The 110,853-nt window shown below is 69.1% G+C and carries 109 protein-coding genes and 1 riboswitch (2 of these 110 running past the window's edge); of the genes, 48 read left to right on the plus strand and 61 right to left on the minus strand.

Features of this window, described 5'->3' with window-relative positions:
- From smc to AVMA1855_RS10085, 3 genes are all read right to left on the minus strand, one after another.
- A protein-coding gene (gene smc / locus AVMA1855_RS10075) for a chromosome segregation protein SMC (RefSeq protein ID WP_272569535.1) crosses the window boundary here: on the minus strand, positions 1–1,932 show its 5' portion. 1,593 nt of this gene lie to the left of the window's left edge; the window shows 1,932 of its 3,525 coding nt (coding positions 1–1,932); the start codon lies at positions 1,930–1,932; its stop codon lies off the left edge, out of view.
- Positions 1,933–2,142: 210 nt separating this feature from the next.
- Entirely contained in the window at positions 2,143–2,475 is a 333-nt protein-coding gene (locus tag AVMA1855_RS10080; RefSeq protein ID WP_272569537.1) for a YnfA family protein, read from the minus strand.
- Positions 2,476–2,551: 76 nt separating this feature from the next.
- Entirely contained in the window at positions 2,552–5,704 is a 3,153-nt protein-coding gene (locus AVMA1855_RS10085; protein WP_284425602.1) for a bifunctional diguanylate cyclase/phosphodiesterase, read from the minus strand.
- A gap of 240 nt (positions 5,705–5,944) precedes the next feature.
- Here AVMA1855_RS10085 and AVMA1855_RS10090 point away from each other — a divergent pair, with 240 nt between their 5' ends.
- Both AVMA1855_RS10090 and AVMA1855_RS10095 read left to right on the plus strand, forming a co-directional pair.
- Positions 5,945–6,415 (plus strand): CopD family protein, encoded by a 471-nt coding sequence (locus AVMA1855_RS10090; protein ID WP_284425603.1) that lies wholly within the window; start codon positions 5,945–5,947, stop codon positions 6,413–6,415.
- Between the two features lie 60 nt (positions 6,416–6,475).
- Positions 6,476–6,874 (plus strand): VOC family protein, encoded by a 399-nt coding sequence (locus AVMA1855_RS10095; protein WP_284425604.1) that lies wholly within the window; start codon positions 6,476–6,478, stop codon positions 6,872–6,874.
- Between the two features lie 219 nt (positions 6,875–7,093).
- Here AVMA1855_RS10095 and AVMA1855_RS10100 read toward each other — a convergent pair whose 3' ends face one another.
- The 3 genes from AVMA1855_RS10100 to AVMA1855_RS10110 form a co-directional block, all read right to left on the minus strand.
- Complete coding sequence (locus AVMA1855_RS10100) at positions 7,094–7,438, minus strand: DUF3325 domain-containing protein (RefSeq protein ID WP_284425605.1); 345 nt, start codon at positions 7,436–7,438, stop codon at positions 7,094–7,096.
- On the minus strand, positions 7,431–9,113 hold the full coding sequence (locus tag AVMA1855_RS10105) for a PepSY-associated TM helix domain-containing protein (RefSeq protein WP_284425606.1): 1,683 nt from the start codon (positions 9,111–9,113) through the stop codon (positions 7,431–7,433). The genes AVMA1855_RS10100 and AVMA1855_RS10105 overlap by 8 nt, the downstream gene beginning before the upstream one ends.
- 86 nt (positions 9,114–9,199) lie before the next feature.
- Positions 9,200–9,499 carry an iron uptake protein gene (locus AVMA1855_RS10110; protein ID WP_272569545.1) on the minus strand — a complete coding sequence of 100 codons (300 nt, stop codon included), beginning with the start codon at positions 9,497–9,499 and terminating at the stop codon, positions 9,200–9,202.
- Positions 9,500–9,676: 177 nt separating this feature from the next.
- Here AVMA1855_RS10110 and AVMA1855_RS10115 point away from each other — a divergent pair, with 177 nt between their 5' ends.
- Complete coding sequence (locus AVMA1855_RS10115) at positions 9,677–10,348, plus strand: hypothetical protein (protein WP_284404359.1); 672 nt, start codon at positions 9,677–9,679, stop codon at positions 10,346–10,348.
- 41 nt (positions 10,349–10,389) lie between these two features.
- Here the strand turns inward: AVMA1855_RS10115 and AVMA1855_RS10120 are convergent, their stop codons facing one another.
- Positions 10,390–11,655 carry an SLC13 family permease gene (locus AVMA1855_RS10120; RefSeq protein ID WP_284425607.1) on the minus strand — a complete coding sequence of 422 codons (1,266 nt, stop codon included), beginning with the start codon at positions 11,653–11,655 and terminating at the stop codon, positions 10,390–10,392.
- A gap of 244 nt (positions 11,656–11,899) precedes the next feature.
- On the opposite strand from AVMA1855_RS10120, the gene AVMA1855_RS10125 reads away from it, so the two are divergent.
- Positions 11,900–13,735, plus strand: a complete 1,836-nt coding sequence (locus tag AVMA1855_RS10125; protein WP_284425608.1) for an ABC transporter ATP-binding protein — start codon at positions 11,900–11,902, stop codon at positions 13,733–13,735.
- Between the two features lie 254 nt (positions 13,736–13,989).
- On the plus strand, positions 13,990–14,142 hold the full coding sequence (locus tag AVMA1855_RS10130; protein ID WP_272569550.1) for a hypothetical protein: 153 nt from the start codon (positions 13,990–13,992) through the stop codon (positions 14,140–14,142).
- Between the two features lie 132 nt (positions 14,143–14,274).
- On the opposite strand, the gene AVMA1855_RS10135 is transcribed toward AVMA1855_RS10130, so the two are convergent.
- From AVMA1855_RS10135 to AVMA1855_RS10165, 7 genes are all read right to left on the minus strand, one after another.
- Positions 14,275–15,195 carry an NAD(P)/FAD-dependent oxidoreductase gene (locus AVMA1855_RS10135; RefSeq protein ID WP_284425609.1) on the minus strand — a complete coding sequence of 307 codons (921 nt, stop codon included), beginning with the start codon at positions 15,193–15,195 and terminating at the stop codon, positions 14,275–14,277.
- The gene (locus AVMA1855_RS10140; RefSeq protein ID WP_284425610.1) at positions 15,185–15,646 is read right to left on the minus strand and encodes an Rrf2 family transcriptional regulator; all 462 of its coding nucleotides are present in this window, start codon (positions 15,644–15,646) and stop codon (positions 15,185–15,187) included. The genes AVMA1855_RS10135 and AVMA1855_RS10140 overlap by 11 nt, the downstream gene beginning before the upstream one ends.
- 77 nt (positions 15,647–15,723) lie before the next feature.
- A complete protein-coding gene (locus tag AVMA1855_RS10145) occupies positions 15,724–16,284 on the minus strand; it encodes a sugar O-acetyltransferase (protein ID WP_284425611.1) in 561 nt (186 codons plus the stop codon).
- 162 nt (positions 16,285–16,446) lie between these two features.
- Positions 16,447–16,770 carry a helix-turn-helix domain-containing protein gene (locus tag AVMA1855_RS10150; RefSeq protein ID WP_284425612.1) on the minus strand — a complete coding sequence of 108 codons (324 nt, stop codon included), beginning with the start codon at positions 16,768–16,770 and terminating at the stop codon, positions 16,447–16,449.
- 31 nt (positions 16,771–16,801) lie between these two features.
- The gene (locus tag AVMA1855_RS10155; RefSeq protein ID WP_284425613.1) at positions 16,802–18,115 is read right to left on the minus strand and encodes a type II toxin-antitoxin system HipA family toxin; all 1,314 of its coding nucleotides are present in this window, start codon (positions 18,113–18,115) and stop codon (positions 16,802–16,804) included.
- A 114-nt stretch (positions 18,116–18,229) separates the two neighbouring features.
- A complete protein-coding gene (locus AVMA1855_RS10160; protein WP_284425614.1) occupies positions 18,230–19,519 on the minus strand; it encodes a M20/M25/M40 family metallo-hydrolase in 1,290 nt (429 codons plus the stop codon).
- A gap of 90 nt (positions 19,520–19,609) precedes the next feature.
- Positions 19,610–20,488, minus strand: a complete 879-nt coding sequence (locus AVMA1855_RS10165) for a LysR family transcriptional regulator (protein WP_284425615.1) — start codon at positions 20,486–20,488, stop codon at positions 19,610–19,612.
- Between the two features lie 98 nt (positions 20,489–20,586).
- On the opposite strand from AVMA1855_RS10165, the gene AVMA1855_RS10170 reads away from it, so the two are divergent.
- A complete protein-coding gene (locus tag AVMA1855_RS10170; RefSeq protein WP_284425616.1) occupies positions 20,587–21,015 on the plus strand; it encodes a nuclear transport factor 2 family protein in 429 nt (142 codons plus the stop codon).
- Here AVMA1855_RS10170 and AVMA1855_RS10175 read toward each other — a convergent pair.
- Positions 21,002–21,928, minus strand: coding sequence for a LysR family transcriptional regulator (locus tag AVMA1855_RS10175; protein WP_272563647.1), 927 nt, complete (start codon positions 21,926–21,928; stop codon positions 21,002–21,004). The two genes, AVMA1855_RS10170 and AVMA1855_RS10175, sit on opposite strands and share 14 nt — an antisense overlap.
- 108 nt (positions 21,929–22,036) lie before the next feature.
- Here AVMA1855_RS10175 and metE point away from each other — a divergent pair, with 108 nt between their 5' ends.
- The gene (gene metE, locus AVMA1855_RS10180; RefSeq protein WP_284425617.1) at positions 22,037–24,439 is read left to right on the plus strand and encodes a 5-methyltetrahydropteroyltriglutamate--homocysteine S-methyltransferase; all 2,403 of its coding nucleotides are present in this window, start codon (positions 22,037–22,039) and stop codon (positions 24,437–24,439) included.
- Positions 24,440–24,569: 130 nt separating this feature from the next.
- Here the strand turns inward: metE and AVMA1855_RS10185 are convergent, their stop codons facing one another.
- On the minus strand, positions 24,570–25,679 hold the full coding sequence (locus AVMA1855_RS10185) for a hypothetical protein (RefSeq protein ID WP_284425618.1): 1,110 nt from the start codon (positions 25,677–25,679) through the stop codon (positions 24,570–24,572).
- A 609-nt stretch (positions 25,680–26,288) separates the two neighbouring features.
- Between AVMA1855_RS10185 and AVMA1855_RS10190 the strand changes: the two genes are divergently transcribed.
- Positions 26,289–26,447, plus strand: coding sequence for a DUF3309 family protein (locus tag AVMA1855_RS10190; RefSeq protein ID WP_284399845.1), 159 nt, complete (start codon positions 26,289–26,291; stop codon positions 26,445–26,447).
- Between the two features lie 81 nt (positions 26,448–26,528).
- On the opposite strand, the gene AVMA1855_RS10195 is transcribed toward AVMA1855_RS10190, so the two are convergent.
- The 5 genes from AVMA1855_RS10195 to AVMA1855_RS10215 form a co-directional block, all read right to left on the minus strand.
- Positions 26,529–26,792, minus strand: coding sequence for a hypothetical protein (locus AVMA1855_RS10195; protein WP_284425619.1), 264 nt, complete (start codon positions 26,790–26,792; stop codon positions 26,529–26,531).
- A gap of 126 nt (positions 26,793–26,918) precedes the next feature.
- The gene (locus tag AVMA1855_RS10200; RefSeq protein ID WP_284425620.1) at positions 26,919–27,314 is read right to left on the minus strand and encodes an EF-hand domain-containing protein; all 396 of its coding nucleotides are present in this window, start codon (positions 27,312–27,314) and stop codon (positions 26,919–26,921) included.
- Positions 27,315–27,668: 354 nt separating this feature from the next.
- Positions 27,669–29,135 (minus strand): D-serine/D-alanine/glycine transporter, encoded by a 1,467-nt coding sequence (gene cycA, locus AVMA1855_RS10205; RefSeq protein ID WP_284425621.1) that lies wholly within the window; start codon positions 29,133–29,135, stop codon positions 27,669–27,671.
- Between the two features lie 622 nt (positions 29,136–29,757).
- Positions 29,758–30,213: a DUF2846 domain-containing protein gene (locus AVMA1855_RS10210; protein WP_284425622.1), complete on the minus strand. Its 456-nt coding sequence runs from the start codon at positions 30,211–30,213 to the stop codon at positions 29,758–29,760.
- Between the two features lie 108 nt (positions 30,214–30,321).
- Entirely contained in the window at positions 30,322–31,230 is a 909-nt protein-coding gene (locus AVMA1855_RS10215; protein ID WP_284425623.1) for a LysR family transcriptional regulator, read from the minus strand.
- 253 nt (positions 31,231–31,483) lie between these two features.
- Between AVMA1855_RS10215 and AVMA1855_RS10220 the strand changes: the two genes are divergently transcribed.
- The 4 genes from AVMA1855_RS10220 (at position 31,484) to mmsB (ending at position 35,738) form a co-directional block, all read left to right on the plus strand.
- A complete protein-coding gene (locus AVMA1855_RS10220) occupies positions 31,484–33,022 on the plus strand; it encodes a CoA-acylating methylmalonate-semialdehyde dehydrogenase (RefSeq protein ID WP_284414378.1) in 1,539 nt (512 codons plus the stop codon).
- Between the two features lie 53 nt (positions 33,023–33,075).
- The gene (locus AVMA1855_RS10225; protein WP_284425624.1) at positions 33,076–33,501 is read left to right on the plus strand and encodes a lysozyme inhibitor LprI family protein; all 426 of its coding nucleotides are present in this window, start codon (positions 33,076–33,078) and stop codon (positions 33,499–33,501) included.
- A gap of 85 nt (positions 33,502–33,586) precedes the next feature.
- A complete protein-coding gene (locus tag AVMA1855_RS10230) occupies positions 33,587–34,753 on the plus strand; it encodes an acyl-CoA dehydrogenase family protein (RefSeq protein ID WP_284425625.1) in 1,167 nt (388 codons plus the stop codon).
- A gap of 88 nt (positions 34,754–34,841) precedes the next feature.
- Positions 34,842–35,738 (plus strand): 3-hydroxyisobutyrate dehydrogenase, encoded by an 897-nt coding sequence (mmsB, locus tag AVMA1855_RS10235; protein WP_284414385.1) that lies wholly within the window; start codon positions 34,842–34,844, stop codon positions 35,736–35,738.
- Between the two features lie 38 nt (positions 35,739–35,776).
- On the opposite strand, the gene AVMA1855_RS10240 is transcribed toward mmsB, so the two are convergent.
- A complete protein-coding gene (locus AVMA1855_RS10240; RefSeq protein ID WP_284414388.1) occupies positions 35,777–36,352 on the minus strand; it encodes a retropepsin-like aspartic protease family protein in 576 nt (191 codons plus the stop codon).
- A gap of 285 nt (positions 36,353–36,637) precedes the next feature.
- On the opposite strand from AVMA1855_RS10240, the gene AVMA1855_RS10245 reads away from it, so the two are divergent.
- Both AVMA1855_RS10245 and AVMA1855_RS10250 read left to right on the plus strand, forming a co-directional pair.
- On the plus strand, positions 36,638–37,339 hold the full coding sequence (locus tag AVMA1855_RS10245) for a superoxide dismutase family protein (protein WP_284414390.1): 702 nt from the start codon (positions 36,638–36,640) through the stop codon (positions 37,337–37,339).
- Positions 37,339–39,438: a TonB-dependent receptor family protein gene (locus tag AVMA1855_RS10250; RefSeq protein WP_502870307.1), complete on the plus strand. Its 2,100-nt coding sequence runs from the start codon at positions 37,339–37,341 to the stop codon at positions 39,436–39,438. Before AVMA1855_RS10245 ends, AVMA1855_RS10250 begins: the two co-directional genes overlap by 1 nt.
- 33 nt (positions 39,439–39,471) lie before the next feature.
- Here AVMA1855_RS10250 and AVMA1855_RS10255 read toward each other — a convergent pair whose 3' ends face one another.
- The 3 genes from AVMA1855_RS10255 to xopAJ form a co-directional block, all read right to left on the minus strand.
- Positions 39,472–40,317: a fumarylacetoacetate hydrolase family protein gene (locus AVMA1855_RS10255; RefSeq protein WP_284425627.1), complete on the minus strand. Its 846-nt coding sequence runs from the start codon at positions 40,315–40,317 to the stop codon at positions 39,472–39,474.
- Between the two features lie 63 nt (positions 40,318–40,380).
- Positions 40,381–40,677: a hypothetical protein gene (locus tag AVMA1855_RS10260; RefSeq protein ID WP_284425628.1), complete on the minus strand. Its 297-nt coding sequence runs from the start codon at positions 40,675–40,677 to the stop codon at positions 40,381–40,383.
- 2 nt (positions 40,678–40,679) lie between these two features.
- On the minus strand, positions 40,680–41,657 hold the full coding sequence (gene xopAJ, locus AVMA1855_RS10265) for a XopAJ/AvrRxo1 family type III secretion system effector zeta toxin (RefSeq protein WP_284425688.1): 978 nt from the start codon (positions 41,655–41,657) through the stop codon (positions 40,680–40,682).
- A gap of 466 nt (positions 41,658–42,123) precedes the next feature.
- On the opposite strand from xopAJ, the gene AVMA1855_RS10270 reads away from it, so the two are divergent.
- The 3 genes from AVMA1855_RS10270 (at position 42,124) to AVMA1855_RS10280 (ending at position 44,506) form a co-directional block, all read left to right on the plus strand.
- Positions 42,124–42,732 (plus strand): chromate transporter, encoded by a 609-nt coding sequence (locus tag AVMA1855_RS10270; RefSeq protein ID WP_284425629.1) that lies wholly within the window; start codon positions 42,124–42,126, stop codon positions 42,730–42,732.
- Positions 42,729–43,328, plus strand: coding sequence for a chromate transporter (locus AVMA1855_RS10275; RefSeq protein ID WP_284414398.1), 600 nt, complete (start codon positions 42,729–42,731; stop codon positions 43,326–43,328). The genes AVMA1855_RS10270 and AVMA1855_RS10275 overlap by 4 nt, the downstream gene beginning before the upstream one ends.
- Before the next feature lie 218 nt (positions 43,329–43,546).
- On the plus strand, positions 43,547–44,506 hold the full coding sequence (locus AVMA1855_RS10280) for an aldo/keto reductase (protein WP_284425630.1): 960 nt from the start codon (positions 43,547–43,549) through the stop codon (positions 44,504–44,506).
- Between the two features lie 16 nt (positions 44,507–44,522).
- Here the strand turns inward: AVMA1855_RS10280 and ribB are convergent, their stop codons facing one another.
- From ribB to AVMA1855_RS10300, 4 genes are all read right to left on the minus strand, one after another.
- On the minus strand, positions 44,523–45,197 hold the full coding sequence (gene ribB, locus AVMA1855_RS10285; RefSeq protein ID WP_284425689.1) for a 3,4-dihydroxy-2-butanone-4-phosphate synthase: 675 nt from the start codon (positions 45,195–45,197) through the stop codon (positions 44,523–44,525).
- A gap of 198 nt (positions 45,198–45,395) precedes the next feature.
- A riboswitch (FMN riboswitch) is annotated at positions 45,396–45,602 on the minus strand.
- A gap of 3 nt (positions 45,603–45,605) precedes the next feature.
- Positions 45,606–46,418 (minus strand): SIR2 family NAD-dependent protein deacylase, encoded by an 813-nt coding sequence (locus AVMA1855_RS10290; protein ID WP_284425631.1) that lies wholly within the window; start codon positions 46,416–46,418, stop codon positions 45,606–45,608.
- Positions 46,419–46,434: 16 nt separating this feature from the next.
- Entirely contained in the window at positions 46,435–47,184 is a 750-nt protein-coding gene (rlmB, locus tag AVMA1855_RS10295) for a 23S rRNA (guanosine(2251)-2'-O)-methyltransferase RlmB (protein WP_272552603.1), read from the minus strand.
- Positions 47,185–47,297: 113 nt separating this feature from the next.
- Positions 47,298–47,993 carry an ABC transporter ATP-binding protein gene (locus AVMA1855_RS10300; RefSeq protein WP_284425632.1) on the minus strand — a complete coding sequence of 232 codons (696 nt, stop codon included), beginning with the start codon at positions 47,991–47,993 and terminating at the stop codon, positions 47,298–47,300.
- A 15-nt stretch (positions 47,994–48,008) separates the two neighbouring features.
- Here AVMA1855_RS10300 and AVMA1855_RS10305 point away from each other — a divergent pair, with 15 nt between their 5' ends.
- On the plus strand, positions 48,009–48,668 hold the full coding sequence (locus AVMA1855_RS10305) for an arylesterase (protein WP_502870308.1): 660 nt from the start codon (positions 48,009–48,011) through the stop codon (positions 48,666–48,668).
- 84 nt (positions 48,669–48,752) lie between these two features.
- On the opposite strand, the gene AVMA1855_RS10310 is transcribed toward AVMA1855_RS10305, so the two are convergent.
- The 3 genes from AVMA1855_RS10310 to AVMA1855_RS10320 all read right to left on the minus strand — a co-directional run bounded on the left by AVMA1855_RS10310 (position 48,753) and on the right by AVMA1855_RS10320 (position 50,827).
- Complete coding sequence (locus tag AVMA1855_RS10310; RefSeq protein WP_284399897.1) at positions 48,753–48,929, minus strand: hypothetical protein; 177 nt, start codon at positions 48,927–48,929, stop codon at positions 48,753–48,755.
- A gap of 109 nt (positions 48,930–49,038) precedes the next feature.
- Positions 49,039–50,262: a PLP-dependent transferase gene (locus tag AVMA1855_RS10315; RefSeq protein ID WP_284425633.1), complete on the minus strand. Its 1,224-nt coding sequence runs from the start codon at positions 50,260–50,262 to the stop codon at positions 49,039–49,041.
- 103 nt (positions 50,263–50,365) lie between these two features.
- Entirely contained in the window at positions 50,366–50,827 is a 462-nt protein-coding gene (locus tag AVMA1855_RS10320; protein ID WP_284425634.1) for a BON domain-containing protein, read from the minus strand.
- A 149-nt stretch (positions 50,828–50,976) separates the two neighbouring features.
- Between AVMA1855_RS10320 and AVMA1855_RS10325 the strand changes: the two genes are divergently transcribed.
- From AVMA1855_RS10325 to AVMA1855_RS10340, 4 genes are read left to right on the plus strand one after another with little or no spacing between them, the layout of a single operon-like run.
- On the plus strand, positions 50,977–52,647 hold the full coding sequence (locus AVMA1855_RS10325) for a SulP family inorganic anion transporter (RefSeq protein ID WP_284399906.1): 1,671 nt from the start codon (positions 50,977–50,979) through the stop codon (positions 52,645–52,647).
- 55 nt (positions 52,648–52,702) lie between these two features.
- Positions 52,703–53,485: a GGDEF domain-containing protein gene (locus AVMA1855_RS10330; protein WP_502870309.1), complete on the plus strand. Its 783-nt coding sequence runs from the start codon at positions 52,703–52,705 to the stop codon at positions 53,483–53,485.
- A 10-nt stretch (positions 53,486–53,495) separates the two neighbouring features.
- Positions 53,496–54,347, plus strand: coding sequence for a MinD/ParA family protein (locus AVMA1855_RS10335; protein WP_272569360.1), 852 nt, complete (start codon positions 53,496–53,498; stop codon positions 54,345–54,347).
- A gap of 43 nt (positions 54,348–54,390) precedes the next feature.
- Positions 54,391–55,173 carry a sulfurtransferase gene (locus AVMA1855_RS10340; RefSeq protein WP_284425636.1) on the plus strand — a complete coding sequence of 261 codons (783 nt, stop codon included), beginning with the start codon at positions 54,391–54,393 and terminating at the stop codon, positions 55,171–55,173.
- Between the two features lie 55 nt (positions 55,174–55,228).
- On the opposite strand, the gene AVMA1855_RS10345 is transcribed toward AVMA1855_RS10340, so the two are convergent.
- Genes AVMA1855_RS10345 through AVMA1855_RS10360 form a run of 4 tightly spaced genes read right to left on the minus strand, consistent with a single transcriptional unit; the run spans position 55,229 to position 57,883 of the window.
- A complete protein-coding gene (locus tag AVMA1855_RS10345) occupies positions 55,229–56,113 on the minus strand; it encodes a pirin family protein (protein WP_284414411.1) in 885 nt (294 codons plus the stop codon).
- Positions 56,110–56,517: an OsmC family protein gene (locus tag AVMA1855_RS10350; protein ID WP_284425637.1), complete on the minus strand. Its 408-nt coding sequence runs from the start codon at positions 56,515–56,517 to the stop codon at positions 56,110–56,112. Before AVMA1855_RS10350 ends, AVMA1855_RS10345 begins: the two co-directional genes overlap by 4 nt.
- Positions 56,518–56,568: 51 nt before the next feature.
- Positions 56,569–57,123 carry a flavodoxin family protein gene (locus AVMA1855_RS10355; RefSeq protein ID WP_284425638.1) on the minus strand — a complete coding sequence of 185 codons (555 nt, stop codon included), beginning with the start codon at positions 57,121–57,123 and terminating at the stop codon, positions 56,569–56,571.
- 58 nt (positions 57,124–57,181) lie between these two features.
- Positions 57,182–57,883, minus strand: coding sequence for a pirin family protein (locus AVMA1855_RS10360; RefSeq protein ID WP_284425639.1), 702 nt, complete (start codon positions 57,881–57,883; stop codon positions 57,182–57,184).
- A gap of 110 nt (positions 57,884–57,993) precedes the next feature.
- Between AVMA1855_RS10360 and AVMA1855_RS10365 the strand changes: the two genes are divergently transcribed.
- The 5 genes from AVMA1855_RS10365 to AVMA1855_RS10385 all read left to right on the plus strand — a co-directional run bounded on the left by AVMA1855_RS10365 (position 57,994) and on the right by AVMA1855_RS10385 (position 62,984).
- Positions 57,994–58,932 (plus strand): LysR family transcriptional regulator, encoded by a 939-nt coding sequence (locus AVMA1855_RS10365; RefSeq protein WP_284404435.1) that lies wholly within the window; start codon positions 57,994–57,996, stop codon positions 58,930–58,932.
- Positions 58,933–59,020: 88 nt separating this feature from the next.
- Positions 59,021–60,166 (plus strand): NAD(P)/FAD-dependent oxidoreductase, encoded by a 1,146-nt coding sequence (locus tag AVMA1855_RS10370; protein WP_284425640.1) that lies wholly within the window; start codon positions 59,021–59,023, stop codon positions 60,164–60,166.
- Positions 60,163–61,146, plus strand: a complete 984-nt coding sequence (gene gluQRS, locus AVMA1855_RS10375) for a tRNA glutamyl-Q(34) synthetase GluQRS (RefSeq protein ID WP_284425641.1) — start codon at positions 60,163–60,165, stop codon at positions 61,144–61,146. The genes AVMA1855_RS10370 and gluQRS overlap by 4 nt, the downstream gene beginning before the upstream one ends.
- Complete coding sequence (trmB, locus tag AVMA1855_RS10380; RefSeq protein ID WP_284425642.1) at positions 61,116–61,910, plus strand: tRNA (guanosine(46)-N7)-methyltransferase TrmB; 795 nt, start codon at positions 61,116–61,118, stop codon at positions 61,908–61,910. Before gluQRS ends, trmB begins: the two co-directional genes overlap by 31 nt.
- 27 nt (positions 61,911–61,937) lie before the next feature.
- Positions 61,938–62,984: a GGDEF domain-containing protein gene (locus tag AVMA1855_RS10385; RefSeq protein ID WP_284399944.1), complete on the plus strand. Its 1,047-nt coding sequence runs from the start codon at positions 61,938–61,940 to the stop codon at positions 62,982–62,984.
- A gap of 73 nt (positions 62,985–63,057) precedes the next feature.
- On the opposite strand, the gene alaS is transcribed toward AVMA1855_RS10385, so the two are convergent.
- The 4 genes from alaS to AVMA1855_RS10405 form a co-directional block, all read right to left on the minus strand.
- Complete coding sequence (gene alaS, locus AVMA1855_RS10390; RefSeq protein ID WP_284425643.1) at positions 63,058–65,901, minus strand: alanine--tRNA ligase; 2,844 nt, start codon at positions 65,899–65,901, stop codon at positions 63,058–63,060.
- A 213-nt stretch (positions 65,902–66,114) separates the two neighbouring features.
- Complete coding sequence (locus tag AVMA1855_RS10395; protein WP_284425644.1) at positions 66,115–67,239, minus strand: ROK family protein; 1,125 nt, start codon at positions 67,237–67,239, stop codon at positions 66,115–66,117.
- Positions 67,240–67,456: 217 nt separating this feature from the next.
- Positions 67,457–68,647, minus strand: a complete 1,191-nt coding sequence (locus AVMA1855_RS10400; protein ID WP_284425645.1) for a YeeE/YedE family protein — start codon at positions 68,645–68,647, stop codon at positions 67,457–67,459.
- Positions 68,648–68,731: 84 nt separating this feature from the next.
- Positions 68,732–69,703 carry a sulfurtransferase gene (locus tag AVMA1855_RS10405; protein ID WP_284425646.1) on the minus strand — a complete coding sequence of 324 codons (972 nt, stop codon included), beginning with the start codon at positions 69,701–69,703 and terminating at the stop codon, positions 68,732–68,734.
- Positions 69,704–69,890: 187 nt separating this feature from the next.
- On the opposite strand from AVMA1855_RS10405, the gene AVMA1855_RS10410 reads away from it, so the two are divergent.
- Positions 69,891–70,304 (plus strand): c-type cytochrome, encoded by a 414-nt coding sequence (locus AVMA1855_RS10410; protein WP_349817100.1) that lies wholly within the window; start codon positions 69,891–69,893, stop codon positions 70,302–70,304.
- A 27-nt stretch (positions 70,305–70,331) separates the two neighbouring features.
- Here AVMA1855_RS10410 and AVMA1855_RS10415 read toward each other — a convergent pair whose 3' ends face one another.
- The 6 genes from AVMA1855_RS10415 to AVMA1855_RS10440 all read right to left on the minus strand — a co-directional run bounded on the left by AVMA1855_RS10415 (position 70,332) and on the right by AVMA1855_RS10440 (position 77,584).
- Positions 70,332–71,264: a CysB family HTH-type transcriptional regulator gene (locus AVMA1855_RS10415; RefSeq protein WP_284414432.1), complete on the minus strand. Its 933-nt coding sequence runs from the start codon at positions 71,262–71,264 to the stop codon at positions 70,332–70,334.
- 188 nt (positions 71,265–71,452) lie between these two features.
- Positions 71,453–72,523 (minus strand): FecCD family ABC transporter permease, encoded by a 1,071-nt coding sequence (locus AVMA1855_RS10420; RefSeq protein ID WP_284425647.1) that lies wholly within the window; start codon positions 72,521–72,523, stop codon positions 71,453–71,455.
- On the minus strand, positions 72,520–73,518 hold the full coding sequence (locus tag AVMA1855_RS10425) for an ABC transporter substrate-binding protein (protein WP_284425648.1): 999 nt from the start codon (positions 73,516–73,518) through the stop codon (positions 72,520–72,522). The genes AVMA1855_RS10420 and AVMA1855_RS10425 overlap by 4 nt, the downstream gene beginning before the upstream one ends.
- Positions 73,515–74,291, minus strand: coding sequence for an ABC transporter ATP-binding protein (locus AVMA1855_RS10430; RefSeq protein ID WP_284425649.1), 777 nt, complete (start codon positions 74,289–74,291; stop codon positions 73,515–73,517). The genes AVMA1855_RS10425 and AVMA1855_RS10430 overlap by 4 nt, the downstream gene beginning before the upstream one ends.
- 1 nt (position 74,292) lies before the next feature.
- Complete coding sequence (locus AVMA1855_RS10435) at positions 74,293–76,464, minus strand: TonB-dependent receptor (RefSeq protein WP_284425650.1); 2,172 nt, start codon at positions 76,462–76,464, stop codon at positions 74,293–74,295.
- Positions 76,465–76,855: 391 nt separating this feature from the next.
- Positions 76,856–77,584, minus strand: a complete 729-nt coding sequence (locus tag AVMA1855_RS10440; RefSeq protein WP_284425651.1) for a nitroreductase family protein — start codon at positions 77,582–77,584, stop codon at positions 76,856–76,858.
- 134 nt (positions 77,585–77,718) lie between these two features.
- Between AVMA1855_RS10440 and AVMA1855_RS10445 the strand changes: the two genes are divergently transcribed.
- Positions 77,719–78,282, plus strand: coding sequence for a TetR/AcrR family transcriptional regulator (locus AVMA1855_RS10445; RefSeq protein ID WP_284425652.1), 564 nt, complete (start codon positions 77,719–77,721; stop codon positions 78,280–78,282).
- 36 nt (positions 78,283–78,318) lie between these two features.
- Here AVMA1855_RS10445 and AVMA1855_RS10450 read toward each other — a convergent pair whose 3' ends face one another.
- The 11 genes from AVMA1855_RS10450 to AVMA1855_RS10500 form a co-directional block, all read right to left on the minus strand.
- Positions 78,319–78,570 carry a hypothetical protein gene (locus tag AVMA1855_RS10450; RefSeq protein ID WP_284404467.1) on the minus strand — a complete coding sequence of 84 codons (252 nt, stop codon included), beginning with the start codon at positions 78,568–78,570 and terminating at the stop codon, positions 78,319–78,321.
- Between the two features lie 242 nt (positions 78,571–78,812).
- The gene (locus tag AVMA1855_RS10455; protein ID WP_092743710.1) at positions 78,813–79,028 is read right to left on the minus strand and encodes a TOBE domain-containing protein; all 216 of its coding nucleotides are present in this window, start codon (positions 79,026–79,028) and stop codon (positions 78,813–78,815) included.
- Between the two features lie 79 nt (positions 79,029–79,107).
- Positions 79,108–79,929, minus strand: a complete 822-nt coding sequence (locus AVMA1855_RS10460; RefSeq protein WP_284425653.1) for an ATP-binding cassette domain-containing protein — start codon at positions 79,927–79,929, stop codon at positions 79,108–79,110.
- Positions 79,930–79,933: 4 nt separating this feature from the next.
- On the minus strand, positions 79,934–80,890 hold the full coding sequence (locus AVMA1855_RS10465) for an aliphatic sulfonate ABC transporter substrate-binding protein (protein WP_284425654.1): 957 nt from the start codon (positions 80,888–80,890) through the stop codon (positions 79,934–79,936).
- Between the two features lie 159 nt (positions 80,891–81,049).
- Positions 81,050–81,904: an aliphatic sulfonate ABC transporter permease SsuC gene (gene ssuC, locus AVMA1855_RS10470; protein ID WP_284425655.1), complete on the minus strand. Its 855-nt coding sequence runs from the start codon at positions 81,902–81,904 to the stop codon at positions 81,050–81,052.
- The gene (locus AVMA1855_RS10475) at positions 81,901–82,275 is read right to left on the minus strand and encodes a VOC family protein (RefSeq protein ID WP_284399990.1); all 375 of its coding nucleotides are present in this window, start codon (positions 82,273–82,275) and stop codon (positions 81,901–81,903) included. The genes ssuC and AVMA1855_RS10475 overlap by 4 nt, the downstream gene beginning before the upstream one ends.
- A 15-nt stretch (positions 82,276–82,290) precedes the next feature.
- Positions 82,291–83,454, minus strand: coding sequence for an FMNH2-dependent alkanesulfonate monooxygenase (ssuD, locus tag AVMA1855_RS10480; RefSeq protein WP_284425656.1), 1,164 nt, complete (start codon positions 83,452–83,454; stop codon positions 82,291–82,293).
- A gap of 19 nt (positions 83,455–83,473) precedes the next feature.
- Complete coding sequence (locus AVMA1855_RS10485; protein ID WP_284425657.1) at positions 83,474–83,659, minus strand: hypothetical protein; 186 nt, start codon at positions 83,657–83,659, stop codon at positions 83,474–83,476.
- A gap of 12 nt (positions 83,660–83,671) precedes the next feature.
- A complete protein-coding gene (locus AVMA1855_RS10490) occupies positions 83,672–84,634 on the minus strand; it encodes a sulfonate ABC transporter substrate-binding protein (RefSeq protein WP_284425658.1) in 963 nt (320 codons plus the stop codon).
- A gap of 147 nt (positions 84,635–84,781) precedes the next feature.
- On the minus strand, positions 84,782–85,372 hold the full coding sequence (ssuE, locus tag AVMA1855_RS10495; RefSeq protein ID WP_272569325.1) for an NADPH-dependent FMN reductase: 591 nt from the start codon (positions 85,370–85,372) through the stop codon (positions 84,782–84,784).
- 48 nt (positions 85,373–85,420) lie between these two features.
- Positions 85,421–86,443 carry a sulfate ABC transporter substrate-binding protein gene (locus tag AVMA1855_RS10500; protein ID WP_272569324.1) on the minus strand — a complete coding sequence of 341 codons (1,023 nt, stop codon included), beginning with the start codon at positions 86,441–86,443 and terminating at the stop codon, positions 85,421–85,423.
- Between the two features lie 143 nt (positions 86,444–86,586).
- Between AVMA1855_RS10500 and AVMA1855_RS10505 the strand changes: the two genes are divergently transcribed.
- From AVMA1855_RS10505 to AVMA1855_RS10550, 10 genes are all read left to right on the plus strand, one after another.
- Positions 86,587–86,859, plus strand: coding sequence for an oxidative damage protection protein (locus AVMA1855_RS10505; protein WP_284414462.1), 273 nt, complete (start codon positions 86,587–86,589; stop codon positions 86,857–86,859).
- 28 nt (positions 86,860–86,887) lie between these two features.
- Positions 86,888–88,840, plus strand: a complete 1,953-nt coding sequence (gene mnmC / locus AVMA1855_RS10510; protein ID WP_284425692.1) for a bifunctional tRNA (5-methylaminomethyl-2-thiouridine)(34)-methyltransferase MnmC2/FAD-dependent 5-carboxymethylaminomethyl-2-thiouridine(34) oxidoreductase MnmC1 — start codon at positions 86,888–86,890, stop codon at positions 88,838–88,840.
- A gap of 170 nt (positions 88,841–89,010) precedes the next feature.
- Complete coding sequence (locus tag AVMA1855_RS10515; protein WP_284425659.1) at positions 89,011–89,814, plus strand: sulfite exporter TauE/SafE family protein; 804 nt, start codon at positions 89,011–89,013, stop codon at positions 89,812–89,814.
- Between the two features lie 10 nt (positions 89,815–89,824).
- Entirely contained in the window at positions 89,825–91,663 is a 1,839-nt protein-coding gene (locus tag AVMA1855_RS10520; protein WP_284425660.1) for a nitrite/sulfite reductase, read from the plus strand.
- 35 nt (positions 91,664–91,698) lie between these two features.
- On the plus strand, positions 91,699–92,079 hold the full coding sequence (locus tag AVMA1855_RS10525) for a DUF934 domain-containing protein (RefSeq protein ID WP_284425661.1): 381 nt from the start codon (positions 91,699–91,701) through the stop codon (positions 92,077–92,079).
- A 49-nt stretch (positions 92,080–92,128) separates the two neighbouring features.
- Positions 92,129–93,061, plus strand: a complete 933-nt coding sequence (cysD, locus tag AVMA1855_RS10530; protein ID WP_272569318.1) for a sulfate adenylyltransferase subunit CysD — start codon at positions 92,129–92,131, stop codon at positions 93,059–93,061.
- Positions 93,061–94,440 (plus strand): sulfate adenylyltransferase subunit 1, encoded by a 1,380-nt coding sequence (locus tag AVMA1855_RS10535; protein WP_284425662.1) that lies wholly within the window; start codon positions 93,061–93,063, stop codon positions 94,438–94,440. The genes cysD and AVMA1855_RS10535 overlap by 1 nt, the downstream gene beginning before the upstream one ends.
- 102 nt (positions 94,441–94,542) lie before the next feature.
- The gene (gene fdxA, locus AVMA1855_RS10540) at positions 94,543–94,866 is read left to right on the plus strand and encodes a ferredoxin FdxA (protein WP_092743740.1); all 324 of its coding nucleotides are present in this window, start codon (positions 94,543–94,545) and stop codon (positions 94,864–94,866) included.
- 29 nt (positions 94,867–94,895) lie between these two features.
- Positions 94,896–95,972 (plus strand): NAD(P)/FAD-dependent oxidoreductase, encoded by a 1,077-nt coding sequence (locus tag AVMA1855_RS10545; RefSeq protein WP_284425693.1) that lies wholly within the window; start codon positions 94,896–94,898, stop codon positions 95,970–95,972.
- 185 nt (positions 95,973–96,157) lie between these two features.
- Complete coding sequence (locus AVMA1855_RS10550) at positions 96,158–97,438, plus strand: purine-cytosine permease family protein (RefSeq protein WP_284425663.1); 1,281 nt, start codon at positions 96,158–96,160, stop codon at positions 97,436–97,438.
- Between the two features lie 162 nt (positions 97,439–97,600).
- On the opposite strand, the gene thiD is transcribed toward AVMA1855_RS10550, so the two are convergent.
- Positions 97,601–98,455 (minus strand): bifunctional hydroxymethylpyrimidine kinase/phosphomethylpyrimidine kinase, encoded by an 855-nt coding sequence (gene thiD, locus AVMA1855_RS10555; protein WP_284425664.1) that lies wholly within the window; start codon positions 98,453–98,455, stop codon positions 97,601–97,603.
- Between the two features lie 295 nt (positions 98,456–98,750).
- Between thiD and AVMA1855_RS10560 the strand changes: the two genes are divergently transcribed.
- Genes AVMA1855_RS10560 through AVMA1855_RS10575 form a run of 4 tightly spaced genes read left to right on the plus strand, consistent with a single transcriptional unit; the run spans position 98,751 to position 101,776 of the window.
- Positions 98,751–99,830 (plus strand): FAD-dependent oxidoreductase, encoded by a 1,080-nt coding sequence (locus AVMA1855_RS10560; RefSeq protein WP_284425665.1) that lies wholly within the window; start codon positions 98,751–98,753, stop codon positions 99,828–99,830.
- Positions 99,827–100,024: a sulfur carrier protein ThiS gene (gene thiS, locus AVMA1855_RS10565; protein ID WP_272569312.1), complete on the plus strand. Its 198-nt coding sequence runs from the start codon at positions 99,827–99,829 to the stop codon at positions 100,022–100,024. The genes AVMA1855_RS10560 and thiS overlap by 4 nt, the downstream gene beginning before the upstream one ends.
- Positions 100,025–100,029: 5 nt before the next feature.
- Positions 100,030–100,860 carry a thiazole synthase gene (locus AVMA1855_RS10570; protein WP_284425666.1) on the plus strand — a complete coding sequence of 277 codons (831 nt, stop codon included), beginning with the start codon at positions 100,030–100,032 and terminating at the stop codon, positions 100,858–100,860.
- A gap of 1 nt (position 100,861) precedes the next feature.
- Entirely contained in the window at positions 100,862–101,776 is a 915-nt protein-coding gene (locus AVMA1855_RS10575; RefSeq protein WP_284425667.1) for a thiamine phosphate synthase, read from the plus strand.
- Between the two features lie 94 nt (positions 101,777–101,870).
- Here AVMA1855_RS10575 and AVMA1855_RS10580 read toward each other — a convergent pair whose 3' ends face one another.
- Entirely contained in the window at positions 101,871–104,084 is a 2,214-nt protein-coding gene (locus AVMA1855_RS10580; protein WP_284425668.1) for a hypothetical protein, read from the minus strand.
- Between the two features lie 112 nt (positions 104,085–104,196).
- Here AVMA1855_RS10580 and AVMA1855_RS10585 point away from each other — a divergent pair, with 112 nt between their 5' ends.
- The 5 genes from AVMA1855_RS10585 (at position 104,197) to AVMA1855_RS10605 (ending at position 109,971) form a co-directional block, all read left to right on the plus strand.
- Complete coding sequence (locus AVMA1855_RS10585) at positions 104,197–105,720, plus strand: 3-hydroxyacyl-CoA dehydrogenase (protein ID WP_284425669.1); 1,524 nt, start codon at positions 104,197–104,199, stop codon at positions 105,718–105,720.
- A gap of 69 nt (positions 105,721–105,789) precedes the next feature.
- The gene (locus tag AVMA1855_RS10590; RefSeq protein WP_284425670.1) at positions 105,790–106,566 is read left to right on the plus strand and encodes an oxepin-CoA hydrolase, alternative type; all 777 of its coding nucleotides are present in this window, start codon (positions 105,790–105,792) and stop codon (positions 106,564–106,566) included.
- Between the two features lie 228 nt (positions 106,567–106,794).
- On the plus strand, positions 106,795–107,514 hold the full coding sequence (locus tag AVMA1855_RS10595; RefSeq protein WP_092743762.1) for a Crp/Fnr family transcriptional regulator: 720 nt from the start codon (positions 106,795–106,797) through the stop codon (positions 107,512–107,514).
- A gap of 34 nt (positions 107,515–107,548) precedes the next feature.
- Positions 107,549–108,634, plus strand: a complete 1,086-nt coding sequence (locus AVMA1855_RS10600; protein ID WP_284414487.1) for a phosphotransferase — start codon at positions 107,549–107,551, stop codon at positions 108,632–108,634.
- Between the two features lie 62 nt (positions 108,635–108,696).
- Complete coding sequence (locus tag AVMA1855_RS10605; RefSeq protein WP_284425671.1) at positions 108,697–109,971, plus strand: acyl-CoA dehydrogenase family protein; 1,275 nt, start codon at positions 108,697–108,699, stop codon at positions 109,969–109,971.
- Between the two features lie 150 nt (positions 109,972–110,121).
- Here AVMA1855_RS10605 and AVMA1855_RS10610 read toward each other — a convergent pair whose 3' ends face one another.
- Both AVMA1855_RS10610 and AVMA1855_RS10615 read right to left on the minus strand, forming a co-directional pair.
- Positions 110,122–110,622, minus strand: a complete 501-nt coding sequence (locus AVMA1855_RS10610; RefSeq protein WP_284400048.1) for an Lrp/AsnC family transcriptional regulator — start codon at positions 110,620–110,622, stop codon at positions 110,122–110,124.
- Between the two features lie 4 nt (positions 110,623–110,626).
- Positions 110,627–110,853: the final stretch of an aspartate aminotransferase family protein gene (locus AVMA1855_RS10615; protein ID WP_284425672.1), read on the minus strand. The gene runs 1,141 nt beyond the window's last position; 227 of the gene's 1,368 nt are visible here — the last part of the coding sequence; its start codon lies beyond the right edge, outside the window; the stop codon is at positions 110,627–110,629.

Here is a 110,853-nt window from a genome sequence, read left to right on the forward strand (position 1 = left end):
CGCATGGCCCGTGGGCACGTAGACCACCTCGCCGGGCTGCAGCGTGGGGCGGCGGTTCAGGGCCTCGTCGAGCGTCTGCGCGGTGTAGCAGCCCTGCAGCCAGTCGGTGAGCACGGCGCGCAGGCCGGCATCGCCCAGGCGCAGCAGGTCGGACAGGCGGGTGGCGGCGCCGGTGGGCTCGGGGATGCCGGCGGGCGGCGCGGTGTAGAAGGCCAGGCGGGCCGGGGGCGCATCGTTGCCGCCCGCGCCGAGAAAGCCGCGCACGCTGTCCAGCCGGCTGACTTCGAGGGCGCCCAGGCGCTCGCGCAGCGCGGCCTCCAGCGCGTTCTCCCAGCCGGGCTCGATGTGAATGCGGCTCCACAGGCCCTGCAGGCCGTCGAGGCCGTGGCGCGCCAGCCAGGGCTGCAGCTTGCCATCGGTCTTGACCTTTTCCTGCAGCGCCTTCAGCGCCTCCATGCGCGCCGACAGGTCAGCCTGGCGGGCGCTTTCCACGTTCACAGCCTGCTGGCGGGTGCGGCGGTCTTCGTCCAGCTGCGGCACGGACTCCTGCAGTTCGGCCAGCCTGGCCTCGGCCATTTCGGCGCCCTCCTGGGCGGCATCGAGCTGGCCGCGCAGGTTGACCAGCCGGGCCTCGTCGGGCGCGGCCAGCGCGTTGCGATCGGTGCGCAGGCGTTCGTGGCGGGCATCGAGCTGGCGGCTTTGCTCGTCGATGCTGCGCTGCTCGGCGGCCAGCACGCCGATCTGCTGCTGCACCTGCACCACGGCGCCGCGCTGCTCGTTGGCGCGCTGCTGCCCCTGGCGCAGCGCCTCTTCGAGGTCGGGCAGCTGCAGGGCCTGTTCCTCGACCTGGGCAGCCAGCAGTTCGGCACGCTCGTCGGCGTCCACGCCGGCACCGGCGAGGTTCTCCATCTCGTGTTCGGCCTCTTCCTTGCGGGCCGACCACTGCGCGATCTGCTCGGCAAGCTGGGCGAGGCGCAATTCCACGCGCTGGCGGCCTTCGACCACGTACCGGATTTCGGCCTCCAGGCGGCCCACTTCGGCCGTGGCCTCGTAGAGCTTGCCCTGGGCCTGGTTGACGTGGTCGCCCGCGGCGTAGTGCGCCTGGCGGATGGTTTCGAGGTCAGATTCGACCGAGCGCAGGTCGGCCATGCGCGATTCGAGGTCGTTCACGGCCTGCAGGCCGTCGGCGCGCACCTTGGCCTGCTCGGCCTCGGCATCGGCGCGCTTCAAGAACCACAACTGGTGCTGCTTGAGGGTGACGTCGGCCTGCAACGCGTTGTAGCGGGCGGCCACCTCGGCCTGCTTTTCCAGGCGCTCCAGGTTGGCGTTCAGCTCGCGCAAAATGTCTTCGACCCGCGTGAGGTTCTCGCGCGTGTCCGACAGCCGGTTCTCGGTCTCGCGGCGGCGCTCCTTGTACTTGGAGACGCCTGCGGCCTCTTCCAGGAACAGGCGCAGTTCTTCGGGGCGCGACTCGATGATGCGGCTGATGGTGCCCTGGCCGATGATGGCGTAGGCCCGCGGCCCCAGGCCCGTGCCCAGGAACACATCCTGCACGTCGCGCCGGCGCACGGGCTGGTTGTTGATGAAGTAGCTGCTGTTGCCGTCGCGGGTGAGCACGCGCTTGACGGCGATCTCGCCGTACTGGTTCCACTGCCCGCCGGCGCGGTGGTCGGCGTTGTCGAAGACCAGCTCCACGCTGGCGCGGCTGGCCTGCTTGCGGCTGGTGGTGCCGCTGAAGATCACGTCCTGCATGGACTCGCCGCGCAACTCGCTGGCCTTGGACTCCCCCAGCACCCAGCGCACCGCATCCATGATGTTGGACTTGCCGCAGCCGTTCGGGCCCACCACGCCCACCAGTTGGCCCGGCAGCATGAAGTTGGTGGGTTCTGCGAACGACTTGAAGCCGGCGAGTTTGATGGAGTTGAGACGCACGGGTCTGTGGGCGGGCTGGGGGCGTTGAAGCGCTCAAAACGGCGCGGCCGCGCCGCCGGGCGGGCCAGCGTGGCCAAGCCCCGGATGATACCGTGCCGGGGTGGCGCGGCTGCCAGGGAAACGGCCCGCTCCTACAGCCGCCGCCGCTTAGAGCCAAAAAGGCCTCCAGCACAATCAGTACTAGGGCATATAGCTATCAAAAAAGTAGCATCAGCCAGCGCGGGGCGCGAAGGCGATGATCGCCATGCCGGCCAGGGTGACGGCCACGCCCGCCAGGTCCCACGCGGTGGGGCGCACGCCGTCCACCGCCCAGAGCCAGCCGATGGCCACCGCCACGTAGACGCCGCCATAGGCCGCATACACCCGCCCGGCCGCGGCCGGATGCAGGGTGAGCAGCCAGGCGAACAGCGCCAGGCAGGCGGCGGCCGGCACCAGCAGCCAGGGGCTCGCGCCCTGGCGCAGCCACAGCCACGGCAGGTAGCAGCCCACGATCTCCGCCAGCGCGGTGACGGCGTACAGCGCCAGGGTTTTCAGCTCGAACATGGGAGGGCTCGGAACGATCGGCAGGGGCCGGCGCGCCCGCAGAAGTTGCCGCGCGGCGGGCGCCGGCCGGTGCCCATCACACGATCAGCGGGCTCTGGCCCGCGGCGTGGTCGATCACCAGGAGTTCGAAGCCGTCCACCGGCAGCGGCGGGCTGAGCAGGTAGCCCTGCCACACGTAGCACTGGTTGCGCGCCAGGAAGGCGCGCTGCGCCTCGGTCTCCACGCCCTCGGCGATCACGCGCAGGCCCAGGCTGGTGCCCAGGGCGACGATGGTGCGCGCGATGGCGGCGTCGTTGGGGTCGGTGAGCACGTCGCGCACGAAGCTCTGGTCGATCTTCAACTCGTCCAGCGGCAGGCGCTTGAGGTAGGCGAGCGAGGAGTAGCCCGTGCCGAAATCGTCGAGCGAAAAACCCACGCCATAGGCGCGCAGCTGGGCCATCTTGTCGATGGTGTCCTCCACGTCCTGCAGCAGCAGGCTTTCGGTCATCTCCAGCTTGAGACGGCGGCCATCGGCGCCGGTGCTCGCCAGCGCCGCCAGCACCTGGCCCACGAAGCCGCTCTGGTGGAACTGGCGCGCGCTCACGTTGACCGACAGGTCCAGGTGCGAAAGCGCCGGCCGCTGCGCCCACCGCGCCAGCTGCGCGCACGCCGCCTGCAGCACCCATTCGCCCAGCGGCAGGATGAGTCCGGTCTCTTCGGTCAGGGGAATGAAATCGGCCGGCGAGACGAAGCCGCGCACCGGGTGGCGCCAGCGCAGCAGCGCCTCGGCGCCGGTGATGCGGCCGTTGTCCATCTGCGGCTGGTAGAACAGCTCGAACTGCTGGAGCGCGATGCCCTCGCGCAGGTCCGATTCGAGGGCCGCGCGGGCCGCCACCGACGCCTGCATCTGCGGATCGTAGAACTGCAGGCTGTTGCGCCCGCCGGCCTTGGCCTGGTACATGGCCAGATCGGCGCGCTGCAGCAGTTCGTCCACCGTCTCGCGCACGCCCTGGAAGATGGTCACGCCCATGCTGAGCGTGCTGTGGTGGGCCTCGCCCTCCAGCACGAACGGGCGGCGCAGGGCCGCCAGGATCTTCTGGCCCATCTCTTCCGCCCGCGCGGCGGCGTCTTCGGGGCTGTCGCCCAGGTCTTCCAGCACCACGACGAACTCGTCGCCGCCATGGCGCGCCACGGTGTCTTCGGTCCGCACGCAGTCGCGCAGCCGCAGCGCCACCTGGCGCAGCAGCATGTCGCCGCGCTCGTGGCCCTGGGTTTCGTTCAGGGTCTTGAAGTTGTCCAGGTCGAGCATCAGCACCGCGCCGCAGCGCTGGCTGCGCGTGCTGGCGGCCAGGGCCTGCTGCAGCCGGTCGAGCAGCAGCCGGCGATTGGGCAGCTGGGTGAGCGGGTCGTAGTAGGCGAGGTAGCGGATCTCTTCCTCGGCCGCCTTGTGCTGGCTCATGTCCACCACGGTGATGAGTCGGTCGTCGCCCAGCGCCACGCCGGCCAGGTCCACCGTGCGCAGTTGCCCGCCCTTGCAGGTGATGGCGTGCTCGCGCGGCGCGACGGCCTCCCTGCCGGGCGGCTCGGCGCACACGGCCAGCCAGTCGGCGATGGCCTGCTCGCGCTGCGCCGCATCGGGAAACGCCAGGCGCCACCAGTCGTCCACCGTGGGGGCGTCCTCGGCGGTGTAGCCGCAGATCTGCACGAAGCGCTCGTTGCGAAAGCTCACCCCGCCGTCCTTGCGCACCAGGCACACACCCACGGGCAGGCGGTACAGGATGCCGCGCAGGCGCAGTTCGCTGTCGCGCTGGCTCTCTTCCATCTGCTTTCGCTCGGTGATGTCCTGCACCACGGCGATGGAATGGTTGGCGAAGTTGCCAGGCATGCGCATGGGCGACACCGTGAGGTCGGCCCAGATGACGCGCCCGTCCTTGTGGAAGTAGCGCTTTTCGTAGCGGAACTCCTCGATCAGCCCCGCGGCGATCTGCTGCATCAGCGACTCGCTGGCGACCAGATCGTCGGGGTGCGTGATGTCGCCCACCGTCTTGGCCGACAGCTCGGCTTCGGTGTAGCCCAGGATGTCGCAGAACTTGCTGTTGGCCCGCACGAAGCGGCGGCTGGCGGCCTCGACCTGCGCCACGCCCACGGCGGCCTGGTTGAACAGCGCGCGAAAGCGCTCTTCGCTCTCGCGCAGGGCCGAGCCGGCGGCGGTGGCAAAACTCACGGCCTGGGTGCGACGGCGCACCAGCAGCGTGATGAGCGCGGACAGCAGGGCCGTCACCAGCAGGCCGCCACCGCCCATGATCGCCGGCAACTGCGCCTCCGAGCGCGACAGGAAGGGCTGCAGGGGCTGGAAGGTGAGCCGCCAGCGCCGGTCGTGCACGCGCAGCTCGCGTTCGTAGCGCTCCACGGCGGGCCGCACGCCGCTCTCCAGCGCCAGCAGCGGCCGCTCGGAGGACGCAGAGGCATCGCGCACCGAGCCGATGTCCCGCACCGACATGCCCACGCCCCGCAACTGGCCCTCGGACTGCAGGGCCTTCACTATGTCGTAGAACCGTATCGTGGCGGCCACCGAGCCGACGTAGCGGCGCACGCCGCCCGCGCCGTCGTCGAACACGGGCAGCCGGATCACGAAGCCGGCGCGGTTGTCGCGCTCCTGCAGCAGATCGAACGGCTCCGAGGCCACGATTTGCCCGGTGTCGCGGCTGTAGCGGATGGACGCCATGGTGGCCGGCAGCGAGCCGACGTCCAGGCCCACGACATACTCGTTGCCCGCGATGGGCCAGATGTAGTCGGCCACGTGGTATTCCGGCCGGTCGCCGGGCGGGCGGATGGCGAACGTGGACTGGGCGCCCGTTCGCGCGAGGTCATCGGCCCGCACCCGGGCCTCGTAGGCCTCCTTGTCGGCATGCGGCACAAAGCGGGTGAAGGCCACGTTCTTCACGCCGGGATAGTGCTGGGCAAGGCGCAGCTCGCGCGCCGCGTGCTCGAAATCGGCGCGCCCCAGGCGCGGGTTGACCAGGAACAGGCTGCGCAGGCCGACCACCAGTTCGGTGTGCGAGGCGATGCGGCTCTCCAGCGCCGTGGTGAACGAACGCGCCTCCTGGGTGAACCGCTCGCGTGCGATGCGCGCCACCGAGTCGCTCTGCTGCTGCCATAGCGCCCAGCTGGCGGCGGTGCCGACCAGCGCGCAGAGCAGCCCTGGCAGCCAGGGCCAGCGTTGCAATCGCAGTGCTTTCGGAAGCGTCATGGGCAGATGGAGGAAATCCCGGGCGCGGCGCGGGGAATCCGTCCACGATAACCCACGAGGATAGCCACAATCGACGTCGGTTTTGGCGTCAATAGCCTTGATGTTCTTTTTTGTAACAATGGCTTGGCCGTTTTCCATAGCCATTGCCGTGCGCGCGCCGGTGTTGGCGCCCTATCCTCTCGCCCTGGTGCCCTGCCTGGGCGCCCGTCCCGGCTCCCGAACCCCTCAGAAAGTTGCCCCATGCTGTACAACGCACTCCAATTAATCCATGTCCTGGCGATCATCGTTTGGCTGGGGGGCATGGCCTTCGCCCATTTCTTCCTGCGCCCGGCGGCCCAGGCGCTGGAGCCTGCCCACCGCGTGGCGCTGATGCACGGCGTGCTGCAGCGTTTTCTGGGGGCGGTGCTGGTGGCGGTCGTGCTGGTGCTGTCCAGCGGGCTGTGGATGATCGGCAACGTCGCCCGTGCAGCGGCGCAGTCGGGCGGCCAGTTTTCCATGCCGCTGTCGTGGACGATCATGGCCACGCTGGGCATCGTGATGATGGCCCTGTTCGGCCACGTGCGGTTCGCGCTGTTCAAGCGCCTGCAGCGCGCGGTGGCGGCGAACGACTGGGCCGCCGGCGGCAAGGCCCTGGCATCCATCCGCACCTGGGTGGGGGTCAACCTGGCGCTGGGGGTGATCGTGGTGGCGGTGGTGTTCCTGGTGCGGTGACAGCCGCCCCTCTGCCCGGCACAATCGCCGCTGCCCATAACCACACAGAGGGAGCCCGAGATGAGCCGACCGAAATCCGGCGCCGTGATTTTCGCCAGGGACTTGCCCAAGGTCGCCCGTTTCTACGAGGTGCTGCTGTCCATGCGGCTGGTCGAGCGACAGCCCGGCCACATCGTGCTGGAGTCGGACGATGTCCAGCTGGTGGTGCACAGCATGCCTGCAGCGGCACGGTCCGCTGCGGGGGCAGCCTCGGCGTCCACGCCCCCGGCCCGCAGAACCGAAGTGCCCGTCAAGCTGTTCTTTGCCGTTGACAGCCTGGCCGCCACCCGCGACGCCGCAGTGGCACTGGGTGGAGGGCTGAGCCCCGCGCAGCGCGAGTGGGAAGCCCGCGGCTTCCGGGCCTGCGACGGGCACGATCCGGAAGGGAACGTGGTGCAGTTCAGGGAAAGCGCCGGATAGCGCGGCGTGCCGGTAGGCAAAAGAAAGAAAGAAAGAAAAGCACCGGAGGATTTAAGCCACGCCTAAGTTGGCGCCGCAATCATGGCACCCAGGCAGCCCGCTTTGATTGATCTCCTCCTCCCTCCTGGGCTGTCTTTTCCAACCCGCTTCGGCGGGTTTTCTTTTTTGCACGGCGCTCGCGCGCGAGCGTGAAACAGGCAGGAAGCCTGCGGCCCCTGGTCAGCCTCTGACGGCGTCTGCCCCGCGGACTCGTACCCACGGAACCAGAAGACCCAGCACGCGCGGGCGCCACGCCAGCGTGAAGGCGATGCACAGCGCCGCGCCCGCCAGCGCCATCACCCAGACCAGCGAGGCCATCGAGCCGTGGTCCACGCTCAGGCACAAGGCCAGCGATCCCGCCAGCGCGGCCACGCCGGCCCAGCGCAGCCACGCCACGGTGCGCCGGGGCTGCAGCACGCCATCGCCCAGTGCCTGTGCCCAGTGCACCTCCATGGCCAGGGCCAGCCAGCCCAGACCGGCCCCATTGGCGGCCAGCGCAGCCAGCAACAGCAGCGCGTCAAGCACGGGTGGCCTCCGGCACGCCCTGCGCGGCGCGGGCCTGTGGCGCGGCGGCGCCCAGCGCGCGGCGGCGAAGCCTGCGCGCGGCCACCACGGCGAGGGCCGCGCTGGCGAGCAGCGCCAGGTCCATGCCGGCCACGGGCCAGTAGCCGTTGGCGATGGTGCGCAGCAGGTGGTCCCCGGTCGTCGCCCAGTTCAGCAGCACCGCCGCCACCGCCAGCGCAGCAGCGGCCCAGCACTGCTCGCTCCAGGCCGGCGCCATGCGGGCCTGCGCCACCGGTGCCGTGCGCCACACGCCATGCAGGAAGGCCAGCACCCAGGCGCCCCAGAACACGGATTGCTCCCAGGTGCCCCGGCCCGGCAGATCGGTCGGCAGCACCCGGTTGCCGATCAGCATGGCGAAGGTGGCGATGAGCATGCCGGTCACGGTGGTCACCGCGAAGGCGTCCACCCAGCGCGCGCCGGAGAGGCCTTGCCTGGCGTGCTGGCGCTTGCGCTTTTCCACGAAGAAGATGAAGCCGGTGGCGATGCACACGCAGCCCGACAGGCCACCCAGCACGTACAGCCAGCGCAGCAGCCAGTGCCGGAAATGCTGCAGGTGCAGGCCGGTGAGGAAGTTGTTGATGCCCGCGACCGCCGTGGGCGGCGGGTCTTCGCGCAGCACCTCGCCGGTGGCGCCCTTGAAGTGGATGCCCTCGCCCGTGAGCGTGACGCGGTCGGTGCCGGCGCGGAACACGCTCACGTAGGCATTGGCATCGCCCACGTGCTGCACGTTCAGGTAGCCGACCTCGCCCGCCATGCCCTTGGCGGCCCAGCGGCGCTGGGCCTCGGCCACCATGGCGTCCACCGAGGCGAGCGTGCCGGGCGTGCCCGCGCGCTTGGCCGGCAGGCCGGTCTCCAGCGCTTCGTGCTGCTCATGCAGTTCGTGCAGCGGATGCAGCTGGGTTTCGGTAACGGGAAAGTAGATGCCGCCGAAGATCACCAGACCCGAAAGCGCGAAGATGAAATGGAACGGCAGCGCCACCACGCCGGTCAGGTTGTGCAGATCGAGGGCGCTGCGCTGGGTGTGCTTGCGCGGCCGGAAGGTGAACATCTCGCGGAAGATCTTGCGGTGCATGACCACGCCGCTGACCAGCGCCACCAGCATCATCAGCGCGGCTAAGCCCACGATCCAGTAGCCCAGGCTCTTCCATTCCAGGTGCAGGCTGTAGTGCAGCGGGTAGAGGAACCGGCTGCCGATCTTGAGGTGGTCGTCCGGCAGCGGCTGGCCGTTGCGCGGGTCGATGGTGCGCGTGCCCCAGACCTGGTCGTCCGCGTCCTTGGCGTTGGGCAGGGCGAAGCTGGCGAACATGCCGAGCACCGGATCGCGGTGGGTGGTGTAGGCGCCCCAGCTGTTCACCACGGGAAAGGTGTCTGCCAGCGGGCCGTTCACCCGGCTGCGCGCCGCCTCGAGGTTGGCGGCATCGGGCCGCGTCATGGTTCGGAAGGCCGGCTGCAGCACGCGGTCGAACGACGGCATGGGCTGCGGGGCGAACCGGGTTTCGGGAATGGCCCAGCGGTCGATCTCGCGGTCGAACACCGACAGCGAGCCGAAGAAGAAAACGACCATGAGCACGAAGCCCAGCACCAGGCCGAACCAGGTGTGCAGCCAGGCCATGGTGAGCCGAAAGTTCTGGAACACGGGACAAATGCCTTTCCGCTAAAGACAGCACAGACAGGACCGACACGGCAACGGGACGGACACGAAAACCGCCGGCACAGGGCCGGTCAGATCAGGGCCATCTGCACCAGCGACGCGGTGCCGGCCATCAGGGCGCCGCCCCCCGCCAGCACCAGCCAGACGCGGCCGAGCCGGGAATCCGAAAAGGCCCACAGGAAGGCCACCAGAAACACGATGAAGCCCACGATGTAACCCATGGCTTCGGCATCGTGGAACGGCATGCCTGCCGCGAATGCCAGGCCCACGCACAGCGCGATGAACCCCCAGGTGAACGCGTAGCCGCCCAGCATGCCGGCCGCGATGCGCGAGACCACATGCAGGCGGGACGCTGCAGTGCTGCCAGCCATCGTTTGCCTTGATTTCAAAATGCGATTAGTTCTCAATTATGCCTGCGGATGTTTTCCCCGAAAATCCATGCGCGGCATGGGCCCACCCTGCCGGACCGGACTGTCGCGCCAGCCGGCTATGCTCTGCGCCTTGCCCTGCCCGGCCTTCTTCGCACCTTCTTCGCCTCTTCCTTGCTTATGTCACGTGCCCGCCTCACCCTCCTGACCCTGCTGCTGGCCATGCTGGCCGCCATCGCCGCCACGGCCTGGTGGGTGGCGCAGGGCCGCATGCGCGCCGCACGCGCCCAGGTCGCGCAGTTGCAGCAGGAGGTGAGCCAGAAGACCGAGCAGTTGCTGGGCTACACGCGCTACACCGACTACCTCACAGTGGGCAAGCAATCGCTGTCGGAGCAGATGAAGCTCATGGCGGCCACCGTGGTGCGCGAGGAAGGCACCACCCAGATCGTCGAAAAATCCGTGCTGGGCCTGGCCTCCACGGGCGTGGTGGCGATCTGGTACTCGGCCGAATATTCGTTCGGCTACGACCTGCGGCCCCAGAGCTACGAGCTGCGCAGCACCCCGGCCGGCATCGAGATCCACCTGGCCAAGCCGACGCTGGTGGCGACCCCGGCCATCAGCCAGCTGCGCCACCGCGTGCTGTCGGGCGGCCTGCTGACCGACAACAAGGGCGCGGTCATCCGCCTCACGCAGGAGGCGTCGCAGCGCGCGGCCAAGCAAGGCGCGGCCATGGCATCGGACCCGGCCGTGATGGCGCTGTGCGAAAAGAGCCTGATCGCGTTCCTGTCGGATTTCCTCTCGCGCCAGCCCGGGGTCAAGGCCGTGCCGCGCATCACGGTGGTGTACCGATAGGCCTTCGGGCAACGGCCGGAGGGCCGCTTTGGCACAGCCGGTCAGCGCAGCGCGACGTGCGTGATCCACAGGGTGAGCAGCGCCGCGCCCAGCCCCAGGGGCATCACCCAGGCGCCCAGCCGCAGGAACTGCCAGCCACTGACCGATTGGCCCTCACGCCGCAATGCGGCCAGCCACAGCAGTGTGGCCAGCGAACCGGTGATCGACAGGTTGGGCCCGATGTCGATGCCCATCAGGGCCGCGGCCCGCATCGACGGCGAGGCGTTCGCGGCATCCAGCGCCGCCCCGGCCAGCAGGCCGGCGGGCAGGTTGTTGACCAGATTGGCGGCGATGCCCAGCAAGGCGCCCACCCCCACGTCCGCGCCGCCCGGCCAGGCCGTGGCCGCCTTGCGCAAGGCATCGGCCAGCAGCCCCACCACGCCGGTGTACTCCAGGGCCTGCACGAACACGAACAGCCCCGCCACCAGCGGCAGAACGCTCCAGGACACCGAGCGCACCGTGGGCCAGACAGCGCTGCCGCACCCGATGCGCAGCAGCGCCAAGGTCACCAGGGCCGCTCCCAGCGTGGGCCAGCCCAGCGGCACCCGCAGCCACGCGCAGGCCACCAGCACCACCACCGACACGGCCAGACCGGCGGCCGCCAGGGCGCCGCCCCGGCTCAAGGGACTGGGAGGCACTTCGGTGCGGATCGTGGCGTCTATGCGGTGGCGCAGCGCGAACCGCAGCGCCAGGAAGGTCGCGGCGATGGACGCCAGCGAAGGCAGCGCGAACAGCGCCAGCCACTGCGGCAGCGGCGGCATGTGCCCGCCCCAAAGCACCAGATTGGCCGGGTTGGAGATGGGCAGCACGAAGCTCGCCGCATTGGCGACGAAGGCGCAGATGAACAGGTAGGGCAGCGGCGAGGCGCCCACCGCGCGGGCCACGGCGAACACCGCAGGGGTCAGCACCACCGCGGTCGCATCGTTGGACAGGAACACCGTGACCAGCGTACCCACCAGATAGACCCAGGTGAAAAGCCGGCTGCCCGAACCGCCGGCACGGCGGGCCGCCAGCGCCGCCAGCCAGTCGAACACGCCTTCGCGGCGCGCCATCTCGGACAGCAGCATCATCCCGGCCAGGAACAGGTACACGTCTTCGCCGCGCAGCACGCCCTTCCAGGCCTGGCTGGCCGGCAGCAGCCCGAAACCCACCAGCGCCAGGGCACCCGCCACGGCCCAAACCGCTTCGGGCAGGCGCCAGGGGCGAAGGATGACCGCACTGGTCGCCACGGCGACCACGCCCCAAATCCACTGCTGCGGTGCAAGCATGAAAGCCTTTTTTCCAAAGATTGATCGACGGCAGGAAAGAGGGCAAAAGAAAGAGCGCCCAGGACACGGGCGGCGCGCCTGCCGTTCGCCCCGGCCGCCCTGCGGGGGGATTCTATGCAGCGGCCCGAGGCGCAACACGTCGGACACGATCGAAGGATCGGGATGGCGAAACGGCCGCACCAAGACCCCGCGGGCACACGGCGGGCCGCCGCCCCTTACGATGGCGGCCCAAGGAGTTGAGCCTGTGTTTGAGTTTTTCGAAAAGCGACTGCCCCCCTACCCCGGCAACGAACCCACCCTGCCCCCCAAGGATTTCATGGCCTTCGTGTGGTCCGGCACACGCGGGCTGCGCCGCTACGTGGTGATGATGGCGGGCCTGTCGGCCGCCATCGCGGTGTACGAGGCCCTGCTGTTCGCCGTGCTGGGCCATGTGGTGGACTGGCTTATCCAGGTCAGCCCCGCGGCGCTGTGGGCCGAGCGCCGGGGCACGCTGGCGCTGGTGATCGGCATGCTGCTGGGCAGCATCGTGCTGGTGGCGGTGCAGACCAGCGTCAAGCACCAGACACTGGCCATCAATTTCCCGCTGCGCCTGCGCTGGAACTTCCACCGGCTGATGCTGGGCCAGAGCATGGCCTTCTATGCCGACGAGTTCGCGGGCCGCATCACCACCAAGATCATGCAGACGGCCCTGGCCGTGCGCGACATGATCTTCACCACGACCGACGTGGTGATCGGCATGGGGGTGTACCTGTTCACCATCCTGCTGCTGGCCGCCGGCTTCGACCTGCGGCTGCTGGTGCCCTTTCTGCTGTGGATCGTCTGCTACGGCCTGGCCTGCTGGTACTTCGTGCCGCGCCTGGGCCAGGTGGGCAAGGCGCAGGCCGACGCACGGTCGGTGATGACCGGGCGCATCACCGACGCCTACACCAACATCGCCACCGTCAAGCTGTTCTCGCACACCCGGCGCGAGGCCGAGTTCGCCCGCGCGGCCATGGATGCGTTCAAGCACACGGGCTACGCGCAGATGCGCCTGGTGAGCCGGTTCGAGATCGTGAACCACATTCTGGTGGTGGCCATGATGATGGGCGCCTGCGGCACGGCCCTGTGGCTGTGGTCGCTGGGCCAGGTGGGCGCGGGCGCAGTGGCGGCCGTCACCGCGATGGCGCTGCGCGTGTCGGGCCACGCCCACTGGGTGATGTGGGAGATGACCACGCTGTTCGAGAGCGTGGGCACCATCCAGGACGGCATCAACACCCTCACCCGGCCACGCACGGTGGTGGACGCGCCCGATGCGCGCCCCCTGGCCGTGCCGCGCGGCGAGGTGCGGTTCGACAACGTGACCTTCGCCTACCAGGGCGGCAAGCCGGTCATCGACCGCTTGAACCTCACCATCCGGCCGGGCGAGAAGATCGGCCTGATCGGCCGTTCGGGCGCCGGCAAATCGACGCTGGTGAACCTGCTGCTGCGCTTTCACGACGTGCAGACCGGCCGTGTGCTGATCGACGGCCAGGACATCGCCCACGTGACACAGGACAGCCTGCGCCAGGCGATCGGCATGGTCACGCAGGACACCTCCCTGCTGCACCGCTCGATGCGCGACAACATCCTCTACGGCCGGCCCGACGCGAGCGAGCAGGACCTGCACGCGGCGGCCCTGCGGGCTCAGGCCGCGGACTTCATCGACACGCTGACCGACCTGCAGGGCCGTCGCGGCTACGACGCCCACGTGGGCGAGCGCGGCGTGAAGCTCTCGGGCGGCCAGCGCCAGCGCGTGGCCCTCGCGCGGGTGATGCTCAAGGATGCGCCCATCCTGCTGCTGGACGAGGCCACCAGCGCGCTGGACTCCGAGGTCGAGGCCGCCATCCAGCAGAGCCTGGACGGGCTGATGCAGGGCAAGACGGTGATCGCCATCGCCCACCGCCTGTCCACCATCGCCGCGATGGACCGCCTCATCGTGCTGGATGCCGGGCAGGTCATCGAAGAAGGCACGCACGCGCAGCTGCTGGCACAGGGCGGTGTGTATGCCCGACTCTGGGGCCACCAGAGCGGCGGATTCCTGGGCGAGTCGGAAGAGGACTGAACGCGGCGCGCCGGGGCCTTGCCTCGGCAGGGCCCCGGCGCAGATTCCACGCCGGCAGATAGCTATCATTCATATAGCAATCTGGCAACCATGTCCGAGCGCATTACCGGAGGTTACAGGTCGGCGGCGCCGTGCTCTTTAGACTCGCGCCTTTCCCAGCGCAATGCGGTTGACCCCGCAGGCCGCACCTTCCCTCCCCTTCCCTCCCCTTCCCTCCCCTTCCTACCCATTCATCACTCTTCAGAGGGAATCCCATGTCCGTTGCATCCATTCTCGGCATCTCGATCGGCGCAGGCGTCGGCACCTATTTTTCGCTCAAGAAAAACCCCATGCCGCAGGGCAAGCGCGTGCTCATGTGCGTGGGCGCCGGCGTCGTCGTTTTCGTGCTGCTCAAGATCATTCTCTGAGCGGCGCGGCGGCCCCGCGCTGCGGCAGCGGGGCCTTGCAGCCATGGCGAGACGGCCGCCACAGCGCCGCCGCACTCCCCTTCCTCCCTTCTAACTTCCCACGCTTTCAGGCCGTCCTCCGGCGCCCGGGCATCACGTCCCGAACACCAGCGCCTTGTGCAGCCACACGCCCGCCATCAGCCCGTTGGCGGATGCCAGCGTCGCGTTGTGGCCCGGCATGGCCGCGTCTCCCGCGGCGAACACACCGGGCACCGTGGTCTGCTGCGTGGCATCGGTGCGGATCACCAGGCCGGCCGGCCCCTCATCGAAGGCGCAGCCCAGTTGCTCGGCCAGCGGGCTGGCCATGTGCGTGCGCGGCGGTACGAACAGGGCCTCGATCGGCACCCGGCGGCCATCTTCCAGGCGCACGCCCGACAAGGCGGGCGCACCCCCTTCCACGCCCGCAATGCGCGCCGGCTCGAGGGCAATGCCGCGGGCAGCCAGTTGCGCCAGCGATTCGGCATCGGGCGCATCATGGCCATTCAGGAACAGCGTCATCGGGCCCCAGTCGGCCACGAGCAGCGCGTGGTGCACCGAAGCGGGCGCGGCGTACAGCGTGCCCAGCGGTCGGCCACCGACCTCGTAGCCGTGGCAGTACGGGCAATGCAGCACGGTGGCACCCCAGCGCTCGCGCAGGCCGTCGACGGCGGGCAGTTCGTCCCGCACGCCGGTGGCCAGCAGCAGCTTGCGGGCGGCCAGCGACTCGCCCGAATCCAGCGTCACGGCGAATTCACCATCATCGCCTTCGGCCACCGGGCCCGTGGCGCGCGCCTGCGTCGCCGTTCCCGCCTTGAACGTGACGGACGGATAGGCCAGGAGCTGGCGGCGCGCCAGCGCGATCATGTCCTGCGACCGCTCGCCGTCCTGGCCGAAGAACCCGTGTGATGCCGCCGCGAAGCGGTTGCGCGGAGCGCCTGCATCCACCACGCACACGCTGCGCCGGGCGCGGGCGATCTGCATGGCGGCGGACAGCCCGGCAAAGCTGCCGCCGATGACCAAGGCATCAAACCGCATGGGACACCTCCTTCATCGACAGGCCACTCTGGGCAAAGCGGCGGTGGAAGTCGCGCGACAGATCGGCCAGGGTGATCTGCTCCAGGCGCGCCAGCATCAGCGCCTCGGCCTCGCGGTAGGTGCCGTCGAGCGCGGCGTTCACCGCCTGCTCCACCAGGCATTCCGGGCGCTCGGTGCGGTGGCCGACTGCCAAGAACGGCGGCTCGCCCACGGCGCGGTGGATGTCGGCCAGGCTCACCTCCTCCAGCGGGCACGACAGCACCCACCCGCCGCCATGGCCCTTGGCCGAGGCGACGAAGCCCGCCTCGCGCAGGCCCGCCATCACCCGCCGCACGACGACGGGATGCGTGTGCATGGCCTGCGCCAGCGATTCGGAGGTGGACGGGGTGTCGTTCTCGGCCATGTGCAGCAGCACGTGGAGAACGCCGGATAGCTTGCTGTCTTGTTTCATGCAACATTATTAGTTGCATGAAAAAGATCTGGCAAGCGAAGGGGCATGCGAGGCGGGCGTCTCCCCGCGCCGGTGTTTCAGCCCTGGCGCGGCGGCAGCACCCTGGCCGGGTTGCCCACTACGGTGGCGCCGGCAGGCACATCGCGCGTGACGACGCTGCCCGCGCCGATGATCGCGTCGTCGCCCACCGTCACGCCGGGCATCACCAGGGCGCCGGCACCGACCCACACGTTGCGGCCGATGCTCACCGGGCGGCCGAACTCCAGGCCCTGGGCCCGCTCCTGCGGCGACCGCGGGTGGTCCGCCGCGAGCAGTTGCACGCCCGGCCCGATCTGCGTGCCGTCACCGATGCGCACCTCGACCACATCCAGGATCACGCAGTTGAAGTTGAGGAACACCCCCGTGCCCAGGTGGATGTTGAAGCCGTAGTCGCAGTGGAACGGCGGACGCACCACGGCCCCCTCGCCCACCGAGCCCAGGTGCTCGGCCAGCAGCGCGCGCCGCTCGGCGGGGTCTGCGGCCAGCGCCGCGTTGTAGCGCACGAGCCAGCGTTTGTTGGCCGCTATGTCGGCCTGGAGTTCGGGATCGCCGGCGTGGTAGAGCCGGCCGGCCAGCATGTGTTCTTTCTGTGAGGTCATCTGGCCATTGTGAAGGCGCCGCGGGCGCAGGCGGTCGCCCGGGCGACCCCGTGAAGGGGTTCAAGCCAAAATGGCCTCCAGCAAAATCAACACTAGGGCATATAGCTATTAAATTAATAGCAAACAGAATACCGCGCGTTGTGTGCCGCGCATTGTGGCCCGTCAAGCAACGGGGCCACCGCCCTCGTCCGGCGCCACGGACTCCGCCGGTGCCCGCACCACCCCCAGCCGCAGGCCGAGCACGCCCAGGATGCGGTTCATGGTCTGCACCGTGCCCGGGCTGCGGCCCTGCTCGATGTCCTGCAGCGCGCGGTGCGAGATGCCCGCCAGTCGCGCCAGCTCGGCCGAGGTCAGCCGCAAGGTGCTGCGCAGGTGGCGGATGGACTCGCGCAAGGTCCATTGCGGGTGGTCCAGCAGGTCCTGCACGGCTTGGCGGCGCAGCAGCAGTTGCTGTGCCAGTGGAAGGGGGGTGTAGCGTTTGTCCATGCGAAAGAGGCCCGCTTTTTAAGTGTTCAGATCACAGGGCTTGCAGCGCCTGCACCTGGGCCGCGATGGTGGGCTGCAGAAAACGGTGCACCTCCGGCTCCAGGCCGAAGCCGCCGCCGTCGCGCGCCACTGCTTCCAGGGGGCTGGCCAGGTCCTGCAAGGCCTGGGCCAGCGGGGCGCGCGGCAGTGCGCATTCGGCGGCGACGGTGTCCAGCACCTGGCGCCAGTCCGGTGCGCCGTCGTCACCCACCGCCCAGCGGATGCGCCGCGCGATGCCATCGGGGTGCAGGTACATGGGCGCGAAGTCGAACACCGGCGTGAGGGCGATGCGCCCGTCAAAACCGCGCTGCACGGCCGTGTTGCGCGCGTGGTTGTCCTTGTTGCCCAGCGCCAGGTTGGCCACATCGCGGCGCAGGTACTCCGCCACTTCGGCAGCGGGATCGGTGCACACGCGGGCCAGCTGGCGGCACACTTCCTCGTGCGAGGGCACGGCGCCGAAGCCCGCCCGGCCGGTGAGCGTGGCGATGCTTTCCTGCGCCAGCCGCACCACGCCGCAGCCCTGCCCCGAGCCCTGCGCCGCGTCGCCGGCGATGCGGTCGAAGCGCGGAATGAAAAGCGCCCGGTCGCGCAGCACCAGCGGCGCATGGACGCGCAGTCCCAGGTGCCGGGCGATGTCCATGTAGGGCGCCTCGTGCCGCAGGATGGCCGCGAGCCGCTCGTTCGTGCCGCGGCCGAACTTGACGATGAAATGCGCCGCCGCCTCGCCATCGGGCAGCGAATGGTCCAGGTGCAGCAGGCCATCGCTGGCCGAGCGCGTGAGCAGCACCTTGGGCCATTCACCCTGCACGCCCGACGATCCGGCCACGAAAAGCCCGTGGCGGCCCAGGTAGTCCATGAAGTCGGACGACCGCTCGGCCACCTCGGCATCGGTGAAGCCGCGGCGCGGTCCGGTGCGCGCCTGCAGCCAGTCGGCCGCCTCTTTCACCCGCAGGTGGCCGATGGGGTTGCCGGCCCCGGCCAGCAGCAGCGGCCAGTCGGCCACGGCTTCCGACGCCTCGGGCAGACCCAGCTGGCGCAGCAGCTCTTCGCGGCCATGGCCCTGGGGCAGCAGGTCCGCGAGAAAGCCGGGCCACTGGCGCAGCTCCAGCGGCTCCAGCCCGGTGGCAAAGCCGCTGGCCAGCGCCCAGGCATCGCGCCGGCCCGCGTGCTCGACAGCCCATTCCACTGCATACCCGGTGTAGCTGGGCGTGCGCCAGCCCTGGGCGGAATCACCCAGCAGAAGGACGCTGGCGGCGTCGTGCCACCGGCCCTGGGCGTGGATCTGGAGCGTGCATTGCGGCTGCATATGCACAGAAATATATCAATATTGCTGCTGTTTAGCCATGCAATATGGATAGTTTTCCACCAAAAAACAATGAATTGCGGAGTGGAACTTTCCTTGCCCCGCGACGCCATCGGCTTACTTGAGCACGCCGCGCGAAATGTCCATGACCATGCGCGTGGCCAAGTACAGCCGGGGCACGATGGTGTCGATCTGCACGTATTCGGCGTTGTTGGAATGCGCCCCATAGCCCGACAGGCCCATGCCCTCCACCACGGCACCGCGGGTCTTCAGCGCGGCGAACGCCGCGTCGGTGCCGCCGCCGGTGGCCTTGTCCAGCACGTTCAGGGGCAGGCCCAGTTCCTGGTAGATGGCCTTGCCGTGGCCGGCCACGCGGCGCGAATCGTCGGAGGCCTCCAGCGGCGGGCGGCGAACCTCGAACTTCACCGACACCTTGGATTCGGGCTGCAACTTGGTCTGCACCTTGGCCTGCAGTTCTTTTTCCAGCCCGTCGAAATCCGACACGCGCAGGGCGCGGGCATCGGCCTGGGCCGTGGCCTCGGCAGGAATCACGTTGCGGTTGGTACCAGCCTGGGCCACCGTCCAGTTCAGTTTGAGGCCCTGCTCGGGCCTGGACAGGTCCTTGAGCTGCAGCAGCTGGTGCGACAGCTCGTAGAGCGCATTCACGCCCTTTTCGGGCGAGGCACCGGCGTGCGAGGCCCGGCCCTGCACCGTCAGGTAGGCCGCGCCGATACCGCTGGTGGCCAGGCGCAGGCTGCCGTCCGTGCCGCCGCCCTCGAAGGAAAACACCGCATCCTGGTCGGCCGCAACGCGGGTGATGGTGCTGCGCGCGCCGGGCGAGCTGATTTCTTCGTCGCCGTTGATCAGCACGGTGAGCGTGCCGTACTCCTTGAAGCCGAGCTTTTGCAGCAGGCCCACGGTGTGCAGGATGGTGGCCACGCCCTGCTTGTCGTCCGCGATGCCCAGGCCGTAGGCCTTGCCGCCATCGATGCGAAAGGGCTGGTCCTTCAGCATGCCCTTGAGATACACCGTGTCCATGTGCGCGATGAAGAGGATCTTCTTCGTGCCGGTGCCCTTGAACTCGGCGTGCACCGCCGGGCCCACCTTCTCGGGCGTGTCGTCCAGACGATAGATGTCGGTGGGCTGCAGGATCTCGACGGTGCCGCCCTGTGCCTTGAGTTGCCCGGCGATCAACGCGGCGATCTGGTTCAGGCCCTCGATGTCCTTGCTGCCCGATTCGATGTGCACCAGGTCGCGCAGCGTGTCGAGCAGCGGCTGCTGCTCTTTCTGCGCCAGGGCGTGCACATCGGCCACTGGTGCGGCCTGCGCCAGGGTGCCGGCGAAAGCCAGGGACAGGAGTGCGATCAATGGGCGCACGAACAATGGAGGGGTCTGCGAGGAATGCATGGTGGCACCAGTGGGCATGAATGGGAGAAAAGCCATTATGGGCTGCTGCAACAAAAGCTTCACACCCTCTGATTTCTTGCAATATCCCATTCAAGTCCGAGACGAGGGATCGGGTAACGCCCACTTCGGATCGATGCGGGACTGCCGACTGCGCAGTTCGAACAGCCACATGCCATACAGCGGCAAGGCCTCGGTGAGTTGAAGCGCCTTGACCACCGGCGTTGCGGCGCCGAGCAGTGCCGGATGGGGCACGACGGCCAACAGATCGGATTGCCCCACCAGATGGAGCATGCTGGCGAAATCAGGACAGCGCACCGCGATCTTGGGCACGGGCATGCGGCGCACGCGGTGCGCCTCGGTGAGCACATCGACGGGACCTTTGACGCTGGGCCCGACGCAGGCCCACGCGGCGCCCTGCAGCTGTGCCAACGTTCGGGCCCGTGCCAGGGGATGGCCGCGGCGGGCATAGACCTGCGGCTGCAGCTCGTAAAGCAAGCGCTCGGCCAGGTCCGGGTGCGCAAATTGGCGCGGCTTGGGCGCGATGACCGCATCGAACCGCCCCTGCAGCAGCCCGGCGAGCAGCGCGCCCTCGTCCGCCGTCGCCATGTCGAGGCAGCGCCGGGGATGGGGAAGGCACCAGCGCGCATACAGCAAGGGGCCCCAGACCAGGGCAGCGGATGGCGTCAGCCCGACGCGCAGCACATTCCGGTCGGGCGCAGGCAGCGGCTCCAACCCCAGCGCCCCCATGCACTGCCCCAGCGACGACGATTGCGCCGCCACCGATCGCGCCAGCTCGGTCGGCACATAGCGGCGCCCCTCACGGACCAGCAAAGGGGCGGGAAAGTGCGCCTGCAACGCCTTCATTCCCTGGCTGATGGCAGGCTGGGAGACGCCACAGGCCTGTGCGGCTCGGGCAAAAGAGCCGTGCTCGACGACCGACCGAAGGTATTGCAGATGGCGCAGATACATAAGCACCCTTTATGTATTGGCACCGATTGTGGCTTGCCGGGCAGCGCCCGCGCCGCCAAGCTACGGCGATCTCCCCAGCGACCCAACAAGGACACCGCATGACAACGCACCCGCTCGACACCGTCAAGGCCTACCTGGGCCACCTCCACGCCAGCGATACCGACGGCCTGATCGCCTGCTTCGAAGACGACGGGCTCGTGCACTCGCCTTTTCTCGGCACCCTGGGCGCCCGCGAATTTTTCCACCGGCTCGCGCAGGCCTCGAATGGCAGCGTGATCACCGTGCTGGACCTCTTCGCCTCGGTGGCACCGCAGGACGGCGGCGCCGTGCGCATCGCGGCCTACTTCCGCTACGACTGGACTTTGAGCGACGGCCGCGAGGTGACCTTCACCTGCGTCGATGTCTTCACCTTTGACCCAGGCAGCCCACGCATCCGGGCCATGCAGATCGTCTACGACACGCATCCCCTGCGCGAACAGGTCGGCGACAAATACGCACCGGCACCGCCGCCGACTAAAGCAGCGTGACGGCCTTGAGCGCGACGAAGCTCGTCTCGCGGATCACACCCACGAAGTCCTGCAGGTAGTGCCGGCCCGACAACTGCGGCAAGCAGGCCGCGTGCAGCTCGCCCATCAGGCCCTGCTCGCCCACGGGCCGGGCGGTGACGTAGCCCCGGTCCAGATAGCTTTGCACCGCCCAGAGCGGCAAGGCCGCCACGCCGCGGCCGCTGGCCACGAGCTGCAGCATGGCGACGGTGAGTTCCGTGGTGCGCCGGGGCGGGCGGATGCCGGCGGGCTCCAGCACCTGGCGCACGATGTCCAGCATCTCGTCGGGCACCGGGTAGGTGATGAGGGTCTGGTCGGCGAAGTCCTGCGCGGCCAGCCACGGCTTGTCGGCCAACGGGTGCCCGTTGGCCAGCAGCGCGCGGATCTCGAATCCGAACAGCGGGTGGTGGTCGACTCCCGCCTCGTCGCCGTCCACCTCCGACACGATGGCCAGGTCGGCCCGGTCCTGGTGCAGCAAGCCCACCGGATCGGCGTGAAAGCCGCTCACGATGTCCATCTCCACCTCGGGCCAGCGGCTGCGGAAAGCGTCCATCGCGGGCATCAGCCAGTCGAAGCAGGTGTGGCATTCCACGGCGATGCGCAGTTGCCCGGCGGACGCCATGGACAGCCGCGCCACGTCGCGCTCGGCCGCCTCCACCTGGGGCAGCAAGGCGTCGGCCAGCGCCAGCAGCCGCGTGCCGGTGGCGCTGAACTGGGGCGGCACGGACTTGCGCTCGAACAGGGGCGCGTTGTAGCGGTCTTCCAGCAGCTTGATCTGGTGCGACAGGGCCGACTGGGTGAGATTGAGCAGTTGCGCTGCGCGCACCAGGCTGCCGCTGTCGCGCAGGGCGGCCAGGGTGCGCAGGTGGCGGATTTCGAGAATCGACTGGTTCATTAGATATTCTCAAGATGAAGACACAAAACTTTCGTTTGAATAATAAATGCAATCACCGGACCATGGCGGCCTGCCTCAGCGCACCACCCATTCAAAGGAATTTCGACCATGGCCCAATCACCCATCTCCACCCACACCCTCGGCTTTCCGCGCATGGGCGCGCACCGGGAACTCAAGGTCGCCCTCGAAAAGCACTGGCGCGGCGACCTGACGTCCGAGGCGCTGGAGGCCGTGGGCGCCGATCTGCGCGCCCGCCACTGGCAGGCCCAGCGCGACGCGGGCCTGGCCTTCGTCACCGTGGGCGACTTCGCTTACTACGACCATGTGGCCAACCACATCCAGCTGCTGGGCGCCGAGCCCGCGCGCTACGGCTTCCTGCCCAGCCAGCCCGAGCTGGCCCGCTACTTCAAGATGGCCCGCGGCGAATCCACCGCCACCGCGGCCCCCTGCCAGGGCGAGTCGGGCCAGGGCGCCTGCGGCCACGCGCCCGCCACGCCGCACGCCAGCCAATTCGCGCTGGAGATGACGAAATGGTTCGACACCAACTATCACTACCTCGTACCGGAATTCACGCCAGCCACCACCTTCCGATTGGCCAGCGAGCGCCTGTTCGACGAGGTGGCCGAGGCACAAGCCCTGGGACACCCCGTCAAGGCAGTGCTGATCGGGCCCCTGAGCTTTCTGTACCTGGGCAAGGAAAAGGCCGAGGGCTTCGACCGCTTCTCGCTGCTGCAGCCGCTGCTGGACGTGTACGAACAGATCCTCGCGCGGCTCAAGCGCCAGGGCGTGGCCTGGGTGCAGATCGACGAGCCCATCCTGGGCCTGGACCTGCCCGATGCCTGGCGCCACGCATTCGAGCCGGCGTACTGGCAGCTCAACCGCGCCGGCGCCCAGGTGCTGCTGGCCACCTACTTCTCGCCCCTGCAGGAAAACACCCGGCTCGCGTGCCAGCTGCCCGTGGCCGGCCTGCACGTGGACGCCGTGCGGGCGCCGGAGGACCTGGTGGCCGTGACCGACTGGCTGCCCAGCCACAAGCTGCTGTCGGTCGGCATCGTGGACGGCCGCAACATCTGGCGGGCCGACCTGGACGCCGCGCTGGAGCGCCTGGCCGCCATCGCCGCCAAGCACCAGGGGCCGCTGTGGATCGCGCCTTCGTGCTCCCTGCTGCACGTGCCTTTCGGTCTGGCGTCGGAAGACCGGCTCGATGCCGAGGTGAAATCCTGGCTGGCCTTCGCCCTGGAAAAGCTCGGCGAGCTGCAGACCCTGCAGAGCGCCCTCAACGGACAGCCCGATGCGGCGGCACTGGCCACCGCGCGCGCCGCCATCGACAGCCGCCGCGCCAGCCAGCGCGTGCACCGCCCCGATGTGGCCCGGCGCCTGGACGGCGCCCCGGCCGGTGCCGACCAGCGCACCGCGCCCTTCCCTGTCCGGCAGGCCGCGCAGCGCCAGCGGCTGCAACTGCCGCTGCTGCCCACCACGACCATCGGCTCGTTCCCGCAGACCGCCGAGATCCGCGCCGCCCGCGCCGCCTTCAAGCGCGGCCAGCAAGCCCCGGACACCTACCGCGCCGCCATGCAGGCCGAGATCGAACGGGCCGTGCGCACGCAGGAGGCCCTGGGCCTGGACGTGCTGGTGCATGGCGAGGCCGAGCGCAACGACATGGTCGAATACTTCGGCGAACAGCTCGATGGATTCGCCTTCACCGCCAACGGCTGGGTGCAAAGCTACGGATCGCGCTGCGTGAAGCCGCCCATCCTCTTCGGCGACGTCGCCCGCCCCCGGCCGATGACGGTGGACTGGACCGCCTTCGCGCAAAGCCTCACCCCGCGCCCCATGAAGGGCATGCTGACCGGGCCCATCACCATCCTGCAGTGGTCCTTCGTGCGCGACGACCAGCCGCGCAGCCGCACGGCCGAGCAGATCGCCTGGGCGATCCGCGACGAGGTGACCGACCTGGAAGGCGCCGGCATCGGCATCATCCAGATCGACGAGCCCGCCATCCGCGAAGGCCTGCCGCTGCGCCGCGCGGACTGGAAGACCTACCTGCAATGGGCGACCCGGGCGTTTCGCATCAGCGCCTCGGGCGTGCGTTCGACCACGCAGATCCACACCCACATGTGCTACAGCGAGTTCAACGACATCCTGCCCGAGATCGCGGCCATGGATGCCGACGTGATCACCATCGAGACCAGCCGCTCCGACATGGAGCTGCTGCGGGGGTTCGGGGAGTTTCAGTACCCCAACGAGATCGGTCCTGGCGTGTACGACATCCACTCGCCCCGCGTGCCCGGCGTGCAGGAAATGCGGCGGCTTTTGGAGAAGGCCGCGCAGGTCGTTCCGGTGGAAAACCTATGGGTCAACCCCGACTGCGGCCTGAAAACCCGCGGCTGGCCCGAAACCGAAGCCGCACTGCGCAACATGGTGCTGGCCACGCAGGCCCTTCGGGCCGAGTGGAAGGCGCCGGCATCCGCCTCGGTGCAGCCTGCCGAGGGTGCCACGGTCGCGGCCTGAAAGGGCCAGGGGCTCCATCCGGCCATGGCGTGCTGGGTGGAGCCGCAATCCCCGAGGTGGGCAGATCGTCCGGAACGGGGCGATGGTCCGCTGACCGATTCAGGCGCCGGGCCAGCGCGCGCCCGGTGCTTCAGCCCGCGCCGTCCTTGAACGCCTTGGCCGCCTTCTTCCACATCTCCACCTTCGCCTCCGCCAAGGCATTGGCCACTTCGTTGCGCGCGCGGTTCTCGGCGATCCTTTCCCGCACTTCGGTCAGCGCGTTCTCGTTGGCCTGCTGCTGCAACTGCTTGTCGATGAGCGCCTGGGTGGCGGCATCGGGGCCGGAAATCGGCTCAGGCGTCTGCACTTCGACATCGATGGTTTCGGTGATGTCGATGGCTTCGGGAAGGTCTTCTTCGGGCAGCGCGGGTTCAGCCGTGTCTGCCGCACCGGGGGCCGCCGAGCCGGGATGCGCGTGCGCCTCAGGCACGGCGGGCTGATGGACCAAGGGCGCGCCCGGGTCGGCCGACGCTTTGACCGGAGGGTCTTCTGGCGGAGTCGGATCGCCGGGCACGGAATCGTGCTGCGCGCCTGCAGTCTTTGGCGGCGTCGGCGTGGGTGGGGTCGATGGCGCTTCGTTGGAGGCCGCGGCCGGTTCAGAATGCGGTGGGTTCGGAACGGCGGGCGGGTGCGCATCGGCCTTGGCCCTCGCAGGCAATTCGTCTTGCGCGGCGGATGGTTTTTGCTGCGCCACCGATTCCTGGCCGGGTGCGTCGGTCAGTGCCAGCGGTGGATCGAAGGTGGCGCTTTGCGCTGGCACCTCGGCTTTCGCCTCGGACGGTACGGCGGGCCTTTGCTGGTGCGAAACATGCACCTGCGGCGGCGTTTCGCCAGAAGACGCCTTCTTTTCGGGTACGTCGGTCTTGGCTTTCGCGGGCTCGGCCGGCCCCTCCTCGTGCGGGGCCTGGGTCAGCGCCAATTCGTGCCCCTGCGGTGTGTCCGGCGGGGCCGCCGCCGCGTCCTCTCCCGAAGTCGCTGCGGCCTGTGCAGGCTCCTCCTGGTGCGGAACGTCGGCCAGCGCCAGGGGCTCGCCAGCAAGCGGCTTCGGCGGGGGCGCGTCGGCCTGGGATGCGGGCGGCTCAGCCGGGCTCTCCCAATGCGAGAAATTCGTCAGGGCCAGTTGCTGGCCGTAAGGCAGATCCGACGAAGCATCCGCTGCCGAGGGCAACTCGTCCCTGTCCGCCCGGTCAGGCACATCCATCAATGCCAGGGGCTCTGCCGATGACGGGTGCGCAGACGCCTGCGATGCGCCATGCGAATGCCCTGCGGGCCCGGGCAGTGCGCCGGAGGAAAGCAGGCCCGACCCGCCGCGATGGGAGAACATGCCCGACGGATGCGGCAGCCCCGAAGCCTTCGAGGCAGGGCCATGGTGGCGCGCCGCGGGCGCTGGCAAGGCCTTGCGCGGTGCCATGCCGACCGGGCCGCTGTCCCCACCCCGCGCTTTCAAACCCGCGGGGCTATTGAAGGTCTCGGAGCGGGACCGCTTGGCAGCGGGCGCCTGCGCTGGGGTCGAATCCACCGATTCACGACTGCGCTTCAGTGAAATGCTGGGAGTGGAAATGCCGGTCGGGGGGCTTTGCAAGCTCATGGAGGACCTTGGGGAATTGCGGTGTTCGTGACAGTGTGACGACCCGCCCCCTTTCAACCGGGCCCTGGCGCGAAGCCGGTCCCTGTCCATGCGAAGCAAAAACCGCCTCCCACGCAGTGCGTCGGAATTCCCTGACGCCGCCGCAGGCCCGCCGCCTGCGAACCAGAACAGGTCTGACTTCAACAATGCACCCATTGCATCCACCACACAGAAGGAAACAACATGTCGCTCTCGCTGATTCTGCTTATCGTGCTGATCTTGATCCTGGTCGGCGCCCTGCCTACCTGGGGCCACAGCCGCTCGTGGGGATACGGTCCCAGCGGCGGTATCGGATTGGTGGTGGTGATCCTGCTGGTCCTGCTGCTGATGGGCCGGATATAAGCCCCATCGACGCCGTGCTACCGCGGTGTCGATTTTTCAAAAAGGCGGCCTACCAGGGCCGCTTTTTTTCGTCTGGTCGGCCTACGAGACACCCCAGAAAAATGCCAAAGCCAACAACCCATAAAACGAGAGACCGACGATTCCCAATCCGGCAATCGTAAAGACGCGTTGCCCGTCTCGTTTGAACGACAGGGCGCCCGAAGGGCCATGAATGCGGCTTTCTTTGGCTTGCATTCGCTCTCCGCGCCAACGGCCTCCACTGGCGAAGCCGATCACCAGCCGGCCTGTGAACACGAAGAGGAGTTCGAAGACCGACCAAAGCAAAAAACCAATCAGATCACCCAAGAGCGAAGTCCTAACGCGGAAGCCAGCAAGGATGCTGAGTATGCAGGCGCCTCGATTCGGGCCTGAGCCAGCAAATGTTCGCCAGTGTGGCCCTTTGCCGATGGCCCCCGTGGCTCTCAACACCGATCACGCAGGCCGCTTCTCTGCCGCGATGAACGCCATCGAGAATTGGGCGAACTCCTTGCCGTCCACCACCCCGTTGGCATTGCCACCCTGATCCATCAACTGCAGGATGGCCTGCGACAGTTCGCTGTTGGCGGTCTTGGCGCCGGAGGTGTCTCCCAGGCCCTTCATGAATTCTTCCTGGGAGATCTTGCCGTCGTGGTTGGCATCGAACCCCGCCGTCAGCTGCTCTTTCTGCGCCTGGGTCGCGCCGAACTGGGTGAGCAGCTCTCCAAAACTCTCCGCGGAGACCGAACCGCCCTGCGACGACGCGAGGGAGGACCGCGCCGCGACGCCCCGGGCGGATGCGGCCGCGCTCTGGCCCGCGACACCGGACAGCGCCTCGGCTTCTTTGCTCAAGGTGATCTGCGTAGAGGGCTCGGCGCGCGAAGCGCCGCTGCCTCGCTCGGAAGCCGAGGGTTTCGCCGCCCCGGAGGACGACGCGTTGAACAGCAGGGATGCGACCGATGCAAGGCCGGAAATAAGGGGTGTCATCGCCAAAGTACTCCTGTCGGTGGCGAAGCAGTCCACACAAGAAAACGCCCTTCGCCCGGCCCATGCAGGGTAGGCCCTGGCGAAAATTCCAATGCGGCGAAAAAGCCCCGATCTCCAGGCCATTAACTTCCCATGGACTGTTCAGGACCGGGCCCCGCCTGGACCCCTCGGGGGCCCAGCCCAGAAGCGGGGCATGACGGAGCCTGAACGATCCGAAAATCACACCCGCTCAGGCGACACGCGGGCTCCCAGTGCTCCGGTCGGAGCATTGCCCGGCAGCGAAGCGCGCGCGCCCAGCGGCCGGCGCCGCACGAACTGATACGCCAGCGCCAGCAGCACGAACCAGGCGGGCGTGGCCAGCAGGGCCTGGCGCGTATCAGCCTCGAACGACAACAGCACCACGATGCCGGCGAAGAACGCCAGGCACACGCCGCACATCCAGGCGCCGCCCGGCATCTTGTACAGCGAGGCCGCATGCAGCTTCGGCCGCTGGCGGCGGTAGGCGATATAGGACAGCAGGATCATCGACCAGACGAACATGTAGAGGATGGCCGAGACGGTGGTCACCAGCGTGAAGGCCTCCACCAGGTCCGGAATCACCCACATGAGAAAAGCGCCGGCCAGCAGGCAGGTGCACGAAAACAGCAGTCCGCTCGAAGGCACGCCGCGGCGCGACAGCTTCGCGAAGCGCCCTGGCGCCACGCCTTTCTCGGCCAGGCCGAACAGCATGCGACTGGTGGAAAACACCCCGCTGTTGGCCGACGAGGCCGCCGAGGTCAGCACCACGAAATTGATCACGCTGGCCGCCGCGGGGAGCCCGGCCAGCACGAACAGCTCGACGAACGGGCTCTTGCCGGGCACCACCTCGCGCCACGGGGTGACGGCCATGATGGCCACCAGCGAGAACACATAGAACACGATGATGCGCAGCGGGATGGAGTTGATCGCGCGCGGCAGCGTGCGCTCCGGGTCCTTGGCCTCTGCGGCGGTCGTACCGACCAGCTCGATGCCCGCGAAGGCGAACACCGCGATCTGGAAGCCCGCAAAGAACCCCATCCAACCGTGCGGGAACATGCCGCCGTCGTTCCACAGGTTGGCCACGCTCGCCGTGCGGCCCGAGGGCGAGACGAAATGGGCGTAGACCATATAGAACCCCGTCGCCACCAGCGCCATGATGGCCACGATCTTGATCATGGCGAACCAGAATTCGATCTCGCCGAAGAGCTTCACCGTGAGCAGATTGAGCGACAGCAGCAGCCCCACGCAGGCCAGCGCCGGCGCCCACTGCGGCAGGTGGGGGAACCAGAACTGCGAGTAGGCCGAGATGGCGATCACGTCGGCGATGCCCGTGATGATCCAGCAGAACCAGTAAGACCAGCCGGTGAAGAACCCGGCCCAGGGGCCGAGCAGATCGGCCGCGAAATCGATGAAGGATTTGTACTGCAGGTTGGACAGCAGCAGCTCGCCCATGGCCCGCATCACGAAAAACAGAATGCAGCCGATCATCATGTAGACGAACACGATCGACGGCCCCGCCAAGCTGATCGTCTTGCCAGAGCCCATGAAGAGGCCGGTGCCGATGGCCCCGCCGATGGCAATGAGCTGGATGTGCCGGTTGGACAGGCTGCGCTGCAGATGGCCGCTGTCGTGCCGGCCCGGAATGTCGGGCGAAACCTGGGTTGCCATGGAAAAACCTCCTGATTGATGTTGTTTCCTCGGCGCGAAGGGCATTCGGGGCGGTCACTGCCGTGCCTGGATGGGCCGCGATCCGGGCTTTTCTCCCAAGACGCAAGGCGCAGTGCGCCTGACTGGCCCGGCCCAGGGTATTCCCTCCCTGACCGATGGAAGGGCGGGAGGATAAATCAGTCACGCCCCAAATGGGTGCAGCGCTGCATCCAAAGGTTGGCGGGTCGGGTCGGCCACCCACCTGTTCGGCCACACGATGAGCCGGGCAGCGGCTCCGCAACGGGGACCCGCCATGTCGTGGTGTATCAAGAGCGCGGATCGTTCGACAGCTCGGAATGATTATTCCGATTCAAATCCGGATTTTTTTGAAAAATCGATTATCGAAACAGGCTAGATCGATTATTGGGAGGGCCGACTTTTTCCAAGGCGAATGCGGTTGAATCGTCGCGCCGTCAACATCCACGATAGACGCGACGGAATCTGCTCAGACATCCCGATGGATAAAAACGGCTGCGCCAATCGCGAGCTTGCCGTTGGGCACAACAGCACGCGCTGAAAGTCGAAATCGGCGCGGCCATGGAAGACCGGACCGACCGCCACCGAGGCGGTCGATCCGCTGGCGTTATCTGCTGCAGGTGCCTGCCGTCGCCATTTCGAGCTTCGCCACGGCGGCCTTGCCTTCTGCCTCAGGGATCAGCTCAACGTCGGAGCCGCCGATGAACGCGCCGATCTTCATGTACTGCCGGACGAAGTAGTTTTTGCCTTTCTCGAACATCACCTTCAGTTCGTTGGGCGAGAACTCGGAATCGGTGGCAATCACGTGCTCCTGCCCACCGGTGACTTCTGTGTGAAAGAACACATCAGGGCCCGATTCCCCCAGGCATTTTCCGTCCACCCAGATATTTCTCTTGATCGCCTTGCCCACGAAACTGTCGCGATAGACATAAAGCCCCGAATGGCCTTCGCTGGGTTGCGCAAATTCCTTGGCCTTCGCCGAAGCCTCCTTGCTTTCCATCTTCACGGAAGCGCATCCGGTGAACAGCGCGGACATCAAAACAATCAAAGCAATCTTCTTCATGGGTCTCTCATCAGGAATATTCGCATGGCATGTCCTCGGGCATGCAAAAAAATCAAACCACTCCCGTGGCTCCGAGGCGGCGAGATCATACATTCAGTTACGTTCGTATTATTCCGACGCATCCGGCGCGTGAATGATTTTTAGCGTCTTGTCGGAAGACACCTCCTTCAGCCAGGTCCAGACCGCCTGGATGCGCGCCTGGTGCTTGGCCTCGGCGGGCATGCTCATCCAGAAGGTCCGCGTGAACCGGGCTTCTTCGGGCAGCACCCGGGCCAGCACCGGATCGCGGTCGGCCAGAAAGGCCGGGAGCACGGCCAGCCCCGCGCCGGCGCGCACCGCTTCGTACTGCGCCGTGATGCTGGTGCTTCGAAACGCGAAACGCGCTGGCCGGTGCAATGCGTCCAGAAACTGCAGTTCCTTGGTGAAGAGCAAATCGTCCACATAGCTCACGAAGGCATGGTGGCGCAGATCGTCCCGGGTCGAGACCAGCGGGCGACGGGCCAGGTACTCGCGCTGGCCGTACAGGTGCAACGTGTAGTCCGCCAGCTTGGCGACGATGACCGATCCCCGCGCGGGGCGCTCCAGCGAGATGACGATGTCCGCCTCGCGCCGGGACAGGTGCAGCATGCGCGGCAAAGCCAGCAGGTCAATGGTGAGGCCGGGGTTCTTCTGCGTGAGCCGTGACAGGTGCGGCGCGAGGATGAGCGTGCCGAAGCCTTCCGTCGCGCCCACGCGCACCACCCCGGACAGGCCCGCCGCCGCATTCGCCGGGGCCGCGCGCTCCAGGCCGAGCACCGCGGTTTCCATGGCCTCGACGGCGGGCAGCAGTTGCCGGCCCGCCTCCGTCAGGCGGTGCCCGCCGGCCTCGCGTGCGAACAGCGGTGCGCCCATCTGCTTTTCCAGCGACTGGATGCGGCGGGCCACCGTGGTGTGCTCCACACCCGTGCGGCGTGCCGCGCCAGCCAGGGTGCCGGAGCGCGCCAGCTCCAGAAAGTAGCGCAGGTTGTCCCATTCCATTCGTGTGAGGCCCTCTCATCCATGTGTTCTTCGTGGTACGCGTGCTGGCCGGCCAGCCGCAGCCTGTGCAAATTTGCAAACCTAAGGTGCATGCATGCGCCTTGTGCTGGCAATTTCGCACAGCTAGGATGCGCAGGCCACCGGGATTTGCCCGCGGTTGCGGCCCGGGCGGCCTGCCCGGCCGCCAGCCCCGGCATGGCAAATGCCATTGTCCCGGCCCCGCATGACAGACACACACAGGAGACAAGACACCATGGACGCATCCATCACCGCTCAAAAGGCCCCACAGGCCGCCCTGGCCCCCACCGTCAAGCTGCTGATCGGCGGCCAGTTCGTCGAGTCCCAAACCACCCAGTGGCGCAACGTAGTGAACCCCGCCACGCAGGAAGTGCTGGCGCGCGTGCCCTTCGCCACGCCAGAGGAGATCAACGCCGCCGTCGCCTCGGGCAAGGAAGCCTTCAAGACCTGGAAGAAAACGGCCATCGGCGCCCGGGCGCGCATCTTCCTCAAATACCAGCAGCTGATCCGCGAGAACATGGCCGAACTGGCCGCGATCCTGACGGCCGAGCAAGGCAAGACGCTGCCCGATGCCGAGGGCGACGTGTTCCGCGGCCTGGAGGTGGTGGAACACGCCAGCGCCATCGGCAACCTGCAGCTGGGCGAGTTGGCCAACAACGTGGCCGGCGGCGTGGATACCTATACGCTGATGCAGCCGCTGGGCGTGTGCGCGGGCATCACGCCGTTCAACTTCCCGGCCATGATCCCCCTGTGGATGTTCCCCATGGCCATCGCCACGGGCAACACCTTCGTGCTCAAGCCCTCCGAGCAGGACCCCATGGTGACCATGCGCCTGTGCGAGCTGGCGCTGGAGGCCGGCGTGCCCCCGGGCGTGCTGAACGTGGTGCACGGCGGCGAGGACGCGGTGAACGCCATCTGCGACCACCCGGACATCAAGGCGATCAGCTTCGTGGGCAGCACCAAGGTGGGCACCCACGTGTACAACCGCGCCAGCCTGAACGGCAAGCGCGTGCAATGCATGATGGGCGCGAAGAACCACGCCATCGTCATGCCAGACGCCAACAAGGAGCAGACGCTCAACGCCCTGGCGGGCGCCGCCTTCGGCGCCGCGGGCCAGCGCTGCATGGCGCTGTCGGTGGTGGTGCTGGTGGGCGAGGCCCAGCAGTGGATTCCCGACCTCGTCGCCAAGGCCAAGACGCTCAAGGTGAGCGGCGGCACCGACAAGGGCACCGACGTCGGCCCGTTGGTCTCGTGCGCAGCGAAGGACCGGGTGGAAAGCCTGATCGAGCGCGGCATCGCCGATGGCGCCACGCTGGAACTGGACGGCCGCAAGCCGCAGGTGGCGGGCTACGAAAAGGGCAACTTCGTCGGCCCCACGGTGTTCAGCGGCGTGAAGCCCGGCATGTCCATCTACGACCAGGAAGTCTTCGGCCCGGTGCTGTGCCTGGGCGCGGCGGCCGACATCGACGAAGCGATCGCCTTCATCAACGACAACCCGAACGGCAACGGCACGGCCATCTTCACGCAGTCGGGCGCGGCAGCCCGCAAGTTCCAGGAAGAGATCGACGTGGGCCAGGTGGGCATCAACGTGCCGATTCCCGTGCCCGTGCCGCTGTTCTCGTTCTCGGGCTCGCGCGCCTCCAAACTGGGCGACCTGGGGCCGTATGGCAAGCAGGTCGTGCTGTTCTACACGCAGACCAAGACGGTCACGGCGCGCTGGTTCGACGACAGCACCATCTCGCACGGCGTGAACACCACCATCAGCCTGAAGTAGCCCGCTGGCGCGGGAGCGGCCGGCCGGGGCCGCGCGGTGCTACAACGCCAAGGATGCACATTCTCAAGATCACGACGAAACGGTGGGCGGCGCTTGCCTGGGGTGGCGGCGCGGCCTGCGCCCTGCTGTTCAGCGCGGGGGCCCACGCTCAGGCGGGCGCACCCTGCCGGCCGGAGGGCACGGTGGCCGAGACCAATGCCTGCGCGGTGCAAACCTACCAGCAGGCGGACACGGCCATTGCCATTCTCTACAGCGACGTGATGCGCGCGCTGTCGGCCCACGAGCGGCCGCAGCTGCGGCAGGAGCAGACCGCCTGGCAGCGCCAGCGCACCATGCTGTGCAAGCAGGGCACCCAGTCCACCGAGGGCCTGCCGGAGTGGCCGCGCCTGTACCACGCCTGCCTGACCGCCGAGACCGAGGCGCGCCGCCAGGGATTGATGCGCTGGCTGACGCTGGACCATCCCTCCGCCAAGCCGTGACGCATCCGCCACCGTCCACACCGCCCCGCCCCGCCCGCAACGAGACAAAGCAGAACAACGAACGACCGCCAGCGAGACCCGACCCATGGACTTTGAACTGACCGAAGAACAGCGCGCCTTCGCCGAGACGGCGCGCGACTTCGCGCGCGCCGAACTGGCGCCGCACGCGGCCCGCTGGGACGCCGAGGGCACCTTCCCGCGCGAGGCGATCGCCGCGGCCGGCGCCCTGGGCTTTTGCGGCCTGTACGCCCCCGAGAACGCGGGCGGCCTGGCCCTGCCGCGGCTCGACGCCACCCTGGTGTTCGAGGAAATGGCGGCGGTGGACCCCTCCACCACCGCTTTCATCACCATCCACAACATGGCCACCTGGATGCTCGGCACCTGGGCGACCGACGCCGTTCGCGACCGCTGGGGCCCCCTGCTGGCCAGCGGCGAGAAGCTCGCCTCGTACTGCCTGACCGAGCCCGGCGCGGGTTCGGACGCGGCCTCGCTCAAGACCCGGGCGGAGTTGGCAGGCGCCGAATACGTCATCAACGGCGCCAAGGCGTTCATCAGCGGCGCGGGCAGCACCGACGTGCTGGTGCTGATGGCCCGCACCGGCGACGCCGCATCGGGCGCGGCGGGCATCAGCGCCTTCGCGGTGCCGGCCGATGCGCCGGGCATCCAGTACGGCAAGAAGGAAGAAAAGATGGGCTGGAACAGCCAGCCCACCCGCACCATCAGCTTCGACAACGTGCGCATTCCGGCCGACCACCTGCTGGGGCGCGAGGGCGAGGGCTTCAAGATCGCCATGAAGGGCCTGGACGGCGGGCGCATCAACATCGCCACCTGCTCGGTGGGCGCGGCGCAGGGCGCGCTGGCCCAGGCGCAGCAGTACATGCACGACCGCAAGCAGTTCGGCAAGCCCATCGCGAGCTTCCAGGCGCTGCAGTTCAAGCTGGCCGACATGGCGACCGAACTGGTGGCCGCGCGCCAGATGGTGCGGCTGGCGGCCTCCAAGCTGGATGCGGGCGCACGCGATGCCAGCACCTATTGCGCCATGGCCAAGCGCTTTGCGACCGATGCGGGCTTCAACGTGTGCAACGAGGCGCTGCAGCTGCACGGCGGCTACGGCTACATCCGCGAGTACCCGCTGGAGCGCCTGATGCGCGACGCGCGCGTGCACCAGATCCTGGAGGGCACGAACGAGATCATGCGGGTCATCATCGCCCGCCGCATGCTGGAGGGCGACGCGCCCGACGCCATCCGCTGACCGCATTCACTACCAATTTCATAGCAGCATGCCCTATTACTTATAGTGCCAGAGGCCTGTTTCATTCAAAACCAAAGGAGACACTTCCATGAAGATCGCATTCATCGGCCTGGGCAACATGGGCGGCCCCATGGCGCTGAACCTGCACAAGGCGGGGCATGAGGTCCGCGCCTTCGACCTGTCCCAGCCCGCGCGCGACAAGCTGGCCGAAGGCGGCGTGGCCATTGCGGCCGATGCGGCGGCCGCCGTGCAGGGCGCCGAGGTGCTCATCAGCATGCTGCCCGCCAGCCAGCACGTGGAATCGCTGTACCTGGGCAACGGGCAGCAGCCCGGCCTGCTGCCGCTGCTGGCCGCCGGCACGCTGGTGATCGACTGCTCCACCATCGCCGCCGCCACCTCGCGCAAGGTGGCCGAAGCCGCGCAGGCGCGCGGCCTGGCGTTCATCGACGCGCCCGTCTCGGGCGGCACCGGCGGCGCCGTGGCCGGCACGCTGACCTTCATGGTGGGGGGCGATGCCGCCGACCTGGAGCGCGCCCGCCCCATCCTGGAAAAGATGGGCGCCAACCTGTTCCATGCCGGCGCCGTGGGCGCGGGTCAGACGGCCAAGATCTGCAACAACATGCTGCTGGGCATCCTGATGGCGGGTACCAGCGAGGCCATCGCCCTGGGCGTGGCCAACGGGCTGGACCCGAAGGTGCTGTCCGAGATCATGCGCCGCAGCTCGGGGGGCAACTGGGCCCTGGAAAAGTACAACCCCTACCCCGGCGTGATGGAAGCGGCCCCCGCCAGCAAGGGCTACGCGGGCGGCTTCGGCACCGACCTGATGCTCAAGGACCTGGGCCTGGCGCAGGAGAACGCCATGGCCGTGAAGGCCGCCACGCCGCTGGGCGGGCTGGCGCGCAGCCTGTATGCGGCGCACAGCCTGGCCGGCCAGGGGGCGCTGGATTTCTCCAGCATCATCCAGGCGGTGCAAAAGAAGGGCTGACCCGCGGCGGGGCAGCGCCCAGCCCCCCGGGCCTACCCTCAGTTGCGTGGCCGCAGCACCATGCGGTCGCGCCCGATCTCCACGTCGAAGTGCTGCAGGAAGTTCTGGCCCAGCAGCGCGTCCTCGTCGTCGTCGCCCGTGTACCCCGTGCCCACGCGCAGGCCGGAAACCGCCAGCGAGCGCACGGTGACCGAATCGGCCACCACCACGCGGCCCTGGCGCGTGCCGTTGGCGGTGCGGAACTGCGTCACTTCCCCGCCCGTGAGGCTGGCCTTGCGCGCGAGCGCATCGGTCACGCCCACCAGGCTGGCACCGGTGTCCACCATGAACATCACGGGCTGGCCGTTCACCGTGCCGGCCACGCGAAAGTGCCCGTCGCGGTGCCGGGGGATCACCAGGGCGCCCTCCGCCGTCACGCTGGCGCCGCGCGGCTTGAGGTAGTGGTCCATGGCCACGTAAAGCACGCCCATCAATGCGAGCCAAAAGGCCAGGATGCCCCACATGCCCCTGCGGGCGAGCGCGCGCGTGCGGCGCTCGCCGGGCACGTGTGCGTCTTCCACGTCGCCACCGCCCCGCGAGCCCAAGCGCTGGCGGTCTTCGCCATCCGATGCCATTCGCTGCCCTCCGGTAATGTGCTTGGGGCGAGTATGGCCCAGGCACCGCATGCTGCCGCGCCGCGCCAGGCGCATCGCCGCCGTTGTCCTACGCCTTGCGGGCCCGCATGCGGTCATCCTCGGGCCTTCGCCCGCGGCGCCGCCAGGGCACCGCGCGACCACGGTTGCAGCCACTGATCCACCCTTGGCGCCAGGGCCGCGCAACGCATCACACGACACCCGTCCCTGCCGCCTCCTTCACCATTCTTTTCGTCGATCCCGACGCACCCTTCCCAGGAGAATTCCATGGCCCCTCTTCCTTCCAGCCCATCCCGCACTTCATTCCAACGCCGCGGCACCCTCGCTGCCAGCACCGCCGCCGTGGCGGCCGCCCTGTTCCTGGCGGGCTGCGCCGGCAGCGCCTCGGACAACTCCCGCTCCGCCGTCGCCAAGACCCCTGTGCCGGGCCTGGAACGCGCCACCGCCACCGCACGCCTGGTCACGCCCGAAGGCGCGCCGGCCGGCAATGCCGTCCTGACCGAAACCGCCGCGGGCGTGGAAGTGGCCATCCAGGTGCAGGGCCTGTCGCCGGGCAAGCACGGCTTTCACATCCATGCCAATGGCGCCTGCTCGCCCGGACCGGACGCCACCACCGGCCAGACCATCGCGTTCGGCGGTGCCGGCGGCCACTTCGATCCCGGCATGGCCAAGAAGCACGGCCATCCCGGCCAGCCCTCGCACGAGGCCCATGCGGGCGAGCTGCCCAACATCACCGTGGGCGACGACGGCCGGGGCAGCGTGCGTTTCGTGAACGCCAACGTCTCGCTCACGCCGGGCAAGACCTCGGTGGTGGGCCGCTCACTGGTCGTGCACGAAAAGGAAGACGACTACACCACCAACCCTGCCGGCAATTCCGGTGGCCGGCTGCTGTGCGGCCTGATCCAGCCCGCACCGGCCAGCACCGTGGTGGGCGACAAGGCCGCCGCCCCCTCCCTGCTGGTCCGTTGATGCGCCGCGCGCGGCGCGCGGTGCCCCAGGCCGCTTTGTGGTGCTGCGCGCTGGCATCTGCCGGGTTCGCACGGGCCCAAAACCTTCCTCCGCAGGCCCCGCCAACGGCCACGCTCCCGGCGGTGCAGGTGCCCGGCCAGGCCGAGGCGCAGCGCCGCTTCGATGCCGCGGCCAGCCACACCAGCGTGGCGGTCGATGCGTTCTCCACCCCCAGCCCGCTGGTGAACCTGTCCGAGTTGCTCGCGGCCCAGGCGGGCGTGGTGGCGCTGGACCGGCAGAACTACGCGCAGGACCTGCAGATCGCGGTGCGCGGCTTCGGTGCGCGCTCCACCTTCGGCGTGCGCGGGGTGCGCATCCTGGTGGACGGCATTCCGGCCACCATGCCGGACGGCCAGGGCCAGGCGGCCACCGCACAGTTGCAGTCGGCCTCGCAGGTCGAGGTGCTGCGCGGGCCGCTGGCCCAGCTCTATGGCAATGCGGCGGGCGGCGTGCTGCAGGTCACCACGCGGGAGCCGCGCGAAGGCGGCGGCGCCGGCGCGTCGGTGGCGGCGGGCTCGTTCGGGCAGCGGCTGGTGGATGCGTCGCTCGACTTCGGCGACCGCACGCTCGGCGGGCTGGTCGACGTGTCGCACTTCGAGACCGACGGATCGCGCGACCACAGCGCGGCGCGGCGCACGCACCTCAATGGCAAGCTGGTGGCCCGGCCCGATGCCGACACCCGGATCACCGCGTTGCTCAATCTCTACGACCAGCCCCTGGCGCAGGACCCGCTGGGCCTGACCCGGGCGCAGTTCGAGGCCAATCCGCGTCAGGCACCAGCGGTGGCGACGGACTTCGGCACGCGCAAATCCGTGGCGCAAAACCAGTTCGGAGTGGTGCTGGAGCGGCAACTGGGCGCGGCCGACAGCGTTCGGGTGCGCGCCTATGGCGGCACGCGCACGCTCACGCAATTTCTGTCGTTCAGCGGCGCCGCGGCCAGCAGCGCAGGCGGCGTCGTGGACCTGGACCGCGACTACTACGGCCTGGGCATGGCCTGGACGCACACCGTGCGCCGCGCCTCCGGTCTGCCCCTGACCTGGACGCTGGGGCTGGACGCGGACCGCCTGTCCGAGCACCGCCAGGGCCTGGTCAACAACAACGGCACGCCCGGCGCGCTGCGGCGCGACGAGCAGGACCGCGCGGGCAACACCGATTGGTTCGCCCAGGTGGACGCCTGGCTCACACCCACCTGGCGCGCCGTGGCCGGGGTGCGTGCCAGCCGCGTGCGCGCGAGCGTCAACGACCGCTTCATCACCGCCGCCAACCCCGACGACAGCGGCCAGCGCACCTGGCGCCAGACCAGTCCCGTGCTGGGCCTGGTGTGGAGCGCCACCGACCAGCTCAACCTGTACGCCAACATCGGCCGCGGCTTCGAGACGCCCACCCTGGCCGAGATGGCCTACAGCACAGGCAACACCGGCCCCAACTACGGCCTGAACGCCTCGCGCAGCCGGCAGATGGAGGTCGGCGCCAAATGGCAGGGTGCGGTGCACCGCATCGACGCGGCCTGGTTCGACGCGCAAAGCCGGGGCGAGATCGTGCCGGCGGCCACCGTGAACGGCCGCACCGTGTACCAGAACGCAGACCGGGTGCGCCGGCGCGGGCTGGAGCTGGCCTGGAGCGCCCAGTCCGGCGCCTTCAGGCCGCGCGTTGCCTACACCTACCTTGATGCGTTCTTCGACAGCCCCTACGCCGTGGCGGGCGGCGCCACCGTGCCCTCGGGCAACCGGCTGCCGGGCACGGCGCGCCAGACCGTGCAACTGGCGCTGGACCACGCCCTTTCGCCCGCATGGCAATGGGGCGCGACGCTGGACGTGTCCGGCAAGGTGTACGCCAACGATGTGAACACCGAGGCCGCCGAAGGCTTTGCCGTGGCCGGCCTGCGGGCGGGCTATGCCTTTCGCACCGGGGACACCCGCTGGCAGGCCTGGGCGCGGCTCGATAACCTGTTCGACCGCCGCTACGCGGGCTCGCTCATCGTGAACGACGGCAACGGGCGCTTCTTCGAGCCCGCGGCGGGACGGCGCATCATGGTGGGGCTGCGCGCGCAGTTCCTGTAGCCGCCCTGCCCGGGGCGCAGGGCCCGGATCGGCTCAGCCGCCCTCGCACACCAGTCGCTGCTCTCCCAGGCCCGTGGCCCCCAGCCGCATCACGTCGCCCGGCCGCAGAAAGCGCGGTGCGGGCTTCTTGCCCAGCCCCACGCCCGCCGGCGTGCCGGTGAGCACGATGTCGCCCGGCTCCAGCGTCATGAACTGGCTGATGTACGACAGCACCCGGGGCACCCCGAAGATGAAGTTGCGCGTGTTCCCGTCCTGCATGCGCTCGCCGTTCACCTCCAGCCACAGGCCGATGGCGTGCGGGTCGGGCACCTCGTCGGCCGTGACCAGCCAGGGTCCGATGGGCGCGAAGGTGTCGTAGGCCTTGCCCTTGTCCCACTGACCGCCGCGCTCCATCTGGTAGCTGCGCTCCGATACGTCGTTGGCCAGCACGTAGCCCGCCACGTGCTGCAGCGCCGCGTCTTCGGCCACATGCTGCGCGCGCGTGCCGATCACGATGCCCAGCTCCACCTCCCAGTCGGCCTTAAGCGCGCCGGGCGGGATGCGCACCGGGTCCGTGGGCCCGCTCAGCGCGGTGGTGGCTTTCATGAACAGCACGGGCTCGGCCGGCGCGGCCAGGCCCGCTTCGGCCGCATGGTCGGCGTAGTTGAGCCCCACGCAAACGATCTTGCCCACGCCCGCCACCGGGCAGCCCAGGCGCTCCGATTCGGGCACCACGGGCAGGCGCGACGGGTCCAGCGCCGCGAGGGCGGCCAGGGTGCGGGGCGACAGCTGGGCGGGGCCGATGTCGGGCAGCAGCATGGACAGGTCCCTAACAATGCCTTGCGCATCGACGAGCCCGGCGCGCTCCGCGCCCGGCTGGCCATATCGGATCAGTTTCAAGGTGTCTCCTACCGGTGGAAGTTTCCAGACGCGGAAGCGGGCGACGGGCGCCCGTCCGAAGCATCACGACCAGTAGTCGATCTCGTCCAGGCTGCGGGCGAACGCCTGCAGGTCCGGGACCTGCGGATACTCCACGTAGTAGAGGTACTCGTAGACCACCGCCTGCTGCGCGAGATCGATCCAGCGGCCGCGCTGCGTCGTATCGTAAAGCGTCTGGAGCTTCTCGAGGTCGAAGGCCTCCTTGCCGCTCGATGCGGCCTGTGCCTTGGCGTCCTGCAGCCGCGCCGTCCGCTGCTGCTGCGCGCGCTCCCTGAGCTGCCGATGAAAAGCCAGGGCGGCTTCGCCTTTGAGTTGGGTCATCTTCAATCTTGTCCATTCAGCGTGCAGTGGATTCCCAGCGCCTGGGACCACGACAGGCCGGCATATTTCTGCAAGGCTTCGCGAGCGGTCTCGGCGATGGCGGCGGGCATGGCGTGCGTCAGCTGCCTGATGGTCCCGTCGTCGATCACCTGTTCGCCCATGTCGCTGGCGGGCAAGTCGGAGAGCGCCACGATCTCGGCGTATTGGTCCGCGTCGTGGATCGTCAGCTCCCCGTTCGAAACGGTCGCGACAGGCGCCTTCTCTCCCGTCGCCAACGTGCCCATCAGGTGGTAGGTGCCGATCTGCGGCTTCGCCAGGAACTGATCGATGACGTCCAGGCGATTGCCGCGAATGGCGCAGTAGCCGGCGGCGACGGCGGCATAGGGCGGACGCGGATCGTCCCCGTCGGGATCCCTTTGCAGGACACCGAGCAGCGAACGCTCCAGCGGCATGTCGATGTCGTACATCTCGACCTGGCGGCCGGTGTTCTCGGACAGTGCGATGTAGCGGGCGACTTCGTGCGCGCCGCCCAACCGTTTGTCGACCAGCATGCTGGCCGGCTTTCCGCTCGCCGTCTTCCCTGTGGCGATCTGGCGCTCCAGCCGGTCGGCGAGCACACACGACTCCGCGTGCACGTTGGCCGGGGTCAGCCGGGCCTGGCCGGGCACCTTCCTGAGCCGCGACTTGAACGCGTCCGGATTGATGCTGCCCCCGCCGCTTTCCTGCAGGGCGTCGGCCAGGGCCGGCACGGCCGATCGGGCCAGCCGGGTCTTTCCGGCAGCCGTATTGCCGCGCAAGGCGAACAGTGTCGGATCGCAGCCCGACCGCTCCACGCATTCCGCGAAGACAGAGGCCTTGCGAAAGGAGTCATCGATCAGCGCATCGTGCAGCTTGCGGCGCTCGGGCTGCCAGTGGGCCGGATCGGCCAGGTAGGCCCATCGCCCGGGCCCGACGGGCGGCAGCGTGCCGACCGCGAACATCTCCACGGAGCCGTTGGCGTATGCGCCATTGGAGGCCGCGGAATGGGTGGTTCGCCTGGCAGACAGGCTTCGCAGTGCCGAGGCCGCGGAACGGACCGGGGACAGGGCCCCGTGGCCTGCGCTGCGAGGGGCTGCCTTCAATTCAGGGGAGCCGCTCTGCGATTTCAGCGTGGAGCCCGCCGGCAGCGGGGGCCCCGATGTCAGTCTGGCGAGGGGATGGCGCGGCACGCGCGCCCGAGCGGCAAGGCGATGAATCATAGGCCCGGCAAGTTAGCGGCAGCCACTCGGCGGTGCCATCCCACGCGCGAAGATCAGGCAGGTTCCGCGAACCCCTGCCCGCCCTCACAGCGCGGGGCCAGGGTGCCACACCAAACTTCGCTCATCGCCAGGGCGGGCATCCGCCATGCGCCGTAATATCGGCCCGAACCACCACCCGCTCCCGGCTCCTTTCCGCCCCGAATCCGCCATGCCCCGTTCACCCGCACCCCCGGCCCCCGCCACGCTGCCGCCTGCAGCGGCCGACCGGCTCCGCCCGGCCCATCTGGCCGACCTGTTCTGGTCGTTCACCCTCCTGGCGCTGCAGGGCTTCGGTGGCGTGCTGGCCGTGGTGCAGCGCGAGCTGGTGGACCGCAAGGGTTGGCTCACCAATGAGGAATTTCTCGAAGACTGGGCCGTGGCGCAGATCCTGCCGGGGCCCAACGTGGTCAACCTCGCCGTGGTGGTCGGCGATCGCTATTTCGGACTGCGTGGCGCCCTGGTGGCACTGGCGGGCATGCTGCTGTTTCCCTTGCTGCTGGTGCTGGTGCTGGCCGTGGTCTATGCGCAGTTTTCCGGCCACCCCGCCGTGAGTGGCGCCTTGCGCGGCATGGGAGCGGTGGCGGCTGGCCTGGTCGGCGGCGTGGCGCTGCGGATGGCGGGGGCCTTGCGCACGCACCCGCTGGGCCCGGTGGCCGGGTGGGCCTTCGTGGCCGCGACCTTCGGCACCATGGCGCTGCTGCGCTGGCCGCTGGCCTGGGTGCTGCCAGTGGTGGGCGGCGCGGCGTGCGCTGTCACCTGGCGGAGGATCGCCCCATGACGCCGGCCGCCACCCTCGCCCTGCAGCCGGTGGACTGGCTGAACCTGTTCCTCTACTACGCCTCGATCTCGCTGCTGGCGGTGGGCGGGGCCATTGCCGCCGCGCCCGACATGCACCGGTTCCTGGTGGAACGGCAGGGCTGGATCACCGACCTGCAGTTCAACGCCTCCATCGCCATCGCCCAGGCCGCGCCGGGGCCCAACGTGCTTTTCGTCGGCCTGCTGGGCTGGAACGTGGGCCTGAACGCCGGCGGGCCGGGCGCGGCGGGCTGGGCAGCGGCCACGCTGGGCATGGCGCTGAGCCTGGTGGGCATCATGCTGCCCAGCACCGTGCTGACCTGGCTGGCCACGCGCTGGGGCCACCGCAACAAGCACCGGCGCAGCGTGCGCGCCTTCAAGCAGGGGCTGGCGCCCGTGGTGATCGGCCTGCTGCTGGCCACTGCCTGGCTGCTGGGCAGTGTGCACCATGGCGCCGGCACCGACCTGCGCCTGTGGCTGCTGAGCGGCGCGTGCGCGCTGGTGGTGTGGCGCACGCGCCTTCACCTGCTGTGGCTGCTGGCGGCGGGTGCGGTGCTGGGGGCGCTGGGCGTTGTGTGACCGGGCGCGCCCGTTGGGTGAACGGCCTGTCTTGAACCCACAGGGCGTGAAGATTCAGCGGTCGTCTTACCGCACAGGGTGGCGTGTGCCGTAACAATGGCTTTGGCACCTTCGCCATCGGCGTTGGTCGGGCCTTCCCGGGCCTGCTGGCGCACCCCATGTTCTTCGTGGCCCGATTCGCATCGGGCCTGTCTTTTCCGAAATCCAAGGAGTCCCCCATGCAATTTCGCCCCCTCGGCCGTTCGGGCCTGCAGGTTTCGCCACTGTGCTTCGGCGGCAACGTGTTCGGCTGGACGGTGGACGAGCCCACCACGTTCTCGCTGCTCGATGCCTGGGTGGACGCGGGCTTCAATTTCATCGACACCGCCGACGTGTACTCGCGCTGGGCACCGGGGCACATGGGCGGCGAGTCCGAAGCCATGATCGGCCAGTGGCTCAAGCGCAGCGGCAAGCGCGACCGCATCGTGCTGGCCACCAAGGTGGGCAAGGACATGGGCCATGGCAAGGTGGGCCTGGGCGGCGACTACATCCGCCGCGCGGTGGACGACTCGCTGCGCCGCCTGCACACCGACGTGATCGACCTCTACCAGTCGCACGACGACGACGCCGGTACCCCGTTGGAGGAAACCCTGGGCACCTACGCCGACCTGATCCGCGAGGGCAAGGTGCGCGCGATCGGTGCCTCCAACCATTCCGCGCAGCGCCTGGCCGAGGCCCTGGACACCAGCGAGCGCCTGGGCGTGCCGCGCTACGAAAGCCTGCAGCCGCTGTACAACCTGTACGACCGCGACGTGTTCGAGAAAGAGCTGCGCCCCCTGTGCCTGGAAAAGGGCGTGGGCGTGATCAACTTCTACGCGCTGGCCGCCGGCTTCCTGACCGGCAAGTACCGCAGCGCAGCGGACGTGGACAAAAGCCCTCGCGGCGCCAAGGTGGTGCAGACCTACCTGAACGACCGGGGCCTGCGCATCCTGGCCGAACTCGACCAGGTGGCCGAGCGCTACGAGGTCACCCCCGGCCAGGTGGCGATCGCGTGGCAGATGGCGCAGCCCGGCATCACCGCGCCCATCGCCAGTGCATCGTCGCTGGAGCAACTGCAGGAACTGGTGCAGGCCGCCAGTCTGAAGCTGGATGCGGACGCACTCGAATCGCTGAGCCAGGCCAGCGCAGAAGCGGCCTGAGAGGCCCCGGAGGCCATCAGGCGGGTTCGCCGACCGCCTCCTGGGCAGCGGACGCTCTGCCGCCGCCCTGCCCGCCTTCTTCCGCCACGGCCTGCAATCCCTGCCGATGCGCCACCAGCGCCTGCACGGTCGTGCACAGCAGACCGTGCGCCTGGGCGAACCGCGCCACGTCCGCACCGCGGGCCATGCTGCCGTCCGGATTCATCAGCTCGCACAGCACCCCGGCGGGTGCGCGGCCGGCCAGGCGCGCCAGGTCTACGGCCGACTCGGTGTGGCCGGTGCGCTCCAGCACCCCGCCCGGGCGTGCCACCAGCGGAAAGACATGGCCGGGGCTGACGATCTGGGGGGCTCCGCCCGGCGCCGGTACCTGCAGGGCGCAGCGGATGGTCTGCACCCGGTCGGCCGCCGACACGCCCGTGCTCACTCCATGGGCCGCCTCGATGGACTGCGTGAAGGCGGTGGCGAACGAGGACCGGTTGACCTCCACCATCGGCCGCAGGCCCAAGGCGCCCGCATGCCCGGGCGTGAGGCACAGGCAGACGATGCCGCTGCCCTCGCGGATCATCAGGGCCATGGTGGCCTCGGTCAGATTGTCGGCCGCACAGATGAGGTCGGCCTCGTTCTCGCGGTCGGCATCGTCCATGACGAGCACGGGACGGCCCGCGGCAATGGCGGCGATGACCTCGGGCATGGGCGCCAGTTGCACGCCGTGATCGACGGCCACGGCCACAGGCGTGGAAGGGGAAGAGGAAAAGGAAGAAAAAACGGAAACGGCGGTGTTCATGAAACGCTCCTGGAAGGTGAGGAAACGCCTCAAGGCATGCAAGAAGCACCGGCGCACGCCCGAATGGCAGGCGCGCGCAGGCACCAGGGCGCGCATGGCTGCGCACCCCATCTTCTTTCATCCGGACTGTGACCGTCGGCCCCAGACTGAACGGGCCAGGAACCGTGTTCCTTGGAGCCGCGTCGCACTGGGTCTGCTAACCCCCGCCCATCCCGAAGGACGCATGCGGAGCGCTCGCGGGCTCGCGGCGCGGGGAGACCTCCCGCACCGCCTACCGCCGGTGGGGAATTCCACCCCGCCCTGAAGACCGGGCGATTATCGCGGCGCTGCCGCCGCCGGCGTGTCGCCTGCGGGGCGATCCCGGCCCAGCAGCAGGGGCAAGACTTCGGCCGACGGGCCGCGCAGCACCGCATGGGCCGTGCCGTCGAGTTCGCTCGGCGCCGGGTTGACGATGACCACGCGCGCCCCGATGCGCCGGGCCATGTGGGCGAGGCCGGCCGCTGGATACACGGCGCCGGCCGTGCCCACGACCAGCATCAGGTCGCAGGCGCTGACCGCCTCCTCCGCCTGGCCGAGGATGTCGATCGGCAACGACTCGCCGAACCACACCACGGCCGGGCGCACGAGATTGCCGCAGGTGGCGCAGCGCGGTGGTGGGCCGGCCTCGGCGTGGGCCAGATCGCAGCAGCCGCGCGGATCGTCCAGCCAGCGGTTGCCGCGCAGTTCGCCGTGCAGGCACAGCACGCCCTCGCTGCCCGCCATCTGGTGCAGGCCATCCACGTTCTGCGTGACCAGCGTGAGGCGGCCGGGATGGCGCCGGGCAAAGTCCGCCAGCGCCCGGTGGCCCGCATTGGGCTGCACGCCCTGCAGCAGCGCGCGGCGGTGCTCGTACCACGCCCAGACACCCGCGGGATCGGCGCGAAAGCCGGGCTCGCTGGCCATGTCTTCGGGGCGCACCTGCGCCCACAGCCCGGTCTGCGCATCGCGGAATGTGGGCACGCCGGACTCGGCGCTCACGCCCGCGCCGGTCAGCACCACGATGTGCTGCGCGGCGTCGACCCAGGCGATGGCAGTGTTCAGGTCGCCCGAGCCGCTCCACGCGACTTCGGGGGCTGGCACGCGCGGCATGGCGAAAAAACCGGGTTCAGACGGTGCGCTGGCGCAGGGCCTCGTACAGGCACACGCCGCTGGCCACCGACACGTTCAGGCTCTCCACCGCGCCCTTCATGGGGATGGAGACCAGCTCGTCGCAGGTCTTGCGCGTGAGCTGGCGCATGCCGTCGCCCTCCGCGCCCAGCACCAAGGCCACGGGGCCTTTCAGGTCCACCTGGTAGATGGTCTTGGGCGCATCGTCGCTGGTACCGATGCACCAGATGTTGCGTTCCTTGAGCTCGTTCAGGGTGCGCGCGAGGTTGGTCACCATGAAGTACGGCACCGTCTCTGCGGCACCGCTGGCCACCTTGGCCACCGTGGCGTTCAGGCCCACCGCGTGGTCCTTGGGCGCGATCACGGCCTGCGCGCCGGCGCCGTCGGCCACCCGCAGGCAGGCGCCCAGGTTGTGCGGATCGGTCACGCCGTCCAGCACCAGCAGCAGGGGCTGGGCGACGCCGGAGGCTTCCAGGTCTTCGAGCAGCTCGTCGAGGGAGGTGGCCAGAGCCACCGGCTCCACCCGCGCCGCCACGCCCTGGTGGCCCTGGCTGCCTGCCAGCTTGGCGATGCGCGCGCTGTCGGCTTCGATGAGGCGCGCGCCGGCGGCGTTGGCGCGGTCGAGGAACTGGCGCATGCGGGCATCGCGCCGCGTGGCCTCGTAGTAGATCTCGATGATGGATTGCGGCGCGGTCTTCAGGCGCACGCCGACGGCGTGGAAGCCGAAGAGGACTTTGGGGCTGGACATGCGGGGATTATCCGCGCCACGGGCCGATTGCCCGATTGCTATTTATTTGATAGCAACCAAGGCATGCAATATCACGGCACAAGGCACAAACGGCCCAAAGTCCCACGGCAGCCTCAGGCCTCGGACACGCGCCCCGCGTCGATGGTGATGCGCCGCTCGCACCGCGCGGCGATGACCCGGTCGTGCGTGACGAGCACGAGCGTGGTGCCCTGCTCGCGGTTCAACTCGAACATCAGCCGCATGATGGTCTCGCCCGTGGCGAAGTCCAGGCTGCCGGTGGGCTCGTCGGCCAGCAGCACGGCCGGCTCGACCACGAAGGCGCGCGCCAGCGCCACGCGCTGCTGCTCGCCGCCCGACAGCACCTTGGGGTAGTGCGACAGGCGCTGGCCCAGCCCCACGCGCCCCAGCATGTCGGCTGCGAGCTTGCGTGCGTCGCGGCGGTCGGCCAGCTCCAGCGGCAGCATGACGTTCTCCAGCGCGGTCAGGTTGCCCATGAGCTGGAAGCTCTGGAACACGAAGCCCACTTTCTGCGCGCGCAGCGCGGCGCGGGCATCTTCGTCGATGGCGAACAGGTCCTGCCCATCCAGGCGCACGGTGCCGCGGGTGGGCGTATCGAGCCCCGCGATGATCGACAGCAGCGTGCTCTTGCCCGAGCCCGAGGCGCCCACGATGGCTGCGGTTTCCCTCGCAGCCAGCCGGAAATCGATATCCCGCAGAATGTCGAGGGTGCCGGTCGAGTCCGTCACCGACTTGTGCACGTGCTCCACGGCGATGATGGGGTGGGTGGGCAAGGAAGGAGTTTCCGACATGAAAGGTGCTTTGCTGTGAATCGAAATCTGTTGTACCGGCGTCACTTTATCGCGGCCCTGGCGGCCGGCACGGCCGCAGGGCTTTGTGCCCCTGCTGCGCTGGCCGCTGCGGCGGCCAGGCCGGTCATCCTGGTGGTGGGCGATTCGCTGAGCGCCGAGTACGGACTGGCCCGCGGCACGGGCTGGGTGGCGCTGCTGGAAAAGAAGCTGGCCGAAGAGAAGATCGACGCCACGGTCGTGAACGCCAGCGTGAGTGGCGACACCACCTCGGGGGGCCGCTCCCGCCTGCCGGCCCTGCTGACCCAGCACCGGCCCAGCCATGTGGTGATCGAGCTGGGCGGCAACGACGCCCTGCGCGGGCTGCCTCTGCAGAACACCGCCGACAACCTGAAGGCCATGGCCCAGGCGGCCAAACAGTCGGGCGCCAAGGTCCTCATCGTGGGGATGCAGGTGCCGCCCAACTACGGCACCGATTACGCGAAACGTTTTGCCGGCACCTTCGCCAGCGTGGCCAAGGACACCCAGTCGGCGCTGGTGCCCTTCCTGCTCAAGGGCGTGGCCGATGCGGCCGACCCGACCGCCCTGTTCCAGCCCGACCGCATCCACCCCAAGGCCGAGGCCCACCCGGCCATGCTGGCCAACGTGTGGCCCGAGCTGCGCAAGCTGCTGCGCTGACGGGCGGAGCCCTGGCGGGCCCGGTCGCCGGGCGGAGCGCCTGGACCTGGGCCGGCGGTGCGGCGGCTGCGGGCCGTTAAGGGATCAGGCCGCAGGCGCGTTGCCGTCGGCGGGCGGTGCGCTCTGCTGGCCGTCGTCCTGCGCGGGGCCTTCCCGCGGGTCGTCCTTGCGGTGGGACTTGGCTTGCGCCTTCTCTTCCTTTTTCTTCTTCTTGGCGAGCTCGCGCTGGCGCTTTTCGTATCCGTAGTTGGGTGTTGCCAAGGTAGTACCTTCCTGAATTGAAGCGGTCAATGTAACAGCATGCCCTCAAGGCCCCGGGTGTCCCGGCCGCTGCGCCGCACCGGGCGCAGCCACCGGACTCCTCAGGGCGTCAGGGTGCGGGAAAGGCATGCGCCAGTGCCTGCGCCAGGTCGCGGCGGAGATCGGCTTCGGCCTCCAGCCCGATCGAAAAACGGACCACGGTGCCGGGCACGAGCTGCGGCGTCGGGCGGCTGCGCATGGTCGCCAGTTCGTAAGGCACGACCAGGCTCATCGGTCCGCCCCAGCTGTAGCCCAGCTTGAAATACTGCAGCCGGTCGCAGAAAGCGTCCACCTGCGCCTGGGAATACCGGGGGTCGATCACCACGCTGAACAGGCCCGCCGCCGCGCCCTCCCCGCCATCGGCCGCGCACAGCGCACGCCATTGGTCATGCCCAGGCGATCCCGCCAGCGCGGGGTGCAGCACCTGGGCCACCGCGGGCTGCTCGGCCATCCAGCGCGCCAGCGCGCGCGCCGCCACGTCGTGGGCGCGGTAGCGCAGGCCGATGCTGGGCAGCGAGCGCAGCACGGATTCGACGTCGTTCGCGCCCACGCCCAGTCCCAGGCGCATGTGGCACAGCTTCATGCGCAGGTGCAGGGCCTGGTCGCGGGTGACGATGCTGCCCATGAGCACGTCGCCGCCGCCGCTGGGGTACTTGGTGAGCGCATGCACCGACACATCCACGCCCCACTGGCCGTCGCCCCGCAGGTCGAACGGCGCGAACGCCAGACCCGCGCCCCAGGTGTTGTCCAGGGCGCAGACCACGCCGCGCTCGCGGCAGATGCGCACCTGCTCGATCAGGTCGGGGAACTCCAGGGTCACCGAGCCCGGCGCCTCCAGCCACACCAGGCGCGTGGCGGGGGTGATCCGGGCAGCGAGGTCGGCAGGGTCCATGGGGTCGTACAGGACATGACGGATGCCGTAGTGGGCCAGCTCCACCTCGGCCAGCGCCTTGTTAGGGCCGTAGGCGTTGTCGGGAATGAGCACCTCTTCGCCCGCGCGTAGCAGCGCCAGCGAGACATTGGCGATGGCGGCGAGGCCACTGGGCACCAGAAGGCACTGCTTGCCGCCCTCCAGCTCGCACAGGCGCTCTTCCAGTTGGTAGCTGGTGGGGGTGCCGTGCAGGCCGTAGGTGTAGCTGGTCTTGTCCTTCCACTCGCGGGCGCGCATGGCCGCCACATTGGGGAAGATGACCGTGGAAGCCTTGTAGACGGCAGGCTGCGGCGCGGCGAAGCCCGCAGGGGGCACGTAGTCGTGGTGGACGATGCGGGTAGCGAGGTCGGCGGGTGAAGTCATGGGCGCCATGGTAGCGCCCGGCGCACCCGTCGAGGGTGGGCCGGGCGGCGCACGGTCGATGGCCCTGGCACCCGTGCCAGGTTGGCAGAAGCTGGGCCGGAGATCAGCCGGCGCTGGAGATGGTCAGCTGGTTGACCACCGAGTTCACGCCCTGCACGTTCTGAGCGATGTTCGTGGCGCGCTCGCTGGCCTGCTTGGATTTGACCGGACCGTTCAGCGTCACGATGCCGTTGCGGGTGTCCACGTCGATCTTGACGGCGCTCAGTTCCGCGTCCTGGGCCAGGCCGGCGGACACCTTGGCCGTGATGCCGGCATCGTCCATCACCGCGGCGGCGCGCTCGGCGGCCTGGCGGGTCGCATCGCCAGCCTCGTTGGCGGCGGCTTCCATCTTGCGCTGGGCGTCGGAGGCCACATGGCCGCTCTTGGCGACGGCGGAGTCGATCTGCTGGCCCACCGTGCGGTCATCGGCCTTGTCGCAGGCGGCCAAGCCGAAAGCCAGCAGCGTGGCCGAAAGAATGCTCACCATCCGGTGGGAGGGGCTTTGGGGAGTGCGGGTTGCGTTCATGGGAGGCCTCCTTGCAGGAAATGGGGGAATCTGGTGGGCACTTTAGGTTGGCGGCGCCCTGCACCCGGTGGGAAGGCGCCGAAGCTCGCGTAGGACAAGGCAGTCGAGAGGCCGCTGGCGCCCCGCTCCCGCCGCGCGACAATCGCGGGATGCGCCTGCAGTCCCTTTCCCGATGGTTCCCTTTCCTGGCCTGGCCCCGTCCGGACCGCCACCTGATGCGGGGGGAGTTCTGGGCCGGGATGACGGTCGGTCTCATGCTGGTGCCCCAGGGGGTGGCCTATGCAGCGCTGGCGGGCATGCCCGTCATCACCGGCATCTACGCGTCGCTGGTGCCGGCGCTGATCGCGGTGCTGTGGAGTTCCTCCACCCGCCTGGGCGTGGGGCCCACCGCGCTGACCAGCTTGCTGATCGGCGCATCCCTTACCGGCCTGGCGGAGCCCGGCAGCGCGCACTGGGTGGCGCTGGCTGCCTGGATGGCGCTGCTGTCGGGCCTGTTGCAGATGCTGCTGGGGGTGGCACGGTTCGGCTGGCTGCTCAATCTGGTCACCTCGCCCGTGCTCAACGGCTTCACCCAGGCGGCGGCCCTGCTCATCCTGGCCTCCCAGTTGCCGGACCTGCTGGGGCTGCGCACCACCTGGAACGCGCTCGCCGTGTCGCCGTCGCTGCACCATTTCGACCTGACGGCAGCGGCATTCGGCCTGGGCAGCCTGGGGCTGTTGGTGGCCGCGCGGCGCTGGCGCGCCACGTTTCCGGCGGCCATCGTGATCGTCGGGCTGGCGGCCCTGGTCAGCTGGGCCATCGGCTATGCCGACCACGATGGTGCCGTGGTCGGCCACCTGCCCGCCGGGCTGCCCCAGCCCTACTGGCCCGGCTGGCTGTCGTGGGACGAGTTCGGCGCGCTGGTGCTGCCGGTGCTGGTGGTCACGCTGGTGAGCTTCCTGGAGACCGCATCCAGCGCCAAGGTCGAGCACCAGCAGGGCGGCACGCGCTGGAACGAAAACCAGGACCTGATCGCGCACGGCCTGGCCAAGATGAGTTCGGGACTGTGCGGCAGCTTCGCCACGAGCGCGTCGTTCTCGCGCTCGGCGATCAACCTCTACGCGGGCGCCAAGAGCGGCTGGGCCACCCTTTTCGCCCTGGCGCTGGTGCTGGCGGTGCTGCTGTGGCTCACCCCGGCGCTGTACCACGTGCCCCATTCGGTGCTGGCGGCGGTGGTGGTGACGGCGGTGACCAGCCTCATCAAGCCCGGCACGCTGCTGCGGCTGTGGCGGGTGTCGCGGGTGGAGACGGTCATCGGCGGCGTCACCTTCGCGCTGACCCTGGCGACGGCGCCGCGCATGTACTGGGGCGTGCTGGTGGGCCTGGTGCTGAACCTGGGGCACTTTCTCTATCAGCGCCTGCACCCGCGCATCATTGAGGTGGCCCCGCACCCGGACGGCAGCCTGCGCGACCGCCACCTGTGGCTTTTGCCGCCCATCGCGCCGGGGCTTTTCGCCCTGCGGATGGATGCCGAACTGGACTTCGCGTCCGCCGCGGCCCTGGAACGCCGCATCGCCGAGCACTGGGCCGCCCACCCGGAGATTCGGCACCTGTGCCTTTTTGCGCAACCCATCAACCGCATCGACGTGACGGGCGTGGAAACCTTCGCCCGCCTGCGCACACTGGCCGCCTCCCGCGGGGGGCAACTGCACGTGAGCGGCATCAAGCTGCCGGTGGAACAGGTGCTGCGCCGCGCGGGGCTTCTGGAGGCGGGACCGGGTCTTGCACTCTACCGCACCGATGCGCAGGCACTGGCGGTGTTGCAACAATTAACGGAATGAGCCAGGATCGCAGGGGTCAGAAGCCAACCCCGCTGCTACACTCGGTACATACTGTTTGTTGCATTTTGTGACTGAATCTGCGACCCCTCAATTCGTGAACCTGCGCGACCTGCGCCTGACGACAGCGCATGCGTTGGTTGCACAGGCCGCGGGCTCAGAAGCTGCTTTGCCCTCCAACACGCCACTGCACTACCTGCAGGGCTTGATCGATGGCCTGTGCGAGCTGTCGCTCAAGGATCCCCTCACCGGGCTGGCCAACCGGCGCCACTTCCGCACCGTGCTGGAGCGCGAGATCGACCGCGTCACCCGGGCGGGCGAGGCGGCGCTGCTGCTCATGCTCGACATCGACAATTTCAAGCGGGTGAACGACACCTACGGCCATCTGGCCGGAGACATCGTGCTGCAGTCGGTGGCGCGCACCCTGAACGGCTGCGTGCGCCCCATGGACACCCTGGCCCGGTACGGCGGCGAAGAGTTCGCCGTGGTGCTGCCGGCCTGCCAGGCGGGCTTCGGCCGCGTGGTGGCGGAACGCATCCGCCGCGCGATCGAGCGCACGCCGGTGCGCATCTCGCCCTCCGTCGATCTCAACGTCACTGTCAGCATCGGCGGGGCTTTCGCCCTGCAATGGATCCGCAGCACGACGCTCCTGTGGAGCGAGCGTGCCGACAGCCAGCTCTATAAAGCCAAGATGGCCGGCCGCAACCGCGTCAGCATCGAAGAACAGCCGGACAGCACCGTCAGTGCCGAAGAGAAGAGCCTGCTCTTCGGCCCGCTATACACTCCGTCGGGATGGGGCGATCTGCCACCGCCCATGGATTCCACAGGCAGCGCCTATTGAAAGCCCAGAGATGACCGACGCGCTGTCCCCGCAACCCACCACACCCGCCGGCCCCAACATGCCTGCGCGCACCGCTAGCCCGCCGCCTGGCGCCCGCATCATCGCCATCACGAGCGGCAAGGGCGGCGTGGGCAAGACTTTCGTTTCCGCCAACCTGGCGGCCGCCCTCACCCGCCGCGGCCACCGCGTGCTCGTGCTCGATGCCGACCTGGGCCTGGCCAACCTCGACGTGGTGCTGAACCTGCACCCCAAGGTCACGCTGCACGACGTGTTCACCGGCAAGGCCGACCTGGACGATGCCGTGATCGACGCGCCCGGCGGCTTTTCGGTCGTGCTGGCCGGCTCCGGCATGGTCGAGTACTCGCGCCTCACCCCCGAGGTGCGCAGCGAATTTTTGAACGTGATCCAGACGCTGGCACCGCGCTTCGACGTGATCCTGCTGGACACCGGCGCGGGCATCTCCGACGTGGTGCTTTTCTCGGTGTCGCTCGCGTCCGAGGTGCTGATCGTCGCCACGCCCGAGCCCACCTCCCTCACCGACGCCTATGCTGCGATCAAGGTGCTGGCTACGCAGCAAAAGCGCCAGCACGTGCGCATGGTGGTCAACCAGGCCGCGCGTCCCGGCGACGGCCGCGCCATCACGAGCCAGCTGCAGCAGGTGCTGGACCGCTTCGTGAGCACCGAATCGGGCCGCTCCATGCGCTTGCTGCACATGGGCGACATCCCGGCCGACACGTCGGTGCGCGATGCCGTCATGCGGCGCCAGCTGCTGCTGATGCAGATGCCCGGCTGCCCCGCGGCGCTGGCCATTGCCCAGCTGGCCAACAAGATCGACACCGCGCTGCTCACCCCCGCCAGTTAGCCGAACGCCGGGGCCACGCCGTTGGCCGTCCGGCCCGCCTGCCATGCCCGAGTCCACCGTGAACGACGTTCTCAATATCTCCTGCTACCTGTTCGTGCCCCTGCCGGACGCGGCCGAGCTGCGCGACATGCTGCACGCGCGTGCCGAGGCGGCCCACCTCAAGGGCACCATCCTGCTGGCCGAGGAAGGCATCAACCTGTTCCTGGCCGGGCCGGCGACGGCGGTGCGCGGCTTCATCGATGCGTTGAAGGCGGACGAACGCTTCGAACCCCTGGCCCCCAAGGAAAGCTGGTCGGCCACGCAGCCGTTTCGCAAGATGCTGGTGAAGGTCAAGCGCGAGATCATCCGCATGGACCATCCCACCATCCGCCCGTCGAACGGCCGGGCGCCCGCGGTGGACGCGCCCACCCTGCGCCGCTGGCTGGCGCAGGGGCACGACGACGCGGGCCGGCCGGTGGTGACCCTGGACACGCGCAATGCCTTCGAGGTGGACCAGGGCACGTTCGACAACGCCATCGACTGGCGCATCGACAAGTTCACCGAGTTTCCGCCGGCGCTGCGCGAGCACAAGGCCGAGTTCGCGGGCAAGACGGTGGTGAGCTTCTGCACGGGCGGCATCCGCTGCGAAAAGGCCGCCATCCTGATGCGCGAGGAAGGCATCGAGAACGTCTACCAGCTCGAAGGCGGCATCCTCAAGTACTTCGAGGAAACCGACGGAGCGCACTACCACGGCGGCTGCTTCGTGTTCGACGAGCGCCGGGTGCTGGCGAACGACCTGTCGACGCAGCCGGAATCGGCCACAGAGCCGATTGCTATCAAAATGTGAGCTGCCGGGGTATGATTTTCTAGGGCATCGGGCTGTTTTGGCCCGATGTTTCATTTCAGGGCTTGAAGCGCCGCTCCGGCAGCGGAATCCATTCGGTCTCGCCGGGCACGTGGCCCATGCGCTGGGCGTCCCAGTCGTCGGCGGCCTGCACGATGCGGTCCTTGCGGCGCGACACGAAATTCCACCAGATGTGGCGCGGGGCATCCAGCGCGTCGCCGCCGATCACCATCAGCCGCACCGCCCGGTCCGGCGCGCGCAGCGCGGCGCCGGCGCCCGTCTCCAGCACGGCCAGCGTGTGGGCCGCGAACGGCTCGCCGTCGAGCAGCAGGTCGCCGTCCACCGCATAGATCGCCATTTCCTGCGCCAGGGGCGGCAAGGTCAGCGCACCGCCGGCGGCCAATTGCACGTCGAGGTACAGCGTGGGCGACAGCGTCGCCACGGGCGAGGCTTGGCCGAACGCCTGGCCGATCAGCACGCGCACCGTGGCGCCTTCGTGCGACAGCTCGGGAATGTCGGCGGCCGGCGTGTGCACGAAGCTGGGTGCATCGTCCTCGCTGGCCATCGGCAGCGCCGCCCACAGCTGGATGCCATGGTTCACGTAGCTGCGGTCGCGCAGCGCATCGGGCCGCCGCTCGGAATGCACGATGCCGCGCCCCGCGGTCATCCAGTTGATGGCACCGGGTTCGATCTGCTGCAGCGAGCCCAAGCTGTCCCGGTGCACGATGGCACCGTCGAATAGGTAGGTGACGGTGGCCAGGCCGATGTGCGGGTGGGGCCGCACGTCGTATTCGGACGCCGGCTCCACGGTCACCGGCCCGAAATGGTCGAAGAAGACGAAGGGCCCGACGGAGCGGCGCTGCAGCGATGGCAGCAGCCGGCGCACGGTGAATCCGCCGCCCAGGTCCTTGTCGTGCCCCTTCAGGATGGCCGGCCCGCTCATGGCATGCGCTCCAAGGCGGTGGTGATCTCGGTGGTGACGCTGGTCATCAGCTTGTGCACCGGGCACTTGGCGGCCACGGCCTCCAGCTCCGCGATCTGGGCGTCGGTGAGATCGCCGCTCACCTGCAGGCGGGCGGCCAGGCGGTAGGTGCCGCTGCGCTCGGCCGAGGCGTCGCGGTCGATCACCGTGTGCACATCGTCCACCGCCATGCCCTTGCGGCGCGCGTACCACAGCACGGTGAGCGCCTTGCACGCGCCGAGCGCGGCGTCGTACAGGTCGTGCGGATTGGGGCCGGTGTCATCGCCGTCCTCGGCCACGGTGCCGTCCACGACAAGGCGATGCCCGCGAACCGTCAGGGTCTGCGCCAGCGGTGCGCCGGCAATGCGCCGCAATTCGAGGGTCATGGGAAGGTTCCGGTGAGGGGAGGGATCGAGGGGGATGGGCCGGCCAATCTATCAGCCGTGCAGGCGACGCGCAATCTCCGCCACGCGTGCGCCGTACGACCGGCCCGTGTCCAGGTCGCCCTGGAGCATTTCCTGCACGCTGGCGTCGGAGGGCGACTGGGCCAGCACGCCGACTGAGCCGCCCAGGTTGTTCAGGTCGTTGCGGGTGGCGGCCTTGGAGTTGCTGGGCAGCAGGCCCAGGCTCACCCAGATGCCGCCATGCTGAGATGCCAGGGTGTGCAGGTAGGCCAGCGTGCCCTGCTTGTCGCCGTTCAGGCTGGCGCTGTTGGTGAAGCCGCCGAACACCTTGTCCTGCCAGCTGCGGCCGAACCAGGCCTTGGAGGAGGCGTCGGCGAATTTCTTGAACTGCCAACTCGGGCCGCCCATGTACGTGGGCGTGCCGAACAGGATGCCATCGGCCGCCTGCAGGGTGTCCCAGCCGCCTTCGGGCAGGTTGCCATCGGCATCGATGGCGACCAGCTGCCCGTTCGCGCCTTCGGCCACGGCCTGGGCCAGGCGCTGCGTGTGGCCATAGCCGGAATGAAAGACCACTGCGATTTTTGCCATGAGGAACTCCTTGAATGGGTAGGTGGGTTGGGAAAAGAAAAAGGGAGGCTGCCGATGCTCAGCCCGCCAGGTCGAACACCAGCACTTCCGCCTGCGTGCCCTGCCCGAACGCCAGCAAGGGTTCGTGCTCGGCGAAGGCCGCGTCGCCGGGCGCCAGGGCAAGCCCGTTGACCTGCAGCGCCCCGCGCACCAGCTGCACGTAGCCCTTGCGGCCGGGTGGCAGCGCCAGCGTGGCGGCTTCCGCCCCATCGAACAGGCCAGCGTACAGGCGGGCATCCGCATGGACGGTGAGCGAGCCGCACGCGCCATCGGGCGAGGCCAGCAGCCGGAGCATGCCGCGCTTGTCCGCATCGGCGAAGGTCTTTTGCTCGTATTCGGGGGCGATGCCGCGGGCATCGGGCTCCAGCCAGATCTGCAGGAAATGGGTGGAGCGCCCGGGGGCATGGTTGAACTCGCTGTGCGTCACGCCCGTGCCGGCGCTCATGCGCTGCACGTCGCCCTGGGGAATGCCGCGCACGTTGCCCAGGCTGTCCTTGTGCGCCAGTTCACCGCACAGCACGTAGCTCAGGATTTCCATGTCGCGGTGGCCGTGGGTGCCGAAGCCGGTGCCCGGTGCGATGCGGTCTTCGTTGACGACGCGCAGGCTGCCGTAGCCCATGTAGCGGGGGTCGTAATAGCCGGCGAACGAAAAGCTGTGGTACGACTGCAGCCAGCCATGGTCGGCATGGCCCCGGTCTTGGGATTTTCGGACGGTCAGCATGGGCGGCGGGTTTTCATTCGGTGCAGCGACTTTAGAAGCACGGTGCGGCTTACAAGCCCAAGCGGATTGAAGGCATCATTCAAAATCTTTGAATCCCAGCCGCACCCACCATGCAAAATGCCCGCGATGCCCTGACCCCCGACAGCCTGGCGATGCTGCAGGTCATTGCCGACACCGGCAGCTTCGCCGCGGCGGCGCGGCGGCTGGGACTGGTGCCCAGCGCCCTCACCTACCGCGTGCGCCAGATCGAGGACGCACTCGACGTGCTGCTGTTCGACCGCAGCGCGCGGCAGGCGCGCCCGACGGAGGCCGGCACCGAACTGCTGCGCGAAGGCGCGCGGCTGCTCGAAGAAGTGGACGCGGTGGCGCACCGCGTTCGCCGCGTCGCCACGGGCTGGGAGCCGCAGCTGACCATCAGCGTGGACGGCATCATCTCGCCCACCACCCTGCTGGAGTTGACCGAGGCGTTCTACGCCATGGAGCCGCCCACGCGGCTCAAGCTGCGCACCGGCATCCTGTCGGGCACGCTGGAGATGCTGACCTCCGGCCGGGCCGACCTGGCCATCGGCGTGGCGGTCAACGCCTCCACCGTCTCCGGCCTGCAGCAGGAGACGATGGGAGAGGTGGAGTTTCTCTACGCCATCGCCCCCCATCACCCGCTGGCCGATGCGCAGGAGCCCATCACCGACACTGTGCTGCGAATGCACCGCGCCGTCGCCGTGGCCGATTCCGCGCAGCGCGGCAGCGTCACCATGGGCCTGCTCGGGGGGCAGGATGTCTTCACCGTAGACAGCATGCAGGCCAAGCTGCAAGCCCAGTTGCGGGGGCTGGGCGGAGGGTTCATTCCGGAGCCCATGGCCCGGCCCTACCTGGAGGCGGGGCGCCTCGTGACACGGCGGGTGGCCCGCGCACGGCGCAATGTGCAGTTGCACTACGCCTGGGGCGGGCCCGGCCACAGCGCGCCGGGCCGGGCGCTGCAGTGGTGGCTGTCCCAACTGCAAAGCCCCGCCACGCGCAAGGCACTGCTCGAAAACCATCATCATTTCTAGCGCACGAAGCCACGCGGCCAAGGGCCGCGCGTGTAGAGTGGGCCTTGTTTCACTGCTCCTGAACTTCGCTTCCGAAAGGCCCGGCCCCATGCCCCCAGCACCTGCCCAACGATCCAAGCAACGGCTGCGACGCAGCCCCTCCACGGAGACCCCGGCCCCATCCCCCGAGCCTTCGGCACCGGCCCGCCGCTTCGCCGTCATCGGTGCCGGCATGGCGGGCATCGTGTGCGCCCGCACGCTGGTCCAGGCAGGCCATGAGGTCACGGTGTTCGAGAAGGCCCCCCATGCCGGCGGACGCACCACCACGCTGGACACGGCCTTCGGCAGCTTCGATGCCGGCGCGCAGTATTTCACCGTGCGCGACTCGCGCTTCGAACGGGCCCTGGAAACCGTGCCCGGCCTGTGCCGGCCCTGGAGCGCCAACACCGTGCGCGTGCTCGACGCGGCTGGCCGCGTGGCCGCCGCGGCACCCCCGCCCGGTGAGCCGCACTGGGTTGCCAGCCCTGGCATGCAATCGCTGGTGGATGCGTGGTCGCGGCCGCTGTCGCAGGCCGGCCGCCTGCTCACCGGCTGCCGCGTGACCCGCATCGAACGCGACCCCATGGACGGCAAGCGCTGGCAACTGCGCACCGAGTCGCCCGATGGCGCGGCGCAGGTGCACGCGGGGTTCGACGCGGTTTTGCTCGCACAGCCCTCCGTGCCGGCGCTGGCACTGCTGCAGTCCTCCGGCACCGCGTCGGGCACGACCGTCGCGCCATCGCTGCACGCACCGCTGGCCCAGGTCACCATCGCCCCCTGCTGGACGCTCATGCTGGCGTTTCCCCAGGCGGTGCGGCCGGGCCTCACCACGCTGGGGCCGCAGTGGAACGCGGCGCGTAGCACCCACCACCGCATCGCCTGGCTGGCGCGCGAGTCCTCCAAGCCCGGGCGCGGCCCGGTGGAGCGCTGGACCGTGCAGGCCAGCCCCGCGTGGTCGCGAGAGCACCTGGAGGACGGCGAAGCGCGGGTGCAGGCCAAGCTCACCAAAGCGTTCTCCGAGGTGACCGGCATCCGCGCCGAGCCCGCGCACGCCGAGGTCTGCCGCTGGCGCTATGCGCAAACGCTCGCGCCGCTGGGCCGCTCGCACCTGTGGGACGCCAAGGCCGGCATCGGCCTGTGCGGCGACTGGTGCCTGGGCCATCGCCTGGAAGACGCCTTCGTCTCCGGACTGGAACTCGCCCTCGCGGTGGCATGACGCTGGGCGCCCTCTCCCGCTACATCGGCCGTTTCGCGCCGTCGCCCACGGGCCCGCTGCATGCGGGCTCGCTGGTGGCGGCGCTGGCCAGTTGGCTGGACGCGCGTTCAGCGCACGGGGGGCGCGGCGGGCAATGGCTGGTGCGCATCGAAGACGTCGACACACCGCGCTGCGCGCCCGGGGCCGACGCCATCATCCTGTCCCAGCTGGCCGATTGCGGCCTGCTGCCGGATGGCCCGGTGATGCGGCAATCGGAACGTGGCCTGCCGTACCAGCAAGCGCTGGACCGCCTGCTCGCCCAGGGCCGGGCCTACCCCTGCGCCTGTTCGCGCAGCGACATCGAGCAAGCCCAGGCCCGGCTCGGCCATGTGCGCCAACCCCATGTGGAGCTGCCCTACCCCGGCACCTGCCGCGGGGGGCTGCAGGGTCGGCCGGCGCGGTCCTGGCGGTTCCGCTCATCGGAAATCCAGAAAAAATTACCTGCCCGTCCAGGGCCGTGCGAGCGCGATGCCGGGCCTTCGGTCTCGCGCGACGGCGTGGTCTGGGAAGACCGCCGGCTGGGCGTGCAATCGCAGGACGTGGCGAGCGCGGTGGGAGACTTCGTGCTGCGCCGCGCCGATGGTCTGTGGGCCTACCAGCTCGCCGTGGTGGTGGACGATGCCGACCAGGGCATCACCCACGTGGTGCGGGGGGAAGACCTCGCCGACAACACGCCGAGACAGATCCTGCTGCAGCACGCCCTCGGCCTGGCCACGCCGCGCTACCTGCACACGCCGCTGGTGTATGCGCCCGACGGCGCCAAGCTCTCCAAACAGCACGGCGCGCCGCCGGTGGACACGCGCGAACCCGTCAAGGCGCTGGCCGCCGCCGCGCACCAGCTCGGCCTGCCGCCGCTGGTGCGGCCAAACGACACCCCGGTCGGCCATGCGCTGGAGCTCTGGGCGCGGGCATGGTCCGGAATCTACAATCGCTCACCGTGACAGAAACGCAATTGCCCCTGGCCGATGCCGGCCCGACGAATCCCCCCGAGCAGCGCCCTGCGCGCGCGGGCGGCGGTGCCCCCGCCGACGTCCCCTATCCCAAGACCATCAAGAGCTATGTGCGCCGCGCAGGCCGCACCACCACTGGCCAGGCCAAGGCCTTCGAAGAGCTGGGCCCTCGCTTCGTGCTGGACTACGCACCCCAACCCATCGACGCCCCCGCCGTGTTCGGCCGCACCGCCCCGCTGGTGCTGGAGATCGGGTTCGGCATGGGCGAAGCCACCGCGCACATCGCCGGCGTGCGCCCGCAGGACAACTTCCTGTGCTGCGAGGTGCACGAGCCCGGCGTGGGCGCGCTGCTCAAACGCATCGGCGAGCAGGGCCTGACCAACATCCGCATCCTGCAGCACGACGCGGTCGAAGTGATCGACCACATGGTGCCGCCCGGCACGCTGGATGGGGTCCACATCTTCTTTCCCGATCCCTGGCACAAGAAAAAGCACAACAAGCGCCGCCTGATCCAGCCGCCGCTGGTGGCCAAGCTGGCGGCCCGGCTCAAGCCGGGCGGCTACCTGCATTGCGCGACGGACTGGCAGCCGTACGCCGAACAAATGCTGGAGGTGCTGTCGGCCGAGCCCCAATTGGCCAATACCGCTGACGGCTACGTGCCGCAGCCCGACTACCGCCCCCTCACCAAGTTCGAAAACCGTGGCCTGCGCCTGGGGCACGGCGTATGGGACGTGGTGTTCGTGCGCCGAAGTTGACCGCATGACTGCAGAATCGACGCATCCATGAAGCCCATTCTCGACAACCTGGTCGAAATGACCGGCCACCGCGACCATCTTCGGCTGGAGGTGTCGGTGCTCTCCACGCTGCAGAAGCTGCCCGCGATCAAGGCAGTGCGTGCGCTCGAAATCTTCAAGGACGATGGCATTCCATACGTGCGGCCGCGCACCTGGTGCGACCAGGGCCAGATGGTGTCGACCAACTCCGAAGCCGCGGCCGATTCCCGCCGCGAGCCCCTCACCCAATACGCCGCGCTGCACGAATGCATCTTGCAGAAGGAGCGGCGCGCGCTGCATTCGCTGCGCAAGGGCGAGCACACGCTGTGGATGCCGGTGTGGATGCACGACGAGGTGCACGCCTGCATCGAAGTGACGCAGTCGCGGCCGTTCTCGGTGCACAAGCTGGACGTGATCCAGAGCGTCTTCTACGTCTACCAGAACTACCAGAGCCTGCTGGACTACAGCGAGCGCGATGCGCTCACGGGGCTGTTCAACCGCAAGACCTTCGACGAGCAGTTCGCGCGCCGCGCGGGCGTGTCCGGCAGCGTGCGCATCGCGGCCGACGAGATGCTCGCGGACGGAGACGGTGCCGACGCGAGCGAGCCGCTGCAGCAGTGGCTTGCGGTGGTGGACATCGACCATTTCAAGCAGGTCAACGACCGCTTCGGCCACCTGTATGGCGACGAAGTGCTGATCCTGATCGCCAACATCCTGCGCTCGTCCTTCCGCAGCCACGACCGCATCTTCCGATTCGGGGGTGAGGAGTTCGTGGTGCTGCTGCGCTCGACCACGCTGTCGACCGCGCACAAGGTGTTCAACCGCTTCCGCCTGGCGGTGCAGGAGTACAACTTTCCGCAGGTGGGCCGGGTCACGGTCAGCCTGGGCTTCGTGTGCACCGACCGCGGTGCGCCGGTCGAAATCCTGGGCCAGGCCGACCAAGCCCTCTACTTCGCCAAGGAAAACGGCCGCAACCGGGTGTGCTACTACGACGAACTGATCGACCAGGGCCACCTGCACACCAAGGTGTCCAACGACGACGTCGAACTGTTCTGACCGGCCGCCCCTGCGGCTGCCCAAACAACAAAGGCCCGCGATGCGGGCCTTTGTTTTTGCGGCGCCCTGAAAATCAGAGGCGTTCGCCCACCCAGCCTTGCACGGACGCCAGCGCCGCGGGCAATGCGGACGCATCGGTGCCACCGGCCATGGCCATGTCGGGCTTGCCGCCGCCCTTGCCGCCGACCTGTTGGGCCACGAAGTTGACCAGCTCGCCGGCCTTGACCTTGCCCACGCTGTCGGCGGTCACGCCGGCCGCCAGTTGCACCTTGTCGCCATCGACGGCCGCCAGCACGATCACGGCGGACTTGAGCTTGTCCTTGAGCTTGTCCATGGTGTCGCGCAGGGTCTTGGCATCCGCGCCGGGCAGCTGGGCCGCCAGCAGCTTCACGCCCTTGATGTCCACCGCCTGGGCGAGCATCTCGTCGCCCTGCGCCGAAGCGAGCTTGCCCTTGAGTGCGGCCACTTCGCGCTCCAGCCCCTTCACCTGGTCCAGCGTCTGGCCGATGCGACCGTTCAGCTCGGCCACCGGTGCCTTCAGCACGCTGGCCGCACGGGTCACGGTGTCTTCGAGCTGCTGCAGGTAGGCCAGCGCGTTGCTGCCGGTGACGGCCTCGATCCGCCGCACGCCGGCCGCCACGCCGCCTTCGGCCACGACCTTGAACAGCCCGATGTCGCCGGTGCGCGCCACGTGCGTGCCGCCGCACAGCTCGCGGCTGGTGCCGATGTCCAGCACCCGCACGCTTTCGCCGTACTTCTCGCCGAACAGCATCATGGCGCCGGTCTTCTGGGCCGACTCGATGTCCATCACGCGGGCGCCGGTGGCGGTGTTGGCCAGGATTTCCTCGTTCACGCGGCGCTCGATCTCGCGGATCTGCGCATCGGTCACCGGCGCGTTGTGCGCAAAGTCGAAGCGCGTGCGCTCGGCGTTCACCAGCGAGCCCTTTTGCTGCACATGGCTGCCCAGCACTTCGCGCAGGGCCTTGTGCATCAGGTGGGTGACCGAATGGTTGCGCATGGTGGCCGCGCGCAGGGCCGTGTCCACCTCGGCATGGACCGTGTCGCCCACGTTGAGGGTGCCGGCTTCCAGGCTGCCGTGGTGGCCGAACACATCGGCCTTGATCTTGAGCGTATCGGCCACCGCGAAGCGGGCCGAGCCGCTGGTGATCACGCCCTGGTCGCCCACCTGGCCGCCGCTTTCGGCATAGAACGGCGTGGTGTCGAGTACCACGACGCCCTCTTGCCCGGCGCGCAGCGCGGCAACGCCGACGCCGTCCACATAGATGGCGGTGATCTTGGCGGTCTTTTCGGCCAATTGCTCGTAGCCGGTGAAGCGGTTGACGTCGCCGGTGTACTCCAGCGCCTTGTCCATCTTGAACTTGCCGGCGGCACGGGCCTGCGCCTTCTGCTTGTTCATGGCTTCGGCGAAACCGCCTTCATCGACCGTCACGCCGCGCTCGCGGCACACGTCGTTAGTTAAATCGAGTGGAAAACCATAGGTGTCGTGCAGCTTGAACGCAACCTCGCCAGGCAACACCAATCCGCTCCAGTTTCGAACTACTGCATGTAAAGGCCCGCTTTCCGAAAGACCAGGGACGGTCATTTTCAAGCTATCAATTTCAACTGCGCTGATTTGATGGTCGGAAACGGCGACAGTTTCTGCAATCTTCTGATCGTCTTTGAAAGAAACTAGTCGTACGCCCGTTCCTTCTGTAGCAAACCATCGGAGCGATTTGTTCTCAAGAACAGTTTTAGCAAGCTCAATATCCAAAGCTGAATCCAACAAGTTCATGCCGTTGGCCAGCGTCTCGAAGAAGCGTTCCTCTTCGGCCTTGAGCACCTCGGTGATGCGCTGCTCCTGCTCGCGCAGCTTGGGGTAGGCGTCACCCATCTGCTGCGCCAGGTCCTTGACGAGCTTGTGGAAGAACGGCGTCTTCTGGCCCAGCTTGTAGCCGTGGCGGATGGCGCGGCGCACGATGCGGCGCTCCACATAGCCGCGGCCTTCGTTGCTCGGCAGCACACCGTCCACGATGAGGAACGAGGTCGCGCGGATGTGGTCGGCGATCACCTTCAGCGACGGGTTGGACAGATCGGCCGTGTGCGTCTCGCGGCCCGCGGCCTTGATGAGCGCATCGAACAGATCGATCTGGTAGTTGCTGTGCACGTGCTGCAGGATGGCGGCCAGGCGCTCCAGGCCCATGCCCGTGTCCACGCACGGTGCGGGCAGTGGCTTGACGGAACCGTCCTCGGCCATGTCGAACTGCATGAACACGTTGTTCCAGATCTCGATGAAGCGGTCGCCGTCCTCGTCCGGGCTGCCGGGCGGGCCGCCGGGGATCTCGGGGCCGTGGTCGTAGAAGATTTCGCTGCAGGGGCCGCAGGGGCCCGTGTCGGCCATCATCCAGAAATTGTCGGACTTGTAGCGGCCGCCCTTGTTGTCGCCGATGCGGATCACGCGCTCGGGCGGCAGGCCGATTTCCTTCGTCCAGATGTCGTAGGCCTCGTCGTCCTCTTCGTAGACGGTGGCGAGCAGGCGTTCGGCCGGCAGCTGATAGACCTCGGTGAGCAGCTCCCAGGCCCACTTCAGCGATTCGCGCTTGAAGTAGTCGCCGAAGCTCCAGTTGCCCAGCATTTCGAAGAACGTGTGGTGGCGGGCCGTGTAGCCCACGTTCTCCAGGTCGTTGTGTTTGCCGCCCGCACGCAGGCAGGCCTGGACGGAGGTGGCGCGCTGGTAGGGACGCTTGTCGGTGCCCAGGAACACGTCCTTGAACTGCACCATGCCCGAGTTCGTGAACATCAGCGTCGGGTCGTTGCCCGGCACGAGCGGGCTCGACGGAACGATGGTGTGGCCCTTCGACGCGAAGAAGTCGAGGAAAGTCTTGCGGATGTCTGCGACGCTGGAAGTGGGCTGGCTCATCTTGGAATCTGGTGGGGTGCCGAGGTGCCTCAACGCATGTGAGGCCCATGAAGGCCCGGCGAGGGCTGGGGACGTCGATTATAGGTTTCGGGGCATGCCGGAGGGCGGCCCACCCTATTGGGCAGCGCGGCGCCCGTCCAAGGCGCCGGAGATCGGCCCCGCCATGCCCTGCGGGCCTTTCGCGCCCGGCCCGGCCAGGCGCGGGCCTGCGGCTCAGCCGTCCGCGCGGTTCGTGTAGCTGGCGTTGCCCAGGCCCGTGCCCACGGTGAGCACGGCCCAGCGCTTCACGTCGGTGGTGAAGGGCAGCTCCGACAGGCCCTGCACCACCGCATCGTTGTGCAGGCAGACCTGCGTGCGGCCCTGGCCGATGTAGGGCAGGCGCTCGCACAGGTCGCGCGGCAGGTGAAAGCGGATGCTCTCCCAGTTGCCCGGCAGGTTCTGCGTGCCGCCCGCCAGCGACCCGTCTTCGCAGACCAGCCCCGGGCAGGCCACGCCGACGTAGGGCGCGAGGCGGATGTTTTCCTTATCCGCATGGGCCACGAGGTCTTCTAGCATCTCCGCGATGCCTTCGACCAGTTCGTCGCGCTTGGGGGCGTCGTCGGCATGGCCCCACTTCTCGCGGATCAGCACCTCGGCCTTGGACATGTCGGGCGCGCTGTGCAGGTGGGTCTGCACGATGCCGCAGCGCACGTTGGTGCCGCCGATGTCCACGGCCAGGATGGCGTCGTAGCTTTGCAGCAGCGCCGGCGGGGCCAGGTGCACCCAGCCGATCAGGCCGCCCTCGTCCGCGTGGTGGTGCAGGGTGCGCAGTTCGACGGAGGTCTTTTCCTTCTTGAGGATTTCGGCAGCGCGGGCGATGGCCCGTTCGCCCACTTCGCTCTGGTGAAAGCCCCCGCCGATGATCACGCGCTTCACGCCGCGCCAGGTCTTGTGCTTGAGAAAGCACTGCACCACATGGGACAGCTGCAGCGCGTAGTCCTCCGAGGCGGCCTCGATGGCGCGGGCGGCGGTGCCGTCCTTTTCGAGCAGCTCGTCCAGGCGTTGCTTGCTGATCTCGCGCGTGGGCTTGCTGCCCAGCGGGTCCTTGCCGGCCATGTCGGTATAGAGCTTGCGCCAGGCATCGAGCATTTCACGGAAGGCGGTGCGGCTGGCGTTGTCGCCCACGAACCCGTCGCCGTCGCGCAGTTCCAGGCTGTAGCCGTCGATGGTGACCGAGGCCAGGCGCAGGTCGCCGTGCGGTCCCAGCACGCACAGATCGCGCTGCGCCTTGATTTCCTTCTCGCTCATGGCCGGATCGGCGGATTTGTCTTTTTCTTTCTCTTTGTCTTTGGATGCCATGCGTTCCCTGAATCGGATGCGGGCCCGCGGCGCGGGCGACCCGCCGATGGTGGCTCGAGCGGGCACTGCCCCTTCGTCAGCCAAGACGCCCTTTGTCGTCGGACGGCGCCGCGAGGCGAAACCGGTCCCCACACACTAAGAAGGCGTGATTTGCTATGAATTCAGTAGCAATTCAGGCATGAAATCCGACGGCATCAGGGCCAAAACACTTCAAACATCAGCGGGCGGCCCGGCGCGCCCGCCATGCCTGCGCCCTCACCCCGCCCCAGACCGCCAGGAACACGGCAGCCCCGAACACCCAGCCCGACAGCGCGCCGGCCATGCCCCCCGACAGCAGGGTGCCTACGGTGCATCCCAGCCCGGTCATCGCGCCCCAGCCCAGCAGCACGCCGCCGCCCAGTCCCCGCACGGCGTCGCGCCCGGTGGGCCTGCGCGGCGCGAACTGGCCGCTGGCCAGCGCCGCAATGAAGGCGCCCGCGACCAGTCCGCCGATCAGCACCGCGTTGGGCGTGAGCCAGGTCGCCTGCAGGGCCGTGGCGCATCCTGCCAGGCTGTCCAGGCCGTCGAGCCGGTCGGGGATCCACCCTTGCCCCTGCGCCAGCGAGCGGGCCGCGCTGCCCAGCGTCGCCGTGACACCCAGCGGCCGCATGCGCACGATCACGAAGGCACCGATGATCCCCACCGCCAATCCGCCCGCCCAGTACGGCCAGCGACCCACCCACAGTCGCCGCCATGCCTCGCGCAGGCCCGGCACGCCCGGGGGCGCGGCGGCGGCCCCGGGCGCCTCACGGGCGAATCCGCGCCACAGCCAGGCGGCGATGGCCGCCAGCACGCCCAACTGCAGCGCCAGCGCGCCGCCGTAGCCCAGGTGCGCCGGCAGCCACACGACCGGTGCATCGGCCACGCTGGCGCTGTACAGCGGGTTCCAGGTGCGAAACCCCAGGATGAACCCGCCGGCCGATCCGATCAGGGCGAAAGGCGCGACGGGCGAGCCTTCCGCCAGCCGGTACCAGTGCGCGCTGATGCACGAGCCCGACACCACCATGCCGGCGCCGAACGCCAGGCCCGCGGCCACCAGGGCCAGGCTCACCGGGCCGATGTGCATGTCCGCCGGCAATTGCCCGGCCGTGGGCACCGGCACCCAGCTGCCCAGCACGACGGTGTAGCCCACCGTGCCCACGGCCAGCGCCAGCACCAGGGCCAGCAGGCCGCGCGGGTTGCCGTCGGCGAACCAGTCGCGGGCATGGCAATAAAAGCAAAAGCGCGACCGCTGCAGCACCACGCCCAGCACGGCGCCCACCGCCAATGAGAAAGCCAGCGTGCGCCCGCCCGGCTGGGCCTGCAGCGCATGGGCTGCAACCCCCACCGCGGCCAGCAGCCCCCATGAAAACAGTCCCGCAGCGCGCATGGCCAAAACCTCCGGACAAAAAAAAGCCCGCACGCGGCGGGCTTGAAAAGAGACCCCCTACTGACAAACTGTTTTGGCCCGGCGTTACTTGGCGGCCCAGAGGGTGCCGGACGGGTTGGTGATGGGCACGCCCACGGCGTTGCCGTATTCGGTCCACGAACCGTCGTAGTTGCGCACCTCGTAGCCCAGGATCTTGCTCAGCGCGAACCAGGTGTGGCTGGAGCGCTCGCCGATGCGGCAGTACGTGATGATCGGCTTGCTGCCGTCGATGCCCGCGGCGGCATAAAGCTTCTTCAGTTCTTCGGCCGATTTGAACGTGCCGTCTTCGCGCACCGCCTGGCCCCACGGCACATTGGCCGCGCCGGGAATGTGCCCCGCGCGGACTGACAGCTCGGGCACGCCGGCCGGGGCGAAGACCTTGCCGGTGTATTCGTCCGCCGAGCGGATGTCCACCAGCCGGGCATCGCTGCGCCCTTCGGCCACCGCCAGCGCGTCGGACAGCCGGGCCCGCAGCTGGGTGTTGACGCTGGCGACGCGGTAGGTGGTGGCCACGGGTTCGGGCACCCGGTTGTTCAGCGGCCGGTTCTCGGCCTCCCATTTCTTGCGGCCGCCGTCCAGCAGCTTCACGTCCTTGACGCCGTAGATGTCGAACACCCAGGCGCCCCAGGCAGCGAACCAGTTGCTGGTGTCGCCGTAGAGCACCACCGTGGTGTCCGGTGCCACGCCGGCCTTGGACAGCAGCGCCTCGAATGCCTCCTTGCCCACGATGTCGCGGCGCACCTTGTCGTTCAGGTCGGAATGCCAGGAGAAGTTGACCGCGCCGGGCACGTGGCTGCGCTCGTACAGGCCGGGGTTCACGCTGACCTCGATCACGCGGACCTTGGCGTTGTCCAGGTTCTGCGCCAGCCAGTCGGTGGTGACCAGCGGACCCTGCGGTACCGGCGTGGCCGCGAAGGCGGTGCCGCACAGCGCGATGGCCGCGCCCAATGCCAGGGCATACAGGCCGTCGCGCCATGTCGGGAGGTGGCGTTGAAATCGCAGTGCTGCAGTCGTCATCCCTCGTCCTTTCGCTGGAGTGCCCACTGCGCCGTGCGGTGGGCTTGGAGCGAATCTATCGGGGCCGATGCGCTGGCCCAAGCGACAAGAACGCGTTTGGATATGCGCAAAACGGCAGGCTGGACAACAGAGGCGGTGCGTGGGCGCCATCGCATCGTGCCGCATGCGCACCGCTATGCTCGACGGCATGACCCACGCCCTTTTCCGCACCGCCATGGCCCCACGCACCCTGCCCCGTTCCGCAGGCCCGGCCACCGGGCCGCGGCTGGGCTGGCACGGGGCCGTGACGGTGCTGGCGGGCCTGTGGCTGGCGAGCGCTGCCGTCACCGGCGAGGCCGCCGAGGATCGGCACCTGGGTCAGGAGCATGGCTGCATGGCCTGCCACGGCATGGTCCGCAAGCAGGTGGGGCCGGGGTTCGCGCAGATCGCCGAGCGCTATCGCAACGACCCGGAGGCGCCGGTCCGGCTGGCCGGCAAGATCCGCAACGGCAGCGTCGGCACCTGGGGCCGCGTGATCATGCCGCGCCAGGCCCGCATCGCCGAGCCCGAGGCGCGGGCCCTCGCGCTGTGGGTGTTGTCGCAGCCTGCCCCGCCGCCTTGAGCGCTGGCTGGCCCTCTTTCGCCCGGCTCAGGGCGCGGGCGCCTTCATGGCGGCTTCCACCGCCTCGCGCGTGAGGGTCGGCACGAAGCTCTCGATGAAGCGGTAGGCATAGCCGCGCATCCAGCTGCCGCGCCGCAGGCCCAGGCGGGTCAGGTTGACCTCGAAGAGGTGGCGAGCGTCCAGCATGCGCAGGTGGCGGTCGCGGTCGGGGTCCACGGCGATGGAGGCGACGATTCCCACGCCCATGCCCAGTTCCACGTAGGTCTTGATCACATCGGCATCCATGGCGGTCAGCACCACGTCAGGCGTCAGGCCCTCGCGCGAGAAGGCCTCGTCGATGTGCGCGCGGCCGGTATAGCCCAACTCGTAGGTGATGATCGGAAAGCGGGCCAGCTGCTGCAGCGTGACGGGCTCGGCCTGGTCCAGCAGCGCATGCCCCGGCGGCACCACGATGCTGTGCGACCACCGGTAGCACGGCAGCGTGACCAGACTGTCGTAACCGGCCAGCGCCTCGGTGGCCACGCCGATGTCGGCCTCGCCGGACAGCAGCATTTCGGCCACCTGGCGGGGCGAGCCCTGGTGCAGGTGCAGCGACACGTGGGGGTACAGCGCCCGGAAGTCGCGCACCACCTGGGGCAAGGCGTAGCGCGCCTGGGAGTGCGTGGCCGCCACGGACAGGCGCCCTTCCTGCGCGGCGCTGAAGTCCAGGCCGGCGCGCTTGAGGTTCTCGGCCTCCAGCAGCAGCCGCTCGACGATCGGCAGCAGCGTGGCGCCGGGCGGCGTGAGGCCGGTGAGGCGCTTGCCCGCGCGGGCGAAGATTTCAAGGCCCAGCTCTTCCTCCAGCTCGCGGATCTGGCGGCTCACGCCGGGTTGCGAGGTGTAGAGCATGGCGGCCACCTCGGTCAGGTTGAAGCCGCAGCGCACGGCCTCCCGCACAGAGCGCAGTTGCTGAAAGTTCATGCGCCGCCCCTTGCCGGCCAGGCGTCAGCCGATCGTGGAAGGCCTGGGGAAATGTCGGTTGCCACGGAGAGCGGTCGGATCACGGAAAACACCTTTCAGGGAAGCTGCCGCGATCTTAGGAGTCGGCCCTTCAAACCAGAAAGAATATATTTCCATGACTTAGGATCAAAAACATCTGATGATCCATGTCAGTCCACCACCCGACGCCGCAGCAGCGCCATCACGAACACGGCGCCGATGCCCGCCGTGACGATGCCCACCGGCAATTCCTGCGAGCCCAGCAGCGTGCGTGCCACCAGATCGCTCGCCAGCAGCAAGCCCGCCCCAAGCACCCCGGCCAACGGCAGGAACGCGGCATGCAGGGGCCCCGACAGCCGCCGCGCCAGATGCGGCACCATCAGGCCGACGAAGCCGATCACCCCGGCCAGCGCCACGCAGCAGGCCGTCGCCACCGCGGCCACCACGAAGGCCTGCGTGCGCAGCCGCTCGGGCGCGATGCCCAGGCTGTGGGCGGTGTCGTCGCCGGCCAGCAGCGCATCCAGTGCGCGGTGGCGGCGCCAGACGAACACCATGGGCACGGCCAGCCCCAGGCATGCCAGCCACAGGTTGTCCCACCGCGCCAGCCCCAGGCCGCCGAGCGACCAGAAGACCACGGCATGCGCCGCGCGCTGGTCGCCCGCAAAGACCAGCCCGTGCGTCAGCGCGCCGAACAGAAACGACACCGCCAACCCGGCCAGCACGGTCTGCGCGGGCCCCTGCCCGCCCGCGCGGCGCACCAGCAGCAGCACGGCGCCCGCCGCCACCGCGGCCCCGGCGAAGGTCGCGGCCGGCAAGGTCCAGGCGCCCAGCCATTCGCCGGTCAACGTGATGACGGCCACGGCGCCCGTGGAAGCCCCCGAGGACAGGCCGAACAGAAACGGATCGGCCAGGTCGTTGCGCGTGGTGCTTTGCAACAGGCCGCCCACCAGGGCCAGCGTGGCGCCCACCAGCAGCGCCAGCACCACGCGCGGCAGGCGCAGGTCGCGCACGATGGCCTGCGCCATGTCACCCGCGGGCGCGCCGAACGCCCCGGCCCAGGGTCCCGCCAGTGCCACGGCCGCCTCGCGCCACGACACGGGCGCACTGCCCGCGGTGAGCGACGCCATGACCAGCAGCACCAGGGCCAGCGCGATCCCCACTGGGGCCGCGCGGCGCAGCGCGATCCGCAGAGGCACCGCGCTGCGCCGCGCGGTACGGGCATCCGCCCCCGGCGGCGTCATGGTGCCTGCCTCAGGGCGCGGGCCAGCTTTTCGATGGCGTCGATGTTGGCGGGCCCGGGCGTCAACTCGGCATAGCGCAGCGTGACGAAGCGGCGCTGGCGCACGGCGTCGGTCAGCCGCATGGCCGGGTGGGCCTGCAGGAGGCTCTGAAGGTGTTCCGGTCCCTGGCCGTTCTGGTAGTCCAGCAGCACGATGACCTGCGGGTTGCTCGCCGCGACCGTCTCCCAGGCGCTGGTTCCCCAGCTCATGGGGACATCGCCCAGCACGTTGCGCCCGCCCGCGGCCTCGATCAGGGCCGTGGGCATGGCGGCGCGGCCCGCGGTGAAGGGCTTGTCCTCGCCCGAGTCGTAGACAAACACGCGTGGCGGCTGCGGCAGCGGCGACCGGATCGCGGCCCGGACCCGCTCGCGCCATTGCGCGATGAGCCGCTCGGCCTCGGCACGGCGGCCGAAAACGGTGCCCAGGCGCAGCAGGTCGCCGTACAGCAGGTCCATCGTGGCGCGCGGTTTGTCGCCGAGCGTGTGCGCGCAGCTTTCGGTCAGGATCAGCGTCTGGATGCCGTGCGGCGCCAGGGTGGCCGGGGTCACCTCGCCCCCGGGCTGCATGCCGTAATACCAACCGGCGAAGAACAGATCGGGCTTGGCGGCCAGCAGCGTTTCCAGCGTGGGGTACTTGGGGGCCAGCTCCGGAATGGCCCCCAGGCTGCGCAGGAACGCCGCATCGGTCTTGTACCAGCCGGTGATGCCCGTCACGCCCACCATGGACGACTGCAGCCCGAGCGCCATCGCCATCTCGACCATGTTCAGGTCATGCACGACCATGCGCTTGGGCGGCGCGGCGATGCGCAGCGTGTCGCCGCAGTTGGGCACGGTGACGGGGAACCCCGGCACCGCACCCGCGCCCTGCGCCAGCGCGGGGCCCGCGCCGCACAGCACGCCGGCCACCGCCAGCGCCAGGGATCGGCCGGCAGCCCACCGCCGCAGCGCGCGCCTCATGCCGCCACCTTGCGCTCGAACGACCACAGCGTGCCGCCATGGCGCGGGTGCCGCGTGTGAACCAGTTCCATGCCGAACACGCCGGCCACGCGGTCGGCGCTCAGCGCCTCATCGGGCGGGCCGTCGGCCACCAGGGCGCCGCGGTCCAGCATCCACACCCGGTCGGCGAACGAAGGCACCAGGCCCAGCTCGTGCAGCGCGGCCACCACCGTGATGCCGAGCCCGCGTACCAGGGCCAGCAGGTCGGCACGCGCCGCGAGGTCGAGGTGGTTGGTGGGCTCGTCCAGCAGCAGCAGCGCGGGCTGCTGCGCCAGGGCGCGGGCCAGGTGCACGCGCTGGCGCTCGCCGCCCGACAGGGTGGACAGCGCCCGATGCGCCAGGGAGTCGACCGCGCAGGTGTGCAGGGCCTCGTCCACCGCCCGCGCGTGTTCCGCGCGGTCGGCATGGTGCTGGTGGGGCAGCCGCCCGAGGGCGACGTAATCGTGCACGCGGAACGCGAGGTCGGCGGTTTCGGTCTGCCCCAGCACGGCGATGTGCCGCGCACGCTCGGGCGCCGGCCAGGCGGCCAGGTCGTGCCCGAGCACGCTCACCCGGCCCTCGGTGGGCACGGCCCGCGCGCCCAGCAGCCTCAAAAGCGTGCTCTTGCCCGCGCCGTTGGGGCCGACCAGGGCCACGCATTCGCCGCGGTCCGCGCAGGCGTTCACGCCGTGCAGCAGCGGGCGCCCCTGCGGGGTGCGAAAGCCCAGGCCCTCGGCCCGCAGCAGCGCCTGCATGTCACAGCGTCCAGCGCAGGGCCAGCTCGAAGCTGCGCGGCGCGCCCAGCAGGATCTGGTCCGGGTAGAACGGATCGGCCCAGGCCGCGTACACGCGGTTGGTCAGGTTGCGCCCGCGCAGGGTCAGTTGCACGCCGCGGGCCACGTCCATGGCCACGGCGGCATCCAGCGCGGTGTAGGCCGCCAGCCGCACGGTGTTCGCATCGCTGTGGAACCGCTCGCCCACATGCCGCAGCGAGGCCGATACCTGCACCGGCACGCCGGCCACGAAGCGGTAGCCCACGCCGGCGTTGGCCACCACGCGCGGGGCGTTGGGCGGCGTGTTGCCCGAGAGCGAGCCGCCACCGGCCAGCGCGTAGTCCTGGTAGCGCGCGCGGTTCAGCGCCAGGTTGGACCACAGGCTCCAGTGCGCATCGGGCCGCAGCGCCACCGAGGCCTCGGCGCCCCGCGACTGCAGGGCCCCTGCCACGGCCAGCGACTGCCCGCCCTGTGCGGCATAGACGTTGCGGCGCTCGGTGTCGTACACCGCGAACGTCCATTCGCCGCGGTCCTGCCAGAACGACTGCTTGACCCCGGCCTCCACGTTGCGCGTGCGGGTCAGGTCCAGCGGCTGCGTGCCGCGCAGCAGGAACAGGTTGTTGGCCGCCACGTCGGCGCCCGTGGCGTACTGGCCATACACGGTGGTGCCGGCGGCTGGGGTCCAGGTCAGGCCGACGCGCCCCGTGGTCGGGTGCCAGGCCTTGTCGAACGGAAAGCCGGCGCGCGGCGCACCGGCGGCATCGGTGGAGGTGCGCGACAGTTCGATGGATTCGTGCCGCAGTCCGCCGAGCAGCGTCCAGCCCGGCGCAACCGAGAGCCGGTCTTCCAGCGCAAGCACCGTGTTGCGCACGCCGCTCGTCTGCCATTGCCGGGTGAGCGGGCCGTAGGTGCCGCGATCGGGGTTCACCAGGCTCACGCTGTCACCGGGGAAGTTGGCCGCGCCGGGGCGGGTCAGGTCAAGGTCGCTGTATTCGAGCGCCACCACCCAGCGGTTGTCGCGGCCGGCGATCTGGCCGTCCCACTGCAGCTCGGTCTTCTGGCCCACAGAGGTCTGGTCCTGGGCCACGTAGAAGCGCTCGCGGTCCACCAGGCCGGTGCCGGCGTTGAACGCGGCGATCTCATTGTTGAACCAGGTGCGCGTGGCCGTATAGCGGTAGATCTGCGTGCGCAGCGTGAAGGCGCTGTCGATGCGCCAGTCCATGCCGGTGCGCAGCCAGGTCTCGCGCGCATCGTTGCGGTTGTCCAGCACGTTGTAATTGGTGCGCAACGTGCGCCGGTCGATCGCGACCGGGCCGAGCGCGCTGCCGTTGAAGCCCGACGTGTAGGTGCCGGAGACCACGCCGCCTTCGGGCTCGATGCCGGGCGCGGCGGCGGAAACCAGCGGCGTGCCCCAGTAGCTGCTGCCCCGGTCGCGCTTGATCTCGGCCGCCACGAAGAACTTGAGGCCGGGGCGCACATGCCAGTCCAGCCCGCCCGACAGGTGGCGGTTGTGCTGTTGGGTGCCTTGCACGGGGCCGTCGCTGTCCGAGCCGCTCAGGTCGATGCGGTAATCCAGGTCCTTCCAGGCGGTGGTGCCGCCGGAGCCCAGGCGGACGCGGCGCTCGCCGAACGAGCCGGCGGCCGTCTCGACCTCGGTCTGGACCGGGCCGCGGTGCGGCGCGCGGGTGACGAAATTCACCGCCCCGCCCGAGGCGCCCTCGCCCGACATCAAGGAGGCCGCGCCTTTCAGGAATTCGATGCGCTCCAGGTTGGCGGTGTCCATGACGCGCGAGGTCATGTTGGGCGGACCGATCTTGATGCCGTTGTAGAGCGTGTTGATCTGGCTGTTGGCAAAGCCGCGCATCGAAAACGCACTGGGCTCGGCAGGAAAGTCCCCAGCCGTCACGCCCACGGCCGCTTGGGCCGCTTCGGTGACGGTGCGCAACCCGCGTTCACCCAGCACTTGGCGCGAGACCACGTCGATGGACGCCGGTGTTTCGCGCACCGACAGGCCCAGGCGGGACGCGCCCTCGGCCGGCTGGTCCAGCGCGCCCGGCGTGGCTTGCTCCTTCACGACCACCGTGGGCAGCGCGGCGGTGCTGCCGCCCTCCTGGGCGATGGCGCCGGGCGCGGACAGCGCCAGCAAAGGGGTCAACCAGAGGGAAGCTGTCGGGCAAAGCGGTCGCATGATGGGATGGAAAAAGACAGGGAGCGGCCTTTGAGAGCGAGGCCGGCGTGGACGGTGGAAAAGGCAGGCCCCGATGCGCGCGAGCCGTGCGGATGCCAAGGCCGCCGGCGGCCGGGGCAGAGCGCCACGGCGGGATCACAGGGAAAGGTGCCGCAGTTTAAAAGGGGATGAGGATGGCCGAAGGTGAATTTATTTACTACTGCAACTGAGTTGCAACAGCGAATTCTAGACCCAATAACGCAACTTATATGCGTTATTAAAAACTTCCATGCCCTGTGCCTGAACAAAGCCCAAAGGCGAGCCGCCCTTCTCCGGGCCGGCACAGTGCATGCCGGCCACGTGGCCGTCCCCCTTTCTCTCAATGGGCGACGACCGACTCCGCCAGGGGCAGGCGCCAGCGTTCCTCGATTCGGGCGTCTTCGGCGCGGTAGCCCAGCGCCACAACGAGGGGGATGACGGTGCCGCGCGGCAGTCCCAGCAGCTTGGCGACGGCGGACGCGGAGAAGCCCTCCATGGGGCACGAATCGATGCCCTTCGCCGCCGCGGCCAGCAGCAGGGTCTGGGCCGCGAAGATCGCATTGCGCGCGGCCCACTGGCGGCCGCCGATGTGCCCCACAGGCAGCAGCGACAGCGTGGGGCGCGCCCAGGCGGCCAGCAGCAGCCATGGCGACCACAGCACCGACGAGCCCGTACCCAGGATCCGCTGGAACATGCCGATCTGCTTGCGGTGGTAGGCCTTTGATTCCGGCCCCAGCCCGGTCGATCGTTCGACATGGTCGAGCTGCGCCTGGGCGGTGCGCCGCCCGATGGCGGGACTGGCGGCAAAGACGACGAAATCCGCGGCCGATGCCGCCGCCTTCTGCCCGTTGCAGGCCTGTGCGAGGCGGGCTTTCACGGCCGGGGTGCGAACCCAGTGCAGCTCGTAGGGCTGCATGTTTCCGCTGGACGGGGCGAAGGTGGCCTCGCGCAGCAGGGCCCGGACATCCGCTTCCGGAATCGGTGTGGGCCGGAATCGGCGGATCGCCCGGCGAAAGCGGTTGGCGGCTTGGAAGGCATCCCAGGGATGCAGCAGGTCTTGTGTTTTCATGCTTTAAATCGTAAGTTAAAGCTTTTATTTCCGAAACTCGCGTTCCTATGCCGTCCCCGCGCAAAAGCAAAACCGCTGCCACGCCCCGCAAAATCCCGGTCCAGGCGCGCTCGCGCGCCACCGTGGATGCCATCATGCAAGCCGCGACTTACATTTTGACCCAGGTGGGCTGGGCAGGATTCACCACGAATGCCATCGCCGAGCGCGCGGGCGTGAACATCGGCTCGCTCTACCAGTTCTTTCCGAACAAGGAGGCAGTGATCGCGGAACTGCAGCGGCGCCACGCCGTCGAGACGCGCTCCGACCTGCGCAAGGCGCTGCAGGTCCTGCCGGAGCAGCCCTCCCTGCGAAAGGCGCTGACGGTGATCGTCGAGATGATCGTGGAGGAGCACCGCGCCGCGCCCGCCGTGCACAAAGCCATCTACGACGAACTGCCACGCACGGTGCGCGGCCTGGAAGAAGACAAGCACCAGCTGCGCGGGGAATTCCTGGAGGTGATCCGGCCGCTCATGCAGAACGTGCCGGACCCGGACCTGGCGACCTACCTGGTGGGCGTGGCCGCGCATGCGGTCGTGCACACCGTGACCGCGGAGCGGCCCAAGTTGCTCGGCGACCCCCGCTTCGCCCCGGAGCTGGTCACCTTGCTGGAGAACTACCTGTGCCGCACCGCGCCTTCGCAGCGGGACGAAAACGCCTGAGACAGCCGCTTCGCTTGGCCGCGCCGGGCGTGCGCCCTACCAGCGCCGGCCCAGCGGCAGGTACCGCAGGACGCTGGCCAGGCCCTGGCGCCCGCTGGCGGCCCGCACCAGCAGCGCACTGCCCAGCGCAGAGCCGACGGTGCGCCGCAAGGGCGAGGGGCTGCGGCGCGAGGCCAGCAGCAGCGCGGCGCCCGCACCCAGCACCAGCCAGTGCTCGCCCTGGAAGCCGGGGCGCCGGTCGTCGTACCGCTGGAGCCGCTTGAATGATTCGATGGGAGAAGGATTCATGGGAGTGCCTCGTTGGAACAGGCCTCGACGCTACCGAGGCGCCGCGCGCCACGGTGTCGGAAAGCGCCCGCACGGATGAAGGCGGACACGCCGGGCGCCTGTGCCGCAACACGCGCTACCGGGATTGCCCCGCCATGAAAAAGGCGGCCCGCAAGCCGCCTTTCAAAAACAGATGCTACTTTTTTTATAGCACGATGCCCTAGTGAATCATGCGCCGGGGCCGTTTTTGACCCCGACGCCCTTCACAGCTTGGCGATCGACACCTCGGTGGATTTGACCAACGCCACGACGTCGGAGCCCACGACCAGGCTCAGTTCATCGACCGAGCGCGTCGTGATGACGGAGGTGACGATGCCCCAGGGCGTCTCGACATCGACCTCGGACACGACGTCGCCGCGGACGATCTCGCGCACTTTGCCCTTGAATTGATTGCGCACGTTGATGGCTTGAATGGACATGGTTTTCTCCTTGAAAAGTCCGGGAACGGAAAACGGTGGGATCGAAAATCAGGGGAACGGGACAAAGGAAAGCGGCGTTTCAGACCGCCCAGCGCAGCCCGTGTGCGGGAATGCCGGGCCAGGCCGGATCGGCCGGCGGGTCGGCATCGGGCTTTTGCAGCACGCGGTCGAGGATGCGTTTTTCGATGGCGGCGAAGGCGGCATCGCCCTGCGAGCGCGGGCGGGCCAGGTCGATGCGCTCGTCCAGCGCGATGCGGCCGTCCTCGATCAGCACCACGCGGTCGGCCAGGGCCACGGCCTCCTGCACGTCGTGGGTGACGAGCAGCGCCGTGAAGCGATGGCGCTGCCACAGCCCCTCGATGAGGCGGTGCATCTCGATGCGGGTGAGCGCATCCAGCGCGCCCAGCGGCTCATCGAGCAGCAGCAGGCGCGGCTGGTGCACCAGGGCGCGTGCCAGGGCCACGCGCTGTCGCTGCCCGCCCGACAGCCGGGCCGGCCATTCGCCCTCGCGGTCGGCCAGGCCCACCTGCGCCAGCACCTCGCGGCCCCGCGCCTGCGCGGCCTTGGGCAGGCCGATCGTCACGTTGTCGAGCACCCGGCGCCAGGGCAGCAGCCGGGCTTCCTGGAACATGATGCGCGTGTCGCCGTGCAGGCCGGCCACGGCTTGGCCGTCGGTGGTGAGCGTGCCGCTGCTGGCGGCCTCCAGCCCGGCCACCAGCCGCAGCAAGGTGCTCTTGCCGCAGCCGCTGCGGCCCACGATGGCGATGAATTCGCCGGGTTCGATTTCCAGTTGCGCGTTGCGCAGCACCTCACGCTGGCCGTAGCGCTTGGACAGGCCGCGCGCCTGCAGGCGCACGCCGCCGGCGGGGGATGCAGAAGAGGAAGGTCGGGCGTCAGGCATGGGGTCAGGCTCCGGGCTTGAACAGGGGAACGGCCAGGGCATCCACCCGGCTCGGGATCAGCTTCTCGGCAAAGAAGGCATCGGCGATGCGCTGCTGCTCGGCCAGTCCTTCGGGCACCACGGGCCGCACGGAATAGCTGCGGCGGCCGTTGGCCTGCTCGATGACGGCCGCATCCAGGCCCCACACGGGGGCCAGCAGCGCGGCGGCCTCCCTGGGGTAGGCCTTGGTCCAGCGGCCGGCCTTTTCCAGTTCGGCATACAGGGTGCGCAGCACGTCGGGCCGCGCCTGGGCGAACCGGGTGCTGGCCAGGTAGTAGCGCTGGTACGACGCCAGGCCCGTGCCGTCGGCCAGCACCCGGGCGCCAGACTGCTGCCGCGCGGCTGCGAGGAACGGGTCCCACACCACCCAGGCATCGATGGCGCCGCGCTCGAAGGCGGCGCGGCCGTCGGCGGGCGTGAGGTAGGCCGGCTCGATGTCCCTGAACGACAGGCCGGCTTTTTCCAGCGCGGCGATCAGCAGGTAGTGCGCGCCCGCCGCCTTGGCGAAGCCGACCTTCTTGCCCTTGAGCTCGGCCACGGTCTTGAGCGGCGAGTCCGCCCGCACCAGGATGGCCTGGGCCGTGGGCGACGGTGCCTCCTGTGCCACGAAGGTCACGCGGGCCCCGGCGGCCTGGGCGAACACCGGCACGGTGTCGGCCACGTCGGCGCTGAAGTCCAGGTTGTCGAGGTTGAGCGCCTCCAGCAGCGGCAGGCCGCTCGTGAACTCGTGCCACGCGGGCTGCACACCCAGCGGCGCGAGCTGCTTTTCCAGCGTGCCCTGCACTTTCAGCAGCGCGGTCAGCGTGGACGACTTCTGGTAGCCGATGCGCACGGTGGCGCCCGCAGGCTGCGCATTAGCCAGCCCCGCTACGGACAACCCCAACGCGGCCAGCAAGGCACGGCGATCGAAATGCAAACTCATGACGTTCCTGTACAGGTGAGAGATGTCAAAAACCGGCGCGGCTCAGGGCCAGCAGACGCCGTGGAACCGGCTTTGCCGGGCCACCGGCGGCGTCCCCCTTCCCGACTCGCCGCGCGAGTCGAGAGAAGGGGGAAGGCGCGCAGCGCCTCAGGGGGTTGTTCACTGATACCCGGGGTGCCAGCGCAGCCACCAGTGCTCCAGCCCGCGGGCGAACACATCGGCCAGCTTGCCGAGCAGCGCATACAGCAGGATGCCCACCAGCACGATGTCGGTCTGCAGGAACTCGCGGGCGTTCATGGTCAGGTAGCCGATGCCGGCCTGGGCCGAAATCGTCTCGGCCACGATCAGGATCACCCACATCAGCCCCAGCGAAAAGCGCAGGCCCACCAGGATGGACGACAGTGCGCCGGGCAGGATGATTTCGCGGTACAGCTGCCAGCGCGACAGGCCGTAGGTGCGGCCCATCTCGATCAGGCCCGGGTCCACGTTGCGGATGCCGTGGAAGGTGTTCAGGTAGATCGGAAAGAACACCGACACGCTGATGAGGAACAGCTTGGCCGACTCGTCGATGCCAAACCACAGGATCACCAGCGGAATGAGCGCCAGCGCCGGGATGTTGCGCACCATCTGGATGGTGGAGTCGAGCAGCGTCTCGGCCAGCCGCAGCGAGCCGGTGAGCAGCCCCAGCACCAGCCCCAGGCCGCCGCCGATCGCCAGGCCCGCCAGGGCACGGCTGGCGCTCACCTTCACATGGGTCCACAGCTCGCCCGATTCGGTGAGCGTCCACGCGGCCTTGACCACGTCCAGCGGCGCCGGCAGCACGCGGGTGGACAACCACCCCAGGGCGGACGCCACCTGCCACAGCGCGATCAGCGCGACCGGCACCAGCCAGGGCAGCAGGCGGCGCCATACGGCGGTCACCAGCTGCACCAGCGGCGCGGGCAAGGCGCCCGCCGGGCCTTCGGGCGACTCGGGCAGGGGCGAGACCTGCAGCTCTCGTACCGTATCGGTCATGCGTCGTACCTCGGTTCGTTGTCGGGTTCGAGGAACTCCAGCTGGTTGCCCGCCGGGTCCTTCACATAAAAGCGCAGGTAGCCGGGCAGCGCCCGGTTCTCCACCAGCGGCAGCTCAGCCTGCAGCAGCCGCCCGCGCAGCTCGGGCAGGTTCTCCACCTCGAACGCCAGGTGGGACACGGCAGGCGCCGGCTGCCAGCGTTCGGTGGGCACCAGCTCGATGCGCTGCGCCCCCGCGGCAAAGCGCAGGGTGCTGCCGATGGGGTGGATCAATTCCGGCAGCCCCAGCAGCGTGCTGTAGAAGTTGCGGATCTGGCCCTCGGCGCCCGCCGGAAAGGCCAGTTGCACATGGTTGATGGAATGGATCGCCATGGTCTGCCCCGCCGCTCAGCTTTGCGACGCGCGCGGCGCGTACTGGTTGCCCACGACCTCGCCGAATGGCCCGCCGGGCGCGCCGCCCGCGAGCTTTTCCTGCAACGCCAGCGGCAGCAGCGGAAACACCAGCTCGGCAAAGCGGTACGCCTCTTCGAGGTGCGGGTAGCCCGACATGACGAAGGTGTCGATCCCCAAGGCGGCGTACTCCTTGATGCGGTCAGCCACGGTCTGCGGATCGCCCACCAGGGCCGTGCCCGCGCCGCCGCGCACCAGGCCCACGCCGGCCCACAGGTTGGGGCTGATCTCCAGGTCGGCCCGGGAGCGCCTGGCCCCGCCCGAATGCAGCGCGGCCATGCGGCGCTGGCCCTCGGAGTCCATGCGCGCGAACACGGCCTGGGCCTGCACCACGGTTTCGTCCTTCACGCGGCTGATGAGGCTCTCGGCCGCGGCCCAGGCCTCGGCATCGGTCTCGCGCACGATCACGTGCAGGCGGATGCCGAACTTCACCGTGCGGCCCAGCCGCGCGGCCTTCTCGCGCACATCAGCCACTTTCTTGGCCACTTCGGCGGGTGGCTCGCCCCAGGTCAGGTAGGCCTCCACCTGTTCGGCGGCCAAGTCGTGCGCGGCGGCCGAGGAGCCGCCGAAGTACACCGGCGGATACGGCTTTTGCAGCGGCGGGAACAGCAGCTTGGCGCCCTTGACCGAGAGGTGCTTGCCCTCGTAATCGAAGGTGCCGCCGTCGTGGCTGCGCGTGAGGATCTCGCGCCAGATGCGGATGAACTCGGCCGACTGCTCGTAGCGCGCCGCATGGTCGAGGAACACGCCGTCGCCTTCCAGCTCGACCTGGTCGCCGCCCGTCACCAGGTTGATCAGCAGCCGCCCGCCCGAGAGCCGGTCGAACGTGGCCGCCATGCGCGCGGCCAGGCTGGGCTGGTGCAGGCCCGGCCGCACGGCCACCAGGAACTTGAGGCGGCGCGTCACCGCCACCAGGCTGGACGCCACCACCCACGGGTCTTCGCACGAGCGCCCGGTGGGAATGAGCACGCCTTCGTAGCCCAGGCTGTCGGCCGCGACGGCCACCTGCTTCACGTAGTCGTGGCTGAGCTGGCGCGCGCCTTCGGTGGTGCCCAGATAGCGGCTGTCGCCATGGGTGGGAATGAACCAGAACACTTGCATGCGATGACCTCGTCGTCGTTCAGTAGGAAATGGCGAAAAATGGCGCCCGCGCCACGGCCCGGCGCCGGCGCGCAGCCCGGGGTGCCGGGGCGAGCGCCAGCACGCGGGCGCTTTCGCGCGGCGCCGACAGGCCCCAGGCCTGGGCGGTCACGCCCAGCACCCGGCGCACGCGCACCTGCAAAGGGGTTGGGAAAGGTGCGGACATGGGGGCACCCTTTCAGAGCAGGTCCACCGGAGCGGCGTCCTGCAGGTTGAGCTTGCGGGGGATGAGCTTCAGGTCGAAGAAGGTGTCGGCGATCACCTGCTGCTCGGCCAGGATGTCGCGCGACACCAGCGAGGTGCCGTAGCCCGCCCGGCCCACGAACAGCTCGGTGACGGCGCGGTCCAATCCCAGCACGGTGGACAGCTCCGCCGCGGCCTCGGCCTTGTGCGCGGCAATCCACTTGTCGATGGCGTCCACCTCCTGGATGGCGACGCGCAGCACGTCGGCGTTCCTGGCGGAATAGTCGCGCGAGGAAAAGTAGTAGGCGCGGTTGTTCGCCACGCCCGTGGCATCGGCCAGCACGCAGGCCTGCAGCGTCTTTTGCGCGGAGGCGAGGAACGGGTCCCAGATCACCCAGGCGTCCACGGCGCCTTTCTCGAAGGCCGCCCGCGCATCGGGCGGCGCAAGGAAGACCGGCTGCACATCGCGGTAGTGCAGGCCATGCTTTTCCAGCACCTTGACCAGCAGGTAGTGCACGTTCGAGCCCTTGTTGAGCGCCACGCGCAGGCCCTTCAGTTCGGCCACGCTCTGGATCGCCGAGCCCTTGGGCACGACGACGGCCTCCAGCTGCGGGCGCGGCACCGTGGCCCCCACGTACACCAGCGGCGCACCAGCGGCCTGGGCGAAGATGGGGGGCGCTTCGCCCACGTCGCCGAAGTCGATCGAGCCAACGTTCAGCGCCTCCAGTTGCACCGGGCCGGCATTGAACTCGGTCCAGGTCACCTTCACGCCCAGCGGCGCCAGGCGTTTTTCCAGCGTGCCACGGGCCTTGAGCAGCGACAGCCAGCCCTTTTGGTGGCCCACGCGCAGGACGCGGTCGCCCTTCTGGGCCAAAGCGGGCGGCAGGCCGGCGGCCAGCACGGTGCCGAGGCCGGAAGCCACCATCCGGCGGCGCAGGGAAGAGAAATTCGAAGTCATGCGATCGGTCTTTCTGGCGAGGTCCACCGGGTGCGGGCGGCGATGCAGCGGCCTGCCCGCGGCGGGCGGGTTCTCAAAAAATGGGGAAGGCTTGGGGAGGAGCGGACGGCGGGGGCCGGCCTACAGGCCGGCGCCGCCCGGGGCGCGTCAGACGCTACATCGCACCTGGGAGAAATGCACCGGCGCGAACCGCGTGGCCTGGGCCGGCGCGGGGCGCAGGGTTTCGGTGATGAGCACGTTCACGGCGTCGTCCAGCCGGGAGGACACGTCGTGCCCCACCTCGTAGGCGCCCTCGGGCGTGAGCGTGACCTGGGCATCGGTGGCGTAGATGCCCGGCAGGATGTGCTTGGCACCCAGCGACTGCAGCACCGGCCGCAGCGCGTAGTCCAGCGCCAGCATGTGGTGGGCACTGCCGCCGGTGGCCAGCGGCAGCACGGTCTTGCCCTTGAGCGCCGTCTGCGGCAGCAGGTCGAGAAAGACCTTGAGCACGCCGCTGTAGGCCGCCTTGTAGACGGGCGTCGCCACCACCAGCACGCTGGCCTCGGCCACGCTGTCCACCGCGTGGGCGATGGAGCGGTGGCCCGTGTCCGCCAGCAGCAGCGCCTGGGGCGACAGGTCGCGGATGTGCAGGCGCTGCACCAGCGCACCGCGCACCGACAGGCGCTGCGACACGGTATCCAGCAGGGCGGCGGAGCGGGAACGCTCCGAGGGGCTGCCGGCGATCAGGAGGACGGACATGGAATGGGGCTTTCTAGCGCGGGCGGATTGGCAAGAGCGCCGTCGTCTTCACTTCTTGGTGTAGATCTGGTCGAAGCTGCCGCCATCGGCGAAGTGCGCCTTGTCGGCCTTCGCCCAGCCGCCGAAGGCCTGGTCGATGGTCACCAGCGTGAGCTTGGGGAACTGCTTGTCGTACTTGGCCTTGGCCTTGTCGCCCGTGGGGCGGTAGAAGTTCTTGCCGGCGATGTCCTGGCCTTCGTCGGAGTACAGGTACTTGAGGTATTCCTCGGCGACGGCGCGGGTGCCCTTCTTGTCCACGTTCTTGTCCACCACCGCCACGCTGGGCTCGGCCAGGATGGACAGCGACGGCACGACGATCTCGAACTTCTCGGGGCCGAACTCCTTCAGCGCCAGGAAGGCTTCGTTCTCCCAGGCCAGCAGCACGTCGCCCACGCCGCGCTGCACGAAGGTGATGGTGGAGCCGCGGGCGCCGGTGTCCAGCACGGGCACATTGCTGTACAGCTTGGCGACGAAGTCCTTGGCCTGCGCGTCGCCACCGTACTTGCGCTTGGCGAATTCCCAGGCGGCCAGGTAGTTCCAGCGGGCGCCGCCGGAGGTCTTGGGGTTGGGGGTGATGACCTGCACGCCGGGCTTGGCCAGGTCGTCCCAGTCCTTCAGGCCCTTGGGATTGCCCTTCTTCACCAGGAACACGATGGTCGAGGTGTAGGGGGCCGAATTGTGCGGCAGGCGTTTTTGCCAGTCGGCCTTGACGAGGCCGCCGTGCGTGACAAGCGCATCGATGTCGCCGCCCAGTGCCAGCGTGGCCACGTCGGCATCGATGCCGTCGATGATCGAGCGCGCCTGCTTGCCGGAGCCGCCGTGCGACTGCTTGATCGCCAGATCCTGGCCGCTCTTGGCCTTCCAGTGCTTGGCGAACGCCTGGTTGTATTCGACGTACAGCTCCCGGGTGGGGTCGTAGGACACGTTCAGGAACTGCACCGGCTGGGCCAGCGACGGCAAAGCCGTCAGGGCCATACCGGCCAGCAGGGCGGCGGCGAGGGGAAACTTGATAAAGTCGCGGCGAACGTTCATGAGAGGCTTTCTTTTGTGGAATGCGGTCCGGTGCAAATCACCGATGCAACGCATTCTGAAAGTCGCTCTTCAAAACTGGAACTACTGAAATTTCAGTTTTAAATACCTAAAACATCTAAACCACCTTTCCAGGACCCTTCCCCATGGCACGTACCGTTCAATGCATCAAACTCGGCAAGGAAGCCGAAGGCCTCGACTTTCCCCCCTATCCCGGTGACCTGGGCAAGCGCATCTGGGAGGGCGTCAGCAAGGAAGCCTGGGCCGCCTGGCTCAAGCACCAGACGATGCTGGTGAATGAAAACCGCCTGAACCTGGCCGACGCCCGCGCCCGCCAGTACCTGGCCCGGCAGATGGAGCAGCACTTCTTCGGCGAAGGCGCCGACGCCGCCCAGGGCTACGTGCCGCCCAGCGCCTGAACCGCCGGGAATGAACCCGGCTCGGTTCCTGCCGGAGCCCATCGACTGGCTGGCGGACGGCACCCCTTACAGCCCGCGGTTCGGCGACCGTTACCACAGTGAAAACGGCGGCCTGGACCAGGCGCGCCGCGTGTTCCTGCACGGCTGCGGCCTGCCCCAGGCCTGGGCCGGCCAGCCGCGCTGGCGCATCCTGGAGACCGGCTTCGGCCTGGGGTTGAACTTCCTCGTGACCTGGGCGGCCTGGCGCAGCGACCCCGATCGCCCTGCCCTGCTGCACTTCGCCTCGTGCGAGGCCTACCCCGTGGCCGCCGGCGACCTGCTGCGCGCCACCAGCGCCCACCCCGACCTCGCGCCCCTGGCGCAGCAGCTGCACGACCAGTTCTGGGGGCTGCTGCCGGGCGTGCACCGCCTGTCGTTCGAGCAGGGCCGCGTGCTGCTCACGCTCTATGTGGGCGATGCCCAGGCCATGCTGCGCCAGCAGATGCCGACGGCCGATTCGGTCTACCTGGACGGCTTCAGCCCGCAGCGCAACCCCGATCTCTGGAACGAACACACCCTGAAGGCCGTGGCGCGCTGCTGCCGGCGAGGCACGCGGCTGGCGACCTGGACCATCGCGCGGGCGGTGCGCGACACGCTCGCGCAGTGCGGTTTCACCGTGGCCAAGGTGCCCGGCGTGCCCCCGAAGCGCGACAACCTGCAGGCCACGTTCGATCCGGCCTGGGAACCCCGGGCGGCGCGCAACGCCCCGCCGCCGCTGGAAGTGGCGGCGGCGTCCGAATGCCTGGTGATCGGCGCGGGACTGGCCGGCGCCTCGGTGGCCGCGAGCCTGGCGCGTCGCGGGTGGAAGGTGCGGGTGCTGGACCGCGCCGAGGCGCCCGCGCGCGGCGCCTCCGGCCTGCCCGCCGGCCTGTTCGCCCCCCATGTGTCGCCCGACGACAGCGTGCTGTCGCGCCTGTCACGCAGCGGGGTACGCACCACGCTGCAGGCGCTGTCGGCCCTGCCGGTGGGCGAAGCCTGGAGCCCCTGCGGCGTGCTGGAGCACCGCGTGGACGGCAGCCCGGGGGTGCCGCCGACCTGGGCCGGCGGGAACGGCGGCGAATGGAGCCGCCCCGCCGACGCCGACGCGCTGCGGCAGGCCGGGCTGCCGCCCGGCACCACGGCCTGCTGGCACGCCCGCGCCGGCTGGGTGCGCCCGGCGCGGCTGGTGCAGTCCCTGCTGGACCACCCGGCCATCGCATGGCACGGCGGCGCACAGGTCGCGCGGTTGCGCCGCGTGCCGGCCGGCGAGGACGGAAAGAGCGACGACACTGGGCCGGCGGGCTGGCAAGCCATCGGTGCGCAGGGCCAGGTGCTGGCCGAGGCCCCCTACGCCTTCGTGGCGGCCGGGCCCGACAGCATGCCGCTGCTGGACCACCGCTGGACCCTGCAGCCGCTGCGCGGCCAGGTGTCGTGGGCCGAAGAAGGCGAAGACACCGCGGGCTGGCCGCCCTTTCCGGTCAATGGCAATGGCAGCCTCGTGCCCCACATTCCCGGGCCGGAGGGCGCGAACGGCGCCCGGCGCTGGTATGCCGGCTCCACCTTCGAACGCCACGCCACCGAGCTTCCGCCCAGCAGCGCCGACGAGACGGCCGCACACGCCACCAACTGGAAAAAGCTGCGCACCTTGCTGCCGGCCGTGGCCGACCAGTTGGCGCCCGCCTTCGGCCAGCCCCAAGCGGCCCCAACGGACCGAGTGCCCGGCAGGGAAATCCCCCCCGTTTCGGTCTGGGCCGGCCTGCGCTGCGCCTCGCCCGACCGCTTGCCGATCGCCGGCCCGGTGGACCCGCACGCCCTGCCCGGGCTGTGGGTGTGCACGGCGATGGGCGCGCGCGGAATCACGCTGGCGCCGCTGTGCGGCGAACTGGTCGCTGCCCGGCTGCATGGCGAACCCTTGCCGCTGGACGCCCGCCTGGCCCAAGCGCTGGGCACGGAACGGCTGTGAACCTGGACTGACCCGCGGGCCGGGCAGAAACGGCGCTCAACCCCTTATCGCCGTTTTGCGCCATCCGCCCCGCGCCAACCCGCGCCAGCCTTGAGGAATATGCTTATCCGCATAACGGCCTCACAAAACAATCGTTTGTTTCCATAAAGACTCCCACTACATTCGCCCGCATGCATGATTTGGCATTCGTTTTCGCGGGCTTCGCGGTGGGCTTGATCGTCGGCCTCACCGGGGTGGGCGGCGGCTCGCTGATGACGCCGATCCTGATCTTCTTCTTCGGCGTGAAGCCGCACCTGGCCATCGGCACCGACCTGCTGTTCGCCGCCTTCACCAAGATGGGCGGCACCGTCAGCCTGGCACGCCAGCGGCTCGTGCCCTGGAAGGTGGTGGGCCTGCTGTGCGCCGGCAGCGTGCCGGCGGCGCTGCTGTCGCTGTGGGCCCTCCAGGTGATGGGTCCCAGCAGCAGCACCGCCCAGCGCATCATGACGACCACGCTGGGCGTGGCCCTGCTGCTGACCGCCGCGGCCATGCTGTACAAGGCCTTCGTGTTTTCTCCGGCCCGACAGGCGGCCGACCGGGCGGCGCGTGCCGACGCGGGCACAGACGCCGCACGGCCGCGCCACTGTAGCCTGCCGGTGCTGCTGGGCGCCGTGATCGGCACGCTGGTCACCTTCACCTCCGTGGGCGCGGGCGCCATTGGCGTGACGGTGCTGCTGATGGTGTTTCCCCTGCTGCCGTTGCCGCGCATCATCGCGGCCGACATTGCCTATGCCGTGCCGTTAACCCTGGTGGCGGGCCTGGGGCATGCGTCGCTCGGCTCCGTGGACTGGCCGCTTCTGGTCCAATTGCTGGTGGGATCGCTGCCAGGCATCTGGCTGGGCTCGCGCCTCGTATCCCGCGCGCCGGAGCGGTTGATCCGCTCGGCCCTTTCCGTGCTGCTCGCCTGGGCGGGCGCCAAACTGGTTTTGATCTGAGTGACCCACGATGTACCAATACACAGACTTCGACCGCGAATTCATCCGCCTGCGCGCTGAGCAGTACCGCGACCAACTCGAACGCTTCCAGGCCGGCAAGCTTTCGGGCGACGAATTCAAGCCCCTGCGCCTGCAAAACGGCTGGTACGTGCAGCGCTACGCGCCCATGCTGCGCGTGGCCGTGCCCTACGGCGAGTTGTCCAGCACCCAGCTGCGCGTGCTGGCCAAGGTGGCCCGCGAGTACGACCAGCCCGATGCCGCCCTGCTGGCCGAGGCCCAGGCCACGCAGGAAAAGCTGGGCGACATCCCCCTGCACGACGGCCGGCGCATCGGCACGCAGCTGAAGTATGGCTACGGCCACTTCACCACGCGCACCAACGTGCAGTACAACTGGATTCCGCTGGACAAGAGCGCCGATGTGATGGACCTGCTGGCCTCCGTGCAACTGCACGGCATTCAGACCAGCGGCAACTGCATCCGCAACATCACCAGCGACGCGCTGGCCGGCATCGCCGCCGACGAGATCGCCGACCCGCGCCCGTTTTGCGAAATCCTGCGCCAGTGGAGCACGCTGCACCCCGAGTTCGCCTTCCTGCCGCGCAAGTTCAAGATCTCGCTCAACGGTGCCTTGGAAGACCGCGCCGCCCTCGGCTGGTACGACGTAGGCCTTCAGTTGCACAAGAACGATGCCGGCGAGCTGGGCTTTCGCGTGCGCGCCGGTGGCGGCATGGGCCGCACGCCGGTCATCAGCCCGGTGCTGCGCGAGTTCCTGCCCTGGAACCAGCTCATGAACTACCTGGAAGCCGTGATCCGCGTCTACAACCGCTACGGCCGCCGCGACAACGCCTGGAAGGCGCGCATCAAGATCCTCGTCAAGTCCGAAGGCCAGACCTACATCGACCAGGTGGAGGAGGAGTTCCGGCAGATCGTCGAGATCGAAGGCGGCCCGCACACCATCACCCAGGCCGAGCTGGACCGCGTGACCGCCGCGTTCCGCGAACCCGAGCTGGACCTGCGCCCGGCCGACGCCGAAGCCGAGACTGTGGCCCTGCTGCGCACCGCCGCCGAGAACGACCAGGACTTCGGCCGCTGGCTCACGCGCAACGTGATGCCGCACCGCCACCCGCAGCTGCGCGCCGTGGTGCTGTCGTTCAAGCGCCTGGGTTACGCGCCCGGCGACGCCACCGCCGAGCAGATGGAAGCCGCTGCCGACCTGGCCGACCGCTTCTCGGGCGGCGAGGCGCGTGTGACGCACGAGCAGAATCTGCTGCTGCCCTGGGTGCGCCGCGACCAGTTGCCCGAGCTGTACAAGGCCGCCAAGGCGCTTGGCCTGGCCAAGCCCAACATCGGCCTGCTGACCGACATGATCGCCTGCCCCGGCGGCGACTTCTGCTCGCTGGCCAACGCCCGCTCGCTGCCCATCGCCGAAGCCATCACCGAGCGCTACCAGGACCTGGACGAGCTGTGGGACCTGGGCGAGATCGACCTGCACATCAGCGGCTGCATCAACAGCTGCGGCCACCACCACAGCGGCCACATCGGCATCCTGGGCGTGGATAAAGACGGCAAGGAGTGGTACCAGATCACCCTGGGCGGCGCCGACGGCACGAACCTGTCGGGTCCGGCCATTCCCGGCAAGATCATCGGCCCGTCGTTCAGCGCCAGCGAAGTGCCCGGCGTGATCGAGGCGCTGCTGGCCACCTACCGCACCGAGCGCCTGCCCGTGGTGGACGCCGCCCACGGCCCCCGGCACGAGAACTTCATCGACACCGTGCGCCGCGTGGGCATCGAGCCTTTCAAGGCCGCTGCCCACGCCGCGCGCCACCCGGCCGAAGTCCTCTCCGCCTGACATCCGCCGACGTCCTCAAGCCCCATCGAATCACTATGAAAATAATAGCTGCCAGCGCACACAGCACCAGCGCGGAAGACCAAAAAGTCCTTGAACTGGCCAACGACGCCGACCCGCTCGCGCAAGACCTTGCAGGCATCGAGCGCATCGACCTGCACTTTCCGAAATTCACCGACGGCCGGGCATTCAGCCAGGCCCGCCTGTTGCGCCAGCGCCTGAAGTTCGCGGGCGAGATCCGCGCCACGGGCGAGGTGCTCATCGACCAGCTGGTGCAGATGGCCCGCTGCGGCTTCAACGTGGCCGTGCTGCGCGAGGGCGTGGACATGGCCGACGCGCAGCGCCAGCTGGACCGCTTCCACGCCTTCTACCAGGGCGACGTGACGCACCCGCTGCCGCATTTCCGCGACGCCGCCTGACGCGACGCCCCCCGCCCCGCACACCGACGCCCCCAACGAGATCCCCCGCATGAATGCCCGCACCGAATCCCATGTGCTGAGCCACCTCAGCAACCGCCACCTGGACGCGCTGGAAGAAGAAACCATCTTCATCCTGCGCGAGGTGGCCGCCGCCTTCGAGCGCCCCGCCCTGCTGTTTTCGGGCGGCAAGGATTCGCTGGTGATGCTGCGGTGCGCCGAGAAGGCTTTCGGCGCAGGGCGCATTCCCTACCCGCTGCTGATGATCGACACCGGCCACAACTTCCCCGAGGTGACGGACTTCCGCGACTTCCGGGCGAAGGAGCTGGGGGCCGAGCTCATCGTGCGCAGCGTGGAAGACTCCATGGCGCGCGGCACCGTGCGCCTCGCGCATCCGGGCGAGAGCCGCAACGTGCACCAGTCGGTCACGCTGCTGGAGGCCATCGAGGAATTCCGCTTCGACGCGCTGATCGGCGGCGCCCGCCGCGATGAGGAAAAGGCGCGGGCCAAGGAGCGCATCTTTTCGCACCGCGACAGCTTCGGCCAGTGGCAACCCAAGGCCCAGCGGCCCGAGCTGTGGACGCTGTTCAACACACGGCTGGCGCCGGGCGAGCACTTTCGCGTGTTCCCCATCAGCAACTGGACCGAACTCGACGTGTGGCAGTACATCGACCGCGAGCAGATCGCCCTGCCCTCGCTCTACTACACCCACAAGCGCCAGGTGGTGGAGCGCAAAGGCCTGCTGGTGCCCGTGACCGACCTCACCCCGCCGCGCGACGGCGAAACGGTGGAGACGCGCGACGTGCGCTTTCGCACCGTGGGCGACATCACCTGCACCTGCCCGGTGGAGAGCCCGGCCGCCACGGCCGCCGACATCGTGATCGAGACCCTGGCGGCCGATGTGAGCGAGCGCGGCGCCACGCGCATGGACGACAAGACCTCCGACGCCTCGATGGAAAAGCGCAAGAAAGACGGGTACTTCTGATGACCACCACTACCAATTCAATAGCAGCACAGGCAAGCAATCCGCCGGCATCGGGCCAAAACGATGCCATCTCTGCACTGAAGTTCATCACCTGCGGCTCGGTCGACGACGGCAAGAGCACCCTCATCGGCCGCCTTCTGGTGGACAGCAAGGCCGTGCTGCAGGACCACCTGGCCGGCGTGCAGCGCCAGGGCGAGACCGACTTGGCCCTGCTGACCGACGGCCTGTCGGCCGAACGCGAGCAGGGCATCACCATCGACGTGGCCTACCGCTACTTCGCCACCGAAGAGCGCAAGTTCATCATCGGCGACGCGCCGGGGCACGAGCAGTACACGCGCAACATGGTTACCGCCGCCAGCAGCGCCGACGCGGCCGTGGTGCTGGTCGATGCCACCAAGCTCGACTGGAAGAACCCCGGCCTCGAACTGCTGGTGCAAACGCGCCGCCACTCCCTGCTGGTGCACCTGCTGCGCGTGCACTCGCTGGTGTTCGCGGTGAACAAGCTCGATGCGGTGGAAGACCCGGCGCTCGCCTTCCGCCACATCCGCGATGCGCTGGGCGCGTTCGCTCAGGCCGCCGGCATCGCCGCGCGGGCGACGGTGCCCGTGTCCGCCCTCAAGGGCTGGAACGTGGTGGATGCGCACCCCGGCTGGTGCGGCTACGAAGGCCCGAGCCTGCTGCAGATCCTGGAGCGCCTGCCCAACACGCCCACCGACGTCGCGCTGCCGCTGGCCTTCCCGGTGCAGTGGGTCGAGAAATTCTCGTCCTCCGCCGACACCTCCCAGGGGCGCCGCGTGTTCTGGGGCCGCGTGGCGGCAGGCGCCGTGGCGCCGGGCACGGCCGTGCAGGTGTTCCCGAGCGGCCAGCAGGCCACCGTGGCCCAGGTGCTGGACCACGCGCGCCGCCCCGTGGGCGTGCCGGCCGGCCAGAGCGCGGGCATCGTGCTCGACCGCGAGGTGGACGTGTCGCGCGGCGACTGGATCATCGCCGCGCCGCAGGCCGCCGCCGTGGCCGCCGACGATTTCGATACCCCGGCATCGACGCCGTCGTGGCCCGGCCGGCGCGAGCTGCGCGCCACCGTGGCCTGGATGGACGACGAGCCCCTGGTCGCCGGCCGCGTGTACTGGGCGCTGCACGGCCACCGCTGGGTCAAGGCCAAGGTGCAGCGCGTCGTGCACAAGCTCAACATCCACACGCTGGCCGAAGAAGACGCCGCCCAGCTCGACCCCAACGCCATCGGCCACGTGGACCTGCTGCTGCAGGAGCCCCTGCCCGCCGCGCCGTTCACCCAGGCGCGCGTGCTGGGCTCGCTGATCCTGGTGGATACCGCCAGCCACAAGACCGCTGGCGCGGTGCTCGTGAACGCCCCGGCGGCCTGACCCGAGGCGCCGAATCCTTGCCGTTGCAGGGGCGGCCCCCGGGCCGCTCCCTGAAACGCCCTAAAATCGCGGGTTACCCCCGATCCAACGACAACTCCTGCCATGACTCACGTCGTCTCCGAAAACTGCATCAAGTGCAAGTACACCGACTGTGTGGACGTGTGCCCCGTGGACTGCTTCCGCGAAGGCCCCAACTTCCTCGTGATCGACCCCGATGAATGCATCGACTGCGCCGTGTGCATTCCCGAGTGCCCGGCCAACGCCATCTTTGCCGAGGAAGACCTGCCCCCGGACCAGATCGCCTTCATCAAGATCAACGCCGACCTGTCGCCCCAATTCAAGAGCATCACCAAGCGCAAGGCGCCCCTGCCCGACGCCGACGAATGGAACGGCAAGCCCGGCAAGGTGGCCGACCTGATCCGCTGAAGCAGACAGGCCCCCGACGCCCCGTGAAGATCGAAGCGACCACAGCCCCCTCGAGAACCATCGAGACGGATGCCGCCGTCATCGGCGCGGGGCCGGTTGGGCTGTTCCAGGTGTTCCAGCTCGGGTTGCAGGGCATTGCAGCCCATGTGATCGATGCGCTGCCCCACGTGGGCGGCCAGTGCGCCGAGCTGTACGGCGACAAACCCATCTACGACATTCCCGGCATTCCCGTCTGCACCGGGCGCGAACTCGTCGCGTTGCTGCAGCGGCAGATCGCCCCGTTCCCACCCACCCTGCACCTGGGCCAGCGCGTTGCCACACTCGCGCCGCAGCTCGACGGGCGGCTTTTGCTGCAGACCACGGCCGGCACCGCGCTGCTGGCGCGCACGGTCTTCATCGCCGCGGGCGTGGGCGCGTTCGTGCCGCGCGCCGTCAAGGTTGAAGGCATCGATCGCTTCGAAGGCACGCAACTGCATTACCACGAGGATGCGGCCGACACCGCCGGCCGCCATGTGGTCGTGTATGGCGGCGAGGACGCCGCCGTGGCCCGCGCCATCGCCTGCGCCCAACCGGGCCCGCACGCCGCCGCCAGCGTGACCCTGCTGCACCGGCGCGATGCCTTCCAGGCGCCGCCCGAGGCCCTGGCCCATCTGCAGGCCCTGCGCGATGCCGGCCGCATCGCAGTGATGGCCGGGCAGATCGTCGGCATCGAGGTGCAGCACGACCGCCTGGCCGCGCTGCAACTGATCGACCCGGACGGCCAGCCACGACCGTTGCCGCTCGACGTGCTCATCGCCTGCCTCGGCATCTCGCCGCGCCTGGGCGCCATCGCCGACTGGGGCCTGGCGATGGAGCGCAAGCAGCTCGTGGTCGATACCGCGGCCTTCCGCACGGCCATCCCCGGCATCCATGCCGTGGGCGACATCAACACCTACCCCGGCAAGCGCAAGCTGATCCTGTGCGGCTTCCACGAAGCCACGCTGGCGGCTTTCGGCGCGGCCGAATACCTGTCCGGCGCGCCCGTGGCGTTGCAATACACCACCACCAGCGCCCGGCTGCACGAGCGGCTGGGGGTGGCGGTGCCGGCGGCCTCGGCACCGCCCTAGAATCGCGGCTTCGCCAGGGTTGCCGCCGACCGGCCCCCGTCTGAGACTTTCCCCTTGAATCGGCCGGGGTCATCCTCGCGCAGGCCATCCGCCTCCCGCCGCCACGCCCACCGCATGCCGTCCCGGCGTGCCTTGGGGCCAGCCCGTGCCGCGACCCTGCTGTGCCTGCCATCCACGGAGCTTCCATGCCGCCCTCCTCGCCCCCTGCGCCCGCCAACGACGCGCTGATCCCCATCGCGCCCGACCGCCGCGTCTTCCGTTTCGGCGACCATGCCTCGCTGTGGTTCAGCCTGGGCGTGGGCCTGCTGGTGATGCAGGTGGGCGCCTATCTGATGCCCGCGTTGAGCCCGCGCGAGGCGCTGGCGGCCATCGTGGCCGGGTCGCTGATCGGCGCCGGCCTGCTGGGCTGGGTGGCCAAGATCGGCTGCGACAGCGGCCTGGCGAGCGCCGGACTGATGCATGCCGTCTACGGGCGCGCGTTCGCGGGCCTGCCCATCGGGCTCAACATCGTGCAGCTCGCGGGCTGGGGCGCGTTCGAGCTGGTGGTGATGCGCGATGCCACGGTGGCCATCGGCCGGCAAGCCGGCGCCATGGGCGGGGCCCACTGGCCGGTGCTGGCCACGCTGCTGTGGGGCGGCGTGGTGATGCTGCTGCTCAGCGGCTCGATGGTGCAGCTGGTGCGCCGGCTCATCGCGCGCGTGGCGCTGCCCCTGGTGGTGCTGTCGCTGCTGTGGCTGAGCTGGCAGTTCGTGTCGCTGGCGCAGGCCCAGGGCTTCGCCACGCTGTGGACGCGCCCCGGCGCGGGCGGCATGGGCGTGCTGCCGGCGCTGGACCTGGTGATCGCCATGCCCATCTCCTGGCTGCCGCTGGTGGCCGACTACGCGCGCCACGGCACCTCCGGCCGGTCCGCGCTGCGCGGCACCTGGCTGGGCTACGCCCTGGCCAACCTGTGGTGCTATGCGCTCGGTGTGCTGGTGGCCCTCACGCTGCCCAGCCAGGACCTGGTGACCGCGCTGCTGCTGGCCCAGGGCGGGCTGATCGCGCTGTCGCTCATCCTGATCGACGAGGTGGACAACGCCTATGGCGATGCATATTCGGGCGCGGTGTCGGCCCACAGCCTGCTGCCGCGCTGGGGCGTGCGCCGCTGGGGCATGGCCATGGCGGCGCTGTGCACGGCGCTCGCCCTGGTGCTGCCCATGCACAGCCTGGAGCCGTTCCTACTCCTGCTCAGCTCGGTATTCGTGCCGCTGTTCGGCGTCATCCTGGGCCGGCTGGCGTTCGGTGCGCCGGTGCAGCAGGCCCTGGCAAAGGCGCGGCAGGTGGAATGGCTGCCCGTCGGCCTCTGGATCGCGGGCATCGCCTGCTACCACGGGCTGCCGCGGGTGCTGCCGGCGCTGGGCGCGGCGCTGCCGACACTGTGCCTGTGCTTCGCGCTGGCGTTCCTCACCCGGCCGGGCCGGCGCTGACCCACGCCTGCGGCGCACACGGCCGGCTTGCTTGGCCGCGTGGTGGTTTGAGGCAAAAATCGGACTCCAGCACAATCAAGTCGCCGGCATATAGCTATCACTTTCATAGCATGCCCGCCAGCCTTGGTCGGTGAGGGATGGGCAGGCAGCGCCCCTGCGCGGTCAGCCCTGCACGATGCGCTGCGCCACCGGGCTGTGCCCATGGTTCAGCGGCCCGTGGCCCCGGCCGGTGTGTACATCGGCGCCCGCGGCGATGGCCGCCAGGATGTAGGCGCGGGCATGCTCCACGGCCTGCACGAGCGGCTCGCCGAGCGCCAGGTGCGCGGCGATCGCGGACGACAGGGTGCAGCCCGTTCCGTGCCCGTTGTGCGTGGCGATGCGGGCTGACTGCAGCCGGTGGTACAGGCCCTGCGGCCCGGCCAGCACGTCGATCACCCAGTCGCCCGGCAGGTGGCCGCCCTTGAGCAGCACGGCCGGCGCACCGAGCGCCAGCAGGTCCTGCGCCGCAGCGTCCAGCGCATCGGCGCCGTCCACCGCCCGTCCCAGCAGCAAGCCCGCTTCGTCGAGGTTGGGCGTGACCAGCGTGGCGAGCGGGAACAAGGCCTCGACCAGCACGCCCACGGTTTCTTGCGCGATGAGCCGGTCGCCGCTGGTGGCGACCATCACCGGGTCCAGCACCACGTGCGGAAGGCGGTGGCGGCGGATGGCATCGGCCACCACGCGCACCACCTCGGGCGAATGCAGCATGCCGATCTTCACGGCGTCCACGCCGATGTCCTCCACCACCGCATCGATCTGCTGGCGCAGCATGTCCGGCGGCACGCCGTGGATGGCGCGCACGCCCTGCGTGTTCTGCGCGGTCAGGGCGGTGATGGCGGTCATGCCGTAGCAGCCCAGGGCGCTGAAGGTTTTCAGGTCGGCCTGGATGCCCGCTCCGCCGCCGCTGTCCGATCCGGCGATCGACAGCACGCGTGCGTAGCGGCGGGCGGCCGGCGGCGAGAGGGTCTCAGTGTTCATGGGCAAAAATTATGGCCCATGCGCCAGGTCAAACCGGCGGGCGCGGTCACTGTGCTGTAATCCCTGCACGGACGAAACAGGGGTGTCCCGCCCATGGCGCGCGACTGAGAACATACCCTGGGGCCTGGCGGCCACACCACCGCCCCGCGTGCCCCGCGACCCGATCCAGGTCATGCTGGCGTGGGGAGTTTCATCGGCGGAGCCTTCCCGTTTTGTCCCCCTGTTGGCTTGCAGACAGACGGACCCGATGCGCCCCCTTCTTCTTTCCCCTTCCTCGCCCTCTTCCCTTGCCATTATGGGCGCCGGCCTCATGGGCCGGCTGCTGGCCGTGGAGCTGGCCCACCAGGGCCATGCGGTCACGGTCTACGACGCCGCTGGGCCCGATGCGCAAGGCGCCGCGGCGCGCATCGCCGCAGCCATGCTGGCACCGTTGGCGGAGTCCGCGGTGACCGAGCCCGGCGTGGTGCGCATGGGCCACTACGCGCTCACGCGCTGGCCCCAGTTGCTGGCCCGCCTGAACGGGCCCGTGTTCTTTCAGCAGGAGGGCACGCTGATCCTGTGGCACCGCCAGGACGCGCCCGAGGCCGCGCGGCTGCGCGGACAACTCGAACGCACCACGGCCACCCTGCCGGAACTGCCCGCCCTGCAGGTGCTCGACAGCGCCGGCGTGCAGGCGCACGAGCCGGCCGTGGGCCAGCGCTTCGCCCAGGGGCTGTATCTGCCCGGCGAGGGCCAGCTGGACAACCGGCAACTGCTGGCCGCGCTGGAGGCCAGCTTCGCCGGCCTGGGCATCGAGGCCCATTGGCACTGCCCGCGCGCACCGTCGGACTTTTCGCCCGGCACGTCTGGCCAGCCCGACTGGGTGATCGACTGCCGGGGCCTGGGCGCCCGTGCGCAGTGGAGCGCGCTGCGCGGCGTGCGCGGCGAAGTCGTGCGCGTGCATGCGCCCGAGGTGACACTGCGGCGGCCGACCCGCCTGGTGCACCCGCGCTACCCGATCTACATCGCCCCCAAGGAAGACCACCTGTTCGTGATCGGCGCGACCGAGATCGAATCGGACGACCTGTCGCCCGCCAGCGTGCGCTCCACGCTGGAGCTGCTGAGCGCGGCCTACGCGGTGCATTCGGGCTTTGCCGAGGCCCGCATCCTCGAAGTGGCCACGCAATGCCGCCCGACCCTGCCCGACAACCTGCCCGCCCTCCGCCAGGTGCGCCCGCGCGTGCTGGAGGTCAACGGCCTGTACCGCCATGGCTTCATGATCGCCCCGGCCATCCTCGACGCCGTCATGGAATGGTTGAACCAGGGACAATCGGCCCTGGCCTCCCGTTTCGATTTGGCCCTGCACCTCGACGAAGAGGCGGCCCTTTCCCCATGAACATCACCATCAACCAGACCGCCGCGACCCTGCCGGAGACGGCCACCGTGGCCGACGCGCTGGCCGCCATCGCCGCGCGCCCGCCCTTCGCCGTGGCCGTGAACACCGTTTTCGTTCCCAACACCCAGTACCACCTGCGCCAGCTCGCCGCGGGCGACCGGGTGGAAGTGATCTCGCCCGTGACGGGCGGCTGAGCGCCATGCATTCCCCTTCCAACCCTTCTCACGACAACGACGACACCGATGCACTGGTGCTGTACGGCCAGCGCTTTTCCAGCCGCCTGCTGCTGGGCACCGCCCGTTACCCTTCCCCTAGCGTGCTCGAAGCCGCCGTGCAGCGCGCCCGGCCCGCGATGGTGACCGCCTCGCTGCGGCGCCAGGGCAGCAACGCCGCCGAAACCGGCAGCGGCTTCTGGGAGCTGCTGCGGCGCCTGGAGGTGCCCGTGCTGCCCAACACCGCCGGCTGCCACAGCGTGCAGGAGGCCATCACCACCGCGCAGATGGCGCGCGAGGTGTTCGGCACGCCCTGGATCAAGCTGGAGCTGATCGGCGACGACTACACGCTGCAGCCCGACACACTGAACTTGGTCGATGCCGCCTCGCAGTTGATCCGCGACGGCTTCCAGGTGCTGCCCTACTGCACCGAGGACCTGGTGCTCTGCCAACGCCTCGTCGATGTGGGCTGCCAGGCAGTGATGCCCTGGGCCGCGCCCATCGGCACCGGCCGCGGCCCCGTCAACCCCTATGCGCTGCAGTTGCTGCGCGAGCGCCTGGACGTGCCCATGCTGGTGGACGCGGGCCTGGGCCTGCCCTCGCATGCCTGCCAGGTGATGGAATGGGGCTACGACGGCGTGCTGCTCAATACCGCCGTGGCCCTGGCGCAAGACCCGGTGGCCATGGCCGGCGCCTTCGCCGACGCCGTGCAGGCCGGCCGCACCGCCCGACGCGCGGGCGCCATGGCCGCGCAGGAAGCCGCCCAGCCGAGCACCCCGGTGCTGGGCACCCCTTTCTGGCACCACGATCATGGCTGAAATGCTGCACGGAACCGCTTCGGGGCACGCCGCATCGGTGCGCGCCATCCTGGCCGCGCATGGCGCCGCCTTCGCCGACTTCCCGTCCCAACCGGCCCCCGTGCCGCTGTCCGGCGGCCCGGTGTACCGAGCGGCGCTGGAGGCCTGCAGCGCATTGGGTTTCATCGCCAGCGATGCCGAGTGCCTTGCCCGGGCCTGGCAGGCACAGACGGACCGCACCGGCGGCTTCGATGCCGCGCAGTGGCCCGATGCGCCGCAAGACTTCGGCCTGCAGCCGCTGCCGCACCGCCAGCCCTTCCCCGCCTGCCCCGAGCGGCTGGGCCTCTATACAGTGCTGCCCGATGCGCAATGGGTGGGCCGCATGGCCCGTGCCGGCGTACCCACCGTGCAGCTGCGCTACAAGACGGACGACGCACAAACCATCGTGCAGGAAGTGCGGGCCGCCGTGGACGCCGTGCGTGGCACGCATGCCCTGCTGTTCATCAACGATCACTGGCAGGCCGCCATCGACGCGGGCGCCTACGGCGTGCACCTGGGCCAGGAAGACCTCGATGCGCTGGCGCCCGCGCAGCTGCAGGCCATCCGCGACGCCGGGCTGCGCCTGGGGGTCAGCACCCACGGCTATGCGGAAATGGTGCGCGCCGATGCCGCGGCGCCCAGCTACGTGGCCATGGGGGCCGTGTTTCCCACCACGCTCAAGAAGATGGCCACCGTGCCCCAGGGGGTGGCACGCCTGGCCGGCTACGCCCGCCTGATGCGGCACTACCCGATGGTCGCCATCGGCGGCATCGGGGCGCCGCAGTTCGGCGAGGTGCTGGCCACGGGCGTGGGCTCGATCGCCGTGGTGCGGGCGCTCGTCAATGCCGACGATCCGGAAGCCGCGGCGCAGGATCTGATGGCCCGCATGGCCGATTGACACCGGCCACGCCTGGCAGGCGCGCCGCCACGGCAGCGAGCCGCAACGCGGGGCATGCCCGCATCGAAAAAGGCCCCGAAGGGCCTTTTTTAAGTCACTTGTCCGTGCGCTGCTTTCGCTCCAGCTCTTCGAGCTCCAGCCGCAGTTCCATCTTGTCGTTGTCCATGCCGAAGCCGACCGGTTGCCCGGCAGACGGCGGCGCGGTGACGGGCACCGGGGGCAGCTCGCTCAGCGTGAGCGGCGGCGGATCCGTCAGGTCGATGTCCAGCATGGCCTCGGAGATCGGCTTGGGGGCCAGCGGCGCCGGGATCGACTCCCAGGAGAACCCGGCAGACAGCGAGTCCAGCGATTGCAGTTCCTGCTCCCGGCGCGCGGAGAGGCTGTCCACACCGAAGGCGCTGGCGGAAGGCAATTCCGGCTCGGGCTCGATTTCCAGCGGCGGGGGCGTGAGGGGTGTGGTGCGGGTGCGTGGCGGCGGGGCACCGCGGGCACTGGCCGGTGTGGTCTGCGCGATGGCCAGCAACAGCAACAGATCGTCGTAGGCCGCCAGATCGAACGGCGACGCGATGGCGTCTTCGCCGCGACGGAACAGGCAGCCTTCGAGGGTTTCCAGCACTTCGGGGGACGACCATTCGGCCTCGATGGCTGCCAACGCTTCCGTGTAGCTCTCCAGCGTCAGGCCCGTCCGGTGGAACGAGGAGAACTCCGGCACCTGCGCATTGAACTGCGCCTGGAACTGGGCCCGCAGCTGATTGAAGCTCTCCACCCGGCTGAGCGTGTGGTACAGGCGCAGCAACTCCAGGTAGGCGAAGGGCGAGGTCTCTCCATGCTCGGCAATGTGGCGCTTGAGCACGCCGATGGCCTGGTCATGCTCGCCCACCGACACGAAGAAGTCGGCCTGCTGCTGGATGTCGAACAGGTCCTCCGGATGCACGATGGGTGCGGCGCGGACGGCCAGGGCCGGCGGCGGCACCACCGATACGGGTGGCACGGGGGCCGGCGGCGCCAGGGGCGCGGGCGCGCTGCGCAATGAGGGTTCAGTGCGGCGCATCACCGGCGGCGGAGCGCGCTCGGGCAAGGTGGCGGCGCGCGGCGCGGGCTTGGCGGGTGCCGGGGCCGGCATCGGCGCAGGCACGGGCACCGCCACAGGGGCCGGGGGCACGACCGGCTCAGGCATGCCCGCCCAATCGTCCGCCGCCTGCGGCGCGGTCTGGAGGGACTCGCGCCCTGCCGGCCCATCCACCACCGCGCCGGCTACGGGGCCGTTGCCGCCACTGGCAGCGACGGCATGGCTCCAGGCCAGCGCCGACTGGCGGCGTGCGCGCGCCCAGATCCAGGCAGCCAATCCCAGGGCCAGAACCAGCAAGGCCAGCAACCCGTAAACCACCGTGGCGGAAAACCGCTCGGTCTCGGCGGCTTCCAGCTGCTGCTTGAGCTGGGCGGCGGCCGCGCGCTCGGAGGTGGCCTGGGCACGCTGCGCTGCCACCTCGGCTTCGAGCTTGCCGGTGCGTGCCGCGGACTGCTGCAGTTCTTCCACCGGCGTGTTCAGGGCCTTCCACAGCGCAGCGGCTTCGGTGCGCTGGGGGCTGGCATCGGTGGCGGTGGGCGCGGCCATCTCCGGCGCCGCACGCAGCGGCAGCGGGGCGTCGAGCCACACATCCAAAGGCTCCATCACGAGGCGGGGGCGCTCAACGGGCGCCGGCTGCTGCGGGCTGGTGAACACCGCGCGGCCCGATGCGGGCGTGGCGGGGGCCGCCGCAGCACGGGGTGCGGGGGCATTCGCGGCAGGGGCCCGTAGGGGACGGGACGCCGCCGCGGGCCTGCGTGGGGGTGCATCGGTGGTGGCTGCTGCGGAAGTCCGTCCCGCACCCGTTGCAGCCGCGCCGTCGCCTGCCAGCCCGGCACCTGTGGCCGGTGCCGTGCGAGGCCGCGCCAATTGGCCCAGGTCCACGGGGCGGGATGTGCCAGCCGCCGATTCGGGCAACTGCGCAAAAAAAGTGTAGTTTCGTGTAACACCGCCGCGGCATCCCGCGGTGAGCCTGGCGGTGAGAATGGGTTCGTCGGCCGACACATTGGCCTGCACGCGCACGGCAGCGGATCGGCCGGCCGAGGCGGGTATCGGCGTCACCCGCACTTTGGAATCCGGCACCGGCGTCTCGCCGGAAACCAGCCGGGCCGCCACGCAGGAAGATTCGATGTCCGTGCCCGGGTCGGGCTGCACCTCGAACACCAGATCCACCGGAGCGCCCAGCACCACGGCGCCGCGGCTCGCGCCCAGCGAAAGTGCCGTGGCGCTGCAGGCAACCATCGACAAACTTGCACCAAGAATCGCGTTACTTATTTTCACAACAGTTTCTTTTTTGTTCGGCCCATTCTGGCACATAAGTACTCCCCAATACGCCGCCGCCATAATGCGCCCCATGACCAGCAACCCATTTTCCTTCGTGGGCATCATAGGCACCGGTGCCATGGGCCAGGGCATTGCCCAGATGGCGGCACAGGCCGGCAGCAATGTTCTTCTATTTGATGCCAAGCCTAACTCAGCAGGCGAAGCGATTGACCATATCAAGCAGCAATGGCTGCGCCTCGTAGGCAAGGGCCGCATTACCGAAAGCCAGGCCGGCGACTGGCAGGCGCGGTTGGCGGCGGTGTCCTCGCTGGAAGGTCTGGCGCAATGCGACCTGATCGTCGAAGCCATTGTGGAGCGGCTCGACGCCAAGCAGTCGCTTTTTGCACAGATGGAGCGCATTGTCGCCACAGATACCGTGCTGGCAAGCAACACGTCGTCGCTTTCGGTGACGGCCATTGGTGCGGCGCTGCAACACCCACAGCGTCTGGCGGGTTTCCATTTCTTCAATCCCGTGCCGCTGATGAAGGTGGTGGAAGTCATCGCCGGCCTGCGCACGGACCCCGCCGTGTGCGAGCGGCTCGCCGCGCACGCCCGCTGCATGGGCCACACCCCGGTGCAGGCGCAGGACACGCCGGGCTTCATCGTCAACCATGCGGGACGGGGCTACGGCACCGAAGCGCTGCGGATCGTGAGCGAGGGCATTGCCGATTTCGCCACGGTGGACCGCATCCTGCGCGACCAGGTTGGCTTCAAATTGGGCCCCTTCGAGCTCATGGACCTGACCGCGCTCGACGTGTCGCACCCGGTCATGGAATCGGTGTACCACCAGTATTTCGAGGAGCCCCGCTACCGCCCCAGTGTGATCACCGCCCAGCGCCTGGCCGGCGGCATGCTCGGCAGGAAGACCGGCGAGGGCTTCTTCCGCTATGCCGACGGCGTGGCGCAGGTGCCCGCGGAGCCGGCCGCACCGGTCGTGGACCACATACCGCCGGTCTGGGTGTCCCCCCGTGCCGCGCGGCGGGCCGAGCTGTACCAGTTGCTCAAGGACCTGGGCGCGCAGATCGAAACCGGCACCTCGCCCTCTCCCAACGCGATCACGCTGGTGGCGCCTCTGGGGTTCGACATCACCACGGTGGCCGTGGTGGAGCGGCTCGACCCCGCCCGCACCCTGGGCATCGACATGCTGGTGGAAGACGCCGCCACCAGGCGCCGCGTGCTGGCCACCAACCCCGCCACGCGCGTGGACATCCGCAACGCGGCCCACGCGCTGTTCGCCCGCGACGGCAAGCCGGTGAGCGTGATCCGAGACAGCGGCGGCTTCGTCACGCAGCGCGTGGTGGCCACCATCGTGAACATCGCCAGCGACATCTGCCAGCAAGGCATCTGCAGCCCGGCCGACCTGGAAACGGCGGTCACGTTGGGCCTGGGGTATCCGCTCGGGCCGCTCGCCATGGGCAATCGCTGGGGACCGACCAACATCCTCGAAGTGCTGTTCAACATGCAGACCGTGTATGGCGACACGCGCTACCGGCCCAGCCCCTGGCTGCGCCGGCGCGGTGCGATCGGGCTCAGCCTACTGCACGAAGAAGAGTGAACCCACCGATCTTCCCTGCGGGCCGGCGCATCGCCGGCCCTGCCCGCCTCTTCTTTACCTAAAGCGCCCATGCCCGCCCAACTCCAGAGCACCAGCCACCGCCAGACCCTCGTGCTGACCATCCGCCACCCGGAAATGCGCAACGCGCTCGATCCGGCCATCTGCGCGGCAGGCATCGAAGCCCTGAACGGCACCGAGCGCAGCGCGGACGTGCGCAGCGTGGTCATTACCGGCGCCGACGGCACGTTCTGCGCGGGCGGCAACCTGCAGCGGCTGCTGGCGCGGCGCCAGGAAGATGCCGAGTCGCAGGCGCAGGGCGTGGAAGCGCTGCACCACTGGATCGAAACCATTCGCGCCTACCCCAAGCCGGTGATCGCCGCGGTCGAGGGCGCAGCGGCCGGAGCGGGCTTCTCGCTGGCGCTGGCCTGTGACCTCGTCGTGGCAGCGCGCAACGCGACCTTCACCATGGCCTACAGCAACATCGCGTTGTCGCCCGACGGTGGCGCAAGCTGGAGCCTCGCCAACGCCGTGCCGCGCCAACTGGCCAGCGAAATGCTCATGGGCGGCGGCAAAGTGGAGGCCGAACGCCTGCACGCCCTGGGCGTGGTCAACCGGCTGTCGCAGGCCGGCTCGGCCCTGGCCTGCGCGCTGGAGTTGGCAGACACCCTGAACGCACGCGCCCCCAATGCGCTGGCCAGCATCAAGGAGCTGATCAGCGAGGCCCCGCAGAACACGCTGACCGCGCAGCTGGCCCAGGAGCGCCAGCACTTCGTGCGCAACCTGCAGCACCCCAACGCGGGTGAAGGCATCTCCGCCTTTCTGGAAAAGCGCCCAGCGCGCTATTAATAAGATAGCAATCAGGGCATATGAAACGCCGGCATCGGGGCATTTCGCCTCGAATCGCCGCCCCTGAGCTCCGTCATCGTCTTCGCGCCGGCCCCTACCGGCCGCGTCGCGGCGTGGCCGCGCGCGCGTGCCAGACACGCAGGCGACAGCCCCGGGACAACGAGCAGCAGGCGCACCGGTCCCGGGCGCGACAATGAAAGCGATACCAGTCACCCAAAAGACAGACCAATGGACGACCCCATTCTTACCATCGAAGAACGTGAAGCGATCAATACCGGTCGCTGGTTCTCTTCCCTCTCCCCTTCTCTGCGGCACGACATTCTCCGATGCGCGTACGTCAAACGCTTCAAGGACGGCGGCCTGATCGCCGCCCGCGGCGATCCGCCCGAGGAATGGATCGCGTGCGCCCGCGGCGCGGTGCGGGTGAGCTCCACCTCCATCTCGGGCAAGCAGATCACGCTGACCTATGTGGAGCCCGGCATCTGGTTCGGCGACGTGGCGATCTTCGACGGGGACCGCCGCACGCACGATGCCTATGCCCACGGCGACACCACCATCCTGTGCGTGGCCAAGGCCGACTTCCGCAAGATCCTCAGCGCGCACGTGGAGTTCTACGAAGCCATGCTGCGCCTGCATGCGCGGCGCATCCGCCAGCTCTACGGCCTGGTGGAAGACCTCAATACCTTGCCCTTGCGTGCGCGGTTGGCCAAGCAGTTGCTGCACCTGGTGCGCAGCTACGGCATTCCCAGCCTGTCGGACGGGCGCGAGATGCGCATCGGCCTGCAACTGGCGCAGGAAGAGCTGGCGCAGTTGCTGGGCGCTTCGCGCCAGCGCGTGAACCAGGAACTCAAATCGATGGAGCGCGAGGACGCCATCCGCATCGAGCCGGGCGGCCTTGTGGTGCGTGACCGCGAAGCCCTGATGCGCATCGCAGAAACCGACAACTGACCACCCCGCCGGCCTCCCACCTCCACCGCATTCCATGAGCAACTACGACCACTTCATCGGCACCCGGCCCGTCTCCGATCAGCATGCGTTCGACACCCGAGCCCTGAGCGACTGGCTGGGCCGGAACCTGGATGGATTCGCCGGACCGCTGACGGTGGAGATGTTCAAGGGCGGCCAGTCCAACCCCACCTACAAGCTCGTCACACCGGGCCGCAGCTACGTGATGCGCGCCAAGCCCGGGCCGGTCGCCAAGCTGCTGCCATCGGCCCATGCGATCGAGCGTGAATTCGCGGTGATGAGCGGGCTGGCCGGCACCGACGTGCCCGTGCCGCACATGCATGTGCTGTGTGAGGACGAGTCGGTGATCGGCCGGGCGTTCTATGTGATGGAGTTCATGGAAGGCCGCGTGCTGTGGGACCAGTCGCTGCCCGGCCTGCAGCCGGCCGAGCGCGGCGCCATCTACGACGAGATGAACCGCGTGATCTCGGCACTGCACACGGTGCGTTTCGCCGACCGGGGCCTGGCCGGCTATGGCAAGCCGGGCAATTACTTCGACCGGCAGATCGGCCGCTGGAGCAAGCAGTACGCGGCCTCCATCACCCAGCCCATCGAGGAGATGGACCGGCTCATGGAGTGGCTGCCTGCGCACATTCCGGAGAGCGCGCGCGACGAGAACCGCGTGTCCATCGTGCATGGCGACTTCCGGCTCGACAACCTGATGTTCCACCCCACCGAGAACCGCGTAATCGCGGTGCTGGACTGGGAGCTGTCCACCCTGGGCCATCCACTGGCCGATTTCAGCTACCACTGCATGGCCTGGCACATCCCGCCGGGCATGTTCCGCGGCATCGCGGGGCTGGACATCGCGGCACTGGGCATTCCGGACGAGGCCGACTACATCCGCCGCTATTGCGAGCGCACCGGATTCACCACGCCCGAGGCGCTGCGTGCCGACTGGAACTTCTACCTGGCCTACAACCTGTTCCGCCTGGCCTCGATCCTGCAAGGCATCGCCAAGCGGGTGGAAGCCGGTACCGCCTCCAGCGCCCAGGCACGCACCTCGGGCGAAGGCGCCCGGCCCCTGGCCCAGATGGCCTGGGGGTTCGCCCAGCGCATGTGAAACCACGGCCGGCGGTGCAGCACCGCCGGCCTGCCCCCAAGCCTTTCAACCGGAGGACCGCGATGGATTTTGACTACTCACCGAAGACCCAGGACCTGCAGGCACGCCTGCGGCAGTTCATGGACGACCACATCTACCCTTCGGAGCCCGCCTATGCCGCCGAGTTGGCGGCCAACACCGCCGCCGGCAAGCGCTGGACGACCCTGAACACCATCGAGCAGCTCAAGCCCAAGGCCCGCGCCGCCGGGCTGTGGAATCTGTTCCTTCCGGTGGACAGCGCCGCCGCCTCGGGCTATGACGGCGCAGGGCTGACCAACCAGGAATACGCGCCGCTGGCCGAGATCATGGGCCGCGTGCCCTGGGCCAGCGAGGTGTTCAACTGCTCCGCGCCGGACACCGGAAACATGGAGACCATCGCGCGCTACGGCAGCGAGGAGAACAAGGCGCGCTGGCTCAAGCCGCTGCTGGAGGGGCAGATCCGCTCGGCCTTCGCCATGACCGAACCCGACGTGGCCTCCAGCGACGCGACCAACATCGAGACGCGCATCGAACGCCAGGGCGACGAGTACGTCATCAACGGCCGCAAGTGGTGGATCTCGGGCGCGGCGGACCCGCGCTGCGCGGTGTTCATCACCATGGGCAAGAGCGATCCGGAAGCGGCCCGCCACTCCCAGCAGAGCATGGTGCTGGTGCCGGCGGACACGCCCGGCATCCGCGTCCTGCGCCCGCTGAACGTGTTCGGCTACGACGACGCGCCCCACGGCCACGTGGAGATGGTGTTCGAGAACGTGCGCGTGCCCGCCTCCAACATCCTTCTGGGCGAGGGCCGCGGCTTCGAGATCGCGCAGGGCCGACTGGGCCCGGGCCGCATCCACCACTGCATGCGGCTCATCGGACTGGCCGAACGCGCGCTCGAGCTGATGTGCCGCCGCGCCAGCAGCCGCGTCGCCTTCGGCAAGCCGGTCTCGCAGCAGACGGTGACGCAGGAGCGCATCGCCGAGGCCCGCTGCAAGATCGACATGGCCCGCCTGCTTACTTTGAAAGCGGCGTGGCTGATGGACGTGGCCGGCAACAAGGTCGCACGCACCGAGATCGCCATGATCAAGGTGGTCGCGCCCAGCATGGCTTGCCAAGTGATCGACTGGGCCATGCAGGTGCATGGCGGCGGCGGCATGTGCGACGACTTTCCGCTGGCCTATGCCTATGCCAACGCGCGCACCCTGCGCTTTGCCGATGGCCCGGACGAGGTGCACCGCAACGCCATCGCCAAGTGGGAACTGGGCAAGTACGGAACCTACGGCAGCAGCGTGGAGCCGCCCATCACGCGCGGCTGCTGACAGCCTGCAGCCCCAAGGTGCAGGGGCCCACGCATCCCGGCCCCCTGCCCTTCAGATTTCACTCAAAGAGGTTGCGATCGCCCCGGATCACGGGGCGTTTTTCCATGGCATCGAAAAGTGGCACGGGTCGCCCCAGACCCGGGCCCACCATCACTCCCAACGTTGCCGAGCCGCAATGGCCCCCAAGGGGTACTCGCGCCGTCCATGCGGTTGGCGCAGGACAATCCGGCAAGCGAAACGCTCGATGCCGATATCGTCTTCCAGCATCTTTTCCATCAGCGCCTGAAAAGCGCCGATGCCCGACACCACGATCTTGAGCAGGTAGTCGTATCCGCCGCTGACGTTGTAGCACTCGACGATCTCTTGGTACTTCCCGGCGCCTTCCTCGAACTTTCGAAAATCATGCGGCCGGTGGCTGCCGATGGTGACCTCGGAGAACACGATGACGTGATCCCCCAGTTTTTCGAGCGCGATGTCGGCGCTGTAGCCACGGATCAGTCCGATCTCCTGCAGCCGCTTCGTGCGCAGGAGACACGGGCTGGGGCTCAGCCCCACCGACTTGGCCAGATCGACGTTCGAGCAGCGCCCCTCGCGCTGAAGATGCGCGAGGATCTTGAGGTCAAACCGATCGAACAGGATGGCCGATTTCATGGCGCTATCGTATGGCCAAGCCGCCTTGCCTTGTGGTGCATGTCTCGGCCAGCGATTCGTCGAGCGCTTGGACGACCATGCCGGCCTGCTCCGCCGACAACACCAGCGGCGGGCGGATCTTGAGCACGTTGTGTCCCTGGGCACACGCGCTGAGCAACACGCCTTTGTCGCGCATCCGGTTGACGACCCGGCTGGTGAGTTCGCGCGCCGGCGCCCGCGTCGCCCGGTTCG

It is taken from the genome of Acidovorax sp. SUPP1855 (assembly GCF_030158955.1).
Lineage (GTDB): Bacteria > Pseudomonadota > Gammaproteobacteria > Burkholderiales > Burkholderiaceae_C > Paracidovorax.

Coding starts and splice junctions, on each gene's coding strand:
- AVMA1855_RS10080 (WP_272569537.1), bottom strand. CDS start 2,475: ATGTTCGAGCTGAAAACCCTGGCGCTGTACGCCGTCACCGCGCTGGCG.
- AVMA1855_RS10085 (WP_284425602.1), bottom strand. CDS start 5,704: ATGACGCTTCCGAAAGCACTGCGATTGCAACGCTGGCCCTGGCTGCCA.
- AVMA1855_RS10090 (WP_284425603.1), top strand. CDS start 5,945: ATGCTGTACAACGCACTCCAATTAATCCATGTCCTGGCGATCATCGTT.
- AVMA1855_RS10095 (WP_284425604.1), top strand. CDS start 6,476: ATGAGCCGACCGAAATCCGGCGCCGTGATTTTCGCCAGGGACTTGCCC.
- AVMA1855_RS10110 (WP_272569545.1), bottom strand. CDS start 9,499: ATGGCTGGCAGCACTGCAGCGTCCCGCCTGCATGTGGTCTCGCGCATC.
- AVMA1855_RS10115 (WP_284404359.1), top strand. CDS start 9,677: ATGTCACGTGCCCGCCTCACCCTCCTGACCCTGCTGCTGGCCATGCTG.
- AVMA1855_RS10120 (WP_284425607.1), bottom strand. CDS start 11,655: ATGCTTGCACCGCAGCAGTGGATTTGGGGCGTGGTCGCCGTGGCGACC.
- AVMA1855_RS10130 (WP_272569550.1), top strand. CDS start 13,990: ATGTCCGTTGCATCCATTCTCGGCATCTCGATCGGCGCAGGCGTCGGC.
- AVMA1855_RS10135 (WP_284425609.1), bottom strand. CDS start 15,195: ATGCGGTTTGATGCCTTGGTCATCGGCGGCAGCTTTGCCGGGCTGTCC.
- AVMA1855_RS10140 (WP_284425610.1), bottom strand. CDS start 15,646: ATGAAACAAGACAGCAAGCTATCCGGCGTTCTCCACGTGCTGCTGCAC.
- AVMA1855_RS10145 (WP_284425611.1), bottom strand. CDS start 16,284: ATGACCTCACAGAAAGAACACATGCTGGCCGGCCGGCTCTACCACGCC.
- AVMA1855_RS10150 (WP_284425612.1), bottom strand. CDS start 16,770: ATGGACAAACGCTACACCCCCCTTCCACTGGCACAGCAACTGCTGCTG.
- AVMA1855_RS10155 (WP_284425613.1), bottom strand. CDS start 18,115: ATGCAGCCGCAATGCACGCTCCAGATCCACGCCCAGGGCCGGTGGCAC.
- AVMA1855_RS10160 (WP_284425614.1), bottom strand. CDS start 19,519: ATGCATTCCTCGCAGACCCCTCCATTGTTCGTGCGCCCATTGATCGCA.
- AVMA1855_RS10165 (WP_284425615.1), bottom strand. CDS start 20,488: ATGTATCTGCGCCATCTGCAATACCTTCGGTCGGTCGTCGAGCACGGC.
- AVMA1855_RS10170 (WP_284425616.1), top strand. CDS start 20,587: ATGACAACGCACCCGCTCGACACCGTCAAGGCCTACCTGGGCCACCTC.
- AVMA1855_RS10175 (WP_272563647.1), bottom strand. CDS start 21,928: ATGAACCAGTCGATTCTCGAAATCCGCCACCTGCGCACCCTGGCCGCC.
- metE (WP_284425617.1), top strand. CDS start 22,037: ATGGCCCAATCACCCATCTCCACCCACACCCTCGGCTTTCCGCGCATG.
- AVMA1855_RS10185 (WP_284425618.1), bottom strand. CDS start 25,679: ATGGATGTGCCTGACCGGGCGGACAGGGACGAGTTGCCCTCGGCAGCG.
- AVMA1855_RS10190 (WP_284399845.1), top strand. CDS start 26,289: ATGTCGCTCTCGCTGATTCTGCTTATCGTGCTGATCTTGATCCTGGTC.
- cycA (WP_284425621.1), bottom strand. CDS start 29,135: ATGGCAACCCAGGTTTCGCCCGACATTCCGGGCCGGCACGACAGCGGC.
- AVMA1855_RS10210 (WP_284425622.1), bottom strand. CDS start 30,213: ATGAAGAAGATTGCTTTGATTGTTTTGATGTCCGCGCTGTTCACCGGA.
- AVMA1855_RS10215 (WP_284425623.1), bottom strand. CDS start 31,230: ATGGAATGGGACAACCTGCGCTACTTTCTGGAGCTGGCGCGCTCCGGC.
- AVMA1855_RS10220 (WP_284414378.1), top strand. CDS start 31,484: ATGGACGCATCCATCACCGCTCAAAAGGCCCCACAGGCCGCCCTGGCC.
- AVMA1855_RS10225 (WP_284425624.1), top strand. CDS start 33,076: ATGCACATTCTCAAGATCACGACGAAACGGTGGGCGGCGCTTGCCTGG.
- AVMA1855_RS10230 (WP_284425625.1), top strand. CDS start 33,587: ATGGACTTTGAACTGACCGAAGAACAGCGCGCCTTCGCCGAGACGGCG.
- mmsB (WP_284414385.1), top strand. CDS start 34,842: ATGAAGATCGCATTCATCGGCCTGGGCAACATGGGCGGCCCCATGGCG.
- AVMA1855_RS10240 (WP_284414388.1), bottom strand. CDS start 36,352: ATGGCATCGGATGGCGAAGACCGCCAGCGCTTGGGCTCGCGGGGCGGT.
- AVMA1855_RS10245 (WP_284414390.1), top strand. CDS start 36,638: ATGGCCCCTCTTCCTTCCAGCCCATCCCGCACTTCATTCCAACGCCGC.
- AVMA1855_RS10250 (WP_502870307.1), top strand. CDS start 37,339: ATGCGCCGCGCGCGGCGCGCGGTGCCCCAGGCCGCTTTGTGGTGCTGC.
- AVMA1855_RS10260 (WP_284425628.1), bottom strand. CDS start 40,677: ATGACCCAACTCAAAGGCGAAGCCGCCCTGGCTTTTCATCGGCAGCTC.
- xopAJ (WP_284425688.1), bottom strand. CDS start 41,657: ATGTTCGCGGTCGGCACGCTGCCGCCCGTCGGGCCCGGGCGATGGGCC.
- AVMA1855_RS10270 (WP_284425629.1), top strand. CDS start 42,124: ATGCCCCGTTCACCCGCACCCCCGGCCCCCGCCACGCTGCCGCCTGCA.
- AVMA1855_RS10275 (WP_284414398.1), top strand. CDS start 42,729: ATGACGCCGGCCGCCACCCTCGCCCTGCAGCCGGTGGACTGGCTGAAC.
- AVMA1855_RS10280 (WP_284425630.1), top strand. CDS start 43,547: ATGCAATTTCGCCCCCTCGGCCGTTCGGGCCTGCAGGTTTCGCCACTG.
- ribB (WP_284425689.1), bottom strand. CDS start 45,197: ATGCCCGAGGTCATCGCCGCCATTGCCGCGGGCCGTCCCGTGCTCGTC.
- AVMA1855_RS10290 (WP_284425631.1), bottom strand. CDS start 46,418: ATGCCGCGCGTGCCAGCCCCCGAAGTCGCGTGGAGCGGCTCGGGCGAC.
- rlmB (WP_272552603.1), bottom strand. CDS start 47,184: ATGTCCAGCCCCAAAGTCCTCTTCGGCTTCCACGCCGTCGGCGTGCGC.
- AVMA1855_RS10300 (WP_284425632.1), bottom strand. CDS start 47,993: ATGTCGGAAACTCCTTCCTTGCCCACCCACCCCATCATCGCCGTGGAG.
- AVMA1855_RS10315 (WP_284425633.1), bottom strand. CDS start 50,262: ATGACTTCACCCGCCGACCTCGCTACCCGCATCGTCCACCACGACTAC.
- AVMA1855_RS10320 (WP_284425634.1), bottom strand. CDS start 50,827: ATGAACGCAACCCGCACTCCCCAAAGCCCCTCCCACCGGATGGTGAGC.
- AVMA1855_RS10325 (WP_284399906.1), top strand. CDS start 50,977: ATGCGCCTGCAGTCCCTTTCCCGATGGTTCCCTTTCCTGGCCTGGCCC.
- AVMA1855_RS10335 (WP_272569360.1), top strand. CDS start 53,496: ATGACCGACGCGCTGTCCCCGCAACCCACCACACCCGCCGGCCCCAAC.
- AVMA1855_RS10340 (WP_284425636.1), top strand. CDS start 54,391: ATGCCCGAGTCCACCGTGAACGACGTTCTCAATATCTCCTGCTACCTG.
- AVMA1855_RS10345 (WP_284414411.1), bottom strand. CDS start 56,113: ATGAGCGGGCCGGCCATCCTGAAGGGGCACGACAAGGACCTGGGCGGC.
- AVMA1855_RS10350 (WP_284425637.1), bottom strand. CDS start 56,517: ATGACCCTCGAATTGCGGCGCATTGCCGGCGCACCGCTGGCGCAGACC.
- AVMA1855_RS10355 (WP_284425638.1), bottom strand. CDS start 57,123: ATGGCAAAAATCGCAGTGGTCTTTCATTCCGGCTATGGCCACACGCAG.
- AVMA1855_RS10360 (WP_284425639.1), bottom strand. CDS start 57,883: ATGCTGACCGTCCGAAAATCCCAAGACCGGGGCCATGCCGACCATGGC.
- AVMA1855_RS10365 (WP_284404435.1), top strand. CDS start 57,994: ATGCAAAATGCCCGCGATGCCCTGACCCCCGACAGCCTGGCGATGCTG.
- AVMA1855_RS10370 (WP_284425640.1), top strand. CDS start 59,021: ATGCCCCCAGCACCTGCCCAACGATCCAAGCAACGGCTGCGACGCAGC.
- gluQRS (WP_284425641.1), top strand. CDS start 60,163: ATGACGCTGGGCGCCCTCTCCCGCTACATCGGCCGTTTCGCGCCGTCG.
- trmB (WP_284425642.1), top strand. CDS start 61,116: ATGGTCCGGAATCTACAATCGCTCACCGTGACAGAAACGCAATTGCCC.
- AVMA1855_RS10385 (WP_284399944.1), top strand. CDS start 61,938: ATGAAGCCCATTCTCGACAACCTGGTCGAAATGACCGGCCACCGCGAC.
- alaS (WP_284425643.1), bottom strand. CDS start 65,901: ATGAGCCAGCCCACTTCCAGCGTCGCAGACATCCGCAAGACTTTCCTC.
- AVMA1855_RS10395 (WP_284425644.1), bottom strand. CDS start 67,239: ATGGCATCCAAAGACAAAGAGAAAGAAAAAGACAAATCCGCCGATCCG.
- AVMA1855_RS10400 (WP_284425645.1), bottom strand. CDS start 68,647: ATGCGCGCTGCGGGACTGTTTTCATGGGGGCTGCTGGCCGCGGTGGGG.
- AVMA1855_RS10405 (WP_284425646.1), bottom strand. CDS start 69,703: ATGACGACTGCAGCACTGCGATTTCAACGCCACCTCCCGACATGGCGC.
- AVMA1855_RS10410 (WP_349817100.1), top strand. CDS start 69,891: ATGACCCACGCCCTTTTCCGCACCGCCATGGCCCCACGCACCCTGCCC.
- AVMA1855_RS10415 (WP_284414432.1), bottom strand. CDS start 71,264: ATGAACTTTCAGCAACTGCGCTCTGTGCGGGAGGCCGTGCGCTGCGGC.
- AVMA1855_RS10420 (WP_284425647.1), bottom strand. CDS start 72,523: ATGACGCCGCCGGGGGCGGATGCCCGTACCGCGCGGCGCAGCGCGGTG.
- AVMA1855_RS10425 (WP_284425648.1), bottom strand. CDS start 73,518: ATGAGGCGCGCGCTGCGGCGGTGGGCTGCCGGCCGATCCCTGGCGCTG.
- AVMA1855_RS10430 (WP_284425649.1), bottom strand. CDS start 74,291: ATGCAGGCGCTGCTGCGGGCCGAGGGCCTGGGCTTTCGCACCCCGCAG.
- AVMA1855_RS10440 (WP_284425651.1), bottom strand. CDS start 77,584: ATGAAAACACAAGACCTGCTGCATCCCTGGGATGCCTTCCAAGCCGCC.
- AVMA1855_RS10445 (WP_284425652.1), top strand. CDS start 77,719: ATGCAAGCCGCGACTTACATTTTGACCCAGGTGGGCTGGGCAGGATTC.
- AVMA1855_RS10450 (WP_284404467.1), bottom strand. CDS start 78,570: ATGAATCCTTCTCCCATCGAATCATTCAAGCGGCTCCAGCGGTACGAC.
- AVMA1855_RS10455 (WP_092743710.1), bottom strand. CDS start 79,028: ATGTCCATTCAAGCCATCAACGTGCGCAATCAATTCAAGGGCAAAGTG.
- AVMA1855_RS10460 (WP_284425653.1), bottom strand. CDS start 79,929: ATGCCTGACGCCCGACCTTCCTCTTCTGCATCCCCCGCCGGCGGCGTG.
- AVMA1855_RS10465 (WP_284425654.1), bottom strand. CDS start 80,890: ATGAGTTTGCATTTCGATCGCCGTGCCTTGCTGGCCGCGTTGGGGTTG.
- ssuC (WP_284425655.1), bottom strand. CDS start 81,904: ATGACCGATACGGTACGAGAGCTGCAGGTCTCGCCCCTGCCCGAGTCG.
- AVMA1855_RS10475 (WP_284399990.1), bottom strand. CDS start 82,275: ATGGCGATCCATTCCATCAACCATGTGCAACTGGCCTTTCCGGCGGGC.
- ssuD (WP_284425656.1), bottom strand. CDS start 83,454: ATGCAAGTGTTCTGGTTCATTCCCACCCATGGCGACAGCCGCTATCTG.
- AVMA1855_RS10485 (WP_284425657.1), bottom strand. CDS start 83,659: ATGTCCGCACCTTTCCCAACCCCTTTGCAGGTGCGCGTGCGCCGGGTG.
- AVMA1855_RS10490 (WP_284425658.1), bottom strand. CDS start 84,634: ATGACTTCGAATTTCTCTTCCCTGCGCCGCCGGATGGTGGCTTCCGGC.
- ssuE (WP_272569325.1), bottom strand. CDS start 85,372: ATGTCCGTCCTCCTGATCGCCGGCAGCCCCTCGGAGCGTTCCCGCTCC.
- AVMA1855_RS10500 (WP_272569324.1), bottom strand. CDS start 86,443: ATGAACGTTCGCCGCGACTTTATCAAGTTTCCCCTCGCCGCCGCCCTG.
- AVMA1855_RS10505 (WP_284414462.1), top strand. CDS start 86,587: ATGGCACGTACCGTTCAATGCATCAAACTCGGCAAGGAAGCCGAAGGC.
- AVMA1855_RS10515 (WP_284425659.1), top strand. CDS start 89,011: ATGCATGATTTGGCATTCGTTTTCGCGGGCTTCGCGGTGGGCTTGATC.
- AVMA1855_RS10520 (WP_284425660.1), top strand. CDS start 89,825: ATGTACCAATACACAGACTTCGACCGCGAATTCATCCGCCTGCGCGCT.
- AVMA1855_RS10525 (WP_284425661.1), top strand. CDS start 91,699: ATGAAAATAATAGCTGCCAGCGCACACAGCACCAGCGCGGAAGACCAA.
- cysD (WP_272569318.1), top strand. CDS start 92,129: ATGAATGCCCGCACCGAATCCCATGTGCTGAGCCACCTCAGCAACCGC.
- AVMA1855_RS10535 (WP_284425662.1), top strand. CDS start 93,061: ATGACCACCACTACCAATTCAATAGCAGCACAGGCAAGCAATCCGCCG.
- fdxA (WP_092743740.1), top strand. CDS start 94,543: ATGACTCACGTCGTCTCCGAAAACTGCATCAAGTGCAAGTACACCGAC.
- AVMA1855_RS10550 (WP_284425663.1), top strand. CDS start 96,158: ATGCCGCCCTCCTCGCCCCCTGCGCCCGCCAACGACGCGCTGATCCCC.
- thiD (WP_284425664.1), bottom strand. CDS start 98,455: ATGAACACTGAGACCCTCTCGCCGCCGGCCGCCCGCCGCTACGCACGC.
- AVMA1855_RS10560 (WP_284425665.1), top strand. CDS start 98,751: ATGGGCGCCGGCCTCATGGGCCGGCTGCTGGCCGTGGAGCTGGCCCAC.
- thiS (WP_272569312.1), top strand. CDS start 99,827: ATGAACATCACCATCAACCAGACCGCCGCGACCCTGCCGGAGACGGCC.
- AVMA1855_RS10570 (WP_284425666.1), top strand. CDS start 100,030: ATGCATTCCCCTTCCAACCCTTCTCACGACAACGACGACACCGATGCA.
- AVMA1855_RS10575 (WP_284425667.1), top strand. CDS start 100,862: ATGCTGCACGGAACCGCTTCGGGGCACGCCGCATCGGTGCGCGCCATC.
- AVMA1855_RS10580 (WP_284425668.1), bottom strand. CDS start 104,084: ATGGTTGCCTGCAGCGCCACGGCACTTTCGCTGGGCGCGAGCCGCGGC.
- AVMA1855_RS10585 (WP_284425669.1), top strand. CDS start 104,197: ATGACCAGCAACCCATTTTCCTTCGTGGGCATCATAGGCACCGGTGCC.
- AVMA1855_RS10590 (WP_284425670.1), top strand. CDS start 105,790: ATGCCCGCCCAACTCCAGAGCACCAGCCACCGCCAGACCCTCGTGCTG.
- AVMA1855_RS10595 (WP_092743762.1), top strand. CDS start 106,795: ATGGACGACCCCATTCTTACCATCGAAGAACGTGAAGCGATCAATACC.
- AVMA1855_RS10600 (WP_284414487.1), top strand. CDS start 107,549: ATGAGCAACTACGACCACTTCATCGGCACCCGGCCCGTCTCCGATCAG.
- AVMA1855_RS10605 (WP_284425671.1), top strand. CDS start 108,697: ATGGATTTTGACTACTCACCGAAGACCCAGGACCTGCAGGCACGCCTG.
- AVMA1855_RS10610 (WP_284400048.1), bottom strand. CDS start 110,622: ATGAAATCGGCCATCCTGTTCGATCGGTTTGACCTCAAGATCCTCGCG.